The sequence below is a fragment of the Paenibacillus rhizophilus genome, from assembly GCF_003854965.1.
In the GTDB taxonomy this organism is placed as follows: Bacteria; Bacillota; Bacilli; order Paenibacillales; family Paenibacillaceae; genus Paenibacillus_AQ; species Paenibacillus_AQ rhizophilus.
Map to the genome: position 1 here is coordinate 1 of NZ_RQPI01000002.1, position 115343 is coordinate 115343.

At 51.1% G+C, this 115343-nt stretch carries 103 protein-coding genes, 2 tRNA genes, 1 pseudogene and 2 riboswitches (1 of these 108 running past the window's edge); of the genes and pseudogenes, 15 read left to right on the forward strand and 91 right to left on the reverse strand.

All coding sequences use genetic code 11. The features are described from left to right. The 8 genes from EH198_RS05435 to EH198_RS05470 form a co-directional block, all read right to left on the reverse strand. A partial coding sequence (locus EH198_RS05435; RefSeq protein ID WP_148091485.1) for a helix-turn-helix transcriptional regulator occupies positions 1-270 on the reverse strand: 270 nt, incomplete at its 3' end. Between the two features lie 159 nt (positions 271-429). Further along, a complete protein-coding gene (locus EH198_RS05440; RefSeq protein WP_124694542.1) occupies positions 430-1875 on the reverse strand; it encodes an FAD/NAD(P)-binding protein in 1446 nt (481 codons plus the stop codon). 336 nt (positions 1876-2211) lie between these two features. Next, positions 2212-3198: a Gfo/Idh/MocA family protein gene (locus tag EH198_RS05445; protein WP_124694866.1), complete on the reverse strand. Its 987-nt coding sequence runs from the start codon at positions 3196-3198 to the stop codon at positions 2212-2214. Positions 3199-3255: 57 nt separating this feature from the next. Further along, positions 3256-4245 carry a Gfo/Idh/MocA family protein gene (locus EH198_RS05450; protein ID WP_124694543.1) on the reverse strand — a complete coding sequence of 330 codons (990 nt, stop codon included), beginning with the start codon at positions 4243-4245 and terminating at the stop codon, positions 3256-3258. A gap of 33 nt (positions 4246-4278) precedes the next feature. Then, complete coding sequence (locus tag EH198_RS05455; RefSeq protein WP_124694544.1) at positions 4279-5484, reverse strand: GNAT family N-acetyltransferase; 1206 nt, start codon at positions 5482-5484, stop codon at positions 4279-4281. A gap of 21 nt (positions 5485-5505) precedes the next feature. After that, the gene (locus EH198_RS05460) at positions 5506-6345 is read right to left on the reverse strand and encodes a carbohydrate ABC transporter permease (RefSeq protein ID WP_124694545.1); all 840 of its coding nucleotides are present in this window, start codon (positions 6343-6345) and stop codon (positions 5506-5508) included. 16 nt (positions 6346-6361) lie between these two features. Further along, the gene (locus tag EH198_RS05465) at positions 6362-7351 is read right to left on the reverse strand and encodes a carbohydrate ABC transporter permease (protein WP_124694546.1); all 990 of its coding nucleotides are present in this window, start codon (positions 7349-7351) and stop codon (positions 6362-6364) included. 11 nt (positions 7352-7362) lie between these two features. After that, a complete protein-coding gene (locus EH198_RS05470) occupies positions 7363-8676 on the reverse strand; it encodes an extracellular solute-binding protein (RefSeq protein ID WP_124694547.1) in 1314 nt (437 codons plus the stop codon). 510 nt (positions 8677-9186) lie between these two features. Between EH198_RS05470 and EH198_RS05475 the strand changes: the two genes are divergently transcribed. Continuing rightward, a complete protein-coding gene (locus EH198_RS05475; RefSeq protein ID WP_221621486.1) occupies positions 9187-10398 on the forward strand; it encodes an ROK family transcriptional regulator in 1212 nt (403 codons plus the stop codon). A gap of 36 nt (positions 10399-10434) precedes the next feature. On the opposite strand, the gene EH198_RS05480 is transcribed toward EH198_RS05475, so the two are convergent. The 3 genes from EH198_RS05480 to EH198_RS05490 all read right to left on the reverse strand — a co-directional run bounded on the left by EH198_RS05480 (position 10435) and on the right by EH198_RS05490 (position 12708). After that, complete coding sequence (locus EH198_RS05480) at positions 10435-10836, reverse strand: MerR family transcriptional regulator (RefSeq protein WP_124694548.1); 402 nt, start codon at positions 10834-10836, stop codon at positions 10435-10437. Between the two features lie 46 nt (positions 10837-10882). Next, complete coding sequence (locus EH198_RS05485) at positions 10883-11890, reverse strand: medium chain dehydrogenase/reductase family protein (RefSeq protein WP_124694549.1); 1008 nt, start codon at positions 11888-11890, stop codon at positions 10883-10885. Between the two features lie 83 nt (positions 11891-11973). Then, complete coding sequence (locus EH198_RS05490; protein WP_124694550.1) at positions 11974-12708, reverse strand: SDR family NAD(P)-dependent oxidoreductase; 735 nt, start codon at positions 12706-12708, stop codon at positions 11974-11976. A gap of 122 nt (positions 12709-12830) precedes the next feature. Between EH198_RS05490 and EH198_RS05495 the strand changes: the two genes are divergently transcribed. Both EH198_RS05495 and EH198_RS05500 read left to right on the forward strand, forming a co-directional pair. After that, on the forward strand, positions 12831-13985 hold the full coding sequence (locus EH198_RS05495) for a glycosyltransferase family 4 protein (RefSeq protein ID WP_124694551.1): 1155 nt from the start codon (positions 12831-12833) through the stop codon (positions 13983-13985). A gap of 244 nt (positions 13986-14229) precedes the next feature. Beyond that, positions 14230-15528 (forward strand): S8 family peptidase, encoded by a 1299-nt coding sequence (locus EH198_RS05500; RefSeq protein ID WP_124694552.1) that lies wholly within the window; start codon positions 14230-14232, stop codon positions 15526-15528. A gap of 42 nt (positions 15529-15570) precedes the next feature. On the opposite strand, the gene EH198_RS05505 is transcribed toward EH198_RS05500, so the two are convergent. From EH198_RS05505 to EH198_RS05570, 14 genes are all read right to left on the reverse strand, one after another. Then, positions 15571-16608, reverse strand: a complete 1038-nt coding sequence (locus EH198_RS05505; RefSeq protein WP_124694553.1) for an aldo/keto reductase — start codon at positions 16606-16608, stop codon at positions 15571-15573. Between the two features lies 1 nt (position 16609). Beyond that, positions 16610-17236, reverse strand: coding sequence for a cysteine hydrolase family protein (locus EH198_RS05510; RefSeq protein WP_124694554.1), 627 nt, complete (start codon positions 17234-17236; stop codon positions 16610-16612). A gap of 25 nt (positions 17237-17261) precedes the next feature. Then, complete coding sequence (locus EH198_RS05515; RefSeq protein WP_124694555.1) at positions 17262-18629, reverse strand: MFS transporter; 1368 nt, start codon at positions 18627-18629, stop codon at positions 17262-17264. 176 nt (positions 18630-18805) lie between these two features. Further along, positions 18806-19381 (reverse strand): TetR/AcrR family transcriptional regulator, encoded by a 576-nt coding sequence (locus EH198_RS05520; protein ID WP_124694556.1) that lies wholly within the window; start codon positions 19379-19381, stop codon positions 18806-18808. A gap of 246 nt (positions 19382-19627) precedes the next feature. Continuing rightward, a complete protein-coding gene (gene mtnN, locus EH198_RS05525; protein WP_124694557.1) occupies positions 19628-20524 on the reverse strand; it encodes a 5'-methylthioadenosine/S-adenosylhomocysteine nucleosidase in 897 nt (298 codons plus the stop codon). A gap of 28 nt (positions 20525-20552) precedes the next feature. Continuing rightward, positions 20553-21011, reverse strand: coding sequence for a pyridoxamine 5'-phosphate oxidase family protein (locus EH198_RS05530; protein ID WP_221621487.1), 459 nt, complete (start codon positions 21009-21011; stop codon positions 20553-20555). Between the two features lie 192 nt (positions 21012-21203). Further along, positions 21204-21881: a YdeI/OmpD-associated family protein gene (locus tag EH198_RS05535; RefSeq protein ID WP_124694559.1), complete on the reverse strand. Its 678-nt coding sequence runs from the start codon at positions 21879-21881 to the stop codon at positions 21204-21206. An 88-nt stretch (positions 21882-21969) separates the two neighbouring features. Further along, positions 21970-23628, reverse strand: a complete 1659-nt coding sequence (locus EH198_RS05540; RefSeq protein WP_124694560.1) for a glycoside hydrolase family 13 protein — start codon at positions 23626-23628, stop codon at positions 21970-21972. A gap of 43 nt (positions 23629-23671) precedes the next feature. After that, entirely contained in the window at positions 23672-24508 is an 837-nt protein-coding gene (locus EH198_RS05545) for a carbohydrate ABC transporter permease (protein WP_124694561.1), read from the reverse strand. Further along, positions 24508-25392, reverse strand: a complete 885-nt coding sequence (locus tag EH198_RS05550) for a carbohydrate ABC transporter permease (RefSeq protein ID WP_124694562.1) — start codon at positions 25390-25392, stop codon at positions 24508-24510. Before EH198_RS05550 ends, EH198_RS05545 begins: the two co-directional genes overlap by 1 nt. Before the next feature lie 98 nt (positions 25393-25490). After that, a complete protein-coding gene (locus tag EH198_RS05555) occupies positions 25491-26798 on the reverse strand; it encodes an ABC transporter substrate-binding protein (RefSeq protein ID WP_124694563.1) in 1308 nt (435 codons plus the stop codon). A 299-nt stretch (positions 26799-27097) separates the two neighbouring features. Further along, positions 27098-28090: a LacI family DNA-binding transcriptional regulator gene (locus EH198_RS05560; RefSeq protein ID WP_124694564.1), complete on the reverse strand. Its 993-nt coding sequence runs from the start codon at positions 28088-28090 to the stop codon at positions 27098-27100. Between the two features lie 132 nt (positions 28091-28222). Further along, positions 28223-29191, reverse strand: a complete 969-nt coding sequence (locus EH198_RS05565) for an aldo/keto reductase (protein ID WP_124694565.1) — start codon at positions 29189-29191, stop codon at positions 28223-28225. A gap of 125 nt (positions 29192-29316) precedes the next feature. Next, entirely contained in the window at positions 29317-30447 is a 1131-nt protein-coding gene (locus EH198_RS05570) for a glycosyltransferase (RefSeq protein WP_124694566.1), read from the reverse strand. Positions 30448-30584: 137 nt separating this feature from the next. On the opposite strand from EH198_RS05570, the gene EH198_RS24495 reads away from it, so the two are divergent. Next, a complete protein-coding gene (locus tag EH198_RS24495) occupies positions 30585-30731 on the forward strand; it encodes a hypothetical protein (RefSeq protein ID WP_185702766.1) in 147 nt (48 codons plus the stop codon). Between the two features lie 358 nt (positions 30732-31089). Here the strand turns inward: EH198_RS24495 and EH198_RS05575 are convergent, their stop codons facing one another. Then, positions 31090-32355, reverse strand: a complete 1266-nt coding sequence (locus tag EH198_RS05575) for an IS110 family RNA-guided transposase (protein ID WP_124694567.1) — start codon at positions 32353-32355, stop codon at positions 31090-31092. Positions 32356-32517: 162 nt separating this feature from the next. Between EH198_RS05575 and EH198_RS24500 the strand changes: the two genes are divergently transcribed. The 3 genes and pseudogenes from EH198_RS24500 (at position 32518) to EH198_RS05590 (ending at position 34840) form a co-directional block, all read left to right on the forward strand. Next, the gene (locus EH198_RS24500; RefSeq protein WP_185702767.1) at positions 32518-33135 is read left to right on the forward strand and encodes an ABC transporter permease; all 618 of its coding nucleotides are present in this window, start codon (positions 32518-32520) and stop codon (positions 33133-33135) included. A gap of 83 nt (positions 33136-33218) precedes the next feature. After that, positions 33219-33961, forward strand: a pseudogene (locus tag EH198_RS05580) (ABC transporter permease). Positions 33962-33964: 3 nt separating this feature from the next. After that, on the forward strand, positions 33965-34840 hold the full coding sequence (locus EH198_RS05590) for an ABC transporter ATP-binding protein (protein ID WP_246014113.1): 876 nt from the start codon (positions 33965-33967) through the stop codon (positions 34838-34840). A 211-nt stretch (positions 34841-35051) separates the two neighbouring features. On the opposite strand, the gene EH198_RS25025 is transcribed toward EH198_RS05590, so the two are convergent. The 3 genes from EH198_RS25025 to EH198_RS05605 all read right to left on the reverse strand — a co-directional run bounded on the left by EH198_RS25025 (position 35052) and on the right by EH198_RS05605 (position 43329). Then, the gene (locus tag EH198_RS25025) at positions 35052-39002 is read right to left on the reverse strand and encodes a fibronectin type III domain-containing protein (protein WP_246014114.1); all 3951 of its coding nucleotides are present in this window, start codon (positions 39000-39002) and stop codon (positions 35052-35054) included. A 218-nt stretch (positions 39003-39220) separates the two neighbouring features. Continuing rightward, entirely contained in the window at positions 39221-40369 is a 1149-nt protein-coding gene (locus tag EH198_RS05600; RefSeq protein ID WP_342772027.1) for a response regulator, read from the reverse strand. After that, on the reverse strand, positions 40327-43329 hold the full coding sequence (locus tag EH198_RS05605) for a sensor histidine kinase (RefSeq protein WP_246014133.1): 3003 nt from the start codon (positions 43327-43329) through the stop codon (positions 40327-40329). The genes EH198_RS05600 and EH198_RS05605 overlap by 43 nt, the downstream gene beginning before the upstream one ends. Before the next feature lie 363 nt (positions 43330-43692). Here EH198_RS05605 and EH198_RS05610 point away from each other — a divergent pair, with 363 nt between their 5' ends. Then, positions 43693-44898, forward strand: coding sequence for a glycosyltransferase family 8 protein (locus tag EH198_RS05610; protein WP_124694571.1), 1206 nt, complete (start codon positions 43693-43695; stop codon positions 44896-44898). A gap of 83 nt (positions 44899-44981) precedes the next feature. Here EH198_RS05610 and EH198_RS05615 read toward each other — a convergent pair whose 3' ends face one another. From EH198_RS05615 to EH198_RS05745, 27 genes are all read right to left on the reverse strand, one after another. Next, positions 44982-45398 (reverse strand): VOC family protein, encoded by a 417-nt coding sequence (locus EH198_RS05615; protein WP_124694572.1) that lies wholly within the window; start codon positions 45396-45398, stop codon positions 44982-44984. A 61-nt stretch (positions 45399-45459) separates the two neighbouring features. After that, the gene (locus EH198_RS05620; RefSeq protein WP_124694573.1) at positions 45460-46329 is read right to left on the reverse strand and encodes an arylamine N-acetyltransferase family protein; all 870 of its coding nucleotides are present in this window, start codon (positions 46327-46329) and stop codon (positions 45460-45462) included. Between the two features lie 31 nt (positions 46330-46360). Further along, positions 46361-47008, reverse strand: a complete 648-nt coding sequence (locus tag EH198_RS25305) for an alpha/beta fold hydrolase (protein ID WP_124694574.1) — start codon at positions 47006-47008, stop codon at positions 46361-46363. Between the two features lie 228 nt (positions 47009-47236). Then, on the reverse strand, positions 47237-48352 hold the full coding sequence (gene tnpB / locus EH198_RS05630) for an IS200/IS605 family element RNA-guided endonuclease TnpB (protein WP_124694575.1): 1116 nt from the start codon (positions 48350-48352) through the stop codon (positions 47237-47239). A gap of 415 nt (positions 48353-48767) precedes the next feature. Then, positions 48768-50258, reverse strand: coding sequence for a cobyric acid synthase (locus EH198_RS05635; RefSeq protein WP_124694576.1), 1491 nt, complete (start codon positions 50256-50258; stop codon positions 48768-48770). A gap of 13 nt (positions 50259-50271) precedes the next feature. Further along, positions 50272-50868, reverse strand: coding sequence for a histidine phosphatase family protein (locus EH198_RS05640; protein ID WP_185702769.1), 597 nt, complete (start codon positions 50866-50868; stop codon positions 50272-50274). Continuing rightward, positions 50853-51974 (reverse strand): threonine-phosphate decarboxylase CobD, encoded by a 1122-nt coding sequence (gene cobD / locus EH198_RS05645; protein ID WP_124694578.1) that lies wholly within the window; start codon positions 51972-51974, stop codon positions 50853-50855. Before cobD ends, EH198_RS05640 begins: the two co-directional genes overlap by 16 nt. Positions 51975-51991: 17 nt before the next feature. Continuing rightward, the gene (gene cobS / locus EH198_RS05650; protein WP_124694579.1) at positions 51992-52765 is read right to left on the reverse strand and encodes an adenosylcobinamide-GDP ribazoletransferase; all 774 of its coding nucleotides are present in this window, start codon (positions 52763-52765) and stop codon (positions 51992-51994) included. Further along, the gene (gene cbiB, locus EH198_RS05655; protein ID WP_185702786.1) at positions 52762-53721 is read right to left on the reverse strand and encodes an adenosylcobinamide-phosphate synthase CbiB; all 960 of its coding nucleotides are present in this window, start codon (positions 53719-53721) and stop codon (positions 52762-52764) included. Before cbiB ends, cobS begins: the two co-directional genes overlap by 4 nt. 15 nt (positions 53722-53736) lie before the next feature. Further along, positions 53737-54357, reverse strand: coding sequence for a bifunctional adenosylcobinamide kinase/adenosylcobinamide-phosphate guanylyltransferase (cobU, locus tag EH198_RS05660; protein ID WP_221621488.1), 621 nt, complete (start codon positions 54355-54357; stop codon positions 53737-53739). A 25-nt stretch (positions 54358-54382) separates the two neighbouring features. Continuing rightward, positions 54383-54940 carry a cob(I)yrinic acid a,c-diamide adenosyltransferase gene (gene cobO, locus EH198_RS05665; protein WP_124694582.1) on the reverse strand — a complete coding sequence of 186 codons (558 nt, stop codon included), beginning with the start codon at positions 54938-54940 and terminating at the stop codon, positions 54383-54385. Beyond that, positions 54927-56339 (reverse strand): cobyrinic acid a,c-diamide synthase CobB, encoded by a 1413-nt coding sequence (locus EH198_RS05670; protein WP_124694583.1) that lies wholly within the window; start codon positions 56337-56339, stop codon positions 54927-54929. Before EH198_RS05670 ends, cobO begins: the two co-directional genes overlap by 14 nt. Continuing rightward, positions 56336-57445: a cobalt-precorrin 5A hydrolase gene (locus EH198_RS05675; RefSeq protein ID WP_124694584.1), complete on the reverse strand. Its 1110-nt coding sequence runs from the start codon at positions 57443-57445 to the stop codon at positions 56336-56338. The genes EH198_RS05670 and EH198_RS05675 overlap by 4 nt, the downstream gene beginning before the upstream one ends. Next, on the reverse strand, positions 57438-58232 hold the full coding sequence (gene cobM / locus EH198_RS05680; protein ID WP_124694585.1) for a precorrin-4 C(11)-methyltransferase: 795 nt from the start codon (positions 58230-58232) through the stop codon (positions 57438-57440). Before cobM ends, EH198_RS05675 begins: the two co-directional genes overlap by 8 nt. Further along, complete coding sequence (gene cobI / locus EH198_RS05685) at positions 58232-58954, reverse strand: precorrin-2 C(20)-methyltransferase (protein ID WP_124694586.1); 723 nt, start codon at positions 58952-58954, stop codon at positions 58232-58234. The genes cobM and cobI overlap by 1 nt, the downstream gene beginning before the upstream one ends. Then, positions 58951-60204 carry a precorrin-6y C5,15-methyltransferase (decarboxylating) subunit CbiE gene (gene cbiE / locus EH198_RS05690; protein ID WP_124694587.1) on the reverse strand — a complete coding sequence of 418 codons (1254 nt, stop codon included), beginning with the start codon at positions 60202-60204 and terminating at the stop codon, positions 58951-58953. Before cbiE ends, cobI begins: the two co-directional genes overlap by 4 nt. After that, positions 60197-61306, reverse strand: a complete 1110-nt coding sequence (locus EH198_RS05695) for a cobalt-precorrin-5B (C(1))-methyltransferase (RefSeq protein WP_124694588.1) — start codon at positions 61304-61306, stop codon at positions 60197-60199. Before EH198_RS05695 ends, cbiE begins: the two co-directional genes overlap by 8 nt. Positions 61307-61323: 17 nt before the next feature. After that, positions 61324-61974, reverse strand: coding sequence for a precorrin-8X methylmutase (locus EH198_RS05700; RefSeq protein WP_124694589.1), 651 nt, complete (start codon positions 61972-61974; stop codon positions 61324-61326). Positions 61975-61997: 23 nt separating this feature from the next. Then, a complete protein-coding gene (gene cobK, locus EH198_RS05705) occupies positions 61998-62765 on the reverse strand; it encodes a precorrin-6A reductase (protein WP_124694590.1) in 768 nt (255 codons plus the stop codon). 42 nt (positions 62766-62807) lie between these two features. Next, complete coding sequence (locus EH198_RS05710) at positions 62808-63812, reverse strand: sirohydrochlorin chelatase (protein WP_124694591.1); 1005 nt, start codon at positions 63810-63812, stop codon at positions 62808-62810. 20 nt (positions 63813-63832) lie between these two features. Beyond that, the gene (gene cobJ / locus EH198_RS05715; protein WP_124694592.1) at positions 63833-65515 is read right to left on the reverse strand and encodes a precorrin-3B C(17)-methyltransferase; all 1683 of its coding nucleotides are present in this window, start codon (positions 65513-65515) and stop codon (positions 63833-63835) included. A 129-nt stretch (positions 65516-65644) separates the two neighbouring features. Beyond that, the gene (gene cobT, locus EH198_RS05720) at positions 65645-66754 is read right to left on the reverse strand and encodes a nicotinate-nucleotide--dimethylbenzimidazole phosphoribosyltransferase (RefSeq protein ID WP_185702770.1); all 1110 of its coding nucleotides are present in this window, start codon (positions 66752-66754) and stop codon (positions 65645-65647) included. A 126-nt stretch (positions 66755-66880) separates the two neighbouring features. Next, a riboswitch (cobalamin riboswitch) is annotated at positions 66881-67087 on the reverse strand. A 228-nt stretch (positions 67088-67315) separates the two neighbouring features. Continuing rightward, on the reverse strand, positions 67316-68206 hold the full coding sequence (locus EH198_RS05725; RefSeq protein WP_124694594.1) for an NAD-dependent epimerase/dehydratase family protein: 891 nt from the start codon (positions 68204-68206) through the stop codon (positions 67316-67318). 28 nt (positions 68207-68234) lie between these two features. After that, positions 68235-68894 (reverse strand): type 1 glutamine amidotransferase domain-containing protein, encoded by a 660-nt coding sequence (locus tag EH198_RS05730; RefSeq protein ID WP_124694595.1) that lies wholly within the window; start codon positions 68892-68894, stop codon positions 68235-68237. Between the two features lie 160 nt (positions 68895-69054). Next, positions 69055-69924, reverse strand: a complete 870-nt coding sequence (locus EH198_RS05735; RefSeq protein WP_124694596.1) for a LysR family transcriptional regulator — start codon at positions 69922-69924, stop codon at positions 69055-69057. Positions 69925-69981: 57 nt separating this feature from the next. Continuing rightward, the gene (locus EH198_RS05740; protein ID WP_124694597.1) at positions 69982-71397 is read right to left on the reverse strand and encodes a DEAD/DEAH box helicase; all 1416 of its coding nucleotides are present in this window, start codon (positions 71395-71397) and stop codon (positions 69982-69984) included. Positions 71398-72008: 611 nt separating this feature from the next. Continuing rightward, complete coding sequence (locus EH198_RS05745; protein ID WP_124694598.1) at positions 72009-72590, reverse strand: TetR/AcrR family transcriptional regulator; 582 nt, start codon at positions 72588-72590, stop codon at positions 72009-72011. Between the two features lie 138 nt (positions 72591-72728). On the opposite strand from EH198_RS05745, the gene EH198_RS05750 reads away from it, so the two are divergent. Then, on the forward strand, positions 72729-73712 hold the full coding sequence (locus EH198_RS05750) for a medium chain dehydrogenase/reductase family protein (RefSeq protein ID WP_124694599.1): 984 nt from the start codon (positions 72729-72731) through the stop codon (positions 73710-73712). Positions 73713-74033: 321 nt separating this feature from the next. On the opposite strand, the gene EH198_RS05755 is transcribed toward EH198_RS05750, so the two are convergent. The 3 genes from EH198_RS05755 to EH198_RS05765 form a co-directional block, all read right to left on the reverse strand. Beyond that, positions 74034-74591: a GNAT family N-acetyltransferase gene (locus EH198_RS05755; protein WP_221621489.1), complete on the reverse strand. Its 558-nt coding sequence runs from the start codon at positions 74589-74591 to the stop codon at positions 74034-74036. 67 nt (positions 74592-74658) lie between these two features. Continuing rightward, entirely contained in the window at positions 74659-75930 is a 1272-nt protein-coding gene (locus tag EH198_RS05760; RefSeq protein WP_124694601.1) for an MFS transporter, read from the reverse strand. Between the two features lie 146 nt (positions 75931-76076). After that, positions 76077-77129 carry an S-layer homology domain-containing protein gene (locus EH198_RS05765; protein ID WP_124694602.1) on the reverse strand — a complete coding sequence of 351 codons (1053 nt, stop codon included), beginning with the start codon at positions 77127-77129 and terminating at the stop codon, positions 76077-76079. 160 nt (positions 77130-77289) lie between these two features. Between EH198_RS05765 and EH198_RS05770 the strand changes: the two genes are divergently transcribed. Beyond that, the gene (locus EH198_RS05770; protein WP_124694603.1) at positions 77290-77469 is read left to right on the forward strand and encodes a small acid-soluble spore protein H; all 180 of its coding nucleotides are present in this window, start codon (positions 77290-77292) and stop codon (positions 77467-77469) included. A 552-nt stretch (positions 77470-78021) separates the two neighbouring features. On the opposite strand, the gene EH198_RS05775 is transcribed toward EH198_RS05770, so the two are convergent. Next, entirely contained in the window at positions 78022-78603 is a 582-nt protein-coding gene (locus EH198_RS05775) for a TetR/AcrR family transcriptional regulator (RefSeq protein WP_124694604.1), read from the reverse strand. A 632-nt stretch (positions 78604-79235) separates the two neighbouring features. On the opposite strand from EH198_RS05775, the gene EH198_RS25455 reads away from it, so the two are divergent. Beyond that, a complete protein-coding gene (locus EH198_RS25455; protein ID WP_221621490.1) occupies positions 79236-79331 on the forward strand; it encodes a putative holin-like toxin in 96 nt (31 codons plus the stop codon). A gap of 343 nt (positions 79332-79674) precedes the next feature. On the opposite strand, the gene EH198_RS05780 is transcribed toward EH198_RS25455, so the two are convergent. Then, the gene (locus EH198_RS05780; protein ID WP_148091486.1) at positions 79675-80421 is read right to left on the reverse strand and encodes a GNAT family N-acetyltransferase; all 747 of its coding nucleotides are present in this window, start codon (positions 80419-80421) and stop codon (positions 79675-79677) included. 645 nt (positions 80422-81066) lie between these two features. Between EH198_RS05780 and EH198_RS05785 the strand changes: the two genes are divergently transcribed. Further along, on the forward strand, positions 81067-81717 hold the full coding sequence (locus tag EH198_RS05785; protein WP_124694606.1) for a transcriptional regulator: 651 nt from the start codon (positions 81067-81069) through the stop codon (positions 81715-81717). A 517-nt stretch (positions 81718-82234) separates the two neighbouring features. Here the strand turns inward: EH198_RS05785 and EH198_RS05790 are convergent. The 3 genes from EH198_RS05790 to nrdR all read right to left on the reverse strand — a co-directional run bounded on the left by EH198_RS05790 (position 82235) and on the right by nrdR (position 83078). After that, positions 82235-82307 (reverse strand) — tRNA-Lys (locus tag EH198_RS05790). A gap of 19 nt (positions 82308-82326) precedes the next feature. After that, a tRNA-Ala gene (locus EH198_RS05795) sits at positions 82327-82402 on the reverse strand. Between the two features lie 199 nt (positions 82403-82601). Further along, entirely contained in the window at positions 82602-83078 is a 477-nt protein-coding gene (gene nrdR / locus EH198_RS05800) for a transcriptional regulator NrdR (RefSeq protein ID WP_124694607.1), read from the reverse strand. 126 nt (positions 83079-83204) lie between these two features. Between nrdR and EH198_RS05805 the strand changes: the two genes are divergently transcribed. Next, positions 83205-83435 (forward strand): alpha/beta-type small acid-soluble spore protein, encoded by a 231-nt coding sequence (locus EH198_RS05805; RefSeq protein WP_124694608.1) that lies wholly within the window; start codon positions 83205-83207, stop codon positions 83433-83435. 82 nt (positions 83436-83517) lie between these two features. Here the strand turns inward: EH198_RS05805 and EH198_RS05810 are convergent, their stop codons facing one another. The 12 genes from EH198_RS05810 to EH198_RS05865 form a co-directional block, all read right to left on the reverse strand. Continuing rightward, positions 83518-84084 carry a lytic transglycosylase domain-containing protein gene (locus EH198_RS05810; protein ID WP_124694871.1) on the reverse strand — a complete coding sequence of 189 codons (567 nt, stop codon included), beginning with the start codon at positions 84082-84084 and terminating at the stop codon, positions 83518-83520. Continuing rightward, positions 84081-84680: a dephospho-CoA kinase gene (coaE, locus tag EH198_RS05815; RefSeq protein ID WP_124694609.1), complete on the reverse strand. Its 600-nt coding sequence runs from the start codon at positions 84678-84680 to the stop codon at positions 84081-84083. The genes EH198_RS05810 and coaE overlap by 4 nt, the downstream gene beginning before the upstream one ends. A 9-nt stretch (positions 84681-84689) precedes the next feature. Beyond that, on the reverse strand, positions 84690-85409 hold the full coding sequence (locus EH198_RS05820; protein ID WP_124694610.1) for a manganese efflux pump: 720 nt from the start codon (positions 85407-85409) through the stop codon (positions 84690-84692). Positions 85410-85586: 177 nt separating this feature from the next. After that, positions 85587-86423, reverse strand: a complete 837-nt coding sequence (gene mutM / locus EH198_RS05825) for a DNA-formamidopyrimidine glycosylase (RefSeq protein WP_124694611.1) — start codon at positions 86421-86423, stop codon at positions 85587-85589. Between the two features lie 52 nt (positions 86424-86475). Then, a complete protein-coding gene (gene polA, locus EH198_RS05830; protein ID WP_124694612.1) occupies positions 86476-89133 on the reverse strand; it encodes a DNA polymerase I in 2658 nt (885 codons plus the stop codon). A gap of 183 nt (positions 89134-89316) precedes the next feature. Then, the gene (phoU, locus tag EH198_RS05835) at positions 89317-89976 is read right to left on the reverse strand and encodes a phosphate signaling complex protein PhoU (protein ID WP_124694613.1); all 660 of its coding nucleotides are present in this window, start codon (positions 89974-89976) and stop codon (positions 89317-89319) included. Positions 89977-90051: 75 nt separating this feature from the next. Further along, complete coding sequence (gene pstB, locus EH198_RS05840; protein ID WP_124694614.1) at positions 90052-90831, reverse strand: phosphate ABC transporter ATP-binding protein PstB; 780 nt, start codon at positions 90829-90831, stop codon at positions 90052-90054. 77 nt (positions 90832-90908) lie between these two features. After that, entirely contained in the window at positions 90909-92189 is a 1281-nt protein-coding gene (locus tag EH198_RS05845) for a methyl-accepting chemotaxis protein (protein ID WP_185702773.1), read from the reverse strand. Between the two features lie 139 nt (positions 92190-92328). Continuing rightward, positions 92329-93057 (reverse strand): response regulator transcription factor, encoded by a 729-nt coding sequence (locus EH198_RS05850; protein WP_124694616.1) that lies wholly within the window; start codon positions 93055-93057, stop codon positions 92329-92331. Between the two features lie 145 nt (positions 93058-93202). After that, the gene (gene pnpS / locus EH198_RS05855) at positions 93203-94999 is read right to left on the reverse strand and encodes a two-component system histidine kinase PnpS (RefSeq protein ID WP_124694617.1); all 1797 of its coding nucleotides are present in this window, start codon (positions 94997-94999) and stop codon (positions 93203-93205) included. Positions 95000-95191: 192 nt separating this feature from the next. Further along, positions 95192-96793, reverse strand: coding sequence for a fumarate hydratase (locus tag EH198_RS05860; protein WP_124694618.1), 1602 nt, complete (start codon positions 96791-96793; stop codon positions 95192-95194). 115 nt (positions 96794-96908) lie between these two features. Next, positions 96909-98195 (reverse strand): amidohydrolase, encoded by a 1287-nt coding sequence (locus EH198_RS05865; RefSeq protein ID WP_124694619.1) that lies wholly within the window; start codon positions 98193-98195, stop codon positions 96909-96911. 131 nt (positions 98196-98326) lie between these two features. Here EH198_RS05865 and EH198_RS05870 point away from each other — a divergent pair, with 131 nt between their 5' ends. After that, a complete protein-coding gene (locus EH198_RS05870) occupies positions 98327-99316 on the forward strand; it encodes a MerR family transcriptional regulator (protein WP_124694620.1) in 990 nt (329 codons plus the stop codon). A 137-nt stretch (positions 99317-99453) separates the two neighbouring features. Here the strand turns inward: EH198_RS05870 and thiH are convergent, their stop codons facing one another. From thiH to citZ, 10 genes are all read right to left on the reverse strand, one after another. Next, positions 99454-100572, reverse strand: a complete 1119-nt coding sequence (thiH, locus tag EH198_RS05875) for a 2-iminoacetate synthase ThiH (RefSeq protein ID WP_124694621.1) — start codon at positions 100570-100572, stop codon at positions 99454-99456. A 15-nt stretch (positions 100573-100587) separates the two neighbouring features. After that, positions 100588-101358, reverse strand: coding sequence for a thiazole synthase (locus tag EH198_RS05880; protein ID WP_124694622.1), 771 nt, complete (start codon positions 101356-101358; stop codon positions 100588-100590). Between the two features lie 36 nt (positions 101359-101394). Continuing rightward, on the reverse strand, positions 101395-102423 hold the full coding sequence (locus EH198_RS05885; RefSeq protein WP_124694623.1) for a ThiF family adenylyltransferase: 1029 nt from the start codon (positions 102421-102423) through the stop codon (positions 101395-101397). Positions 102424-102431: 8 nt separating this feature from the next. Beyond that, entirely contained in the window at positions 102432-102635 is a 204-nt protein-coding gene (gene thiS / locus EH198_RS05890) for a sulfur carrier protein ThiS (RefSeq protein WP_124694624.1), read from the reverse strand. Positions 102636-102640: 5 nt separating this feature from the next. Beyond that, positions 102641-103324, reverse strand: coding sequence for a thiamine phosphate synthase (locus EH198_RS05895; protein ID WP_124694625.1), 684 nt, complete (start codon positions 103322-103324; stop codon positions 102641-102643). A 106-nt stretch (positions 103325-103430) separates the two neighbouring features. Continuing rightward, positions 103431-103532, reverse strand: a riboswitch (TPP riboswitch). A gap of 140 nt (positions 103533-103672) precedes the next feature. Next, on the reverse strand, positions 103673-104545 hold the full coding sequence (locus EH198_RS05900; RefSeq protein WP_124694626.1) for an SDR family oxidoreductase: 873 nt from the start codon (positions 104543-104545) through the stop codon (positions 103673-103675). 258 nt (positions 104546-104803) lie between these two features. After that, positions 104804-105232 carry a hypothetical protein gene (locus tag EH198_RS05905; protein ID WP_124694627.1) on the reverse strand — a complete coding sequence of 143 codons (429 nt, stop codon included), beginning with the start codon at positions 105230-105232 and terminating at the stop codon, positions 104804-104806. Between the two features lie 136 nt (positions 105233-105368). After that, complete coding sequence (gene mdh / locus EH198_RS05910) at positions 105369-106310, reverse strand: malate dehydrogenase (RefSeq protein ID WP_124694628.1); 942 nt, start codon at positions 106308-106310, stop codon at positions 105369-105371. Between the two features lie 14 nt (positions 106311-106324). Beyond that, positions 106325-107620, reverse strand: a complete 1296-nt coding sequence (gene icd, locus EH198_RS05915) for an NADP-dependent isocitrate dehydrogenase (RefSeq protein WP_124694629.1) — start codon at positions 107618-107620, stop codon at positions 106325-106327. A 155-nt stretch (positions 107621-107775) separates the two neighbouring features. Next, positions 107776-108888 (reverse strand): citrate synthase, encoded by a 1113-nt coding sequence (citZ, locus tag EH198_RS05920; RefSeq protein ID WP_124694630.1) that lies wholly within the window; start codon positions 108886-108888, stop codon positions 107776-107778. 441 nt (positions 108889-109329) lie between these two features. Between citZ and ytvI the strand changes: the two genes are divergently transcribed. Then, complete coding sequence (gene ytvI, locus EH198_RS05925; RefSeq protein ID WP_124694631.1) at positions 109330-110445, forward strand: sporulation integral membrane protein YtvI; 1116 nt, start codon at positions 109330-109332, stop codon at positions 110443-110445. A 94-nt stretch (positions 110446-110539) separates the two neighbouring features. Here the strand turns inward: ytvI and EH198_RS05930 are convergent, their stop codons facing one another. The 5 genes from EH198_RS05930 to EH198_RS05950 form a co-directional block, all read right to left on the reverse strand. Further along, positions 110540-110938 (reverse strand): FxsA family protein, encoded by a 399-nt coding sequence (locus EH198_RS05930; RefSeq protein ID WP_124694632.1) that lies wholly within the window; start codon positions 110936-110938, stop codon positions 110540-110542. After that, positions 110935-111468, reverse strand: a complete 534-nt coding sequence (locus EH198_RS05935) for an acyl-CoA thioesterase (protein WP_124694633.1) — start codon at positions 111466-111468, stop codon at positions 110935-110937. The genes EH198_RS05930 and EH198_RS05935 overlap by 4 nt, the downstream gene beginning before the upstream one ends. 38 nt (positions 111469-111506) lie before the next feature. Next, on the reverse strand, positions 111507-112694 hold the full coding sequence (locus tag EH198_RS05940; RefSeq protein WP_124694634.1) for an MFS transporter: 1188 nt from the start codon (positions 112692-112694) through the stop codon (positions 111507-111509). 200 nt (positions 112695-112894) lie between these two features. After that, positions 112895-114316, reverse strand: coding sequence for a pyruvate kinase (pyk, locus tag EH198_RS05945; RefSeq protein WP_124694635.1), 1422 nt, complete (start codon positions 114314-114316; stop codon positions 112895-112897). A gap of 276 nt (positions 114317-114592) precedes the next feature. Beyond that, on the reverse strand, positions 114593-115343 hold the 3' portion of the coding sequence (locus EH198_RS05950) for an acetyl-CoA carboxylase carboxyltransferase subunit alpha (RefSeq protein WP_124694636.1). 254 nt of this gene lie beyond the right edge of the window; the window shows 751 of its 1005 coding nt (coding positions 255-1005); its start codon lies beyond the right edge, outside the window; the stop codon is at positions 114593-114595.

The window sequence follows — 115343 nt, forward strand, 5'->3', positions numbered from 1 at the left end:
TGTAAACGCCTCTTGTGATGAGAATCCATACTTTACGGCAATATCCAGAACGCGCTGGTCCGTGTCGCGGAGCTCCATGGCGGCACGGCTGATTCTTCTGTTCCAGAAGTGATCCCGTAATGTCATTCCGGTCAATTGGTTGAACTGCCTGGAACAATAATAGGGGGAATACCCTAACTGCTCTGACATCTTCAATAGAGATGAACTCTCTGTTATATTGGCCTCCACCCAATCCACCATAAGCTGGACCATTTCATTCCATTCGTACATGGAAGTCCTCCCTCCTTTCCCTTCGATCATATCACCGGCGATCTTCGCATACTTGATTCGAGTTGCACAATAAGAACTTGCCCCTACTTATGATGATACGGTTCACCTTATTATAAAACAACAAACGCCCGGATACCCGGGCGCCTTGGTGAATACGATCTATATTTTTTGCTCCAGCTTGTCATCCGCCGTTTGTATCGGCCATTCGCCGACGAATTCAGCCTCGTTGTAGTCAATAAAAGCTTGCAAAATGTCTTCACGGTCGTCGAGGAACAGCTGGTCCGCCACTCCGGAGACGAGCTTGGGAACCGCGTTCTTCGTTCCCGAAATCGCGGAAGCCGAAAGACCGCAGCTGGCCAAGGCCGAATAGTTAAAGACAAACAGTCCATGTAAAAGCGACTCTCCCTCTTCGTCACGGCCTGTAAGCGCAAAACCGGGGCTGAGATAAGGATGCGCGTCAAGCAGCGGATTGGCTACCTCTTCCGGAGCATCGTAGACATCGCTCCAGCGGGCAATGTGGCTCTCAATAAGCCTGAGCTCAGGACGCAAGCTTGGATCGCTGAGAAGACCGGTGCTGACAATCAGGTAATCAAAGGTGAATCTGCCTTGAGGTGTGGTCACAGCCACTCCCTCGCCGGTCGCCTCCACATCAAGCCATGGGGCGCCGAGATGCAGCTGAAATCCGGGCCACGACGCCGCGCGTTCAAACGTATCGTTGGTCGGCGGCTGATTGAATTTGAAGAAATGGGAGATCGCCGCATATTTTTCGGCATCCGTCAGCACATGGAAGCGTTCGATCATCCCCGAGGATTCCATCTGGCGGATCGGATTGACGCTCGGCAGCTTCTCCCGGCGGACAAAGACATGAGCTTCGGCTACGCCTTGGGACAAGGCGAAATTGGCATTATCGAAGGCCGAAGCCCCACCGCCCAGAATCCCGATTTTTTTGCCCTGGAGGTTCTCAAAATCGATCATTTGCGAGGTATGGGCATACAGATGTCCCGGCAATTTATCGGCAATTATTGGAGGCACATGCCACTCGCCGCCTCCCTGAATCCCTGTGGCCAGAACCACCTTTCGCGTAAGCAAATGTTCTGAAGGCGCTCCCGCCCCTTGAATATGCAAGCGATGAATCCCGCCCCCGGCGGGCTCGATCAGCTTCAGTTTAACTTCGTTGATGACCGGAAGATCCAGAACCTGCCGGTACCAACGCAGATAGTCCATCCAGTCGCCCCGCGGAATCTTCACGACCTCTTCCCAGCCCTGCGGTCCGAACTGCGCTTCCCACCAGGATCGGAAGGTCAGGGAAGGTATGCCAAGATCGATGGAAGTTAAATGCTTGGGCGTACGCAGCGTCACCATTCTCGCATAAGTTTCCCACGGTCCTTCCAAGCCCTCGGCGTTCTCATCAATGACCAGAATATTCGTTACCCGTTCACGCAGCAGGCCGAAAGCTGCAGCCAAGCCGCTTTGGCCTCCTCCGACAATTACAACGTCATAGACATGCCCTTCGGAATGCGCCTTCGGCTGCACCCAAGCCGCGCCTCCAAAGGCAAGGTAGGAAAGATCGGTTTTCACACGTTCATTCAAAGCTTCCAGACTCATGCTTCCTCATACCTTTCAGTGGCGTTTATTTATAGGATATAAATCGCGGCTTAAAATCAGCATATGTGCCATTAATCATATTATATCTTGTCTAATGAGCCGTTTAAATGTCGATGGCATGTTAATTGTCATATTATCTAAATTTCCCACTATTAATTGTGCATAATAACTAACATTGCGCATTTGAAACCCTCTTAATATTGAAAAGAAAACAGATTTCGCTTCATTTATGGAAGATAATATTACATTAAAAAGAAGCCGTACAGATCCGGCAGCTCATCAAAAGCCCCCGGGATCAAATCCCGGGGGCTTTCAAGATGTATTACGCTTGCCCGGTTAATGGGCGAGGATGATCCCAGCGGGAGAATGGTCCTCGGCAGACCGGTAAGCTGCAAGCGCAACTTCAAGCGCCCGGAGCCCGTCTTCCCCCGTTACAGAGGCGGTCTTCGCCCCTTCACGGACCGACTGGACAAAATCGCGGATCAGCTCCAGGTCCATGTTATCTCCCCAGTAATCCCAGCTCACTCCGTTTTCATTACTGTAGACACTCATTTTCTGATTGAAGGCGTTGATCGACAGCACGCCAAATTCGCAGATCACATCCAGCGTCACATCTCCCCAGGTCGGGAACTTCTTGTTGCGGGACCAGCTGCAGTCCAGGCTGGCAAACACGCCGTTATTGAATTCCATCGTCAGAATGCCGCAATCGTCTATTTTTCCTTCCGAGAACCGGCTGGCGGCCTCGGCGTACACATTCGTCACCTCCGCGCCCATATACCAGCGCATGACATCAACGACATGAACGGTATGATCCATCACCGCTCCCCCGCCCGAGAACTCCCGGTCCAGGAACCAGCCGCCGGGAATGCGTCCGCGGTTCGTCCCTTTCATGGCAAGAATTTTGCCGTAAGCTCCGCTGTCCAGCAATTCCTTCCCCCGTTTGATCGAGGTTTGAAACCGGACCGGAAAAGCGGTCTGGAGAAGCACATTGTTCTCCCTGCAGACCGCGATCATCGCCAGCGCATCCTCTACCCTTGTTGCCAGCGGCTTCTCGCACAGAACATGCTTTCCCGCTTTGGCCGCGGCCATGACACATTCGAGATGCCGTACATTTTCGGAGCAGACGATGACCGCGTCAATCTCGCTGCCCGTCAGCTGCTCCAGCTCCGGATAGTATGTCGTTTGATACCGGTCGGCAATCTCTTTGCCCTTCACGGCATCCTCATCCCAGATCCCGGCCAGCTCCACACCGTCGATTTCCAATAAAGCGTCCATATAGCCTATGGCATGCATATGAGCAAGACTGGCTACGCCAATTTTAATCATAAGACCCTCCTGTACTTGTTTGAGTTTGAGATGAGGCGTCTTGCACCCGAACACTTAAGCAAGCGCCACGGGCATGCCGCTTCGGGAAGATTCGATTGCGGCCAGCGAGATGGCCAGCGCCTGATACGCGTCCTCGGCGGTAACGATCGGCTCTTCCCCCGTCTCCATACAAGACAGAAAGTGGGCCAGTTCCCGGTAATAAGGAGCTTCCAGCAGCGGACTTTCCGGAACGGCAGCGCCCTCCAACGGCTTATCCGGCGCCTTCCTGAAGGACAGGATCGGATTGTCATTGGCGCTGTTGAAATCGATGATCCCTTCGGTCCCCGCAATTTCGAAGGAAGTCGTAAATTTCTGATGGGACCAGGAACCTTCGACATGCGCGATTACGCCGCTGCGGAAGGTCAGTGTTGTCAATGCGTAGCCTCCGCCCTCCGGGGATTCAGGAGCGTATGCTTTGGCGAATACCCGCTCCACTTCCCCGAAGCACCAGCGCAAGTAATCGAAGTCATGGATGGACAGGTCCAGCAGAAGGCCGCCGCTCTTGCTGGCATCCGCATACCAGTTGTCCCATGCGCGGGGGAAACTGGAGGTGCGGCTGGCCTTCACCACGGCGATATCACCCAGACCTTTCTGCTCCATCACCTGTCTGGCTTGGACGTATTCCGGGAAGAACCTCACAACATGTCCTACAAACAGCTTCGTCTTCTTGTCCTTGCAGTAGTCGATCATTTCGCGCGCGTCCTTCAGGCTGCCGGCCAGCGGTTTTTCGCATATGATGTGCTTGCCGTCATCCGCCGCCTTGAGCACATACTCCCGGTGCAGATAAGTCGGCAGACAGATGTCGACCACATCGACGGCATCCAGCTCCATCATCGCTTCCTCATAGCTGCCGAATGCCCGGATGCCGAACCGCTCGGCGGCTTTGTCCGCCGCGGCCGCATCCGAATCAACGATACCCCTTAGGGACACTTCCTTCATGGCCGTGTAAGCTTCAGCATGCGTTCTTCCCATCGTGCCGGCCCCAATCAACAACACATTCTTCATTCTGGTCTCGTCTCCTTTTGGAAAGGGATGCCTTTAGTACCTTTCTGTTATCCACATCGCATAACGCTGCCCCGGAAAAAGCGCCTGAAGCGCCGCGTGGTTTCTCAGCGCCTCCCGCTTCACCGCCTGAATGCCTTGGGTCAGCATGGCGCAAAATTCGGCGGAGGTGCATTTGATTTCCTCATCATAGACCAGTCCCCAGGGAGAAGCCTGGACGGTTACCGAAGACGGCTCCAGAACAAGCACGGCCCGCTCGGACCCGCACCGAAGCAGCAGACGTTCCGGCAGCGCGGACAGCTCTTCCCCGGTCAGAGCGGCGATCCGGTTCGTCAGTTCAGGCGCAAGCTTGGCCAGCATTGCGGGAAATCCCATAACCTTCCACATGGTCTCGCTGTTGTCGTCAGTCTGCACGGAACCGAGCTGCCTGAGGGTTTCCGGCAGGACGCCATCCTCCGGTATAGTGGCTTCCAGCTGCTTGACGGATTCCCCGGCGGCCAGCATGGACAGGAGCGGCTTCACCGCTTCGCCCTCTCCATCAAGATAAGCGCAATCCAGCAGACCTAGCTTTCCGGCATGCTCTTTCCCCCCGATGGCGTAAGCGACAATCTCGCTCCCCTTCCTGGCCACCCAGAAGCATTCCGTTATGCCTTCGGTCCATTTCAGCAAACCTTCCCAGTATTCGCGCGTCCGCACACGGGTGTTGGCGTTCTTCCGGTTGTACCGCTCGCAAATCTCCATCACTTCGTCCAAATCTCCGGACTCAAACTTCGAGATGCGATAGGGCGTGCCCCCGCTGTCTTCCATGAATACCGATTCGGCGTTCAGCACGTACAGGGGGGCTTCCACCGTCTCCCAGCCCGCCTTCTCGTAAAAGGGATGAATGCCGGTAAACAATAGAGACAGATCGTAGCCGCGACTTCGCATCCACAAACTCATTTCCGCCAAAATCGCCTGTACGGCTCCAAGTCCCCGGTAAGCCGGGTCCGCCGCCACACTGCCGATGCCACCGACAAGCAGTTCCGCGGCTCCAATATGAATCCGGTAAGGAAACAGCTGCACCGAAGCGGCCAATTCCCCGTCCGCCAAGGCGATCCAGGTCGTTTCGGGATCATACGCAGCATCGTAATCCAGCCTTTTTTGAAAAAAAGACCGGTCCTCCGGAAATACGCTACCCAGCAGATCAAATATCCTGTCGATTTCTTCGCGGTTTTGTACCTGCCTGACTTCTAATCTCGGCAATGGCGCACCTCTTTTCCATAGTTAGCCCTTCACGGCGCCCGCAGTCATCCCGTCCACCAGATAACGCTGGAAGAACAGGGTCAGAAGCACCGGTGGTAGCAGGCCGATGATTCCAGACGATGCCATCAAGCCGTAATCAACAGAGAAACGTCCGAGAAACTCGTTGATTACGACCGGCATCGTCTTCGATTGCGAGGAGCCTGTCAGCACGAGGGCCGTATTAAATTCATTCCAGGTATTCAAATAGGCAAATACGCCGATGGCGAACAGGCCCGGAGCCGAGATCGGCAGAATGATTCGGAGCAGAGCGCCGAACCGCCCTAAACCGTCCACAAAGGCCGATTCCTCCAGCTCTTTGGGAATGGATTCGAAGAATGCCCGCATCATCCAAATGATAAAAGGAAGAGTGAAAGACAGATTGGCCAGTACGAGAGCCGATTTGGTGTCCAGCAGCCCGATCCGGTTGAAAATCAAATACATCGGCAGCGCAATCGCGATGCTGGGCACCATTTGCGTAATCAGAAAGATGACCGCCAGGCGGTCTTTCATGCGGAAACGCAGTCTGGCAAAGGCGTAGGCTCCCAAGGAGCCGAAGATCAGCGAGAAGAACGTCGTGACGGTGGCCACAATCAGACTGTTAAGCAGCGAGTTTTTGAACGATGCGGCATTGTCGGACAAGCTCAGAACCTGCTTGTAGTTCATCAGGGTGAAGCTGTCCGGAAGCCAATGCCGGGCAAGCGACGCCAGTTCTTTTCCGGGCGAAATACTGATGATAAAAGCCCAGATCAGAGGGGCTAAAGTAAAGATCATGACAAGCGCGACGCCAATAAATAACAGAACCTTTTTTACGGACTTGCTCACAGCCGCTCCTCCTTTCTCAAACCCGATCCTTCTGGCGGAGTATCCGCATATACAGCAGCACGAACACCAGGATAAATCCCGTCAGGATATAGCTTCCGGCAGAGCCCAGCCCGAAATCGCTGAACATGAAGCCCTGCTTGTACAGATACAGGCCGGATAGCTGTGTGGAATTGGCCGGACCGCCCTTGGTCATGGCGAAGACCAGATCGAATACCCGGAAGGAGTCAATGGTGCGCAGAACGAGCAGAACCAGGGTAACGGGCACCAGCAATTTTACGACTATATCTTTAAAAATACGTATGCTGCCCGCCCCGTCAATTTTGGCGGCTTCAATCAATTCGCCGGAAATCGACTGAAGAGCGGCCAGATACATCAAGGCGACAAAAGGAAACGATGTCCATATCTGCGCCATAATTACGGAAGCCAGCGCCAGCTTCGGATCGGACAGCCAGCCGACCGGACTTTCGATCAGGCCCGTCTTCAGCAGCACGCCGTTCAGCAGACCGTAGTTCGGATGCAGCATTGTCTGCCAGATCATCGCATTGACAACGCCGGGCATCGCCCACGGAATCAGCAGCAGCGATCTGCCGAGTCCCCGCAAGCGGAACTTGACATTAAAGAGAAGGGCCGCGGCAAGCCCCAGAATCATACTCGCAGCAACACTGAATACCGCAAAATAAAGAGTCGTCTCCATGCTGAGCCAGAATTCGCCATCCTTGAGCACCGCGCTGAAGTTATCCAGTCCGATGAACTTCGCACCGACCCACGGTTTCGTCAGATTCAAATCGACAAAACAAAGGTAGATGGAGTACAGGAATGGATAAAGCAGCAGACCAAGCAGGATAACAATAGTGGGAAGCAGTAAAAGGAGCGCAAATTTTGACTCGGAAATCATTTTCTTCGAGCTCAAAACGGACCGGGCCGCCTGTCGAAGTATCGCTTGACCCCGCATAGAAAGTCCTTCTTTCTGAATCACGACCGAGTCACTATGTTTGCTCTTATCCATAGCAATTCTCCTTACTTGTTGCTCTCCTGGATTTTCTGCGTTTCAGCGAACGCGTCTGCCAACGCCTGAGCCGGTGTTTTCTTTTGAGTCAATGCATTCTGGAGTTCAACCTGGAATTTGGAAGACCATTCATTGTACCAAGGAATTTGCGGACGGTTGACGGCAACTTCCGCCTGCTCCAGAATCTTGTCAAGCCCGGGAACGCCTGCCTTCACTTCCGGGTCTTCATATACGCTCTTCCAGCCCGGGAACATTCCGATTTCAATCGCCTGCCGTTTGCTGCCCTCTGTATCATTCAGGAATTTGATATACTCCCATGCCGCTTCCTTGTTCTTCGAACCCGAGGAGATCGCATAGGACATCGGTCCGGCAATCGTTGCGCTGGATACGGTATATGGAAGCGGAGCGACATCAGCCTGGTTCACGATTTTGGACTTGGATTCATCATTAAGCGGCGTGAGCGGCAATCCCCAGTTCAATTCAAAGGCGATATCGCCTGCGGACATAGCGTCAAGCACATTGGTTTCATTGTATTGAATCGAAGCGGGGTCCACGACTTTGTATTTATAAATCATATCGACCATCAGCTGCAGCGCCGCGGTGTTCTCCGGGCTGTTGAAGACAGGATTTCCGTTCTCGTCAAACAGCTTGCCTCCCATACTGGAAGCAATCGCGATGAAATCGCAGACGAGGCCTTCGGTTTGGCTCCAGGCCCAGGCCGAGCCGTATTTTACGATTCCTTTTTCCTGCAAAGCCTGACTGTATTTAATGAAATCATCCCATGTTTTCGGCGGACCCGAGAAACCGGCTTTTTCCACCATCGTCTTGTTATATACAAAGGATTTGTACTCGGAAGCGAAAGGAAGACCGTAATACTTGCCCTGATACTGTAAAGCCTGTTTTGCAAAAGGCAGCATTTCGTTCTTCATGTCGTCGGTCAGCCATTGATCGACCGGTTCAACCCATCCCGATACGACAAACCGGGGCAAGTCGATGACATCCATTACAAAAATATCGTAAGTAGACCCGCCGGACATAAAGGAATTCATCAGTTTCGGTGTAACATCAGCATTGCCGACCGTATCGGTCTGTACTTCAATACCCGTCTTTTCCTGAAACTCTTTATTCACCTTGGCGAAGTATTCCTGATTGGACGGATTGGAGATGGTGCGTAAGACGACCCCGGCATATGGCTTGTCGCTACCGGCCGCGTTAGTCTTTGTATTGCCTTCGGCCGCCGAATTCGAATTATTTCCGCATCCGGACAATGCCGCTACCGCCAGTACAATCAGAAGCAATACCATAATTGATGATTTCCGTTTCATAAGAACCCCCCAGTAAAATTAGGATTTGAAGTAAACCAGGCAAGCCGTCGACGGTAATTAAGCCAATTTAATGGATACCCGAAATAATGAAGCCCTCCCCTCCTGTAAACTTTCTCCAATGGATGTACAATGATGTTATATTTTTTCTCAAGAAATGAAAGTAGATGATGTTTTCATGTCCACTTACATACCATTGAAGCTATTATAGTCACAAAAAAATAATATTTTCAATATCTTGCGTTAATTTTTATCACATACTATTATAGATTTATTGTATATCTAACCCCAACCTTACTCTAATAGGTGTATTAAGTTCTCATGGTTAAGACTAGTTACTTTTTTCAAAATATAAGAATTTATAAGTTTCACGCTTATAAATGGCCTTATATTTCTACGAGAAACGTACTTGCGTCCTTTAAGGACGCCGTCAGGCGTTTCTTCTTGTTGGATGAATAAAGTAGCCCGTGATAAAGTGGATTTTATATTGTTCCTAAAGCGAGGTTGAACGAAGTGAACAAGATAAGAACTGGAGATCTGAAACTGGTACAGGAACTGAACCGATCGATTATTTTAAATGTGATCCGGGACAAAGGACCCATCTCCCGAAGCGAAATTGCGAAGCACTACGGCATCAGCGCCACAACGGTGGCTTCTGCCATACAAGAGCTAATCCGGGACGGTTATGTGTGCGAAGTGGGAGAAGGGGCTTCCAATGGAGGAAGAAAACCGATTATGTTGAAGCTGGCTTCCGACCGCCTTTATCTGATCGGGGTTTCCGTTTCCAATTCTTCCATCGATATTGCCCAGATGGACCTGGAGGCAAAGATCAGCCGTAAACAATCCAAACCGATTCGAGCGTTATACGGGGATGAGCTCATTGCGGCAATAATTTCAGAGCTTGAAGTTTTTTTGGAGAACTGCCCCAGTACCGGGAAATGTCTCGGCATCTCGATCATTGTTCCCGGCGTTATCGACAAGGATTTAGGCATTGTATACTTTAACTCCAAGCTCCGGCTGGAGCAAATCAACTTGAAAGCTATTGTTGAAAGCCGTTTCAATATAAAAACATGGCTGGAAAATGACCTCAACGCCACGGTGCTTGCCCAAAAGAAGTTTGGTCCCTACGGGAAGGTCCAAAATTTGATCTATGTCTCGATCTCGGAAGGTGTGGGGGCGGGGATTTTTTTTCACGACATTCTGCTTAGAGGCGGCAACGGCGGGGCCGGAGAGCTTGGGCATATCATCGTTGACCGCAACGGTATCCGCTGCGAATGCGGAAGCTCGGGATGTCTGGAGAACTATATCAGTTGGCCCGCGGTTTATTCACGCATTATCGCCTCTGCGACGCGCGGCAGAAAGACGGCCATCATGGACTTGGCGGAGGGCGATATTGCCCGCGTCACGCCCGAGATGTTCAATCAGGCCGTGAAGATGCAGGATCGGCTGGCGATCGATCTAACCGACGAGATATCCGGATACCTGGGTCTCGGCCTCGTTAATCTCATCAATTTGTTCAATCCGGAGATTTTGATCCTGGGCGGGCAGATCGGCGCGAACAACCCCCGGCTGCTGGACAACGTTGAAAAGTATGTATCGTCTTACGCTCTTCCGATTTTGCGCGACCTTAAAATTTGTCCGTCTACATTGGGCGAAGAGGCGAACTTATTGGCAGCCGCCTCCATTATTCTGGAAGATATATTCCATTTCTCGCTCGCCAATTGATTAAAAGAGATAGACCGCCCATGCCGGTGGCGCGGTCTATTGGTCATTCAGCATAGCTGAATAGTACGTTTTTTTCTCCAGGGCAACGGTCTTCACCTGTTCCAGTTGTTTCATCTGCTGCTCCAGCCAGTCAATATGCTTATCCAATATGTCCATTCGTTTGTGCAGAGAATCCCGGATGTCCGGGATCTCCTTGCCGTCCGGATTCAACAAGCAGCCGTCCTCCACAAAAGAAGCGATATCCTCCAGCTTCATTCCCGTTTGCTTTAATCCATGGATGAAGCGGATAAACCGGATGTCCTGATCGTCGTATCGCCGACGTCCGTTCTCCTTTCCATCCTTGCGGGGAGGGTTCGGCAGTATGCCTGCTTTTTCATAGAACCGGAGAGTAAAAGCCGTAATCCCCGTTAATTTGGATACTTCGCTGATCGAGTACATATCCCTTCCCTCCTTTCCTTTGTGAATTCGGCATTTTGCACAATGCTCAGTTAATCAGCACCACTTTCCCGACGGCCAAAGATTGTTCAAGCAGTTCCTGCGCCCGGGCGGCTTCTTGAAGCGGAATGCGGTGCGATACCAGCGGATTTATTTTTCCTTCGGCCAACAGAGACAGAACCGCCTTTGCGTCTTCCTGGAACCAGTCCGGCCGTTCTTTTTTCAGAAGCGTGATGCTGTATATATGGATAGGGTGACCCTGCTCCGTTGTTCGGCTTTTCGCCAGATGGCTCCATTCCTTTTCCCAATTTCCGGAGTCTTCCTCATTTAGAACCGAAGTGTAGCCATAGCTGACGAACCGGCCTTTCCGGCTTAAAGTCCACAGCGAGCGCTCGTAGTTCTCGCCTCCGATCGCATCAAACACGGCGTCGATTCCTTCGGGAGCATGAAGCTGAAGAAAATCGACGAAGTCTTCATTCCTGTAATCGATTGGTACGGCGCCGTACCCGGCAACGGTGGAGTGCTTCGCAAGCGAAGCCGTACCGTACATCTTCAGCTTCGCCAGCTTGCCAAGCTCAAGAAGAGCGGTGCCTGCTCCGCCGCTTGCGCCATGGATAAGAACGCGCTCCCCCTCCGTTACCTTGGCGATCCGGTGAAGCATCTGATAGGCGGTTACATAGTTCAAGACAGCGGCGGCGGCGATTGACGAATCGACCTGCGGGGGAACGGCCACCAGCTCGCCTTGCTTCGCATACACATAAGCCGCATAACCGCCCGTACCATTAAAAAAGACGGCCACTTTGTCCCCTTTGCTAAATTGCCGCACATCCTCTCCCAACTCGTCGACAATGCCGACCGCATCGTATCCCGGCGTAAACGGAAGCGGCGGCGGATTCAGAAACTTCCCTTCTCTTCTCATAATATCCGAAAGGGCAACACCCGAACTTTGAACTTTAACGCGAATCTCGTCTTTTTGAGGCATCCGCAAGGGTTCCTGAACCACTCTCAGAACTTCCGGCCCGCCGTACTCGGCAACGATTACTTTTGAGTTTAACATTAGGCATCTCTCCTCCAAATTGGATCATTGATGCACGTATTATATTTCTTAGAGTTTACTCGAAGTCAAGCGGTCCCGGCGAATTATCTTAAATAACCGCCGTTGTTAATATCAAAGGTCGCTCCCGTATAGTGCTTGGATTTATCGGATAGCAAAAACACGACCGTTTCAGCCACATCCTCCGGCAATACCGGGGTCTGGATCAATTGGTGACTGAGATACTCCATCTTTCTCCATTCGGGAATGGTCTCCATCATCGAGGTGTCGACCATTGTGGGCGCGACGGCATTAACGCGTATGTATGGGGAAAAATTCATGGCGCAGCTTTTGGTTAACCCCAGCAAGGCTGCTTTGGTCAATCCGTAAATCGCATCCGAGCTTCCCTCCATACCGGATACGGATGACATATTGACGATCGTTCCCGTTTGCTGATTGCGAAGCATTCGCCGTCCGAACAGCTGCGAGAAATAGACGGCTCCCTTGATGTTAATATCCATGACCTTGTCGATCTCGTTCTCTTGATAATCCAGTATGCTTTTTGCCAAGTAAATCCCCGCGTTATTTACCAAGCTGTCTACGCCCGGGTGCTCCTGTTCAATGTAAGCAAAAAAATCGCGGACCTGCTCATAGTCACTTACATCCAGCGAATAGGTGTGCAGGTCATAGCAAGCATCCGTTGACTGCTTCAGCTCTTCCAGCAACCAGCCGTTTATATCGCAGGCTATCACCGAAGCGCCTTCGCGCAAGCTTAACTTTACGATCTCTTTTCCGATCCCGGAAGCCGCGCCGGTTATGATTATCTTTTTATTTGCAAGCATTCTAATCGACCACCCTAAAATTAAATTTAATGGCTATTTTACCTTTCGGCAGTTTGGGATTTGCATAGGAATAATATAGTTAAGTAAATGGGTTCAATTCAACGGTAAAGGATTTGATTAGGTTGAGGATAGCCTTCTTCACGGATTCGTTTTACCCGCAAATCAATGGTGTGTCCAATACGTTGATGTATTTGAGCCAATATTTGACCCGCAGCGGGATTGAACATATGTTCTTCGCCCCCGATTATGAGACCGATGAGCCTGAAGCGAGTGGAATCCCTGTCGTACGGTTCAAAGGATTTACACCTCATATCTATCCGGATTGCCGCCTCTCTTTCCCTCCTTATCCCAAGGTCATCGAACAGCTCTCTCACTTCAAGCCCGATGTGGTCCACATTGTTACGGAACTCGGCATCGGCTGGAGCGGCTTGCGGGCCGCAAGAGCGCTCAATATACCGATCGTCATGTCGTACCACACAAGCTTCGACAAGTATCTTCAATTTTACCATATGCCATATTTAAGCAAAGCCTTGTGGGCGTACATGCGCTGGTTCCACAGCTTCGCGCTGGTCAACCTCGCCCCTTCCCGAAGTACGATGCAGGAATTGACACGGCGCGGCATTCAAAATTTGGACCTTTGGCCCCGGGGAATTGATCTTGAGCGATTTCATCCCGGGCATTACTCCCCTAAACTTAGGCAGGAGATGGGCGTATCGGAAGAAATCGTATTTCTGTATGTAGGCCGCATCGCGGTGGAGAAAGGTCTGCGGACGTTGGCCGATAGCATCGCGGTTGTTAATCAACGTTACGGGCAGCAAGTGAAATGGGTCTTCACCGGAGAAGGACCTTATTTGCCGGAGCTGATCGCCAAAAAGATACCGAACGCCATCTTTACGGGGAGCCGCCGGGGCGATGAACTGGCCGCAATTTACGCGAGTGCAGATGTCTTCATCTTTCCTTCCGGCACCGAGACGTTTGGGAATGTGCTGCTTGAGGCCATGGCGAGCGGGCTTCCAGTCATCTGCACCGATTCCGGCGGAGTGACCGATTTTACGGAGAACCATCAAAATGCTCTAGTATGCAAGTATGGCAGTGTGCCGGAATTAACCAGGGCGATCGTTAAAATGCTCAATCCGCATAATCGGACGATTCTGGGAGCGAGAGCGCTTGAAACGGCAAAATCCCGAGGTTGGGACGCCGTGTTTGATCGTCTTATGCTGCAATACATTTACGCCGCGAACCCGGAAATTTACTCCGGACGACAGGTCATCGGGTGACGCTGCGCGGGCAGCTTGTTTAATGCGCAACACACCAACCCAACCACCCCCACCTATCCGCCGCCCCCACTAACCAACTAACCTTCCCCACCCTCGAACACCTTGCTCGAGCGTTTGTCTGACTCTACGTCTTCTACCTGGAGCGGCCGAGGGTTTTATTCGACTTGTGCAACATCCTAGTTTCATAGTTTGGCACCCATAGACGGGATGGCGCATACAATGCACTGCGAGGTGAGCATAAACTATGGACGGACAGATTTGGCTGCAGCAATATGCCGCGAAGCTGCATCGGCCTTTGAGGCAAAAGATTCAACGGTTGTCTAAATCAGGCGGAGCCAAGCCCGCTGCCATTCCGGTCATTATTCAGCTTAAACACAAAATAACCCCGGCCCGGCTCCATTCCCTGAAGCGGCATGCTGGTTCGAATGCTTTGCCGGTCCTGCACCGGCTTCCGCTGCTTCATTCGGTGTCATCCCGGATTTCGGTAGACTGTCTGAAGCGGATGTGCGGCTGCGGCGGGGTTAAAAAAATATATCTGGACGGAATTAAAAAAATGTCACTCAATATAGCGACGCCTTCCATCGGTTCCACTGCTGTTCAAAGAAAAAAGGGGCTTACCGGTAAAGGGATTAATATCGCCGTGCTGGATACCGGAGTCTTCCCTCATCCGGACCTGACCCGGCCCTCCAACCGGATTATAGCCTTTAAGGACTTCGTTAATCATAGACGAAACCCGTACGACGATAACGGCCACGGGACTCATACCGCCGGGGATGCGGCAGGAAACGGCTGGTCAAGCAAGGGGAAATACAGGGGCCCAGCTCCGGAAGCGGGCATTGTAGGAGTCAAAGTATTGGATCAGAATGGCAACGGATACGACTCCACGATTATTAAGGGAATCGAATGGTGCATCGCTAACCGGAAACGGTTGAAATTGCGTATACTTTCCATGTCGCTCGGCGGTCCAGTCAATTCCCCCTGTTCGGACGATCCCTTATGCCAAGCCGTGGAACAAGCGGTCAAGGCCGGGCTCAGCGTTGTTATCGCGGCGGGAAACGGCGGTCCGGGGTACGGGACGATTGAATCCCCCGGAAACAGCCCATCGGCCATTACGGTCGGAGCGGTCGACGACCGCCGCACTCTCCCGCAAGCGGACGATCGCATAACCTGGTTCTCCAGCCGCGGGCCGACACAGGGCGGTGGAAAAAAACCAGACCTGGTCGCACCGGGCGAGTCGATCATTTCGCTGCGGGCCCCTTACTCTACGCTGGACCGTGAGAATCCTAACCTGCGGATCGGCAAAAAATACTTTGTACTGTCGGGCACCAGCATGTCTACGCCCATCGTCTCCGGCGCGACCGCACAGTTGCTCCAGCGCAAGCCTTGTCTCTCGCCCTTGCAGGTTAAAACGATACTCAAAAAGAATACCTTCCGCCTCAAACTGAACGCCAATACAGCCGGAAGCGGCGAGATCAATGTCAGGTTTCTGCAATGCCGGAAGCGTTCCCGGCAATTGCTTACCGTGAAGCCAAAGCGCCAATGAGTTCGTCAGGGATACGATTGGCGGAGGCACCAACAAGAAAGCTTAAGCCCGCCGTCTGCTCGCCGTATCCATCCAATTAGGAATCCAGCCCCGCTCCAAATCATCGAGCGTCTTCCCTGGAGCCACAATCGTATCAATGGCATCGAGCAGATCAGAGCTTAACCGAACATCAACGCCAGCGAGCGATCCTTGAAGCTGTTCCATCGTACGCGGTCCAACAATTGTAGAAGTAATAGATGGATGCGCTTGGGTGAAAGCGGCAGCCATATGGGCCAGCGTAATTCCGGCTTCGGAGGCGAGTTCCTGCAGGCGGTTAATGATTTCGAACTTTACACGATTTTCTTCACGAGTCGGGTCAACAATATTTCCCAGGATACTTCCTTGAAAACGGGCAGCGCGGGAATCTGATGAAGCGGTTTGACCTTTGGAGTATTTTCCTGTGAGCAAGCCGCCTGAAAGCGGACTCCATACAAGCACGCCCATGCCGTATTTTCTCGCAACTTCAAGAACGTCAAGTTCAATGCTGCGGTTCAGGATAGAATAAGGAGGCTGCTCGCTGGAGAGGCGCGCCAGATTGCGGCGTTCGCTAACCCCTTGCGCTTCGGCAATCTGCCAAGCCTGAAAAGTCGAGGAGCCGATATAGCGGATTTTCCCTTCCTGAACAAGATCGGTTAATGCGCCAAGTGTCTCTTCAATATCAGTTTCCGGATCCGGACGATGGAGCTGATATAGATCAATATGGTCCGTTTGAAGCCGGCGCAAGCTGTTCTCGACTTCATTTTTGATCCACAATCGTGAACTCCCGCTTTGATTCAGCCCTGTTCCCATTGGCATTCCGACTTTTGTAGCAAGCACTACCTCATTGCGCCGGCCTTTTAAAGCTTTCCCGACGATTTCTTCTGAACCGCCAGCCGCATAGACGTCAGCTGTGTCAATGAAGTTAATGCCATTTGCGATGGCAGCATCCACGATTTGAATACATTCTTCCTCGCTCGTGTTTCCCCATGATCCAAATGCTCCTGTACCCAAGCAATAATTGCTTACCTTCATACCTGTGCGTCCCAAAACCCGATATTCCATATTAATTACCTCCCAAAGCTTTAATCAGTTCTTCTGTCGTAAGAATCTCATGGACGATGGTCGGGCCGTTGATCTCATGCGCCGCATGCATCGCCTCATGGCTAAAGGCAGCCGTCGCATCCTTAACAAGTGTGACATGGTAGCCGAGCTCCATTCCGAATCTTGCCGTTGATTCAATGCACGTGTTCGCCAGCATACCGATGATGATTATTTTGCTGATGCCATGCACTTTAAGCTGATGATCGAGGTCCGTGTTCGCGAAGCCACTTTGAGACCAATGCTCTTTAATGATAATGTCGCCTTCCTGCGGCTGAAAATCGGGATGGAACTCGCCTCCCCAGGTGCCTTTGGCAAAGGGTTGGGCTTTGGCTGATGCGAGCTGATAAGGAGTCGGATATTTCCATGTTGAAAAATCTCCCGGTTCAAAGCGGTGATGCGGCACGAAAAACACCTGAATGCCCGACTTGCGAACCGCGTCTACGATTTCTTTCAGATGCTCCAGCATGTTCACGGACTCCGCCACTTCTTTGGCATAGGGGTAGAGCTTGCCTTCGGAAGCCAGGAAGTCGTTATACGGGTCCACCAGAAGAAGTCCTGTATTCGTGCTATCATATTTTTTGTTCGTCATTGTAATCACTCTCCATTTATAGTTATTATTTCACTAACCCGCGATCTTGTTTTCCATATTTGTGGAGCAAGTACAGGGAAATAAGGGGCAGCGCGCAAAGGCCAAGATAAATGTGTTGAAACACACTTGCCGTCCCTATTCCTTTTTGTAAAACAATAAGCATCCCCGTAATGCCTACCCCGAACGCCCCCCCGAAGAAACCGACCAGTTGATTCATGCCCATACCAGCCCCCATGTATTCCATGGGAAGATATTGAGAGATTTCATTGGAATTGCTGGCTGTCAAACTGGAAAATCCGAGACTCATAAAAAAGTAACTGATGAGAACTCCGTAGATCGAAACACTCGCCACAGTTGCAAACAGGACGACGGAAAGCAATAGAAACCACGCCCCCCACCTGGAGACGATGCCATTTCCGAACCGGTCGATGATTTTTCCTATTTTTCTTGAAGCAAAGGCAGTAACCATCGCACCCGGGAAGATAATCAAGCCGATTTCCATCGGACTCCGGTGAAAGACTTGGGCCAGCAGGATTGGCATACCGAACAGCGTAGCGAAATTGATCAAATACGCGGTGAAGCTGATCGTAAGCAGCTGTGTGAAACTTTTCTGACGAAGCAGCTCCGGATGGATAAACGGCGAACGGATTCGGTGAATATGCCGCCATAACAGCCACATAGCAATTAGACTAATGAGCAGCGGCCAAAGAGAGAAAGTCGTCACAAACAACAGCAAACCCGTAATCGAAGCCGCCACCAGGACGCTTCCGACGATATCAAAATGGACGGATTTTTTCTCTTCCATAGGAACGTGTCTGTTAAAAATTGGAGTGATAAACAAAACTGCGGCTGTCATGACAAAAAGGAAGTTCCAACCGAGATACTGTGTCAACGCTCCCCCAATCACCGGTCCCAATCCGAACCCAAGCGAAGTGCCTGAAGCAATGAAGGACATGGCGCTGCCTCTGCGTTCTTGCGGGATATACCGGGAAAACAACACATAGCCCAGCCCGGGAAAAGCCGCAGCCCCTATCGCCTGAAAAATCCGGGCGGTCATTAATAGAATAAAGGAATGGGCGAAAAAGCCGAGCAATGAGGACAAGACCAATAAAAAAGCGCCGAACAGAACCATTTTACGAATCGGTAAAAAATCGGTCAGCCGGCTATAAGTAATGGTTGCTATCCCAAAAATAATGGAATATGCGGTTACAATCCATGAAGCAACCGTTGGAGTTAAAGAAAACTCATGGGCTACTCCGGGGAGTGCCACGTTAAACATCGTCGTATTCATGACCACGAGCATCGCGGCCAAACTCCAAAAGGGGACGATCAGTTTCTCATTAAACGATACTTCTCTTTTATTAAGTATCTCTATATCAGATATGGCTTCCATAAAAATACCTCCTCATTTCTCAGGTTACTAGGCTACCCGTTCAGTTGAGCTTAGCCAGAACTTCAGGGCTGAATGGCTGAATCTCTTTATAGCGTCCGTCAGCTTCTTGGTCCAGCCCGCAAGATTCAGATCCGAGTTTCATTGAGAACGATAATTCTCAAATTATTAAAAAAAATTTAATCCAATACAGCCAGCGTCATGTCGATAATGTTTTCCAGCTTCTGTCTGTCGTTCGTTGTTTTCACTAATACCCGCAAGCCCGTTAACGCATTGAGTAAATAATGGGAAAGCTGTCCTGCGTCATAATGTCCGGAAATTTCCCCCGTGGCTTGACCGTGCGTGATCAGCTCGGAAAGAAGGTTCTCCGTCTTGGCAAAATACTCACTGACTTTGGCAGCCGCTTCCGGGTCCAGCAAGGCCAGTTCACACGCCGTATTTACGATCAGGCATCCTGCCGGCCGAACATCCTCCACGTTGATTACCATTTCGAAAATAGAACGGATCGCCTGTTTCGCGGATGTTTGACCTTGAATGCGGGCGTCGACGGAAGCTCTCACCAACTCATTGTACCGTTCCATGGCTTTCATAAATAAAGCATGCTTGTCTCCGAACGTATCGTACATGCTTCGTTTATGGACCCCCATCGTTTCCACCAGATCCTTCATGGAGGTCTTCTCATAACCTTGACTCCAAAACAAGTACATCGCTTTTCGTAACACCGTATCAATATCAAACTCTTTGCTTCTAGCCATATTTATTCACCTCTGCCTCCTTGCAAAAACATCATAGCATATTGAGAACGATCGGTAAAGAATTCTGAGGAAAAAATTGCCCCTTTGCCCTCCGCTCGAATAAGCCATTTATAAGTGTGAAACTATTACAGTCTTATATTTCAAGAAAAGCCTGTCCGTAGGTTACTCGCGGACAGGCTTTTCTTCCGGATGGGTGGATTTCATGCTTGAGGCGGACGACTGCTCACCGCTCATGACCGCCGCTGACTAAACAGCTTCAGAATCGGTTGAGTCGGCAAGACCGTTTAACAGCAAATGATCCGGCAGTTCATCAATTGTAGCAAGGACAAGCGCCGCTGCGCTTTCAGCCACCGTATTAATCGTGCGCGCCAGTTCATTTCCAGCCTCTTCTTCGGGTGTATGAATGGCTATGGCGGACACAATGCGCTCCAGCTTTTCGGGGCTTAACGACTGCTCATGGGCGTCGTCGGAAATGGAACGGACCACAAGGAACGGCACCTTATTCGTCCAAGCGACCTGAGCGAAAGCCGCCCCTTCCGTCTCGACGGCCAGGGCTTCGAACTGGTCCCTGATCTGCTGCCGCTTCTCGGACGAGAAGACGACCTGATCCCCCGTCGCGATGACTCCCTCTTTGAATTTACGGTCAGGCGCCGATGACGTAAGCTTTATCGCCGCTTGACGGGCCGCCCGCAGCAGCCCACTGTCGCTGTCGAAGCGGTTGACCCTGCCCCATAGAGCCGCATGCTCCGAAGCTTCGTCCACGATTCTCGGGCCAAACGGATGAAACGCCAGCGGGCTTCCGTACAGGACTCCCGCGTCGTGATGCACGACCGACGAAGCCAGCACCACATCGTTTAATGAAAGCTCCGGGTCAAGCGACCCGGCGACGCCGGTAAAGAACAGAACATCCGGACTGTAGCCGGTGATAAGCGCCTGAAGCGCAGCCGCCGTATTCGTCTTCTGCGTGCCTGCCACGCCCAGGAACAGCTCATGTTCTCCATACGAGGCTTGATAGAGCAGCCCGACCGGCGTAGGTATACGGCGAACGTGCTGCACCCAGCCGAGCAGCGGTTCGATTTCCGATACAAGCGCACCGAGTACGCCAATTCTTAACGGGGTTTCACCTGTTTTCTGCTTCGCCATATACTGGCCTCCGTTTCGTTAATATCGACTATACCGCGATGACTTCGACGGCGCCCGCTCCGCTTCCCTTGGAGAAATCAAGCACCTTCAGTTCCCGGGCATCCACCTTATAGAAAGCCGTATCCTGCAGCAGGCCCTTCTCCGCTCTTTCTTTAAACCGCGGATTACGGCTGCCCAGCTGCTGAATCGCCCGGTCGATCTCAGCCTGATCGGCAATCGCCTCAGCTGTCCCGTGTACGGAAACATTAACAAAGCTTGAAAGTTCCTGATTCTCATGCTGGAAGAAGAGGACGATCTTCGGATTCTCCTGAATCTGCTCCACCTTCTTGCTGTTTTTATGAGTTGAAAAATAAATCGTGTACCCGTCGGCTACAAAGGAACCCAGACTTCTCAAAACCGGCGATTGATCGTTATTGACCGTCGCCAAAACAACAAAACGGGTATCGTTCAAATATTTCACAATCCGGTTTCTTGCTTCTTCACTCATTCTCATACACTCCTTGTCATATTCTCTATTTTCCGAACCGAAACGCAAAAAAGGAGGCCTGATTGGGTAATCAAGCCTCCAGCAGTCTGGTCAGCGAAATAATATCAACTATTCCACTCGGAATTCATGATATTTTACATCTTAGTTTTGCACCGGCAAATTGTCAATATTTTAATTTTTAACACATCAACACTATTGCCCTCTTCTTCTATACAGATCGATTGACTTATAACCTTGGGCTAAAATATCTTTCATCTCGCCCAATCGTTTCTCCTGCGTCTCGCTTCTCTTCGCGCTGTACACGTAACGGGCCCAGTCCTTCTGGTAGCCGAAGGTTAATTGATTGTAGACGGTCAATACTTCTTCATCGCTCTCCAAATATTGCTTGATATCCGAAATGTTACCGATATAATCATCAACGCATTGACTGCTCTTGGTGCCGGCTGTTTTCTTCATTTTAGGGGCTTGCGACTTCAGGCCGACGACGGTGAATACCTCATCCAGACTGACCATCCTTGAAAATTTCAAACGGCTGTTCTGTACATACCCATCCTCGTCAACGGGGAGTTGAACCATGATTCTGTCCCGGTCTATGAATTCTTTGTATTTCGGATTGTTTTTCTTGGGATAAGCAAAGTATAAATATCCGTCGTCAACCAAGGCTTGGTTTTCAATGACGTTCTGCAAGCCGCTGCCAAATTGCTCGAGATTAAAAACAAAGATAAAAATCAAATCGTATTGCTCTCTTATGAAGGCGGAATCAAAGTCCAATTCATTAAAATCATCAATATCTTCCGGTTTATTCAGGATCAATTTAGAAGGGTATTTATTCAGATTTAATTTTGTAATTACGCTGTTCTTCGAATTCATGAATGAGCCTCCATACACTCTTTTTACGGTCGCATTAAGAAATATTATAGCCGAATCCGTATGAAAAGAGTAACTACAGCTCAGAGATTCATTCCGCTTTACATATCAAACTTTCATATGGCTTCAGCATGCCGTTGTTATGCTCTTTCAGATTGGACAGTATAATTGAGCCTGCAACCGGTTCGGCTAATGTAATGCTTCGGTCCGTAAAATTGCATAATACCGTCCACTCCTCGTTACCCAAGGCCCGAACATATCCGCCAAGCTCCTCGGAATCCGTATAAATCTCCCGATAGCCGCCGTATATCAACGCTTTATTCTCGCGGCGCAGCCTGATCAGCTTCCGGTAGAAATGCAGAATCGAATTGTCATCACGCAGCGACTGCTCCACATTAATCGACGAATAATTCGGATTCACTGACAGCCAAGGCACCCCGGAGGTAAATCCGGCCATCGGCTCCGGACTCCACTGCATCGGCATGCGCCCCTGGTCCCGGCTTCTCTTCGCCAGATGTTCCATAATGCCAACCTCGGGTCTGCCAAGGACCGTTTCGTAAGAGTGAAAATTGATGCTTTCAATATCCCTGTACTCCTCTATCGAAGTAAAGTAATGATTGGTCATGCCAATCTCCTGCCCTTGATAGATAAAAGGAGTTCCCCGCATCAGAAAATAGTAGGCGGCCAGCATTTTGGCCGATTCCTCGCGGAATGGCCCATCGCAGCCGAATTTCGAAACTGAACGGACGTGGTCATGGTTCTCCATGAACAGCGCCATCCATCCTTTATTGGCAGTTTCCCTCTGCCATTTGGACAGGGCATGCTTGAAGTCAGTCAGCTTCCAGGGATGATAGATTCCTCTAGCCATCGGCTTGACGTCCAGATCCACATGATCAAATTGAAAAATCATATTAAAAACGCCGCTCTGCTCATCCACATAATCATGAATCTGCTCAATCGGAACTCCCGGAGCCTCCGCGACGGTCATCACATTGCGCGGTTCAAGCACCTCCCGTTTCATTTCGTGCAGAAAATCCAAGATGCCGGGTTGATTCAGGCTTGCCTCGGCAAGAGGCGCATAGCGGCGGCTGCCCTCCGTCTTCAGTTGCGGAAATTGCTGATTCTTCTTAATAAAGGTAATCGCGTCGATGCGAAATCCGGCGATTCCTTTGTCGATCCACCATTCCATCATGGAGAAAATATTCCGGCGAACTTCGGGGTTCTCCCAGTTCAGATCCGGCTGCTTTCTGGAAAAACAGTGCAGATAATATTCCTGCGTGTTCTCGTCATACTCCCAGGCGGAACCCCCGAAATTCGACTCCCAGTTGGTCGGCTCTTCTCCGCCCGAACCCGGCTTCCATATATACCAGTCGCGTTTCGGATTGTCTTTGGAGCTGCGGGATTCTACGAACCAGGCATGTTCATCCGAGGTATGGTTCGCCACCAGGTCCATGATAATGCGGATACCGAGGGCTTCCGCTTTGGCTATCAGTTCGAGCATATCTTCCATTGTTCCATATTCGGCCTGCATTTTATAGAAATCCCGAATGTCGTACCCGTTATCGTCGTTCGGCGAGTCGTAAACCGGGCATACCCAAATGACGTCGATGCCCAAATCGCTGAGGTATCCGAGCCGGTTGATGATACCGCGCAGATCCCCGATTCCGTCTCCACCCGAATCCTGAAAGCTTCGGGGATAAATTTGATAAACGACACTTTCCTTCCACCAGTTGCGGTCTCTGTTTTCCATAGCTCCACACTTCCTCCAGGTTTCGCATATTTTTATCTATACTTTATTTGATCGCTCCCTGGCTGACGCCCCGGATAATATAGCGTTGTCCGAACAGATAGGCGACAAGAACAGGCAGGATGGTCAGCAGCAGCGCGGGAATCAGCAGCTCCCAGTTGTTCATATACGTACCGTTGAAGACCTTCATTTTGATCGGCATGGTGAAATCCTGTTCTTTCGTAAGCACCAAAGAGGGCAGCAGGTAGTCGTTCCAGATCCACAGCACGTTCAGAATGGCGATTGTGACGGAGGTCGGAGCGAGCATGGGCAGCACAATTTTGAAAAAAGTCTGCGGCCGTGTGCACCCGTCCAGCAATGAAGCTTCTTCCAGTTCATAAGGGATCGATTTTACAAAACCGTGATACATGAAGATGGAGAGCGCGCTCCCGAATCCGATATACAAGATGATCAGCAGCGGAATCGGCGCGGCATCGATCCAGTGAAGCTTGGCTCCATAAATATAGATCAGCGGAATCATGATGGATTGAAAAGGAATAATCATCGAAGCGACCATCAGGGCAAAGAGCCCGTTATTGAATTTGGTCGGACGTCTTACCATGTAATAAGCGGTCATTGCCGCGAAAATGCCGATGAACAGAACACTCAGAAAAGTAATGACGACCGTATTTCTGAATGAAACAAAGAAATTCATTTTATCAATGACTTCGGCAAAACGGCCAAAATCAAGACTGTGCGGCAGAGAAAACGGGCTTTCGAGTATTTCCCCGTTGTTCTTGAAGGAGTTGACAAGCATAAGGAAGAACGGAAAGACAAACAGGACAAAGGATACGGCCAGCAATAGATAAGTCAGGAATGAAGCGGCTTTTTTTCTGGCTTCCATTAGGCGGCAACCTCCATTTTCTTGCTGAAATAGACTTGCAGTCCCGTAATGACCGCCACAATGACGAACAGCATGATCGCTTCGGCTTGACCGACGCCGTAGATATTTTCCGAAAAGGCTTTTTGAACGACATGCATGGATACCATAGTCGTACTGCCGTAAGGCCCGCCTGCGGTCAGGGAGTAGTTCACATCATAAACCATAAAGGCATTTTTCAAGGTTAAAAAAACCGTGACGACAAAAGATGGAACCATCAGCGGCAGAGTGACATTTCTCAAGCGCTGCCAAGCGTTTGCCCCGTCAATGGTGGACGCCTCCATCACATCTTTCGGCACATTGATCAAACCTGCGACAAAGATAATCATCATATATCCCGCCGATTGCCAGATCGTCACAATAACGATGGCCCAGAAAGCCAGATGCTCATCTCCCAGCCAGCCCAGCCGCAGCCACTCGATTCCGAGCTTGTCGCCAATGGACGGAAGCGTCTGCACGAAAATAAACTGCCAGATATAGCCGAGAATCAATCCGCCGATCAGATTGGGAGTAAACAGCGACGTCCGAAAGAAATTTTGCATCCTTACTCCGGAGGTGACCAGGAAAGCCAGAATAAAGCCAAGGATATTAATGATTAGGACCGTCGCGACAACGAATTCTACCGTCAGCCACATGGATTCCCAGAATGCGGTATCCATAAATGCTGTTTTATAGTTGCCGAAGCCTGAGAACTTGATTGGATTAATAGGAGAAGTCATATCCGTCAGCGTAAGGTATAGGCCATAGGCGAAAGGAATCAGTACCGCCAAGGCAAAGAAAATGATCGTTGGACCGGTAAAAAACAACTGGTTGCCCAGCGACTTCAGCCGGCTTTTTTCCGTTATCATAGATTTCACCCCTAAAGCTTAAAGTTGTGGAAAAGAACGGGGAACGCCCCGCCTTTTCCAGAGTTACTGCCAGCACTCGTTTGGTTCCGTCAGTTGTCTTATTTCTGGGTTTTGAAATAATTTTCAATTACTTTGGCAAGATCGGTGCGGGATTCTTTCTTCGCAATATATTTTTGAATATCCGGCGCAAGGATGTTGCCCCAATCCTCAACCTTTACATAGTTGGAACTGAACGGCAGTGTTTTGCCTGCTTGCACGGCCTCCGCGATCGCGGCCCCGAGCGGGTTGGTCACTTTATTCGGATTGTTCTTGAAAGCGGAAACAATTTGGGCTTGGTTGACCAGGAAATCCTGCCCTTTTTGATCGTATACGATCCAGTTCAGGAACTTCTTCGCCGCATCCTGCTCAGCGGGTGTCGCCGCTTTGTTAATGACCAGGATATTGGTCGGACCGGCAGCGATTTTGTTGTTGAGCGGATTGTCGGGATTGTTATCAACCGGAACCGGTATAAATCCGAAGGATTCTCCTGAAACCGCCTTCAACGAATCGAATGCCCAGTTTCCGTTAAACAGAATGGCCGACTCCCCTTTGCCTACGCTTAAATGCGCATCGTCGTAATATTTGCCCAGAGGACGTTCGCCGTATTTGTTGTATTGCGGAGATGCCAGCAGATCCATCGTATCGTAGTAGCCGTTCCATACAGGGTTGCTCGCCAGATCGAAGGTGCCGGCTTTCAGCTGCTCTACAATCGTGCTTGGGTCCTCAGCCTGATTCAGGAACTGCGTGCTGTAATGGTTGGCAACCGACCAGTTCTCCGTTTGGTAAGCGACCGGATACTTCACGCCGGAAGCCTGAATTTTATCGAACAGCGCTTTCAATTTGTCGCGGGTATTGATGGAATAAGGATCAAACGTGCCTCCTGTCGCTTTTTCCACAACGCTTTTGTTGTATACGAGTCCAAAGCCTTCGATGGAGAACGGGAAACCGGCGACTTTGCCGCTCGCGTCTTTAACGCCATACACCGTATCGGCGTTCCATTTCTCACCGGAAAGATCAACACCGAAATCTTTGTATTTGTTGACGATCGAATCGGGTGCCATCATCGCCATTGTGACTGTTTTACCGGAGGCAGTGAGTTTATCCAGCAAATTGACCGTATCGCCAACAGCCTGTGAGATTGCCTCAACCTCGATATCCGGATTTGCCGCCATAAAATCTTTGGCCGCCTGCTCCCACTGGGTAGCGATCTCGCCTTTACCGTTGGTAATAATAATGCTGACTTTCCCGTCTTTGGAGCCTGCTTCAGGACTGCCTGACGCCGATGAACCCGATTCATTGGAGCCGCCGCATGCCGTCAAGGAAACAGCCATTAAAAAAACGAGGAATAAAGCCAATGTCTTTTTCAAAAGAAACCCCTCCATAAATGTAATTAACTTTAATGGTATAATCCCCGCAGAAAGTTTGGTAACGATACCAATTTCAGAGATTTAATCCCCCTTACCAATCATCTGAAGTGATTATGGATATACTATATCATCCGATGGTAACGTTTTCAACATATATTTTTCTAATCTTTGACTGAAATGATATCCAATAGAGTGAATAACCGGCTGTTTTAGAGCATTTCATAAAGAATAACGGGTCTTCACTTCTGGTAACGTTCCCAATTCTAAAAAAGACAATCCGTATGATCCACTCTTTAATGTCAAGTGGATTGTCGGACGATCAATTCTACGGGAAGTTCATACACGGCCGAATCGGGTCCGGATTGGTTCAGGATGTTTAGAAGAACCTCCCCCGCTTTCTTCCCCATTTGTTCAATAGGCTGCCGAATGGTTGTGAGTCCCGGATCAAGCACTTCCGCTATGGGTTGATCATCGAAACCGATGATGGCTAAATCTTGAGGAACGGACAAACCGGCTTTTTTCGCGGCCATCATCAGCCCTCCGGCAATTTCGTCGCTCCCGGTAAATACGGCCGTCGGACGGTCCTTCATATCGAGGAGCAGCTGCATCACTTGTTTTCCGTCTTCAATCGTATGCTTATCAACCAGAATCCAGCTCGGATTCACTTGGATGCCGGCTTCTTCCAGCGCTTTTTGATAACCCAGATTCCGATCCTTGTCTTTTCCAAATGCCGTGAACAATCCGCCGGTGCAGTAAGCTATCTTCCGATGCCCTCTTTCGATCAGATGCTTGACGCCGATGTAGGTTCCTTGATATTGGTCTACCCTGATCATGGGGACATCCGGCCTGTTGATGTATTCGTTGCACAGCACAATGGGACCGTATTCCGTATAAGGCTTAATGTCCTCCCAATCATTCTCAATGGATGCCATAATGATTCCGTCCGCCTGCTTCGTCTTCAGCAGATTTAAATAGGATAGCTCTTTCTCTTTATCCTCGTTCGTCTGGCAGATCAGGGTCTGGTAGCCATTCCGGTAACCTACCTGTTCGATGGCGTCCACCAAATAGGAAAAGAACGGATTCACAATCTTCGGGACTACCACCGCGATGGTTGTGGCAAGCTGGCCTCTTAATCTTCTTGCGGAAGGATTTGGCGTAAATCCTAGCTGTTCCATTGCCTTGAGCACCTGCTCTTTTTTGTCCGACGAAATATGGGGATAGTTGTTGATCACCCGGGAAACGGTTGTCTTGGATACTCCGGCCAGGCGGGCCACATCGATTATGGTTGTCATCGGCTTGTTCACCTCTCTTCAACAAATATTGAAACCAGTTTCAATCATTCTACCTTAAATCCGGATTATGCGAAAGGCAGTAAATAAAGCCGCGAACAATGAATATGTTCAAGCGGCTTTATCATACCTGTATCAGTTATAGAAATTTCGAATCCAGCGGTGCGTTTTCAGCTTGGCGAGCTGATCCTGGGGAAGACCCAAACCGTCTCCGATCTTCATATTGCGTTCCACGTTGGCAACGGAGCGCATGCCCGGAATAACCGTTGAAACGGCCGGGCTGCTGAGCACATAGCGCAGTGCCGTCTCCGCCATGTCATCCACAGAGATATTCAAATCGGCCGCAATTTGCTGCACCCGCTCGAAGACCTCCCGCTTGCGGTCATCCTTGAAATAATGATTGCGGAAATCACCTTTATCGAAGACCGTTTCCGGCGTGATTTTCCCTGTTAACCCGCCTTCATCCAGCGCAACCCGGACGATAACCCCGATATCATGCTTCTCGCACGCCGGCAGCAGCTCGTCCTCCGGACTCTGTTCAAATATATTATAAATAACCTGCACCGTATCAACGAGACCGCTTTCAATCAGCTTAATCGCATTGCTAGGCTGATAGTCATTGATGGAAACGCCGAAGAACCGGATCTTCCCCTGTTCCTTCAGCTTCTGCACACCTTCCAGCCAATCCCCTGTACCAAGCCATTCATCAGACCAGACATGGAACTGCTGAACATCAATCGTCTCAAGACCCAGGTTGCGCAAGCTTTGCTCCGTGCAGGAAATCACATGCTCCGCCGTGAATGTCTCTTCTGCCGGCACACCGCTGCGGGCAGGCCACTGTCTGTTCTTCGGCGGGATTTTGGTCGCTACATAAATATTCCCCGCATGTTCCCGGACGACTTGTCCAACCAGCTTCTCGCTGTGACCGTCCCCATATCCAAGCGCCGTATCGATAAAATTCAAACCCAGCTCGAGCGACCGGTTCAGCGCTTTAAGCGATTCATGATCATCCGCGCCGATCCATGACGTCTTGCCGATTCCCCAGGCTCCAAAACCGACTTCAGATACTTTTAATCCCGTTCTTCCAAGTGTTCTGTAGTTCATGAGTTCCCTCGCCTTCTATTATCATAAATTTTCCATTGCAATCTCCAGTATACCACACGGAAACGTTCAAAGCGTAAAGCCGCCGAACACCAGGAAACCCTTGTGTTTAGCGGCAGTCCGTTCCCCTATTTCTTTTTCTTTCTTCCGATTACCTGTTCAATGGCCTGCTTCATCATCCTGCCGGATCGATCCCAAGAAAGCCCGAGCACATCCTGACGCCCCTGACGGCCTTTCATCTTGCACAGAAGGGGATTCTGATAGGCGGTTCTCATCTGCTTTTTGAGGCTTTGCAGCCGAGGCTCCGCCCATAGCTGCCCCTGCTGCGCGAACAGTTCATGAAATTTGCGGGATATGGCGTGACCACTTCTCATGCCGACAGCCGGGTTCTGCAGCACGTATTTCACCAGGAAAGAATTTCGGCTGTTCAAAAAATCCATGTGGCCTCCCCATCCCGTTGCGATAACAGGAATACCGCTGGCCATTGCTTCAAGAAATGGCATGCCTACGCCTTCCCCTCTAGTTGGAAGAACAAAAGCATCCCCCAGCGTAAAAATCCCTTTAAGCTGTCCGGGAGAGATCTCCCTGCCGATGACCTTAACGGGAGCGGTGCTTTTGCCAAGACCGAGCTTTTTCTTGTACTGGATTATTCGTTGCTTAATCCAGGCCTCATTCTCACGAGAGCTGTAGCCTTTGGTCTTGATCACGAGCAGCACGGAATCACTGGCTGAGAACTCCTCCCAATAGGCCCGAAGCAGCCCTTCCGGATTTTTGCGGTGCTGGAACCCAAAGACGGATACAAAAACGAATCTCCCTTTACGCTCCGGTATATTGAGCTTGGGGTTGCCCGGACGGTATTCCTTCGTATCCACGCCATGGGGCACGATGAAGATGGGAACCTTTACGCCGCTCTTTCGGAGGGCTTCTTTGTTATGGCGCGTGGGCACAAAGACCGCATCAAATTTATTCATGTGCGGCTTCCAGCGGTTCGGTATCTGCGTCGTCTCCCAAACGGTGTTGAGGATCACATAGTCGTAATGCTTCCTCTCCTCTTTAACATGAACATGGTTCGGCGGAACATGGCAGATCAGCACTTTCTTGACAGCCGAACGCCGGCTGCCCGAGTGCTTTAGTGCTCCGGCGCCGACCTGCACATTTATACCTTGCCGCCGCAACCCCCGAACATATGCCCGGCTGGCGTTGCCCAGCCCGCTCTTCAGCTCAACAGGACCTCTCCATTCACACCGATAGCTGTTCATAAGCTCCCTCATTTCTCTGCCGCTCTCCTATTAGCCTTCCTCTTGCACCCTGACGGCAATGCCATTTGAATTAGGATATGCGCGGAATCCATCAGAAGGTGCGAAGCCGAGAATGTTATAATTTTTAGAGTGGTGCTGTGGGGAAATATGCCGCCTATACGATAACCACGCTGAAAAACACGCAGGTATACAAATTTGATTTGCTGCTGCGCGTAATGAACTCGTTTATTTTGGTAATCGCTTTTCGCGAAGCGTGGAAGGCCATTTACGCTCCCTCGAAATGATTTAGTTTTCTCACGCAGGCTCATGAATTCGCAGGATTTCACCTTTAGCTATGTGAGAGATAAGAAGGAACTAGAGGAGGCGGTGGCCTGGAACGACCGTAAGGGCATGCAAGAATAAAGGTGAGGGTAAATCACCCAATTTATACCACATTCTGCACGTCTCCATGTCGCCCCTAGCGATTTTCACTCCCATGTCTCAACGGGTCTCAAGCGCCCTTTCATTCCTTCGTCACATCTAACTAAGGGGTGGAGGTCGGTATTTCTAACGGAACGGGTCCGAGCCCTTTTGCGTAATGTCTCCCGATACTCCGTGCTTCTTGTCTATCCTGCGAATACATCAACTGGTGAAATAACGCGCTTAAGCTGCTTGCGGAAATACTTTAGTTGAGCGATATGCTTCACTGCTCTTGACTAGGCCTACAAGTATTCGGGCCACTTTGCCACATAATTTCATAATAGATTTCATTTTCTTAAGTTTTTTCACGTCTACATTGTGGTGGTGCAGGGCCCTGACATCTGGATTGGTCATGACCATACACATCGTCATAAGATAAAGAAAACGCCTTAGACGCGGACGGCCGCGCTTGCTAAGCACCATTTTCCCGCGCCATTTCCCAGAGCTGGCTTCAGCCAAATTTAGACCTGCATGACGAAGTAAGGCATTTCCGTGTGCGTAACCACTGAGATCACCAGCTTCTCCCAACACACCGGCTAGACTGGTTACATTAATACCTTGAATGGTAAGTAACTTTTGGGCATAGGGAATACGCTCCAACACGAGTTGTACTTCGTTTTCAATTTGCTCAAGCTGGCGCTGTGCCAAGTCATATTCTTCGAGCAGTTGACCCAAGTGCAACTTGTAGGCTTGTAGCGCCTTTGTAGCACCAACGCTGTGTTTAGCTAGTGTAATAAGTTGCTCGGCCCGCTGCAAACCCGCATGACGTTTTACGTATTGCTTCCAGCCGGCAATGACTTCCTCTGTCGTTAGAAGGCTAATCTCTTTCGGCAGAGGAAACAGCCTTAAGGTGGCAATGCTACTCGTGCAGGTGAGGATTTTAAAGACATGCCGAAGTTCTGGGAACACGATATCTACCCAGCGATGAATCTGGTTAACGGCACTGTTAAGGCGTTTGGAGACCGTATCCCGATTGGCCATGAGAATCCGCAGTTCCTCATAAGCTTCCGGGTTGAAACGTACGGGGGAATAGTATCCGTTTTTGACCATATCCGCGATAACAAGCGCATCTTTGCGGTCGCTTTTGGATGGGGTATTGTCTCGATTTTCTTTGTTCTTTTTAACGAGGTGTGGATTAACAAGAACAGCCTCAATTCCTTGGTCTAGAAGCCAACGAGCCAGACTTAGCCAGTAATGTCCGGTGGGTTCCATACCCACAATGATTTTATTCAGCTTGTAAGACTTGAACAGATCTTGAATCCAGCGTTTGAACAGGCGGAATCCCTCGTCATGGCTGCCGAACTCAAGTGGTGATCCCAAAGCAATTCCACGATAGCTTACTGCACGGGCTACATGCATCTGCTGGGCAATATCTACACCGACAACCAGATGCAAAGAGGAAATGTTTTCAATAAGTTGATTTTGCTTGTCTTGAGCTTTAACCTTCATAGTAGAGCGACCTCCTAGATGGTGAGATTAAAGGGCTGTAGACCCGTATCCAACTCCCATGTTACAGAGGTGCTCTTTTTTGTACAAAGTCCAAATTATTCATTCTACAGGAATTCTAACGGGCAGGGCCTTGCCCTATCCACGGGAGTGTCTTCGCAGGGAATGCAGACCTATGCGATGCTTTCCGTCATCCTGTTTGCCATCATCCCCCCTTCCATCTCATATGAAATCAGCGACAAAGTCAGAGACGGCTCCATCGTATTCGATATGCAGAAGCCGTGGGATTATGAATGGATGCATTTCTCCAAAGCGGTCGGCGTCTTCATGTATAGCATGATTTATGCCGTTATTCCGCAGTTGATTGCGATCCTTTTGTTTTTCCCCGTTGATTATCCGACCGGTCTGCAGGCCGCCGCTTTCGCGGCAAGCGTCCTGTTCGCCTTTTTGCTGTCCTTTTTGATCAATTTTATCGTCGGCATGTCGGCCGTCCTGTTTACGGAAACATGGGGGATCGAGATGTTCAAGACCGTCATCACCGACATATGCTCCGGCGCAATGGTTCCGCTCTGGTTCTTCCCGGAGGCGGTCGCCCGGTTCCTCTCATGGCTTCCTTTCCAGGGGATTTTCAATATTCCTTTATCCTTGTTTATTGGAAAAATAACGGGAACCGCCATCTGGGAGCAGCTTGCCTTTCAGGCTGCGTGGTGTCTGGCCCTGCTGCTGCTGAGCAGGCTGGTACTCCGGCGGATCGAACGCAGGCTGGTTATTTCGGGAGGATAATAACAAGTAAGGAGCGGGTCCCATTGATCGGCAGACATATCAAGCTGTATATCGCAATGCAATCGGCAAATTTGCGCTCGCACATGGCGTATCCGCTGAATTTCGCCATCGGTGTGTTGAGCATCACGTTTCTCGGGTTGTCCTTTATCCTGGTGTCCTGGGTCATCACACAGAAGGTTCCCGTAATTAACGGTTGGGGAACCTACGAACTTATCTTCATGACTTCGCTCTGGCGGACGACGCACGGCATCTTTATCGCCTTTTTTGTGCAAAGCTGGTTTCTCGACTCGCTGATCCGAAACGGCGAATTTGACCGCTTCCTTGTCAGGCCGCTCAATCCGATGTTTTCTTTTGCCGCCTTCAACATTCAAATCTACGGATTCGGCGATATGCTGGCAGGCCTTATCGGGCTCGCCGTATCCATGGCCCACATTCCGGACTGGACGTTCTTGAAGATCGCCTATCTGCTCGTCATCGTTCTTAGCGGCGCGGCCATCGAATGGTCGCTTCAAATGCTGATCGGCTGCATGGTGTTCTGGACACTGCAGGGCGGAGCTATGCGCCATATTCTGGATCAGCTGCTCGCGCAGTTCACCCGCTACCCGCTGTCCATCTATAACCGCATCTCCAGGTTCTGCTGACTTTCGTTCTGCCTGTCGCGTTCATCAGCTATTATCCTTCTTCCTTTTTACTGGACAACCGGACGGACGGCGGGTTCTCTCCTCTGTTGATATACTTCACGCCGCTGGTGGCGCTGCTCTTGGTCTCGGTCACTTATTTCGTGTGGACAAAAGGAATAAATGCTTACAAAGGAGCGGGAACATAAATCTTGGACATTATCATAGCCGACAATTTGGTCAGACAATTCCATTCCCCAAAAAAGCCGGCAGGCTCATTCAAGCTGCTGAAATCCGTCTTTTCCATGCAAAAAGAGACAATAAATGTTGTGGACCATGTGACGTTTACTGTACGGAAAGGGGATTTCGTCGGCTATATCGGCCCGAACGGGGCCGGCAAGTCAACCACCATCAAGATGCTCTCCGGTGTGCTTGTGCCCACTTCGGGAACCGTCCATGTCAAAGGATTGGAGCCGTATAAGAACCGCAAACAGCACGCGGGAAATATCGGCGTAGTGTTCGGACAGCGCACCCAGCTCTGGTGGGATTTGCCGCTCATCGAATCATTCAAGCTGCTCGGGAAAATATACAATGTTCCGAAAGAGCGCTTTCAGCACAATCTGGAGATGTTCACCGAAATTCTTGACATGTCCTCTTTCCTTTCAACACCGGTACGCCAATTAAGCCTGGGCCAACGGATGCGTGGAGACATTGCCGCGGCCCTGCTGCACGAGCCGGAAATTCTGTTCCTCGATGAACCGACGATCGGCCTGGACATCCTGGCGAAGGAAAAAATCCAATCCTTTCTGCAAAAGATCAACAAAGAAAAAGAAATAACCATCATCTTAACGACGCACAACATGGACGATATCGAAAAATTATGCCGCAGAGTCATCTTCATCGACAAAGGACAAATCCTGTTCGACGGCAGCACGGTGGTCATGACCGCTGAGTTCGGCGGCTTCCGCTACCTTGTCGTGGATGCGCCGAATTGGGACGAAGCCGCCTGGAACGGGCCTTCCGTCGAACGGCGGGAGGACAACCAGCTGTTCGACGGATCGAAGACGACAAGCAGGTGGCCCCCATGATCAAGCAGCTCACCGACCTTCTGGATATCCACAATTTGACTGTTCAGGAGCCGAGGATCGAAGATGTAATCAAACAGCTGTACCAAAGGATCGATCACTAGATTCGCATGAATTTGATGCAAAAAGCCGCCGAACACCCGAAAATGCAAAAAGAAAGAGTTATCCTCCAAGCATTTTATTACTTGGAGAATAACTCTTTATATAACGAATGTTAGTTAATCAATTCAGACTTTTGTAGAAGTCTCTGAATCATAGCGGCAACCTCGGCTCTGGTAATGTTATCCTTTGGTGACAGTTGGCTGCTGTTTCTGCCGGAAATGATGCCTGCTTGCAAGCAGTCGGCAGCACTATTTTTCGCCCACCCGGAAATCTTATTCGCATCCGCAAATGAACTCAGAACTTCTCCTGCTGCTTTAGAAGGGAGCTTTGCTTTCAGGTCAGTGATCGTCATCGCTTTCGCGATGATTGTCATCGCCTGTTCCCTCGTAATCTTGTCGTTCGGACGGAAGGTTCCGTCTTCAAACCCGCTGATCAGATTGTAGGCATAGGATGTTTGAATAATATCGTTATACCAATCCGATTGTTGTACATCCGAGAATGGAGCAGCCGCACTAACCAGCTTCAGTCCCAGTCCCCGAACGATAATTGCTGCAAATTCCGCACGAGTAATGTCTTGATCAGGGTTGAACATGTCATTACCGCTGCCGGTGACGATCATTCTTGAACCCATGTCGTTCACCGCATCTTTTGCCCAATGCTTGGCGACATCCTTGAACTCAAGCGGATGCCAGACAACCGAGTACGTACTGTTCGTCAAACTGCTCACTTTTGCGTAATACTTGCCGTCAATAACAGCAATCTTCGTTGGTACATGACGGACCGATCCATCCGGTTCAATCACAACTCCAGTAGTGATTTTATTAGGGTCTGTGCCGTCCGGAATGGCAAGCGTCCGTTCCACATAGGCATTGAACTTGGACACCTCAATCTTGGTATCCCCGTAAATTCCTCTGACCGTGAAATTAAGCGGCGGAACGACAATCGTGAACTGGCCTTTGGCCGCCGAGTTCTCGACCGTTCTTACCGTATCTGCCGTCGGTGCTGCGATTTCGATCTGTACCTTGATATCCTGAAGCGCTACCGGCTTTCCAAGCTGATCCGAAATATTAGTAATATTGATCTGCTGGGCAGGTAATGTGTAGGTGGCGTTCCCGGTTTTGATTTCCAGAACCGCCTGTTTTTGTTCCAAGTTTTTGACCATCTGGCCGTTCAATTCGCCAACCACGACATCCGCTTTCGTATTCACCGGTATCGTAATCACCGGATGCTGACCTTCTGCTGCAAGGATGTCGTCAAGCTTCTGAGGATCAATCACCACGGTTGTGACCGTTTGGTCATTCACTTTGATTGTGGTTTCCGTTCCCACTGTCTGCACCTTGCCATTAACAATCGCATTGACTCCTGTATCCGTTGGCTGCGGTATGCTTGGAGCAGTCGGCTCAACAGGTGTACTACCGCCATCGCCGCTGGACGGCGCCAGAGGTGTAACAGCATTGGAGGCTGCGGATGCCGCACTGCTGCCAGCACTATTAATCGCTTTTACCGTAAACGTGTAAGTCGTTCCATTCTGCAAACCTGTTATTGTAATCGGGCTGGCAGTTCCTGTCGCGATGATATTGCCTGGCGAAGAAGTGATCTCGTAACCAGTAATCGCACTTCCGCCATTATCCGCAGGAGCCGTAAAACGAATGGTCGCCTGTCCATCACCTGCTGTCGCAATGATATCTGTCGGAGATACCGGGACCGTCTTCGGTGTTGCGTTTGCTTCAATGGAATATGCGCTGCTTCCGCCGTCATTTCCCGCCTTGACTGTGAAATAGTAAGTTGTGCCATTCACTAGACCTGTCGCAGTGTAACTATAAGTCGATCCGCTCACGGTCGCCAAAGCACTTTCACCATATTCGCCTGGTGATGTCCCTTGATATATTTCGTAATAGGTGGCTCCAGTCACGCTGTTCCAGCTTAAGTTCGCCTGACCATTGCCCGCGATTGCACTAAGTCCAACGGGTGCCACGGGCGCCCCAACCTGAGGTGTCGCGGAAACCTCATTGGAATATGTGCTGCTTCCACCGTCATTTCCTGCCTTGACTGCAAAATAATAAGTTGTGCCATTGGTTAGAGCTGTCGCAGTGTAACTATAAGTCGATCCGCTCACGGTCGCCAAAGCACTTTCACCATATTCGCCTGGGGATGTCCCTTGATATATTTCATAATAGGTGGCTCCAGTCACGCTGTTCCAGCTTAAGTTCGCCTGACCATTGCCCGCGATTGCACTAAGTCCAACGGGTGCCACGGGCGCCCCAACCTGAGGTGTCGCGGAAACCTCATTGGAATATGTGCTGCTTCCGCCGTCATTTCCTGCCTTGACTGCAAAATAATAAGTTGTGCCATTGGTTAGAGCTGTCGCAGTGTAACTATAAGTCGATCCGCTCACAGTCGCCAAAGCACTTTCACCATATTCGCCTGGGGATGTCCCTTGATATATTTCATAATAGGTGGCTCCGGTCACGCTGTTCCAGCTTAAGTTCGCCTGGCTGTCCCCCGCGATTGCGGTAAGTCCTACAGGTGAGACGGGCGCTGCTACCTGAGGTGTCGCGAGTACCTCATTGGAATATGCGCTGCTTCCGCCGTCATTTCCCGCCTTGACCGCGAAATAGTAAGTTGTGCCGTTTACCAGACCCGCGGCTGTGTAATTATAAGTCGATCCGCTCACGGTCGCCAAAGCACTTTCACCATATTCACCAGGGGATGTCCCTTGGTATATTTCATAATAGGTGGCTCCGGTCACGCTGTTCCAGCTTAAGTTCGCCTGGCCATCGCCAGCGATTGCGGCAAGTCCCGTGGGTGATACTGGCGCCGCAACCTGAGGTGTCGCGTGAACCTCATTGGAATATGCGCTGCTTCCGGTGTCATTTGCTGCCTTAACCGCAAAATAGTAGATTTTACCATTTTCCAGGCCCATGGCTGTATAATTATGGGTTGAGCCGCTCACGGTTGCCACGGCGCTTTCGCCATATTCGCCAGGGGATGTTCCTTGATATATTTCATAACTTGTGGCTCCGGTCACGCTGTTCCAGCTTAAGTTCGCCTGGCCGTCGCCCGCGATTGCGGCAAGTCCGTCTGGCGCAGCAGGTACAGGCGCCGCTTCATGAGATATGTTGTCAATGGCTTCATCTATGTCTGGATTCAAGCTTTCATAAAATTCAAAAGTTTTCGATTGATCTGGAGCCATATTTCCTAATGCGCTGGTTAATCCAATCCATGTATCCTGAGAAGATTCAGGCTTCAGCAATCGGCTTCCATCGGGATCGTAAGCGAGGGCACTATAAGGGTCGCTTCCAGACCCTACCGATGCTCTTGCGTTCGGGTCCGCAGACATCAAGATTAACGCGTTGCCGGTTATAGGTCCTTTTGAAATCACGATTGCGCTAGAATCATTAGGAGGATTTTGGGGCACAGAATTTAACGTATTAAAAGTGAAATTCATATCCATATCAATGTCAGGATCGACGCTTTTCATATAACGCACATCGTATACCGTTTCATCAGATACGTTTTTCAACTGAACGGACACCTTGAAATACTTATCATTAACTCCAAATGAGACCGTCTGCTCGACTTGAATTTTTCCGTCGGAGGTTGTACCGATCGTTCTCGCCGCCAATGTATCCCCGCTGGAAATATCGGTAGTTACTGACGGAATCTGACTCGATCCTATTCGGGCAGCATTCATAAATTTGTTAATCGCACCCGTTTCTGATCCGCTGCGGTAACCGACGGTAAAGGCTTCATAAGGCGACCCTGGAAGGAAGTAGTCCCCGCTGTTCATAGGGCTTCCCGTATCATAGCCGTCGTTATCCACGTTAAAGCCTATAGCCGTTCTTCCTCCCGATGGATGAAACCCGGCCGGTGCGGGGCTTGCCGTACCAAATGAACCGATTCCCGCAATTCCTACTTCTATAAAGTTTCCTCCCAAAAACACATCATTCCCTACTTTTTCATGACGCGCCCCCGAAGCCGCTTGAACTTGAGCAGGCATCATAATAGGGTAAAGTGTAATCGACAGGATCATCAGGAATATTACGTATTTTTTTAGTCTCATGAAGCGTCCCTCCAAGTTATCTGTACAAACCTATGCACCAAATTTGTTATTACGGTTATCTGTCGATTTCATGCTGTGCGCTTGCCTTAGTCTCCTTTCGTCCTATTTCTTCTTGTTTCAACATTTTTCCACAAAGTGATTATAGCAAAGGCCTCTAAACCGATTCTAAAACGAATAAAGCCCCAGGACCTCATAAAGAAAGGCCGAAGGGCTTGTCATTAAACGTACTGATTATAGATACTTATCGTTTCCTGACTGGGTTCAATTCCAAGGTCTGTATGCAAGAGCTTAACAAAGGCTTCGTAATGACGGTTCAATGAAGCGTAATCGCCAAGCTGAGCATAAGAGGTAAGCACGAGGCGGCATATTTCTTCCGAGTAGGGGGCTTTTTGCTGAGCAAAATGCAGCCGCTCAAGTGCTTTGCGTTCACAACCATGTTCCATATCATAAGCTGCAATCCTGATCACGAAATTCAAATAACGTTCCTGCAAATTGCTCCTTAGCGTCTCCGCCCAAGGATAATCATAGCCTTCCAGGTAATCGCCGCGGTAAAGTGCAATGATATTTTCATAAAAAAGCCGGTTCTGTTCGGTAATGGCAGACTCTTTATCAGTTGCCTGCTCAAACTCCGATACATCGCACAAGATTCCATCCAAGACGAGACGGTAGCTGTCCAGAGCGTATTCTACGGATATTTGGCCCTGCCACTCTTTGACCAGCTTTCGAATCTGGGAGACGGTAGTATGTAAGTAGGTCAATGCCTTGTCCTTGGGATAATCGGGCCAAAGTGTCTCCAGCAGGATATCCTTGGAAATCCACCGCTCCCGGTGATGGAGCAAATAAGCGAACAGCTCTCGGGCTTTCGCCGTCTTCCACTTCAACTGCCTCTCATTACCCACGCTGCCATCAAAAGATAAATGACCAAAGCAGCGTACTCTCCAATTGCCGAAGCTTTTCACTTCCCTGACCGGGATGCTCCGTTCGATATAATGAAGTGTTTTAGCCAAACGATCCGGGTCAATCGGCTTTAATACATAGTCAAGCGCATGAATTTCGAAGGCTTCAATCGCATAATCCGAATATGCTGTTATATAGACGATACGAATGTCACTGTTCAATTGCTGAATGTGCTCCCCCGCTTCCAGCCCGTTCATCTCAGGCATGTCCATATCGAGAAAAACAACATCCACTCTGGACACTGCCAGATGCCCCAGCCCTGCTTGGGCAGATGTATATTTCCCTTCGATTCGAAACCGTCCATCGGTGAGCAGCATCATTTCCAGATACATCAGGGCAGGCTTTTCGTCGTCAATCAGTATGCATGTTAGGATAAAGCTCCCTCCTTTCCTTTGCGGTAACCGCCGGATGTTTCTTTAGGTATCTCAAAATAAACCTCAGTTCCCTGAAGCAGCCGGGTCTCCAATTGCAAGCCCCTCCCATACAGCGACAGGAGTCTCCTGTCAATATTCATTAGCCCTACACCCGATCCTGACTGCCCCGACAAAATCATATCGAGCTGCTCCCTCGGCATCCCTACCCCATCATCCTTTACCGTCACCTTGATCATCTGGTCGGTTTCCTGAATGGACAGTTGAATGGTGCCGCCTTCCGCTTTTTTCATAATACCGTGCCTGACCGCATTCTCTACAATCGGTTGAATGGTAAGAGGAGGAAGGAGAGCGTTCATCGACGCATGAATGTCATAGGATACGTTCAGGCGCTCCTCGAAACGCGCGCTTTCCAAAGACAAGAATGCCTTGACCAGCTCTAATTCTTTATGAAGCGGAATAAGCTTGTCGCGGTTCTGAAAGTCGAAGCTTCCCCGTAAATATTTGCTTAAATCCAGAAGCAGCTGGGTTGCCTTGGATGATTCCACTTTGGACATATAGGTGATTGTGTTAAGAGCATTATACAAAAAATGCGGTTTAATCTGCGCCTGCAAAAATGCCATCTCTGTGCGCACTGCGTTCTGAACGGATCGGCGAAGCGTAATTAAGGTGCGTACTCGCGCCCTTAACTCTATTGCATCAACGGGTTTGCTCAGAAAATCATTTATTCCAGACTGAAAGGCAAGCTCAATATCATCCGCGCGGCTTCGCGCCGTCAGCATCAAAACAGGCAACCTGGAAAGCGGAAATGTCAAGCGAATCTCCCTGCATAGTTCCAGACCTGACATCCCCGGCATCATCCAGTCGGTAATAACCAGATCGATATTTCGGTTCAGCGACAGCTCTTCCAATGCAGCGGTCCCTTTATCGACGGCAACTACGCGGTAGTTGTTAACGGAAAGGATATCCGTTAATACCTGCAGATTTACAGGGTCATCGTCCACAATTAACAAAGTACCCTCCACAGGCTTCATATCCAATGCGGCAGCAACCTCTGTCTGGGCAGTTGGAGCGCGGCCAATGAAGGTGACTTGTGTTAATCCGGTCTTCGATTCGGGAGAACGGGAGATGTCCGCCACAGGAACCGTAAAGTAAAATACCGATCCTTTATCCGGCTCGGATTCCACCCAAATCCGGCCGCCTCCAAGTTCAACGAGTTTTTTGGTAATGCTTAATCCAAGCCCCATTCCAAGGAAGGCAGGGTCTACCGGCTTTCCAATCTCCCCGAATGGCAGGAATATCTGATCATGCCGTTCAGCGGCAATGCCAATCCCGGTGTCCGCCACTGCAATCTTCACTTCCCGGCCACAATCTTCGGCAGAAACAGTTATAGTTCCTTCAGCCGTAAATTTAATGGCGTTTCCCAATAAATTATACAAAATTTGCTGGAAGCGATTTTCATCGGCATTCAGAAGCGGCAGATTTTCAGGCCACTCCTGCACGAACTGCAGTCTTTTGCCGCTGCCGGTTGTTAAGGTAAGGATATCGAGAACCACTGAAACAACAGGCAGAAGATCTACCGGACGCTGCGCAAGAATAATGTCGCCATTTTTCAGCCTGGCCCAGTCCAGAATATCATTAACCAGTAAGGATAGCCGCTTTCCTGTCGCTGCAATCATGGAAAGATGATGCTTCTGCTTCGGATTCAGTTCACCCGCCACCCCTTCCAGCAGAGAAGACGACATATTTACAATACCATGGAGCGGTGTCCGCAGTTCATGAGACGTGCTGGCCATGAATTCGTCCTTTAGCCCGTCAAGCGTCAGAAGCTTTTGCGACAGCTGCTCTACTTCATGGAAAGAGTTCGCAGATCGAAAAGCGGACTGCAGCGCTTGTGCTATAAGAAAGAGCAGTATACCGTAAGAGCTCAGCAATTGACTCTCCAGCTTGCCATATACATTTAGCAGACTGACAATAATGACGATAAGCAGACTTATAATATTTACAAGCATGAAGAACCTGTCCACGGTGCGCAAACGCAAGTTTCTTATCATCAAATAAATAATATATCCGACAAAGCACACAGACCAAACGAGCCAGATCCCATCCCACTTGGAGAACAGAAGTGTAGGAACACATACCGCCACAATCAGGTCGATCCCGGTAATCCATCTGTACAGCAGCATCACAGGTCTGTGAACGGCCGCCGGGGAGTACGCCGCAACATAATGAACGAAGCAAAAGTACACTCCCACAGAAGATATCATCTGCAGTCTTAATACCACATCATAAGGAAGAGCGGGAACTAGGTCTCCTATGATCTTCTCGCCATGAGTCAGCACATATATGCAGGCGAATAATGAAATCCCTCCCAAATACAGAAGGGAAGACTCCTGTCTTCGCAATCGATACAGCAGCAGAAAGTAAACGGTTGAGACTAGAAAGCCGAATGCGATCAGCGAATCGCCAAAAAATTCTGTTTTTTCAATATTCATTATCGTTTTATAGTCACCAAGCGAGATAGGGTATACCATCCCTCCCGATGAATAGCTGTAGTTGGCGATTTGCACAAGAATTTCAATTTCGCCTCCATTAATAGAAGCAAACCCGGCATAGGGTATATTGCGCTGCACACCATCTCTGCTTGACGTAGCGGGGTCACCGCTCGCTCCGACCTCTGTCCCGTTAATAAATATCCGGTTCGCAGACCGAATATTATCCGTCATGATACCGTAAATTTTATTTTTGTGCTCCGGGACAAGAACGTGCAGGCGAAACGTCGCGTAACCAGTAGCCTTGGGATTGCCGGCACTGCCTATATAGCTATTCCAGATGCCTGGTACATGAACTAGACCCGTATACTCTGGTGTCTTGCCAGGAGACGAATGAGCCGTTTGAAAGCTTTCCGGGGTCAGCAGTTGATCGCGGTAAAATTCCCATTCCCCTTGAAGCGGAACAGCCCCATTCGCCTGAAAGTCCCATTCCCGCAAATCCAGCACCCCTCCTTGCGACGAAGTATGCTGAGAGGCTGTATGCATATAATTAAATATCCATAATATAGGAATGATAATAAGAAATATCACAGTTAATAACACAGTTGGCCACTGTTTATGCATCGATTCTCTCCAACAAAATAGATTTTACTTTCTGAGGATACGAGGTGCAGTCGCATTATACCTTATAATCGGTTGCCTTTGAAGTCCTTTTCTATAAGGGAGATGAAAGCTGCAATTTCAATCGTCTGATTTTTGTCACTCATGAAATTGGGTCAATTACTTAGGAGAAATGCCCTTATCACTCGTTCGTGACAAACGTATAATGTGGTACATTCGTACAATAACGTTTATGAGAGGATAAATCAGATGATCGAACTAGTCTTGGCTTTTCACGATAAGGATGGGAAGTATGCTGAGCACGCCGGGGTCGTTCTAGCGTCAGTTTTTCATAATACAAATTCCCCTATTAATGTTCACATTTTGCATGATGAGACGCTAAACGAAGAGAACCAGCGAAAACTCATTGAATTAGCCACCGGATATAACCAGACGATTAATTTCTATTCCATGACTCTACCCTATGATCTGCTTCAGGTAATGGCCGGTATTGGCTCAATTAACGCCTGGACGCAGGCCTGCATGTATCGATTGCTTCTTCCCGCATTAATTCCGGTAGACAAAATCATTTATCTGGACTGCGATGTTTTGGTAAACATGGACATTGCGGAGCTGTGGCAAGTAGACTTGGGTGAAGGTTATTTGGCCGCAATCAAGGATCAGGGCATTATGGAAGTGGCGCATATTATCAGCTCCAAGGGGTTAAATCCAGAGCTTTATTTTAATTCCGGAGTTATTTTATTTTCCTTGAGTAATATCCGCAAAAATGTTGGCTGGTACGAAGAAACGCTTAACTTTTTTCGGAATTCCCCCGATACCAGCATGCCTGATCAGGATGCATTAAATGTAGTTTACGGAAGAAATTACGTCCCGTTGGATTTGCGTTTTAATTTATTTAGCATGGGCGTTACCGATCATGACTTTAATAATAAAATTGTCCATTTTGCGGGAACCGAAAAGTGCTGGGACAATAATTCTTCAGGCGCGGAATTGTACCGGAATTACCTCGACCTGACACCGTGGAGGCAACAGGCACCTGAAAATACGGCGGAAGCAGATCCCCCTGAAGTACATCCGGCTGAAGTGCATCCAGAAGTACAACCATTTGAAGCGCATCCAGTTGGAGTGCATCCTCCTGTTCAAGTACATCCTGCTCATATACATCCTGCTAATACGAAGCAAAAAATCAGGAAACGCAAGACGATAAGCGCGAAGAGATACCGGAAACGTATGAATAACACAACTTCCTATAACAACTTGAAACGAAGAGGTCGAAAAGTTTCCCAGGGAAAGCTCCCGTATAAAAGAAGCGATAGAATGAAAGGCAGACGAACGGAGACCATTCTGATTTCTTTAGACAGTTTGAAATTGATCAGACAGAGCGGAAGACATATGGATAATCAGAGCACAGAGACAAGTTCGACGCCATTTCTGCCGTTAAGAAAGTTTAATTAACTCAAAGAAGCCGCGTTCTTGGACGCGGCCTTTCATTTATCTTATAGCGGAGCCACGGGGCTAACAACGCTTTCTTTTCACTATTACACCGAGCCAAGGTTGAACTGCCATACCACACCGAACTTGTCCGACAGACTTCCGTAACATTTGCTCCAAAAGGTCTCTTGAAGCTCCATGCCTACTTTTCCGCCTTCTTTGAGTTTCCCGAAAGCAGATTGCAAGGCTTCAATGTCTTCGGTCACTAGAGCAAGGTTTATATTACTTCCTACCACAAAAGGCATGCCGGGAAAAACATCGGAAAACATAACATTGCTTCCGAAAATGTCAAGCTGGGTATGCATGATTAAGTTTTTTGCTTCCTCCGGAAGCGGATATTCCGGGTTCGGGGGCATCTCCCCAAAGGTCATCAGTTTAGGCTCCTCCGTCCCAAAAACCTGTGCGTAAAACTCTACAGCTTCACGACAATTGCCATTAAAATTCAGATAAGCGTTAACAGCCATTTGGCAAGCTCCTTTATTTTAAATTTGTTATTTCAATAATACATCATGTCATAAAAAGGAATCAATCATACCATCTAGTTGTTGATTTTTTCCATTCTTCATGGTTCCTCAGTACTTTCTTCCATAGATCATCCCGCTCTTGGCTGGAATAGTTAACGAGGTGTTCACCAAAAATATCCCCCAGCACTTCAAACCATTGCGATTTGTTACGTATCTCTACTTTCTCAACACCCGTTTTCTCCCGTTTGCTCCAGATACAACCTCTAAGTTCATTGCTTCCTGAAGCATGCCTATGCTGAATAAGGAACAGATTCATCCAAGGTGATTCCGCTGACCGACTATAATGATCGTGTTTCTGCTCGAACTCTTTCATATTAAGCACAGCCTCGGGAGCAAAATCCACTCCAATGAACGGAGCGGGAAGATCCTGCTCCAATCTCCAACCGTTCTTGACTACTCCGGATTCCTTGACTTTATATGTAAAAGGCCCCTGTTCATAGGCTCCTGCATGAAGCGGAAGCGGTTCATAGGGCATATCCCCCAGACCAACATCAACAATCCAGCTCTCGTTCTCCTGTTCATTGTCCATGCTTACGGTTAATCCAAGGTGAAAAGAGTCTATCCGAGGTTCTTCTCCCACTGGCTGGACGCCGCCCCTATGCCATGAAACCTGATAACCCAAGGAACGAAGGAGTGCGCTAAACGCTCCATTGAGGTGAAAACAATAACCGCTTCTGCGGTTTATCATAAGTTGTACGGATTCTCTGACATCGATAGAAACCGGCCTTCCGGCAAAAATATCGACGGTTTCCCATGGAATGTTTTTCACATGAGCTCTGTGAAGTTCAAATAAATAAGATTGGGTAGGCGGCTGAATATCGTTAATCCCTATTCTTGCTAAATAAGCCTTTATTTCTTCTTTCTTCAGCATTGCTTCTATTGTCACCCCTTATATAGTCGGGTTACAGCAATTTTGAGATTTTCTTAATAAATAAGTTAACTTCAGCAATATACTTATCTTCTTCCTCATCAGGAATCATGTGTCCAGACTGCAGAAAGTCAACAACTTGGCAAGAAGGAAAGGATTGAGTATACAATTGCAAGGTTTCATCAGAAATATTCGATGGAATAACGGATTCCTTATTTTTACCGACAAAAAGAGTTACGGGTAACTGTATTTGCGATAATTGCGGAGAAAAGTCTACTTCCTTCGCATCATTTCCCAGCCCCTCAAGCGCTTCCGAGCGGATGAAGTTTAAAATAGGAACCTGTAAGTAAACAATTTCACACCACATTTGTACAGTTTCTGCTGTAAGACTTCTATGTATAGGTGGTTGGTCCACAAGTATAAGACCCTGCATATTATGTTGATTCTGTATACTCCACCCAAGGGCGTAAGATGCTCCTCTAGAAAATCCTAGCACGCAGTATTTCTGAAGTTCACAATGTTTAACAATCGTTTCAATATCAGTAAGGTGATCCGTAAGATCATAGCCTGATTGGGGCGTCGAGCTTAGACCTCGACCACGAAAGCTAAACGCGACAACATGACTCGAAATCCCAGACAGAAGGGGTATCGCTCTCTCCCGCAGGTTCCCATAATCCGCCAATAATCAGAAGTGATGGCACATTAGGAGAAGCAACTTCGTTCTCCAGCACATGCAAAGCTACTGATTCATTATTGACAAAAAAGCTTCTCATCCGTTATACCTCCATAGATAATTGAACACTCCCCTCCCCTACGCTGAGGCTTAGAGGAAGGAGATTCTTGGGTAGTCCCTTCTACCAAAGAGAAGTTTACCAAGCTAACCCTGCCGTTCCGGCAGTTCGTGTAAGATTCACACCTCAAGGAGTCTTCTGCCTTCGGCCAGAATATTTAGACTGGCATTCAAGTCCCGGTCATGGCCGGTTCCACACGACGGGCATGTCCATTTGCGAACGTTTAGATTCTTAACCTCTTGGTTCCAGTAGCCGCAGCAAGAACATAATTGGGAGGATGCAAAGGTACGGCCTACGGTAACCAATACTCGACCATACCATGCACATTTATATTCCAGCATCTTACGAAACAGGGACCAGGAGGCTTCACTAATCGCATTGGATAGCTTCTTGTTTGTGAGCAGGTTTCGGACTGGCAAGTCTTCAATCGCAATCCTGTCGTGGTTTTTAACGATGTGCGTGGAGACTTTATCCAGGTAATCTTTCCTTGCATTGCTGATGTCTTCATATATCCGAGCTACTTTAATCCGCTGTTTGTTCCAGTTCGAGCCGCCCTTCATCCGGCGTGAGAGCTTGCGCTGGGCTTTGGCCAGTTTATTCTCCAAGGTACGAAAGAATTTGGGATTGCCAAACACTTCACCACTCGACAAAACCGCAAAATCCTTGAGTCCTACGTCAATGCCAACCTCCGAATGGACTGGGGGCAGTGCCTGCACTTCCGTTTCCGCAAGTACGGATACAAAGTATTTTCCTGAGGGATTGCGCCGAATGGTGGCATGCATGATGCGCCCGATCACTTCCCGACTTTTGGCGAACTTCACCCATCCTAGTTTAGGAAGCTTGATGCGGCTGCCTGCAATACTCACTTCCGGAGACTGGCTTTTCCTTTGGATCTGTGTGGTGTAGGATTGCACCGGATTCTTCTTGCTTTTAAAACAAGGAGCGTCGTTCTGCTTTTCAAAATATCGTTTATACGCATCGGCAAGATGTTTAAGCGCCGATTGCAAAGCGGTGCTGTCTACTTCGCCTAGCCACGCCAATTCTTGTTTGAGCCCGGTTAATTCGGCTGATGAGGAATTGTAGGTTAAGCCTTTGCCTGTCTTCTGGAAAGCATCCCTCCACCGAGCCAGAAAACGATTGTATACAAAACGGCTGCACCCAATCGTCTTGTTTATGACTGAAACTTGTTTGGGTGTGGGATAGATGCGGAATTTGTAGGCCTTTTTGATCAACATAGACTTGGCCCCCCCGTTCACCTCAAATTATAGCCGAACACAAGTTCTTATTCAAGAAATTTCCAGGAAAAAAAGTTGCTTCCAGGCGAGAGGGACACGAAAGGAAAGCGTGGAAGGCGAATTCAATCGAAGAGGAGCACAAATCGGAGCTTAGGAGACTTGAAGATGTCGGACAATTCAGAGGGCCCAAGACCCTCCCTTGTCCGAAGTCGATTCATCCCCTGCCTACAGTGGAAGGGGTCTTCTCTCCTATTTCTGATAAAACTAATAATATCTTCTCCCAGAAAAGTATTGAAGCATAATAATCACATCAGTTCATCGCTTCCGCAATATCCATTGTCTGGAAGGTTTGTTTTTGACTAAAAGGAAAAGAACCCGAACCATTTCCGCTTTCACGGTGGCTCGGGTTCCTTACTTATTTTAATCCGGCAATCCGGTATATTTTGTCTACATCGAGATGCGCTCTGATATGGTCGGCCAATCGATCGAACGCTGCCGTTTTGCGGCTCTGGAAATGGATGCCCGTTTGAAGAGGGGCAAGCCCTTTTTCTTGCCGGATCAGATTAAGCCATCTACGCCGGAATTCATCGTTTTCGAATATTCCGTGCAGATACGTCCCCCATATCCTCCCGTCGGCCGACAGCATGCCATCTTCATGATCTCCGATCTGAAACAGCCCTTCCACGGGTTCCAGCTTCTCCGTTTTGCCCATATGAATTTCGTAGCCCTCCACGGAAAAGCCTTGCAGCTCCACCCATTTCGGATGATTACAAGCTACAGTTCCCCGGACTCTCTCCGTTCGTTTATCCGAATAAAATACCGTTTCCGCCGGCAAATATCCCAGTCCAGCCGCTTCCCCTTCTTCCGACTCCACTTGATGCGGATCGCTCAGCCTCGCCCCCAGCATCTGGTATCCGCCGCAAATGCCCACAAGACGGGTTCCGGACTCGACCTTTTTGCTTACAGCTTCCGCCAGTCCCGATTCCCGTAAAAATCCCAGGTCGGCCAGTGTATTCTTCGTTCCAGGCAGCAGAATGACATCGGGATTGCCCAGTTCCTCAGGACTCTGTACATAACGCACCTGTACCTCTGGTTCAGCCCCGAGCGGGTCGGTATCCGTAAAGTTGGAAATCCGGGGTAACCGAATAACAGCGACATCGATGTCGGCATCCGGTTTCAGGTTATCCTCCTGATGATCCAGGGCCACCGAATCCTCGGCCTCGATATCGATCCCGTTCAGGTGGGGGACTACGCCAAGGACAGGTATCCCCGTACGCTGCTCCAGCCAGTCGAGCCCGGGCTGCAGGATCGTAACATCCCCCCGGAATTTGTTGATAATGAAGCCTTTTACCCGGTTCCGCTCATGCTCTTCAAGCAGCTCCAGCGTTCCGACGATAGAGGCAAACACACCGCCGCGGTCAATATCTGCGACCAGAACAACCGGAGCATCCGCCCACTCCGCCAGACGCATATTGACAATATCCCGGTCCTTCAAATTGATTTCCGCCGGGCTTCCCGCACCTTCGATGACGATCACATCATACTCAGACTTCAAGCGGTCAAGGGCGTCCCGAACAATTGTACCCGCTATGGGCAAGTACTCCTCACGGTAGCGCCGGGCGCTCATTTCCGCATGGGGCCTGCCGTGGACGACAACCTGGGCAGTCATATCCCTTGTCGGTTTGATAAGAATGGGGTTCATGTCCGTTGTAGCCGTAATCCCGCAGGCTTCCGCCTGAACGCCCTGCGCCCGGCCGATCTCTTTGCCGCATAACGTAACGTAGGAGTTCAGCGCCATATTTTGCGATTTGTAAGGCGCCGTCTTGAACCCGTCCTGATAAAAAATTCGGCACACCGCCGTGGTGATAATGCTTTTGCCTACGTCAGATGCTGTCCCCTGGAACATGATCGTTTTCGCTTTACTCAGTTTCCCTCACCTCTTGACCATCGCATTCAGTCCACTCCCCATGCTTAAGGGGATTCTCCCAGAATGGCTTCTTCCCGATATGCTCGAGCCATGAATTAATGACTCCGCCATGGGTAACAATCAGAATCCTGCTGTAGTCCTGCCCGCTCACTTCCTTCATAAAATGGCATATCCGGCTGCGGACATCGGATAGCGATTCTTTCCCGCCGGGCGGGGTCTGCGTCTCCATCTGCTCGTACCACCGGGTCATTTCTTCGGGAAAGCGGGCCATCGCTTCTTCATAAGTCAATCCTTCAATCCAGCCGAAATCCGTTTCTTTCAGCCTCGCATCCTCAAATAATGGAGGTCGGCTTTGGCCTGCATCATATACCGCCCGCTGCACTTCGCAAGCTGTCTCGCGGGCTCTCCACAGATCGCTGCAATAAATGGCATCCAAACGGAAGTGCACCAATGCGCTGCCGAGCTCCTTCGCCTGATGCCTACCCAGCTCATTTAACGGCTGATCCGTATGTCCGATGTAGCGCCGCTGCGCATTCCAATCCGTAGCTCCATGCCTGGCAAAAATAATCTTGGTTAGCGGGACGTCCAATCTGTCCCCTCCGCTTCCTGCCGATTGCAGAGAGCGCCGCGCAGCGCGGCAATCAAGCGTTCATTCTCCATGCATGTTCTAACCGCAATCCTAAAGTACCGCGTATCAAGACCGGCAAAGCCTGTGCACCCGCGAATCAGAATGCCTTCCTTCCCCAATGTGAGCTGCAAGTCCGAGGCATCCGGCCCCGTCGCGCCAGTGCGAACCAGAATAAAATTGGCTTTGCCCGGAAACGGCAGGCAGCCGATTCGCTTTAATTCCTCTTCAAGCCAAGCCCGCTCCACGGCGATGAGCCGCTTCGTGCGCATTTCGTATTCGTTCTGCTTTAATGCGAACACCCCGGCTTTTTGCGCCAAATGATTAACGCTCCAAGGCACCTGCAGCTTCCGAATAAACGAGATATTGTCCGGATGGGCTACGGCGTAACCAAGGCGCAATCCGGGAATGCCATAAAATTTGGTCATGGACCGAATAACGATCACATGCCTGGAATATGCCGCCTCGCGTATGAAAGACAGCTCTCTCTCGTCCTCGAAAAAGTCAATGAACGCCTCGTCGAGAACGAGTATGGTATTATGCGTTACGGCTGTGTCCGCAAGACGAACCACGGCGTCCCTGTGAAGCCACTGTCCCGTAGGATTGTTGGGCTGCCCAATAAACAACAGGTCCGCTTCTTTGCAGGCGGCGAGCAGCGCTTCCTCGGGAATGGCGAAGCCGTCTTCCGCAGAGGCGGGAACGGATAGAATTTCGGCACCGGCTTTTAACGCGGCTTCCGCATATTCCAGAAACGCCGGATCGACCACCGCCACTTTACCCGGCTTAAACCCTCGCACGATCAAATCAATGACTTCGGCGGCTCCGTTGCCAACCAGAATGGAAGCAGGATCAATATTGTATTTTTGCGAAATGGCTCTTCGCAGTTCCCGGGATTCAGGGTCGGGATAGTGAACCAGCCCCGCCCATTCCTCCTGAAGAATATCCTTTAACCCCGGCGGCGGGCCTAAGGGATTAATATTCGCGCTGAAATCAAGTATTTCCCGGACCGGAACTCCAAACAGTTCCACCGCCGTAGCCAAGTCCCCTCCATGGCCGTTTCGCTCAAGCATGCCTTTCCCCCCTTGTTTTAGAACGAGATATATACCGCAGCCAGCAGACCCACGGTCTCTACCAGCTCGTTTAAAGCTCCATACGTATCCCCGGTTAAACCTCCAAGCCGCCGGATAAAATAACTGACGCACAACCAGGCAGTAGTAGCTTGAACGCCGATGAGCCAGATCGATCCGAAGGAAGGCCAGAGAATAACCGGGAACAGCAGCAGCAGCAAGGCTCCTGCAAGATAACCGGCATGAGCTTCTTGGAACAGCCCTCCCATGCCTTGCTCCCCTCCAATATAAGGCCGCCGGACAATCGCAGCCACCATAGCCCCCCGGCTCACGGCCGGAACGGTCAGCAGCAAGCAGAGCAGCATGCTCCCGGATATCGAGCCCTGCCGCAGTCTGTCAAGCAGAGTCCAAAGGGAAGCCCACTTCACTATCAGCACGAAGAACGCCGCCAAAACACCCATTGCTCCTACACGGCTGTCCTTCATGATCGCCAGCATCTGCTCACGCGGCCGATGGCTTCCGAGACCGTCCGCCGTATCCATCAATCCGTCCAGATGCAATCCGCCGGTCAGAAGGGTCCAAATGAGCAGCAGTACAGCCGCATCGAGAGGAGGAGCGCCAGATGACAGCACCACCAAAGCCAGATAAAGAATAGCACCGATGACAAACCCTACAACCGGATAAAACAGTACACTCCGGCTTACATAGCGCTTGTCATATTCCACTTGAACGGGAATCGGGAGCCGGGTAAGAAACTGGAATGCCACAATTAAAGAAACCAGCCATTGTCTCATCTTTTCTCTCCAATATAAAGACTTCCCGCAGCGACCAGCAGCAGGATCACGATGATTGCCGCGGTCAGCCTCAGAATTCTTATCGTCTGCCGGATATCTTCCGCTGCAAATTCCCTGACGGCGGTTCCCATTCTGGCTCTCTCCGATACAATGCCGCCATAGCTGTTGAACCCGCCGAGCTGAATCCCCAGCGCTCCGGCGACTGCGGCCTCAGGGATGCCGCTGTTCGGGCTCGGATGCTTCGCGGCATCGCGACGCATGGCCTGCCAAGCCCTTCCGGCATTCAGCCCTTTCGTCATAAGCGCCGCCGCCCAGAGCAGCAGCCCCGTTATTCTGGCAGGGATATAATTCAGCACATCGTCAAGCCTGGCGGAAGCCCAGCCGAAATACCGGTATTTATCGTTCTTATAGCCGACCATCGAATCCAGGGTATTCACCGCACGGTACAGTAAAGCCAGGGGAGCCCCGCCGATCAGCGCATAGAACAGAGGAGCAACCACGGCATCGACAATATTCTCGGCGACCGTCTCCACGGTGGCTCTCGTGACTTCCCGTTCCGTTAAAGAATGCGTTTCCCTGCCCACAATGTAGCCGACATAGGTTCTGGCGCTGTCCAAATCCCCCTTGACCAATGGACGGAAGACCTGCATGGCCGCGTCACCCAAGCCTTTGATGGCAATCGTGGTTGAAATCAGCCAGACCGCCGCCAGTACCCGGATTATAGGGTGAATGAGTCCGGCAAGCCATAGAATCAGGAAAGCGGCGGCGTAAACGGCGGACAGCACCACCAGGACAAGGAGCACCCCAAGCGCTCTCTCCTTCGTCCGCCCCGTTCCCCACTTGCGCAGGGCCGATTCTGCGACGGATATGATCTTTCCTATCCCAATCACCGGATGCGGGATGCCGCGCGGGTCGCCGACCAGCAGATCAATGAAAATCGCTGTAATCACAAACATAATTCCCTGCAAAAGTTACTGCCCCTTTCCGCCGGACCGCCAGGCCGCTTCCCGTAAATTCAAAGGAATTCCGCAAACGACCAGATATACTTCATCGGCCTGTTCCGCAAGCGCCTGATTCACCTGCCCGGCAAGGTCACGGTAAACTCTGCCCAAGGGATACTCGGGAACAAGAGAGTCGCCTACTTCATTGGTAACGAGAACCGATGAAAAAGGAGCCTGCTTCAGCAGGCGGGCAAGCTCCTTGATTCGCCCAAGAATAGATTCACTATGCTCCGGCTTCATCCACCGCTCTTGTCCTGATTCATCCGGCTGTAACAGCAGGTTCGAAATCCATAAGGTAATACAATCGATCAAGACAACGGATACCTGTTCTTCCGAAAGCCGCCGGATGACCGACTCCAGCTCGTACGGCTCTTCGACCGTCCGCCATTCTGCGGGCCGCCGGTCCCGGTGCAATGCCGCCCGTCTTTTCATCTCGTCATCATAGAGCTGGGATGTGGCAATATATACGACTTCCTGCCCCCGGGTCAGTCCCAGTTCCCCGGCATACTGTTCGGCAAAACGGCTCTTGCCGCTTCGCGCCCCTCCGGTGGCAAGAATCAGCTTCTTTTCATACGACTCCGCTTCGAGCATCATTTCCTCCCTGCTGCGCCCAAGGTCAATATTCAATCCCGAGAACCGCGGGCACTCCATCATTGTAATAATGCTTAACCGCCTGAACCTCAGACACCAGGTCCGCCAGTTCCAGGATTTCCGGTTTCGCCTGACGCCCGGTCAGGACCAGATGCAAATGCTTCGGCCTTTGCCTGATTAAATCGAGTACTTCGCCAAGGGGAAGGACGTCATCAACCGGGAATTTCTCGATCGCGAGCGCATTGTTGATTTCGTCCAGTACCACTACATCCCAGTCGCCGCCAAGCACTTCTTCTCTGGCGGAAGCCCAAGCCTCCCGCAGAGCGGAGCGGTGCTCCTCCGGTGTCTTCGTCCAGGTGAATCCCACGCCAAGCTGACGGATCTCCACCCCTAGTTTACGAAGAGCGATATGTTCTCCGTATGTTCTCTGGGGTGACTTGATAAATTGCAGAATCAGCACTTTGTAGCCGCGTCCCGAAGCCCGCACCGCGAGCCCCAGAGCGGCTGTTGTTTTGCCTTTGCCGTCGCCTGTATAAACAAGGGTATAACCCTTGCGGTTCGCTCTGCGGTCAGGCTGTTCCACTAGCTTCGCCTCTTTTCCGGCTATATTGCAAGCAGCGTTGTATGAAGCGCTCCGCGACTTTCGGATTGGACGCAAAATGAAGATGCGTGTAGCCTGCCATCACATTATCCGAGTGGTAGCCTTCAAATCCCGTTCCGCGCAGACCTTTCGTTTCATAAACATAAGGGTAATCCTCCTGGTCCGCCGTCAGTTTGGAATAATGGAATTCATGGCCCCGAATGGCCTCGCCCTCTTCCATGAGCAGACAATCCCGGAGCGCCGTGGCCTCACGGTAGCCTAAAGCAGTGAGCTTATCCTGCATGGCAACATCCGCAGGGATAAGTCCGACCATGGCATGGGTTTCTCCGGCGCGGTCGGTAATCGAACGAGTAAGATACATATACCCTCCGCACTCGGCGAAGACCGGCAGCCCTTCCAGAATGCGGGCTTGCAGATCCCGCTTCACCCGGCCATCCGCCGCCAACCTGGCGGCAAACTCCTCGGGGAATCCGCCGCCGAGATAAAGACCGTCCGCATCCCCCGGCACGGTATCGCCCGCCAGGGGGCTGAAATACACCAGCCTGGCGCCATACTGCTCTAGCAGTTCCAGGTTCTCACGGTAGTAGAAATTGAACGCCGCGTCCCGGGCGACAGCAATCGTCGGCCCTGAGTCCGGGCGCGGTCCGCCGCTGAACAGCCGTTCCTTCGGCCATGCAAGCACCGGGGCTGTACCCGCCAGGGATAGCACCGACTCGATATCCACTCCGCCTTCGACCAGATCGGCCGCAAGGTCAAACAAACCGCCCAGCTCTCCCCGTTCAATGGCCGGAACCAGACCCAAATGGCGCTCGGGAATGTCCAACCCGCCGTCCCGCTGAAGCCAACCGACAACAGGAATGCCGCATTCCTGTTCAATCGCGGATTTGACGAGCTGGTAATGCCCCCGGCTTCCGCACTTGTTGACGATTACGCCGGCGATGCGGATACTCTCGTCCAGCTTCTGATACCCCAGTACGACAGCGGCCGCGCTGCGGGCCATGCTCTGCGCGTTCACAACCAGAATGACCGGACTCTCAAGCAAGGCGGAAATTTCCGCCGTGGAACCGGTATTGGACAACGGGTCCTTCCCGTCGTACAGCCCCATGACGCCCTCAATAACGGAGACATCCGCTCCTTCGGAAGCCCGGAGAAAAATTTCCTGCATCGTATCATGAGACAGCATCCAGGTGTCCAGGTTGCGCGACTGCCTGCCCGTTACGGCAGTATGATAGGTTGGATCGATATAATCCGGACCGCATTTGAAGCCCTGAACCCGAAGTCCGCGGCGCTTCAGGGCGGCCATTAACCCGATCGTAACCGTTGTTTTACCGGCGCCGCTGCCTGTTCCGGCAATGACGATACGGTTTCTGTTCCCGCTCATAGACCCACCTGCCCGCCTGGAGGGAACGGAACGCGCGCGATGGAAATGGTGACGTTGCCGCTCTTCCTTTTCTCCAGCAGCCAATCCACCGCTCCGGAAGAGCGGAGCGCCGCAGGCTCGCTGACCCCGTATGCACCCGTATATTTAAATACCGTATCGGACGGATTTTTAAGAGGAACCTGATTCAGCTCGTCCGGTGTATATAATTCAAGCTTCCACTTATACTTCCGGCACACTTCGAGGAGACCCTCTTCATCCTTTTTCAGAACGATGGTGGCCGCATTGCGCACACTTTTGACGGACAGCCGAAGCTCGGACAGTGTGCTTATGATCATCTGCTCAATCTCCTCCGCGGATGTCCCCCTGTTGCAGCCAATGCCGAGGACAAGCGTTTTGGGCCTGTACAGCACCCCATTCTTAAGCAGCGCAGCTTCTTCCTGCGGCTCGAGCAGCCGGTCTGTAACCACCAGCGACGCATCAAACTCCGCTTGCATTGCTTCTACGGCGTGACCGTAAACGGTAATATGCGGCGGAAGCGGCTTGTCATACGTCCACCACTTCGTCTCGCCCGCTTCCTGCACAACGGCGATCCGCTCCTCATTGACCACCGAAGCGCTGACGGGTGTCGCCTTGTCGAAGCTTTCGATTTCCCAGCCGAATCCGCGTCCGAACAGATCCACCGGGATCGTCCCCTGCACATCGGACGCGGTTGTGATTACAGGACGGGCGCCAAGTGCTTTCGCCACCTCGAGCGTCAACTCATTGGCGCCGCCCAGATGGCCCGAAAGCACACTGATTACATGCTGGCCGCGATCATCGATCACGATGACCGCCGGGTCCTTTTTCTTGTCTTCAAGAATCGGGGCGATCATGCGGACGACGGCTCCAAGAGAAATAATGATTATTAGTCCTGTATAGGCTTTGAACAGGTCCGGCAGAATCAGCTTTACGGACCCCTCGAACATCCGGTATCCCAGCTCCGTCTCATCGCCGCGGGCGAATTTACTCATATAGTAAAGGTCGGTTCCAGGAAATCCCGCAGCCAGGTTCCGGGCCATTTCCACCCCATGCTTGGTGATCGCGACGGCAGCATAAGGCTTAGTCATTAGCGGCCTGCCCTTTCCGGTAACCGTGGGTAAACGACTTGTCATATAACTTGGAGCGGTGTTCATCACGGTCGACCATCCCCGGGTCAAGTGCCCAGCCCGCCAGAATCATGGCATGCATCCGAATTCCGGCCTGCCGCAAATCGCTGTCAAGATGCCGGAGCGTCGTTCGCACGATTTTCTGATCCGGCCATGTGGCCCGCTGGACGACAGCTACCGGCGTGTCCTCCGACCAGCCCGCCTCCACAAACTCTTTAACCACCTTCTTAGCAAGCGTGGCGCTTAAAAACAGGGCGATCGTACAATGATGGGAGGCGAGGTCGCGGAGCTTCTCCCGTTCCGGTACGGGCGTCCGTCCTTCGGCCCGGGTCAGAATGACCGTCTGGGTCAAATCCGGCACCGTCAATTCGGCCCCCAACACGGCGGCCGCAGCAAAGACGGAGCTGACGCCCGGCACGATCTCGTAGGCGATACCGCGCTGCTTCAGCAGAACCATCTGCTCCAGGATTGCGCCGTATACGGCCGGGTCGCCTGTATGCACCCGGGCCACGCTTTTTCCGGTCAGGACGGCCTCTGCCATCACATCGACCATTTGCTCCAGATCCATCCCGGAGCTCTGCACTACCTCTGCATGACTGCCGGCACGGGAGACAAGCTGTTCGTTTACGAGCGAATCGGTATACAGGACAAGATCGGCGTTCATCAGGATGTTCAGACCTTTCACCGTAATGAGATCCGGATCTCCCGGACCGGCGCCGACAATGTACACTCTCGGTTCGAGCTTCACTATTTTTTCACCGCCATTAACGTCAAATATTCAAGCTCCTGGCCTTTTAATTCCCGCACATTTCGCCAGATCAGTTCGTCGGAAGAAGTTACTTTCATTACGACCGAAGCTTTGCCCACAAGCTCCATCTCCTCCAATAGATCGATGATCAAATCCAGCACTTTAGCCACCTTGATGAACACAACCGCATCATGGTCTTCAAGGGCTTTCTTCATTGCCTGACGGTCATTCCTGGCGGGCACAATCGCCACCTGTTCATCCCCATCGGCCAGCGGGAGTCCGAGGCGGGCGGCCGCCCCCAGGACGGAGGAAATGCCCGGAACGGAAACAACAGGGACTTCCGGATGGAGTTCCTGCACCAGGCGGGCCATATGAATAAAGGTGCTGTACAGATTAGGATCTCCTTCCGTTACAAAAGCGATATCACGCCCTTCTTTCAGGTGATCCCAGCACTGTGAAACCGTCCGGCTCCACTCCCTGTCAAGCGTGTCTTGATCCTTGGTCATGGGAAATACGAGCCCCAGCATGTTTTTCTCCGCCGTATTAATATATAATTCTACGATTTCCAAAGCATAGGATTTGCCTCCCATTCGCTTCTTCGGATAGGCAATAACCGGACATTCCTTCATTAATCGGAACGCCTTTACCGTGATTAACTCCGGGTCTCCCGGGCCTACCCCGATCCCATACAAGGTTCCTGTTTTTACTGCTGTAGTTGTCATGGTTGTTCGGTTCCCCCTCTTTCACTTCCGGGCTTCGAAAAGCCGGTGATCACATAAATGGGATTGAGTCCTTCGAAGCGGGTCATATTCAGAATCGGTTTACTGCGCGAAATCTGCACCAGCGCAATCCGGGAATCGAAGCCGTGATCGGCGAGCGCCTGCCGGCTTTCGGACAGCGTCTCGATCGTAGCCGCATTCACGACAATTCGCCCTCCCGCTTTCAGCCGGGAGCAGCAGATCCGGATCAACTCCCGCAGCTCCCCTCCGCTGCCGCCAATAAACACCGCATCCGGATCGGGAAGCTGATCCAAGCCATTCGGGGCTTTGTCATGAATCACCGTGAAATCGGCATGGAATTTCTTCCGGTTCAGCTCAATATTCTCTATATCTCCGGCGTTTTTCTCGATGGCAAACACCTGTCCGTAAGGCGCCGACAACGTACACTCGACAGATACCGATCCGGAGCCGGCTCCAATGTCCCACACGACGCTGTCTTTTCTGAGCGTAAGTTCGGCCAGGCTGAGTACCCGGACTTCCTTCTTGGTAATCAATCCTTTTTCCGGCTTGCGCTGATAAAATTCCTCGTCCTCTATGCCAAATCCGAACTGCGGTGCCGTAAACCCGGGCTTTCGGCGCAGGATGACAACATTCAGGGGTGAAAATTCCGACCGGGACATCTCTTCCAACGTCCAGAATCCGCATCTTTCATGCTCGCCGCCCAAATTTTCCGCAACAAAAGCGTCATATTCATTGATCCCAAAATCGATCAGATAACGGGCAATTGCGGACGGACTGTTTTCGTGATCGGTTAAAAGAGCAATCTTTTCCTTGCCGCTGACTTTCTGTGCCAGCCCTTTCATCGTTCGGCCGTGGACGCTTTCCATTGCGGCATCCTGCCAGCTTTCGCCCATTCTAGCAAAGGCCAATTGCACTGAGCTTACATGAGGATGGATTTCTACCGCATCCACACCCAGCTTCTTCACCATGAAACTTGCGATACCGTAAAACAACGGATCACCGGAAGCCAGCACGACGACATCTTTGTCCGCCCTTAGTTCAGCCAGTTGTTCGACAGTGCTTCCCAGCCCTCCCTTCAATATAAAGGTTTCTCCACCGTGACCGGGGAAAAAGGACAGATGTCTCTCACCGCCGGCAAGCACATCCGCCCGATGAATCCATTCGAGGGAAGCTGCGGACAGCCCCATGGGGCCTTCGTCTCCGATACCGATAATCTTGATGCGCCTATCCACTATGTTCCTCCCTCCCCAATATCTCGCCTTTCATCGTGACCAGCACGATTTCAACCGTTACTCCTCCCCCGATGTGCTCAAGACAGTGACGGCAGGCGTATTCGCTTAATTTATCAAAAAAACCAGGCAGGCCCGCCTCGATAACGAGCTCGGCGGCTTGAGTCGCTGTGTTGCACTCCAGAATCGCCTCCTGCAGTTCGGGTGTGGCACCCGTCTCTGCGGCGGCTCTGGCCAGAAAACCGAAATCGACGGCGGCGCTTTTGGAGTGAACCATCATCACGCCCTGAGCTACCTTTGAGAATTTACCGATCATGCCGACAAGGCTGATGGTTCTCATTCCGAGGCGTTTGGCATGCTGCAGAGAGAAGCCGACGAAGTCGCCCATCTGAATAAAAGACTCCTCACTAAGCTCCGGGTTTAACTTCATCGCGTATTTCTCGCTGCTGCCTCCTGTGGTCAGAACAACCTGAGTGCAGCCGGAAGCTCTGGCCACCTGCATGGCTTGAATAATACTCGCCTTATACGCCGACGTGGAAAATGGCACCACTGTCCCCCGCGTACCCAAAATCGATATTCCGCCGATAATGCCCAGACGGCCGTTCAATGTCTTCTTGGCGATTTCTTCTCCGCCGGGCACGGAAATCACTACTTTAACGCCGCGGTCAATCCCGAACTCCTCCAGGACTTCCTGAACTTCCTTCCGGATCATCCGGCGGGGAACCGGATTGATGGCCGCTTCGCCTACCGGGATCGGAAGCCCCGGCTTGGTTACGCGCCCCACCCCGACGCCCCCATCAAGTTCGATGCCGCTGCCGTCTATCCATGCCGCCGTGGCGACAATTCTCGCCTTATGCGTAGCGTCCGGATCATCGCCCGCGTCCTTGATCGTGGCGCATGTCGCCGTATCCGCACTGAATTCACCATCTATGATCGTAAACGTATGGAAAAATCCAGCGGGCAGCCAGATAGTCGATTCATTAACCCGGGTATGGGTGGACAGCATCATGACCGCGGCTTTCGCCGCCGCAGCCGCGCAAGCGCCCGTTGTAAATCCGTGCCGCATCTCTTTAGGATTATTCTCTGGTTCCACAAAATCGCTCATGAGATCCCTTCCCTGATTTACGCTTTTTTCTCCGCCATAACGGCAAGGGCATTAACAGCGGCCACTACAACCGTACTGCCGCCCTTCCGCCCAAGGTTGGTAATAAACGGTATATCGAGCTTGCGGAGCTCATCCTTCGATTCCGCAGCAGACACAAAGCCTACAGGCATACCGATAATTAGATCCGGCTTTGCTTCCCCTTCCTTAACCATGCGGATCAATTCAAGAAGCGCGGTAGGGGCGTTGCCGATAGCGTAAATTCCGCCCTCCACTTCACGCACCGCTTTACGCATGGAAATGATGGCGCGGGTTGTATTTAGCCTTTTCGCTTCCTCCATCACATCGGGGTCCGAAATGTAGACGTCGACGCTTCCGCCAAACTTTTGAATGCGCGGCTTGCTGATACCTACCTGGACCATCTGCACATCGGCAACGATTCTTTTTCCGCCGCGAATGGCCGCTATTCCCGCTTCAACCGCTCTCGGGTGAAATACAATATTGCTGCCAAGCTCGAAGTCCGCCGAGGCATGGATGATTCGCTGGACGACCGGGTACTGCTCGGGTGTAAAGGGATGTTCGCCCAGTTCTTCCGTGATGATCTCGAAGCTTTTGCTCTCAATTTCCTGAGGCTGCACAGTCAGCGGTTTAAATTCCGTCTTAAAATCCATAACATTTCTCCCCTGTATTCGACTTAGCGGGCAACTTGTTCCAACTGCTCAATGACGTCCTGGTAATCCGTAAACACAGCGCCAAAATCAATTTCGGGCCGGGAAATTAGTATTACCTGTATGCCCAACTTCAGCGCGGCTTCAATCTTCTCATCGACAGCCCCGGTTTTGCCGCTCTCTTTCGTGACCATCACCGTTGTGCCGTACTGCCGGTAAAGAGCTTCATTCAGCTCCCGGGAAAACGGCCCTTGCAGGGCAATGATGTTTTTTTGCTCGACGCCGAGCTCTTCGCATTTCTCCATATTATCGCGCCGGGGCAGCATGCGGGCCACCAGGCGGATGTCCGGATCTCCCAGCAGATGCTTTGCAAAAATATGCAGCGTCTTACCGCCGGTAGTCAGCATAACGGAACCCTTGCGTTTCTTTGCTTCTGCCGCCGCCTCTTCATAGGATGGCACGACCGTTAGCTTTGGATCATCACCGTAGACTAAGGACGCCCGTTCAAAACGAATATAGGGAATACCGGCCTCTTTCGCGGCTTCCATCGCATTCCTGTGCGCTTCTTCGGCAAACGGATGGCTCGCGTCAACAATGGCCTTGACTTCTTCCCGGCGTATCAGCGTCACGATTTCATCCTTGGGCAGACGCCCGACCCGTACGGGCAGATTGGCTTCCTGCAAGCTTTTCGCCGCATTATCGGTAACAACCGATGTCAATATTTCAAATCCGTTCTGTTGTATCAAGGCAGCGAGTTCTCTCGCATCACTTGTACCGCAAAGGGCAAAAATCATATCGCTTCCTCCTCTAGATGTTCCTGATGCCCTTTTGCGCGGCTATGATCCCACATGATGGTGATCATGGTCGTGATCATGGTCGTGATGATGTTCGTCATGATCGTGCCCATGCTCGTGGCAGTGCCCGTGGTGGTGGTGATGTCCATGATCGTGGTCGTGATGGTGGTCGTGTCCGTGATTATGCCCGTGATCGTGATGATGGTGATGATGCTCGTGATCGGCCGCGGCCGCCACACGGTACTGACACATATCGCAGTTCATAAAAGCCTGCCCTTCCACCGCTTCGGCAACACGATCGAGCAGCGCTTCAACCAGTTTCGGATGAAAGCCGAAATACCCGGCAAGTTCTACGGTGATACCCGGGTGCAGTCCGGCAAACTCCGCTGTCATTTCCTCAATGCGCTTAATCAAGATTCCTGTAAACAGGAAATAAGGAAGGACGAATATCTTTTTTGCTCCAAGACGTAAGACTCTTTCCAGGCCATCCTCAAAGGTAGGCTCCGTAACGCCAATAAAGCAGTTTTCCACCCATTTGACAGGAAGCCGCTCCCACAGAAGACGGGTCATCTTAAAAAAATCGCCGTTGGCATCGCCGTCGCTGCTCCCCCTGCCGATAAGCAGAACGGCCGTTTCCGGTTCACGCAGTTTTTGTTCTATCGGCAGCTCCGGGCTGTCGTTTGTAAAGCCGGCTGCCGACATACGGGAGGTCAGGATATCCATCACCTTTTGATGAACGCCAATCGGACGCCCGTAGACGAATTCCACGGCAGGATAAAGCTTTTTGGCTCGATCAATCTCAAAAGGGATATGAATTTTGGCATGACCCGCCGCAAACAGCATGATCGGAATGACGATAACCCGGGCGGCTCCCTGTTCGACACAGCGGGCTATTCCCCGGGCAATATCAGGCTGCACAAACTCCAAAAAGCAGGTCTCTATCTTATATTGAGGCGCTGCCTGGCGCACTGTATCGGCAAACTGCAGCAGCTCCTCATTCCCTTCGGGGTCCCGGCTTCCATGACCCACCAATAATATCGCGTCCATCTTATTCCTCCTCATGATTGTTAATCTCCGCAGACCGCATCTGCCACAGCAACGATAGCCTGCTCCTGATGCCTGAACCCGGCAACCGTCCCCACACGTTTAAAAAACTTATGGAACCTTTCACCCGGAAAAGCATTGTCTGTGTATTCCCGGAAAATCCGTTCCACTGTATCTATAATTTGATTCGCCTCAATGCCTTCGGCCACAGGCTGCCCCGGATGAGCGCCCCGCCCGATCGTCTTTCCGCCCAGGAACAGATCATACGCCCCTTTGCGGTACACAATGCCGATATCCTCCAGCACAGCCCCGTAACAGGCCATACCGCAGCCGTTAAAACCGATTTTAAATTCTTTGGGTGTCTTCAATCCGCCAATGGCGCGGTTCAGCTCTTCCGCGACGGGGATGGACCCGTCTTTCTCCAAATTGCAGAAATCACAGGCTTTAATCTGCGCAACATCGCCAACCGGGAAGACCAGCAGCTTCTCCGCTTTAAGCTCTGCGACGACCCGCTCAGGATCGCCCCCAGGGATGCGCAGAATGATTTGGTGATGCGGGGTATACTCCATTTCCCCCTGTTCACCTGCGATTTCTGCAAGCGATGCCATTTGACGCGCGGTGAATTTTTTATTCGCGATGCCCGGCGTCACTCCCACTTCAAAAAGGGCGGACGGATTTCCGGTGACAGAGTGTGCCGATTCGGAACCCGCGTGGCCCCCGGAGACGATGCCTTTTGCCTCAAGGATTTGCAGCGCCTCCATAGCCGCTTCGAGCGGGCTTGATGAACTCGGGCTGTAAGAGTAAGAGGACGGTGCCGGGAAATCAGGCTGGACGGGCTCTGCTCCCTCACTCTCTCCGGCCTGTTCCTTCGCCCCCAGAGACCACGGCTCCGCTTCCACTTTCAGGCGCTCGCTGGGCCTTAGTCTCTGCTCTTCCGAGTCCAGCGTATATTTCCGTTGGTAGCCTCTCGGCGTAATCATTAAGCCGTCATAGACCACCGTCGTGGAGTTGCCGATAATAACCGTGGTAAGCATCCCGATCTCGTGCTCCAGCATGTCCGCCAAGGTGGTTAGCACGACTTGCTGCCGATCCCGGTAAGCGCTCTTCACCAGGCCCACCGGCGTGTCCGCGGAACGGTGCTCCAGCAAAATCCGCTGAGTCTCAGCAATCTGCCGGGTACGCCTTCCGCTTCTCGGATTATAAAGTGCGATCACAAAATCTGCTGCAGCAGCCGCTTCCACGCGTTTGGCTATGGTATCCCAGGGGGTTAAATGATCACTTAGGCTGATCGTACAGGCATCATGCATAATTGGCGCCCCAAGGAGCGCGGCGCAGGAGTTGATCGAGGATATTCCGGGAATAACTTCTACTTCCACTCCCCCCTCGGCATTCCATTTCTTTTCTATCAACACTTCATAGATTAGTCCGGCCATTCCGTATACCCCGGCATCACCACTGGAAATAACCGCAACCGTCCTTCCCATATACGCCTGCCGTACAGCTTCCTGAGCGCGGCTCACTTCTTCCGTCATGCTGGTTCTTACGATTTCCTGAGTGGTCAGAAGGCCCCGGATCAAATCCACATAGGTGTTGTAGCCTATGATGACTTCGCTTTCCTCGATTGCCCTGCGGGCACGATCCGTAATATGTTCAAAAGCGCCCGGGCCAAACCCGATCACAAGCAGTTTGCCTCTCTTCTTTTCCATTCGTGCTGCCTCCTCTGTATGAAACAACTATCCCCGTAACGCCAAGCTTTCCTTAGAGGAAGCCTCATTCGTAGACTCACCTTCCCGGGATCGGTTTAACCTGAGTATCCTGCTGCACCCGGAGCCGGATCACTCAACCGCAAGGCCGAATTCATCTTCTTCAGGGGCCGGACTCGGGATACCGAGATCTTCAAATGTGGCCATCTTCGATACCAGATGTACAGCCGATTCGATTACAGGCAGGGCCAGCGCGGCTCCTGTCCCTTCTCCAAGGCGCATGTCCAGGTACAGCAAAGGCTTCAGCCCAAGCTCATCAAGAACGATACGGTGTGCCGGTTCAACGGACAAATGGGAAGCGAATAAATAATCCCGGCAGCGGGGTTCGATTCGGCAGGCAGTGAGAGCCGCTGCGCCTGTAATAACCCCGTCAACGACCACCGGAACCCTGCGGGCCGCCGCCCCCAATATCACGCCTGCCAGCCCGGCGATTTCGAGTCCCCCTACTTTTGCGAGCACGTCGACAGCGTCACCCGGATTAGGCCGGTTGACCTCTATCGCCTGTTCGATCACCTTCGTTTTGGCGGCTAAGGCTTCGTCGTTGATGCCGGTCCCCCTTCCGGTGATCCGTTCCGCCGGTTGGTCAGTGAACACCGCCGTCATGGCGCTGCTTGGAGTCGTGTTGCCGATGCCCATTTCCCCTAAACCGATCACTTCGATCCCTTTATCGGCAAGCCCGTAAGCCATATCAATCCCGACGTGGATCGCGGCAACCGCTTCTTCTTTGGTCATCGCCGGCCCTTTGGCCATATTGGCCGTTCCCGGGCGGACTTTCCGCGAAACTACACCTTCCGGCAGGTCTGTCAGCACAGTCCCGATATCGACAACGTGAACCTCCGCCCCCGCTTGCTGTGCGAGCACATTAACAGCGGCGCTTTGACGAATAAAATTCGCCATCATCAGCCCTGTAACTTCCTGCGGATAGGCGCTGACGCCTTCCTGAACGACACCATGATCGCCGCACATCACGATAATCGCTTTATTTTCCACACTCGGCTGCACACTGCCCGTTATACCGGCAAGCCTTACAGCGATCTCCTCCAGGCGGCCGAGACTCCCCAAGGGTTTGGTCAAGTTGTTGACGCGTCTTCTCATTTGATGCATCGATACAATATTCAGCCGTTCAATCTCATTGATCACGTGTAATAATTTTTCCAAGAAAATCACAATCCCTTCTACCATCTTAGAGACATATGTAACAAAATTTGAGAAACAAAAAAAAGCACTCCCTACACACAAAAAGAGCGTAGAAGTGCCGTTAATCGCCGAAATACAAGCGTGCTCCCCCTTCCTATCCTCGTAGGTTAGTCGTGCTGTTGAAAAAAGGCAGGTCTCCTGACTTGTGGATCAGACGCAAAAACCAAAATCATAATGACTCGGTTGCTTAAGCCTTCCCATTTGACACAGTGGCTTAAAGCTTGCTCTCCATTTACAGTGGCGGGACCGCGACGGACTTTCACCGTTCTTCCCTTTTAAGAAACGCCTCAGCGTTTCACCTTTTTCTCCATATGATGTTGTAGACAAGATATGCTTACAGTACGCCTATTATAACTTGAGATTTAAAGAGAAGTCTATGAGTCTGCTTTCCAATTTATCCGTGAATTCGTCGGGGAATGGATCAACTCTCCCGGCACAAGGGAAGCTGAAACCCCACAATATAGTATAAGGGGTGTTCCCGGCAGCCATTTACACGGCTTAAGGACACCCCTCGAATCAGATATGAGATAAACTGTGCATCTTAATTCATTTTTTAACCCAACTGAACATCGGTTCTTCTGACGGATTCCAACCCAGCAAGTTTCTTGCATGTACCGCACGCACACGGCTGTTGGAAGCAATTGCAAAACGTGCCCAATCTCCAAGCTCTGCAATAGCATCGTCTACTGGCCAACTCACCGTTCTTCCTTCAAAACCGAGTGCCTCGCTGACCGATTTTGCAATATCTTCGAACGACTCCTCCCCATTCTCAGCGAAGAAATAAGAAGAAGACGGAGCTTTTTCAAGAGCCAACAGATATAATTGGGCCAAGTCCCTGATATGAACATTGGACCAGCGGTTAACACCTTTTCCTACATAAATGCCTGCTCCCATTTCCTTCGATTTACGAATAATTTGAGGCAATTGATCGCTTTCTGTCGGTAATCCAAGCGCATCACCGTAAATCATGGAAGGAACTATGACAACGCTTCTCACCCAATCATCAATTCCGGCTTTACGCACAAGGTTGTTGATCGCTACACGATCTGCTCTGATATCCATGGGAACAAAAGGCGTTTCCTCGTTATAAATGTTCTCACTCTTAGAATCGCCACGCGCATCATCACCTACCACGCTCGAACCGGAGGTATGCAAAAATGGTTTTCCACTGCCGCGCAATGCGGCAATAAACGTCTCGACGGCTGTCCGATGATCCGAGTCGGCTGTATGAATAACCGCATCGCTTAACTGAGCGTATCGGGTTAGCACTTCCGTATCTTCCAGTGTTCCAAGCACGGGTTCAATGCCTATTTGCTTAAGGGGTTCTATCTTATTGGGATTGCGTACCAAACCGTAAACAATATGTCCTGCTTCAAGCAGCACCCTGGCCACTGATCCTCCAATATAGCCTGTAGCACCTGTAACAAATACTTTCATGCTTACCCTCTCTTTTCCGTTTTTCGGATTAACCCAGTTGTGCAATAACCGCCTTGGTTACAGCTAGCGTTGACTGCGGATTCTGGCCCGTAATCAGATTGCCGTCCACCTCGAAATGAGAAGTCCAGTTCGGGGCGGCCACATAGATTGCACCCAAATCGCGAAGTTTGCTTTCCAGCAGGAATGGAAGATGTTTATCCAGCGTTGTTTGCGCCTCTTCCCGATCTGTAAAGGCATTAACACGTTTGCCGGCCACAAGCGGTTGACCGTTCGACAATGTAGCACCAACTAGCCCGGCCGGTCCGTGGCACACGGCAGCTACAATCTTGTTCCCTTCATAAAAATCACGCAGCAGCTTTTGAAGGGTAGAATTATCGGGAAGATCATACATCGTTCCGTGACCGCCCGGCAAGAAAATAGCATCGAAGCCTTCATCGGATACTTCATCAAGCTTTATCGTGTTTTCCAGATATTTTTGCGTATCCAAAATTTCTTGTGGAGTTTCGGCATCTACACTGCCCGGATCGACAGGAGCTTTTCCTCCAAGCGGACTTGCGACCGAAAGCTCATAGCCCTGTTTCGTAAATTCAATATAGGCTTCGGCAAATTCAGACAGCCAAATCCCGGTCGATTTGCCTTCATGAACTTCCGTATGATTCGTTACGACGATCAACACTTTTTTTGCCATTTTGTATTGCCTCCAATATTAATATTTTGCTACCCCCTTATTCTAGTTGTGATTTTGATATAAGACAAATTATGAAATTTCAGATTATCCATAAATATATTTATAGATCAGATCTCTTGAAAGAAACAAAAAAGATCAACCAGATTATACTGGCCGATCTTTATATATCTTCACGTATTACCGTCATCATCTCATGGATTTGAGGCAGATGTTTATGTTTCAGCTTATAGGCGAAATACAACTCATTTTTCACTTTTAAATCCTCAAAAATAACTTTTGTTCGTTCATTTGCCGAATTTCTTAATAGATATGTAGTGATAACGCTTAGACCCACACCATTTTCGATTGCCTTTAGAATGATATGTAAATTAGGAATAATATGGATAGGTCTGATTAGAGGGCGTTTTTTAAAGTGTTCTCTCCAAATTCTCCTTATAATCGGTAAATCCAGCCCATAGCTCATCCAATTTTGCGAAGACAGCCATTGTTCCTTTAACTCAAGGTCGTCTGTGTCCAGTACTTCAAAATCCTTGGGGGCAACAATGACAAATTCTTCATCCATTAATTTCAGATACTCAATGCCTGGAGTTTGATACCTTTTCGATGTAATGATGAGATCTACTTTATCTTCCTTCAGCAGTTCCAACAATTGATCGGCGGTTCCAAAATTTGAAATGGTGCGGATATTGTATTTATGCAGTCTAGGGAGGATTTTTTCAGTATAAAACTCGTGTGCAGTTCCTATCTTTATGACTGTAAACGTAGGTAAAGAAGCCGATTTGAAATTCATCGTGGTCTCCTCCAAAGACTCGATTAGCGGAGCCAACTGTGAATATAACTCCTTCCCCCGTTCAGTCGGAAACATTTTCCTCGAAGTTCTGATGAATAAATCTTCACCAACCTCGGCTTCCAAGGCAGCTAAGTGTTGGCTCATTGCCGGTTGTGTCATCATCCGCGCCTTGGCGGCTTCGGACACAGAGTTGTGCTTATAGATAGTACAAAAGCTTCTGTACCACTCAAAATCGACCATATCCAAAGCCCCCTTTGCTTTGACGCAGACACCTAAAATCCTGATAATAATCGATTATTATCTGCCCGCTTTGTTACTCGCTGCACTTCTCGCCGTTCTGCCGTTTCCTCTAGCCGTTTCCCTCGCCTTGGCGTTTGCCTTGCCGTTTGCCTTGCCATGAACCGGATTGCCTTGCTTAAATCCTTCAGATTTGGGCTTGCGGTCGCGGTTCGCCGTGGACTTGGCAGGCGGTGACGATTTGGCCGGATTTGACGATTTGGATGGCTTGGACGATTTTGCAGGTTTGGCGTCTGCCGGTTTCGATAACCGGTCCCTCTTAAGGGACTCCGGAGTACGCTCCATCCGATAAGGATGATCCTTTACTTCGGGAATCCTTTTGCCGATTAATTTCTCAATATCCTTAAGGAAGGGAAGTTCTTCGGTTTCGCAAAAAGAAATCGCCGTTCCGCTCAGTCCCGCCCTGCCGGTACGGCCGATCCGGTGAACATAGGTCTCCGGGATCTGGGGCAGATTGTAGTTGATCACATGCGAGAGCTCGTCAATATCAATTCCCCGGGCAGCAATGTCCGTCGCTACCAGCACGCGGGTCGTCCCGTTTTTAAAGTTTCGGAGGGAATTCTGACGGTCCGTTTGCGACTTGTTGCCATGAATGGCCTGTGCGGTAATGCCCGCTTTGGTCAATTCCCGGGTGACACGGTCCGCGCCGCGTTTGGTCCGTGTAAACACCAAGGCGGAAACAATCGTCTGATCCTGCAGCAGCCGGTTCAACAGTTTCTGCTTGGTGCCCTTTTCGAGCAGATAGAGCGACTGCTTGATACGGTCAACCGTAGACGATACCGGAGTGATTTCGACCTTCACCGGATTCACCAGAAGCGACTTGACCATGTTGGCGATTTCCGGAGGCATCGTTGCCGAGAAGAAGAGCGTCTGTTTTTTGACGGGCATCTTGGCAATAATCCGCTTCACATCGTTGATAAAGCCCATATCCAGCATTCTATCGGCTTCATCCAGCACCAGAATTTGCACATATTGCAGATCCACCCGCTTCTGATTGATCAGATCGATCAGTCTTCCCGGTGTGGCAATCAGGATATCCGTTCCGAGACCCAGCGCCCTTTCTTGGACTCTTTGAGATACACCGCCAACGATCGCTGTGCAGCGTAATGAGGTGAACTTACTGTAGGCCCCAATATTGTCCGCGATTTGCAGCGCCAGCTCCCTCGTCGGGGTGAGAATTAATGAGCGGATATGTCTTGCTGAACCCGTTCGGCTTGGCTGCTCATGGAGCAACTGGATAATCGGCAAAGAAAAAGCCGCTGTTTTCCCCGTTCCGGTCTGCGCACAGCCAAACAAATCTCTGCCGGCCAAAACGGACGGAATGGACTGCTCCTGTATGGGTGTCGGTGTTGAATAATTTTCTTTGTCCAAAGCTTTCAAAATGGGAGGAATCAGATTCAAATCTTTAAAATTCATGTCGTCTCCTTAATATTAAATACATATATTTTAATTACTTGTACTTACCCTGAGGTTTATCAATCACTGTCACTGAACTCAAAAAGGAATAAACCGCCCTCGTCCAAAGGATGCGGTCTATTCCTGCCCGTAATACCTTTAAGCCGCCGTACTAAAAGCGGCTATTGCATCAAGAGCCGCTTTACCCGCACGGTTCCTTTTGCATTGTACGCCATTATTACCCTCACTATACCACGAGCGCCTTCAAATAAAAAGCCGCTGAACAAAGAATTTGTTCAGCGGCTTTATCGTAAGGAGACTTAGGGACCGAACTGGAATTAGGTTCGTGTTCCTCCAGACCGGATTTCGGCTAGGTTGATGTTGAATTTTCGGATTTATATCATAAAATATGACAAATGAATGCTATCATATTTATTAACCGGACAAGTTTCAAAGGGTACATATTAAAATTTTCACAAAACAGGAGGACCAATAATGGATTTGAAATTTTAAAACAATCTGAGGCAATAAAGAATGAACCCGTCAAGAGGACAGTAAAAACAAAGAATTCCAAGCGGCGATCTGCTGCCGGTTCTGCGCCGGCGACGGGTCGCCGAGTTTTTTTCTCTTCTTCATCTCTTCAACAAAGCATTCAGGAATAAAGAATACATCTCCCTTGCAAACTCCGGATTGTTGTCAAATATTGCGGTGGAGTCAGGATTGTGAATAAAATAATACCGGATAATATCGAAGTAAGCGGCCATTGCATTTGTTGTAATGGACTCGATGAACACGCCCTCTCTTTTTCCATCCTCAACTAGGTTAAGAATTGCATTATGATAATCTTGATCGACCGAAAGCTCTTCGGTAATAATCCCCATTCCAGATGATTCCAGCGGAAAATGCACGGAAAAGTTTTTGAATAATTTTATTTTAGACATCAACAATTTTTCAAGCTTAAGCTGGACAGGATCGTGGCTCGCCGAAATGTTCATCGTCCTCGCACAATCTTCATACATCAGCTTCCTCATCAATTCCAGCTTCAGATTTTCTTTATTGTTGAAAAAGTTATAAATCGAGGACTCCGCAACGGAGGCCGATTTTGCAATCTCAGCGATGCTGACCTTGTGATATCCATGTTGTTTAAACAATTCCAGCGCGGCGTTTAATATGGAATCCCTTTTTTGTTGACGTCTTTTTTCAAAACCGTTCATCGTAACCCTCTTCTTTAGTTATGTAGTATATACATCATTATACTCTATAACTATTGATTTTCAATCGCATAGAATATAAAATCAATTTATGGAGTAAATCAGTTTATTTACTACATAAATTGAAAGGGGCTGGAAGGGATGGCGACAAACAAACGGATTGTGGTCAACCGATTTGGGGGACCTGAAGTACTGGAACTGATCGAAGAACCGGTGCCCAAACCGAAAAAAAATGAAGTTCTGATCAGGAACTTAGTGACTGGAGTCGCTTTCGGAGATATTATCCTTCGGAAAGGAGAGGCTCCGTTTCAAAAGCCACCGCTTACACCCGGCACCGAAATTGTTGGCATCGTAAAGGAAGCAGGGTCGAATGTAACCACGGTAAAAGTCGGACAGCTTGTTGCTGCACTCCCCTTCTTTGGAGGATATACCGAACATATTTGTCTGCATCAGAAGGAGCTTATCCCGATTCCCGATGGGATTGATCCGAAAGAAGCGGCATCTCTTGTGCTAAATTATTTGATGGCGTATCAGTTGCTCCATCGGTATGCCCATGTGCAGCAAGGAGAGAAAGTTCTCATCCATGGCGCCTCAGGAGGAATTGGTACTGCACTTCTCCAATTAGGCAGGATAGCTGAGGTTGAAATGTTCGGTACAGCCTCACAAGCCAAGCATGCTTATGTATCGAGTTTAGGCGCCACCCCGATCGACTACAAAAATACAGATTTTGTTCGTGAGATCAACAAATACCATCCTGATGGAATGGATGTTGTATTTGACTGTATGGGCGGCAGAAACTTCAAAAAATCATATCAAATCTTACGAAAGAAAGGCCGTGTAATCGGATATGGCTCCGGGCATCTTTTGCCTACTCTAATGACAATAATGTCTCGAAAATTCATGCCCGATGGAAGGAAAGCCTCGCTCTATTTTCTAATCTTATCTAAAAAAACAAAACCGCATTGGTTTAGAGAAGATCTGAATACGTTATTTGAAATGCTTCTTAATCGAACTTTTCAACCTGTTATCAGTCAATCCTACCCCCTATCGGAAGCTAAAGCTGCACATGAAATGTTAGAGAACGGTACTGTAACAGGAAAAATCCTCTTAACGATGAATCCTTAGTATGAATCCGAAAAAAGCAAAAGCACCCCTGACTGGATAGTCATGCGAGTGCTTTTGCTTTTATGGTGTATTTAATTTATTTAGCGCCTAACATCATTAAAATACAATCTGCCAGTTCCGTACCCGTTGCACCACATGTTTGAATGCATTGAGCTAAAGCTAAACCTATCATTGAGACACCTCCTAACCGTTTATTATTTTAATATAGTTCAAAGTTATGTAGATATTATGTAGAAAAGAATACTGCAACGTGTGCCGAATGATCAATCGATACTTTGGCTCTAGCCGGTTCCTATCTTAGCGCATATAAAAAAATCTCATCTACAGCTTCAAATCGCTTCGGATAACGCCGTAATAAATTTTATCATCGTACTCGCCCGTATCGCTATAAAAGTAGCTTTTTCTTAAAGTTCCCTCATATTTCATTTGAGCTTTTTGCAAAACTCTTCCGGAAGACAAGTTTCTTCCACGATGAAAAGCCTGGACTCGATTCAGCCCTGTTTTCTCAAATACAAAGTGAATCACCGAAGTTAGCGCCTCAGTGGCATATTCCTGACCCTGGTACGCTCTTCCAATACAATATTCGATATCCGCAACATGATGAACGCTATCCACATGGCAAAAGGCAATTTGTCCTATACACTCGTTCTTCTCTTGAAGCACAACGGCCCACCTGTAAAAATCCTGTTTTGCATAAGAACTCATCCATTTTTGCAGCAGTTCATGAATGGATTCGATATCCTCGTAGACGGGTTCACCGTAGTTGGCCTGTACTTCTTCGTCGCCAATCCAGTTTCTAAGCATGCTCTTGGCATCCTGTGTGACAAATGGCCTTAGTATAAGTCTTTCGGTCTGAATAACTTGAGTCCCGGTATGCAAAACGTCCCCCCTCCCACAACCAGCCTGCCGCCTTTAAATCTAACTCATGCCTTATTCTGTCTTTTAATCAAACCGAAAGCCCGCTTGCCTTCGAGGATTCCTTGCGCTGTTCTCTTAACAGAAAGCCTCCCATTAAACCCAGTATGGAGAACAGAACCGGTATGATAAAACCGTAGAAATACCCGACACCGCTTGAAACTAGCTGAAAATGATCCAGCACCTTCCCGTAGATGCTCGGCAAAAGAATAGCGCTGATAAAGCCTCCCGTATTCGCAAAGCCCGAGACGACGCCAACCTCCCGCATCGAAAATGATTGACGAACGGCCGCAAACGTTAAAGCGCTCGCTCCATTTCCATAGCCGATGATGAAGAACAGAATAATAAGCATAAAGAAGGGCGGTTTCCCGCTAAATAGAAGAAACATTGCCCAACTGACAAAAACGACGAGATGCACGACCATATAGGGCCGTTTTATCGATTCCAAACGATTGGCAATCCAGGTAGTCAGTGAAGCGCCAACGATCGCCCCGACAAGTCCGATCATCATGAGCTGACTTACTTCAGAGCGCGTCATTCCGTACATCTGCATTCCATAAGGAACCGCCCACGAGCCTATAAACCCGACATACGTACCGACAAGCCCAAAATGACAGAAGAAGGTTGCCCATGCTTGCCGATCCGAAAATATCCGTTTTAACATCAGAAGCGTTTTTTCGCGCTTTTGTTCCGTCTGAACCGTTACGAGATTGTCTTCCTTGAATCGTTTGTTTGGCTGCTTAACGAGTACGACATAAAGAAGAATCCCGCAAAGAACGAGTAAAACGCCGACTGTAAAAAATGGAGTTCTCCAGCCAGTATGGGCAATCCAAGCCGAAAAAGGAAACGTTGCCAGTAAGAAGCCCAGACTGCCGGCCATTCCCGCGAGACCAAGTAGCCCGACAAACTCTTTTACTCTAAACCATTGACTTAAGATTAAGACCAGATTGACCCAGATTGTAGCGTCCCCCATGCCTACCAAGGATCTGGAAACAAGCAGTACGAATTCATTTGGCGCAAAACTGTAAACTAAAGTGCCCAAACCATTCAGCAGTGCGCCTGCGATAAGGAACAAATTGGGGCCATAACGATCGGATAAAATCCCAATCGGAATTTGCAAGCTGGCGTACGCCAAAAATTGGATGCTAGTCAGCAATCCGATGGTCGATGCCGAGACATTGAAATCTTTCATCAATTGATCGGTAATTAATCCCGGCGCCGTCCTTTGACTTACCACCAGAAAATAGGTAAACAATACCGCGGTAAAAACAATCCACCGATACTTGCTATTTTGTTTATCCAAGTGTCTCTGCTCCTGTTAGCTCATATTTCTTGTATTGTACTCTTAATTTATCTTAAATGAATTTACTTTTTTCACATGAAGCTATTTCAAATATTGAAGAAACAAAAAACCGGGATTCCCGTGGAACCTCCGGTTTTTGCATATTATTAGTTGGTAAGTATGGCGTATATTTTCCAGCTGTTATCCGACATTTTCTTCAGCAGGTATTGGCCGTCCGTCTTGATCGTGTCTTCATAGGTATTAGCGCCGTTCGAAATTTTCATTTTGATTTCTCCGTATACCGAATCCAACACCGCCAGACGGTCAGAGCGCTCGGTGACGAGGAAAGTTGGGGCTTTCACGACTTCAATATCTATCTTTCCGCCAACGGCGGCCATTTGATTGATCTCGGCCAAAGAAGACATGTTGTAAGCAAACTGGTAGCCTGTGTAATATTTAAGGAAAATCCGCTCGAGGTCAGCATACTTCTTGTTGACCATCAGCTGTGTTTCTTCTTTGTCGGCTTTGGCGGCAACATCAATCAAATCTTGATCTGTCGGCAGGTTCCCCTGCTGCAGCTTCAGGGAGCGTTCAAGCATTACAACTGCCTGAGCGCGGGTTGCGCGGTTGAACGGCTTGAATTCGGTCTGGGTCATTCCGGTCACGATGCCGGCCTGGCTGGCTTTTTGAATGGCCGTCTTCGCGTAATATTGCGGTACATCCGTAAAGGCTTTGGGTTGTCCGTCGAACTGTACGGATGATGAAAAAGCATTGACGACCATGACGGCGATCTCACCACGAGTGATCGGCCGGTCAGGACCGAATTCCGTATTGGTGATGCCGCCGACGATGCCGAGCGAACTGGCAATCCGGATCGGATCGGCATACCATTTTCCAGCCTTGACGTCCGTAAAGGTTTTACCTGACTGGCTGCTGGTCAAGCCCGCCGCATTGACAAGAATCGTTACGAATTCTGCTCGGGTAATGTTATTATTCGGCTTAATACTGATCGTACCCTCCGCGTCGGCATAGCCGCCTAGCAAGTTGGCATTGACGAAATTATCAATCGCCTCATATGCCCAATGCCCTTCAATGTCGGAAGGATAATACTTGTCCAACAGATCGGATTCTGCTGCACGGGCCGATACGGGAAAGCTCTGGGCAATCAAGAAAAAGGGTAAAAACAGAAAAAGAATAATGCGGTGTAACTGTGGTCTCATCTGGGATGTCCTCCTACTATTTCAAATTCCGTCCTTTAGAATAGCAGAATCATAAAAATATCTCTAACGGTAAAATCTTCAAGCCGGGCGTTATGCATAATTCCCTTCATCCATAGTGACACTAATGCTTGTTATCTGAAATATAGAGGAGGGTAAAGCCATGAATACACAAAGAGCCCAAGAGATTGCCGCTTCGCCGATTATGGAAAATGTGACCTATGAAGGGACGCAAATCTATATCCAGCATGTGGATGAAAACACCGATATGGCCAGAATCTATCCATTGAATCAGCCGGAAAAAGAGCAAACGGTCCCCGTCAGGAACCTGATCGAACAGTAATAAGCTGCTCACCTATGTGTTAAACTTTACCCACAAGAAGGGCATTTGAAAAATTGAACTTCTTGCGGGTAAAGAAACTATGCACGTTGTTTCCATCTTCTTAGCTTATCATCCAGAAAAAAGAAAACCCTAAATTGGACATTTGGGGCTTGCTTTTATCGCCTGCTGCTTTTGCCGGGCTTGTTCTCGCAATACACCGGGACGGCACAGACGGCTGGAGTGACACATATACGCTCATTTCTTTGATTGGAAGCCTTATAGCGCTTGTGCTTTTTATTATTGTGGAATTAAGACAAAAAGAACCATTATTAGAGCTCCGTTATTTTTCCACAAGCCGTTATGTCCTTTGTTGCCATGATGATTGGCGGAAAGGGCTTTGACGAATGGATACATTCATGAATAATCCTCCCTTAAGTAAATCAAAGCAATCAATAAAACCTAAAATAATCATTAAAACTATTCAAATTAGTTTTTGCATGCGCGAAAATCGTTACTCCTGACGCGTCGGCAGCATTTGCTGCCGATTGCGACAAGGTACAGGTTATAAACCGCTTATTCATGCGCTTCCTGCTTCATCTGTGCATGAATGCCGGCCAGAAACGTATCGATCATCATTCTGAACGTTAAATCAAGATCCAGCGGCAGTCCGAACCCGCCCACACTTTCAATGGATGCAAAGCCGTGGAGAATGCTCCGCAAACCGCGTACGGTATGCAGCACTTTATCATCCTGCATATGATAAAAGCTTAAGATTTTCACTACCAAATCAACGATTTGGTCCTGGGCCAGATGAAGCTCGGGATCTTTCGGATCCGGGGCTCGCAGCGCGGCATCGTATAAACCCGGGTTGACTCTTACAAAATGCACATATGCCTCGCTCAAGGCGTAAACGGCTTCATCGCCGGTACGGCCCACCGCGGCCTGCAGCATTCGCTCATACAGCCGGTTCAGGCTGTAAATCGCAAGTTTCTGCTTCAAGGCTGCCAGGCTGTCTATATGGTTATAAAGCGAAGGCGTTCGAATGTTTAGCTGCTTGGCAAGTTCGCCGAGCGAAATCCCGTCGAGCCCTTTTTCATTCACAAACTCGGCCGCTCTCAGCAGAATAACAGAAATATCCAACCCCATTCTAGGCATATCTCTTCACCTCCTTTTATGTTGGTGTCCCAGCTCATCTCCCGAATACTAACTATATTATTATAATAACTAATATTATTAGTTTTCACAACACTTTTATACTCCATTTTTTCATTCCCCATATCCGCTGGAATTCTTATGAGAAATGAAAATTTGTTCAATCGACATCGCATCCTCCGGATGAAAGAAATGTCCTGAATTCTCCATCCAAATGAACTGTTTTCCTCTAGGGGACTGAAGCGAAAGATAGAAATCCACAGCCAATTTACCGAAGATATGCACATCCCTCCTTCCATGAATAAATGTAACCCTTTATAGAAGGAGTGTACCAGCTCCCGCATGCTGTATTCCCTGAAGAGCAGGAACGGTTTGATCACACTCCACATACCGGGATGCTTGATCCGCTCATCCTTATAGTACAGCGAGTTAAACCGGGCTTGCCATTTCCGCAAAATGCCCCACTGCCCTACACTTTGCAGAAATGGCAGATCTCCCGCAGCCGTAAGCTCACGGATAGCTGTTCTGTTGACTCTTTTTATCGCTTCATCTTTAGCCCACTTCATGCCAAAGCGATCGTTCTCTGACCAGTTGATGATTTGCTAAATGCCGAAATAGTGGTGGAATCTCTCCGGATGCCGGCTGATGAGCTGAAGCCTCGAGCGTTGTCTTTAATGTTCATGTTCGGTATGTTCATTATTGCTTTGCTAAGTTACCTCAAAAAGAAATAGACCGCCCTGTCCAAAGGTAGCGGTCTATTTCAAGCCCTACTTCATTCAAGCCGCCGCCCTTAAAAGCGGCTATTCATTAAGGAGTCGTGCCCAACGCACGGCTCTTTTTGCAATGTGCTTCATTTCCACCCAAAATACACCATGATTGAATCCAGAGAAAAAGCCACCTATCGCTAGGCAGCAAAAGAACGGCACTTCTGCCGTTCTTTCTGTAAACGGTCCTCAGCGCAGCATTATTGGAGACAACATAATCTGCCCACCTAGTAAATACCCTCCTTCTGGTCAACCAGAATACTTCATGATACATATTTATCCACTCAGCAAAGAACCCTGCATGTAAAATTCACGATATCATTTTACATGCAGGGTTCTTAATATTCATTTTTAGTGTTCCACTGTTAAATAACCATTCAATAATATTTTCGCTTTTTGTTACCTTATACCCGAGCTTCTTATATATATTCAATGCATTCTCATTGTTCGCCCGGAGTTCAAGATGGGATTCGTCTATCCCCTTGCCTGCCAAATGTAAGACGAAGATTTGTTCCGTAGAAGCCCTGTTTATTTCTTCGTTCACATTTTTTTCATCATCCCAGTAGAGCATAATACTGCCAATTAATTGCCCCTTATCAAATGCAGATAATGTTGTGCCCACTGCCCACAGCTTCGATAACATGAAATGCTTTACTCCCTCTATATTCCATGGCTTCTCAGGAAAAGCTACATTGTAAGCTTGAACGTAATCTTCTACCTCTTTATCTTCTTTCATCTTCCACTCCTTCACTTCAATCTGATCAGGATTAGGATAACACTCGATGGGCTCAGCAAGATTTCTAGCCATATGATAAATCCCCTCACTTACTATAAAACCATTAGAAAGCACATATTCTGAACTTTCCTGCTCGGACGGGAAAAAGGTAAAGCAAATTTGGGTCTTTTTATTAACCGCATCTTTCTTGATCTCACTTACTCTGTTCATTAAATGTTGAAATAAACTCTCTCTTAAGACCGCATGATCCGCAGTTAAGGGATTATACTTAATTTCCATCCAAAGTACATTTCCCGCACTATTGCTACTGTCTGCTGCCATTATAGGATAAGTAGAGGAATATCCAACATATTTCCGTTGTCAAATTCGGGGGAAAGGTACGCTTCTCCTGGAATTACTGATGTTTCAGGGAACATTTTGTTGTACGCTACTTGAACGTTATAAATGCTGTAGACGTCTTCCGGAATAAAGTTTCGAATTATGTAATTGTTCAATCTATTGACCCCTTTTCAAATATTATTCTTGAATCAGAACTTCAGTATTTCCATAATTGTAAATATAACAAGCCAAAGAGGTTGTCCAGCTCATCCTGTGTCAATGGTGATAATTGGTTTTGTATGGAAGTACTAACTCTTTGCCTTCTTTTATTTGTTCCAACAGTAAATACATATCATTTAAGAAAATCCTCCATGATACTCCACATCTATTCATTTTCAGCCCTTCTCCGATAAACAACAATCAAGTCAGACTCCTTTCTGTCCTAAACAAGTATTAATGAGCTTACATCTGAATGATGAATTGAATTCACTTTATAGTACGCGATATAATAGTAAGCATAGGTTGTGAAGCACACGCCGCTTTTAATACTTTATCCATCCGAGCTGATTTCAGGGGATATTGTATTAAGGCGGCTTTTTTTGCGGGAAAAATTAACGCTCGATTGAGAGTTCAAGGGGGAGCATGGGTATGCCGCGATTTGAGCAGCAATACGAGGAATGGTTAAAAAGCAATCTGGAGAATGAGAGTAACCACAGGCGAAAGGAGTTACTTGTCAAAGGGTTAGGCCACGGAACGGTTGAGTTCCTCCGCAGGGTATGGTTCCCGGCAATCGGGAATTTAGATCATCTGTTTCCTGAATGGGAAGTACGCGATTTCAATAACGGCTACCGCTATCTGGATTTGGCTTATATGCCTGGAGGTGTGAAAGGCGGGATTGAGATTCAAGGCTATGGACCGCATGCCAGAGATCTGGATGTCAGACGGTTCAAGGATTTATGCCGCCGGCATTGCTTGTTAGCCTTGGATGGTTGGACCTTCCTCCCTATCGCTTATCCTTCGATTGTCGAAGAGCCCAAGCAATGCCAGCAGTTGGTGCTGTCTTTTATAGGTAAATTCATCGCGACGGATGTTTCTTCCACGTTAACATGGCTGGAAGCGGAGACTCTGCGTTTCGCAAGACGTGTGCTCAGGGCGTTCACCCCCTTAGAACTTGCGCATCATCTCAAAGTAACCGATCGACACGCCAGACGAATTCTACATCAGTTGGTCAAACAGCAGTTATTGGATGTCGCAAGCGGCGGGCAGCAGCGCAATCGTACATACCAGATGAGAGTATAACACATGTTCAGAAGCTTGGATTATAAAGAGAATATGGTTTAAATACCTAAAATTCTCGTAGCCGTCGTAGTGGTGGAAGGGTCTGGCGAAAGCAACGGACCGAGGTGCTCTTATTTCCACAAAAAGCAATGTTTCACCAAGCTAGCGGACTCAAATGCGCTTATTCACTCCCATTCAACCGAAATACGCATACTGGAGAGGCAATAAGCGCGGTACGGTCCGTTAGCACGGCTAATTGTGACAAATAGAGAAAATAAGGGCTGGACGGTCCGTAGAGGTCATCATGAGTTGGTGATTCAGACAGTAAGACATTGAGATAGTAGGTGATTCAGACAGTGGGAGATTCATACAGTAGGACATTGGAACAGTTGAACCATGGGACAATCCGAAACCGAAAGCTAAACAACGATAGCATAACTTTGGCTTAGGCCTTTAGTTACCCTGCCTCCTGCCTCCCACCAGATCACACAGGTTCCCCACACAGCAAAAGAACGGCATCTCTGCCGTTCTTTCTGTATGGACTCTCAGGGGCTCGAACCCTGGACAAATAGATTAAGAGTCTACTGCTCTACCAACTGAGCTAAGAGTCCATGTATAAAATAAAATATATGGTGGAGCCTAGGGGGATCGAACCCCTGACCTCATCGCTGCCAGCGATGCGCTCTCCCAGCTGAGCTAAGGCCCCATGTATCGAATTCCGATATGTATGAATCGGCTTCTAAGTGTCTTCCGCTTATTCATGTCTCGCAGCCGACTTCTATATCATATAAAATTATGAGCCATGTGTCAACAATTATTTTAAAAAAACATTCAGTCGGAAAGTACCGGATTGTAATCCTGTGGAGTAAGGAGCCTGCGGAGTGGACAAACTGTAGAGCCTGGGCTTACAGTCCGTCCGTCTCCGAAGGATTTTTGGACAGGAGCGCCTTCAGTTCCTTCATAAACATATTGATGTCTTTGAACTGGCGGTACACGGACGCGAAGCGGACGTAGGCGACCTCATCCACAGGATAGAGCTGCTCCATTACAAGCTCGCCAATCTGCTGGCTCTCGACCTCGGCTACAGCGATGCCGCGCAGCGATTTCTCGACCTCGGAGACGATCACCTCAAGCCGTTCGACGGATACGGGGCGTTTTTCGCAGGCACGGATCAGGCCGCGCAGTATTTTGTCGCGGCTGAATTCTTCGCGGCTGCCGTCCTTTTTAATGACGATCAGCGGGGTCTCCTCCACCATCTCAAATGTGGTGAAGCGCCGGCTGCACCGCTCGCACTCGCGCCTGCGGCGGATCGATTTATTTTCATTGGCCGGACGTGAATCGAGCACTTTGGTGTTGGTATGATCGCAGTATGGGCATTTCATGATCTGATCACTTCCTTTGAAAAGGTTTTGGTTTTTACTTTTCCAGAAAACACCTTTAATTATGAGTAATTAATGTGGCAAGTCCGGCGCATAATACAGTTACCAACCGATAGGAGGTGAACAGAAATGGCCCAATCAAGCAATGGGAGCTCCAGCTCTAACAACCTTGTCATACCAAGAGCGAATGCGGCTTTGGAGCAACTGAAATATGAAGTTGCCCAAGAACTTGGTATCACTCTTTCTCCTGATGGATATCAAGGCAATAAAACTTCTTATGAGAACGGTTCGATCGGAGGTTACATCACGAAACGTCTTGTAACTCTGGCCGAGCAACAACTGGCAGGTCAGTTCCAATAATCTGCCCACATAAGCTTGCCGAAGAAGTGCTGAACGGTCCGAAGCGGCCTATCGGCACTTCTTTTCTCGTGCACGGCAGCCGCTAAAAAACGTCCCCGTAGATCTCCGTGTACTGATTGTAATAATAAATGACGCGCTGTACATAGTGGCGGGTTTCGCCGAACGGAATATTTTTGACATCCTCTTCGCTTCCGTTCCATGAGCCTTCCTTGAGCCAGCGCTGCACCTTGCCGGGTCCGGCATTATAGGCCGCAATGACCGCCGTACGGTTCCCATCAAACTCGCCGGACAAGGAATGAAGATACCAGGCGCCCAGCTCGATATTAGCAGAAGGCTCATTCTTGAGCCGTTTCATCGAAACGTCGGGGAGCTTGGCCTGTTCCAGAGCCCATTTGGCGGTATCCGGCATCAGCTGCATGAGTCCGATTGCTCCCTTTCTCGACTCGCGTCCGGTCTTGTAGTTCGTCTCCACCCGAATGATTGCCGCAATAAGATAAGGGTCAACTTGATACGTAGAGCTGTGCTTGCGGATTTCTTCCTTATAATAAATCGGATAGAACCATGACATCCAGTTGGTGCTAAGGAACAGAATGGCGATGAAGCCGAGAAATAGCAGCAGCAGAACTCTTTTTTTACGAAGCCATTTCAGCATGGCAGACCCAGCCTGTCCCACAAAACGGCGATCTGCCGCTCGGTGTCGGCCACATCCCCGCTGTTATTGATGACAAAATCGGCTTTGGCGCGCTTCAGCTCAATATCCATTTGGGAGTCCAGCCGGGCTTCAGCCTGCTCCCGTGTCAGTCCGTTTCGTTTCATCAGACGCTCAAGCTGTATTTCACGCGGCGCATAGACGACCAAAATTCGCTCAAACATATCCTCCTGCCCCGACTCGAAGAGCAGGGGGATATCAGCTATAACCAGGCGTTCGGGCGCTTCCTTCTCCAGTGCCTGCATCCGTTCCCGGGTAATCCGGCGGATGGCCGGATGGGTCATTCCATTCAGAGCCTTCAAGGCTTCAGGATCGTTAAATACAATTTCCCCCAGCTTGGAGCGGTTGAGCGTTCCGTCAGGGAGCAGTATCCCCTCGCCAAAATGCTTCGCAACGGCGGCCAGCACCTCGTGTCCGGGGAGCATAACCTCCCGTGCAATGGCGTCGGCGTCAACGACCTTTGCCCCTTTCTCAGCGAGAATGGCGGACACGGTGCTTTTTCCGGAGGCAATTCCTCCGGTCAAGCCCATAATCATGTTTTCACCTCATAACAGCTTCAATATTCCTATGGCAATCAAGAGCAGAGCAGGCAGCACCGAGGCGCGCTTCATCCAAACGCTTCCGGCATATCGCAGTCCTGTGTTGAGTCCAAGAACCAGGATACTGCCGCTGAACAGGGCGATCACAAGCGACGTCCAGAGCGGATTAAATCCGAGGAGCGCAGCCCCAAGGCCCGCTCCGAAAGCGTCAAGAGATAGAGCAATGCCCAACAAGAACGCTTCTACCGATGAGATACTGCCCGATTTATCCATATCAGCCGAAGACGGAGTGCGCAAAATTTGAACGACAATCCCCAGCCTGCGAAACTCAAGGGAAAATACCGCCGATTTCTCCGGCTCCGCTTCCGGTTTTTCATCCGTCATTACCGGGTATCTTTCACTCTCTTCTGCGCCAGATCCCAAACCGGCCCCCTCGAACGGCTTCTCTTCATCCTTCTGCATCATCAACTGTACCAAAGACCAGCAGCCCATCAGAAGTATGATGACCGCCCCGAACAGGGAAGCGATATGAGGCGAAACGACTTTGGCCAGCAGCGCGCCAACCTGCATCGAGACACACATCACAACACCGGAACAGATTGAGATAATGAGAACGGAAAGCAGAGGTATTTTCAGTTTGCGCAATCCGTATGTAATACCGACACCGAAACCGTCCAGACTCAGGGCAAAAGCCAGCAGCAGCAGTGAAAAAATGGGGCTGATCACCCACAATCCCTCCCGTTGAAGAACCTACGCTTCCGTAACCAATGGAACCGTCGTTCGCAATGTAGCATTCTTCACCCAGTATATGGGCGGGATGGGCTCAGGGTGTCAACCTTCATGAAAAATTGTGAAACTTGAAGAAAAACGGCGCAAATCAAATCTGCGATAAAAAAACTGGCTTTAGTTTAAAAGAGGCGGCTGGCAGCTTGGGCAAAAATGCGTGCCGCGTCCCCCCACTACGCTTTTCTCCACCTTCGTACCGCAGGTGTAGCAGGTCTCGTCTTTGCGGCCGTATATCCGCAGCTGGTGCTGATACGAACCGCTCTCACCCTGGCCGTTCACGTACGATTTAACGGAAGAGCCGCCGGCATTTACCGCTTCCGATAGCGTGGCGACAATCGCCTGATGAAGACGGTCCAGCTCATCTCCGGTGAGTGATTTGGCGTTTCTCTCCGGATGAATGCCAGCTTGATGCAGGGACTCATCCACATAAATATTGCCGATGCCGACCACATATGCCTGATTGAGGAGCAAAGGCTTGATTTTTGTATTTTTCCCGGCAACCAGATCCTTAAACGCTTCGGGCGTAAATCCCTTGTTCAGCGGTTCCAGTCCCAGCTTGTTCAGCGGGGGGAGATTGAGATCTTCTCCGGGCAGAAAAAGATCCATAGTGCCAAACTGCCTTACATCCGTATAACGCAGTTCGCTCCCATCTTCAAAATGAAAAATAACATGCGTATGCTTATCTAAAGGCTCTCCTGCCGCATACAATCCGTACCGTCCTTCCATCCGCAGATGGGAGACAAGCACCAGACCGTCCAGCAGGAAGCGCAAAAATTTGCCGCGGCGCTCCACACGCTCAATCGTATGGCCTTCCAGCATGGTTTCAAATATTCGAATATCGTCCGGACGCCGGATAATGCGCGGCAGACGAACGGTGACTTTTTGTATCTTTTTCCCTTGTACCAAGGTGTTCAGTGTTCTCTTGACGGTCTCTACTTCCGGTAATTCCGGCATGATGTCTTCACCTCTACTCCATTATACCGGATAAGCAAGGCACGCGGGACCTTTATTTCGCTTCATACCAGTTGCTGCCGTAACTTACCTCGGCCTTGAGCGGAACGGACAGCTTCAGCGCGCCTTCCATGACTTCGGGCACGAGCTTTTTCATCATCTCCAGCTCATTCTCCGGCACCTCGAATACCAATTCGTCATGCACCTGAAGCAGCATGCGGCTCTTCAGTTTCCGTTCGAACAGGGCCCGGTCCATATGGATCATCGCCAACTTGATAATGTCGGCCGCGGTCCCCTGAATCGGCGTATTCATCGCCGTCCGTTCTGCGAAGGAACGCAGATTGAAGTTGCTCGCATTGATCTCCGGCAGATAACGGCGGCGTTCAAGCAGCGTGGTGACATAGCCCGCTTTGCGCGCTTCCCGGACAATTTCGTCCATATAGCGGCGCACACCCTGGAACACCTCGAAATACTGCTCGATGAACCTTCCGGCTTCCTTCCGCGTAATATTCAGGTTCTGGGAAAGGCCGTAATCGCTGATGCCGTATACAATTCCGAAATTCACCGCTTTGGCGGAGCGCCGCATGTTGCCGTCGACCGCTTCGGCAGGCACGCCGAATACGTCCATGGCCGTCTTGGTATGAATATCCATATCATGCAAAAAGGCTTCCTTCAGCCTTGCGTCATCCGAAATATGCGCGAGCACCCGCAGCTCGATCTGCGAATAGTCGGCCGCCAGGATCGACCAGCCCGGCTCGGAGGGCACAAATACTTTGCGGATTTTGCGGCCTTCCTCCAGCCGGATTGGAATGTTCTGCAGATTCGGGAACTGGCTGCTCAGTCGTCCGGTCGCCGCGATCGTCTGACGGTAGAAGGTGTGCACTTTGCCCGTGGACGGGGCAATTTCCTTCAGAAGCCCTTCCACGTAGGTCGACTGCAGCTTCGCAAGCGTGCGGTACTGTAAAATATTGCGCACAATTTCATGGTAAGGCTCCAGCTTCTCCAGCACCTCGGCATCGGTGGAATAGCCGGTCTTCGTCTTCTTGATGACGGGCAGGCCCAGCTTATCGAACAAAATCTCCCCAAGCTGCTTCGTGGAGTTCAGATTGAATTCCGTACCCGCGATTTCGTAGATCTGTTCTACCAGACCCGAGATCGTGCGCTCGAATTCTCGGCCCAGTTCCCTCAGGCCGTCCGTATTTACGCAGATGCCCTGCTTCTCCATATCGGCCAAAATGCGCGAAAGCGGCATTTCCAGATCATGAAACAGCCCAGACATCGCTGTATCGCTCAAATCCTGCTCCTGCTTCGGCACCAGATCAAGCACAGCTGCGCTCTTGGCGGCGACATGCGCGCCCAGAATATCCAACTCCGGCACTTTGTATTTGGCCCCCTTGCCAAACACCTCTTCGTCCGGTGCAAGGCGCGGCAGGCCGTATTTGGCGACAAGGTCGCTGAGGTTCTGGTTGGCCTCGGTCGGGTCGAGCAGATAAGCGGCCAGCTGCACATCATGCGCCGCTCCGGCGAAGGAAATGCCCTGCCAGTGCAGCGCCAAATCGACGCGATGCAGGTCGTAGCCGTTCTTCGGCGCATGCTCGTCGGCCAGCCAGGAACGCAAGCCCTCGGCACCGCCGCTCTTCAGCAGCTCAAAGGGCACGAAATAATGCCGCTCCGGCGTTGAAAGCGCCAGGCCGATCACCTCGGCGCGGTGCGGGTTCTCGCCGTTCGTCTCGACATGCAGCGCTTTAATCTCAGGAAGCGCAGTCGCAACCTCTTCAAGGTCCGCTTCGCCCGCAATGACGATGTCAAGGTCCACCGCTTCAGAGAAAGACTCTTCGCTCACAGGAGCGCTTCCGCTTAAGGACAGCCGCTCCAGCAGCGACTTGAACTCCAGTTTCGCCAGCGCGGGGCCGGCAGTGTCGCTCTTCAGGCCGTGAAAAGCCATGTCCTCCCACGAATGAGTCAGCGGAACCTCGCGGTAAATAGTTGCCAGCTTCTTGCTCATGACGGCGTCGTCGGCATGCGCCTCCAGCTTTTCCTTCATTTTGCCCTTCAGCTCGCCCGTACCCGCAATCACGTCTTCCACCGATCCGAACTGGTGCAGCAGCTTGAGCGCGGTCTTCTCGCCGACACCCGGCACGCCGGGAATGTTGTCGCTCGCATCGCCCATCAGGCCCTTGAGGTCGATAATCTGCTGCGGCGTCAAGTCGTATTTTTCACGAATTTGCTCCGGTCCGTACAGCTCGATATCGGTGACGCCTTTGCGGATCAGCGCAATGGTCGTATGCTCGGACGCCAGCTGCAGCATGTCTTTGTCCCCTGATACGATCATCACCTGACGCCCCGCCTCGTCCGCCTGACGGGAGATGCTGCCGATGATGTCGTCCGCTTCATAATTCTCGATCTCAAACTGCGGCACGCCGAGATCGCGCAGCAGGTCTTTCAGCAGAGGGAACTGCTCCGAAAGCTCGGGCGGGGTCTTCTGCCGTCCGCCTTTGTACTCCTGGTATCCCTCATGCCTGAAGGTAATCTTCCCCGCGTCGAACGCGACGATCAGATGACTCGGCTTGTGCTCCTCGATGAGACGCAGCAGCATTGTAGTGAAGCCGTATACGGCATTCGTCTGCTGCCCCGCCGTATTGGTCAGCGGAGGCATGGCGAAGAATGCGCGGTAAATGACATTATTTCCATCTATAAGAATCAGCTTGTCCATTATGCACCTCGTCTTCAATTGCTTATCCTTTACATCTTACCACATGGCAATAGTCCCACAAAGTGCAGCATTCGCATCAAAGAGATATAAAAAGAAGAAAGCGCCCCCGCCGCCTGACGGCAGCGCTGCGCTTTCTTGTAAGATATAGTTCAGTGCCCTCCGGGGCTGCTTACGGGTTGCTTCCTACCGGTTCAAATCTGGACGCTTGCCCGTCACCAGATAGACTACGCTTTCACCAATATTGGTCGCATGGTCGGCGATCCGCTCAATGTACCGACCCACCAGCGTCAACAGCATCGCCTGAGAGACCGCGTCAGGCTTCTTAATCATGTAGGAGTACAGCTCGTTGATCATAGCGCTGTACAAATGATCGACCTGATCGTCATCCAGCGCCATTTTGTGCGCCAGATCCGTGTTCTCGTCCAGATAGGCGGTAATCGCTTCTGTCGTCATGAGCTTTACGATTTCCGCCATCCGCGGAATGTCCACCAGCGGCTTGATCAGCTCCTGACCCTGAATTCGCAGAGTCACCTTCGCCACGTCCAGCGCCAGATCTCCCATCCGCTCAAGATCGCTCGATATTTTGAATGCGACGATTATTCTGCGCAAATCCTTGGCTACCGGCTGCTGTGTAATGATGAGACGCGAGCCGATGTCCATAATCTTTTCTTCCATTGCATTGAGGCGGACGTCAGCCGCTACGATTTCCTGCGCCCGAGTCGTATCGTGCTGCTGCAGAGAAAGCACGGCGCCTTCCAGCGCGTCTATTACATGCTCACCCATTTCACGCAGCAAGCTGCGCAGTTCTTCAAGGTTTTTGTCAAATTCCAGTCTTCGAATCATAAGTAATGGGTTCCTCCTCGAATCTATAGGTCTTCCGCATAGACTAACAACCGTTTCCCTTGAGGAAACAGCATGTTAGCCGAATCTGCCGGAAATATAATCTTCGGTGCGCGAATCTTTCGGATTCGAGAATAACTGTTCCGTGTCCTCCGACTCGACAATTACGCCGTTCAGAAAGAACACCGTCTGGTTCGATACTCTCGCCGCCTGGTGCATATTGTGCGTCACCATGACGATCGTATACCGGTCCCGCAGTTCTTGGACAAGCTCTTCGATCTTCTGCGTTGAAACAGGGTCAAGAGCGGAAGTCGCTTCATCCATCAGCAGGATGTCGGGTTGTACGGCAAGCGCTCTGGCAATGCAGAGCCGCTGCTGCTGTCCGCCGGAAAGGCTCAGCGCGGATTTCTTGAGGAAGTCCTTAACTTCGTCCCACAAAGCCGACTGCCGCAGACTTTGCTCCACCAGTTCATCGAGCTCCGCTTTTGGAGGGCTGCCGTGCAAACGGGGGCCGTAAGCTACATTATCGTAAATCGATTTTGGAAAAGGATTCGGCTGCTGAAAAACCATTCCTACCCGTTTGCGCAGGCTTTCCACCTCGATGCCGCCTCCGTAGATATCCGTGCCGCCAATCAGGACCTTGCCTTCGATCCGGGTTCCAGGAATCATATCGTTCATACGGTTCAAGGTGCGCAACAGCGTTGATTTCCCACAGCCGGATGGCCCGATGAACGCAGTAACCGCCTTCTCCGGGATCTGCAAATCCATGCTTTTGAGCGCATGAAAGGATTCGTAGTAGAGATCCAGCTTTTCTATGTCAATGATGGTCTTCTTTTCTATGTCAACGGTGGACTTCATTATATGTGTTTGTCTCCTTCTCATCACTCTTCGGTACAATCATAAGCTCCGATTGTAAATGCCGGTCCAGAGAAATGTTAACGCTCTGTAAAATCACTCATCGCTTGCAGTCTGCTCTTGACCTCCAAGGCCCGGTCCACACTCTGCCGCGCCAACCGGCAGGCTGTCTCATCTGCCTGCTCCACGGTGGAAACCGCGGATTTAAGGCTTGAGAAGAGTTTCTTAGCAGCCGCTACTTCCTCTGCACTGCCGCTAATATCGCCGGTAGCGGCTCCGGTCAGCTCCGCCGTGCGGGCGGCCAAATTACCAATTCTTCCAAGCAGTGAAGAAATGCTTGCCGTCAGCCGACGGGTATGATGGGCCAGCGAGCGGACCTCGCCCGCGACGACCTGAAACCCCTGTCCGTGTACACCGGCATGCGCGGCTTCAATGGAGGCGTTCAGCGCAAGCAGCTCGCTGGTCCCGGCAATCCCGCCGATCTCTTCCGTAAGGGAAGCGATCCCTGATACATTTTGGAGCAGCTCCTCAACCTGGCTCCGCTGCTCGGCCATCCGATCTTCCACCCGCAGATACGAGTTATGTACATGGTCCAGTTTTCCTGACCCAGCTGTGATCCACTGCTCCATCCGGCTGCATTCCGCTCGAGCCGTTTCGGCAGCAGATGCCGCTTCCTGCAGCACCGATTCCATTTCGCCGACATGAACACAGCTTCCTTCCACGGCAAGCCGCCGCTCCTGCTCCGCCCGATCCTGGAGTCTTCCGGAAAGCACCATTAGATCCCTTACGGTCAGAACCCCTTTGAGCCTTCCATCCTCCGTTACCATTACGCAGTCGTAGAATCGATCTTCCGTTCGCTGCAAAGCCCGTCCGATCAGTACAGATGGCGAGGCCTTGCAGTCCACCATAAGAGCTTCCTTATCCGCAAAACGGGATGCTGGATGAGCATAAAACAATTCGGCCGCGAACCTGCCCGATAGTTTGCGGTGAAAAGCGTCACGCATCAGAAGGCCGGCAGGACTTCCCTCCCCGTCCTTGACGACAAGACATGGAGCAGTCGGGTTATCGCGAAATACCGCAAGCGCCTCAAAGCAGCCGAGTTGCTGTTCGATTTCCGGAACGGAGAGGCAATAATCCGTAAGCGAAATGGCCGAGGATTGGCCTGACGGTACATCCTTTTCACTGAATGACACGGTTTCTGTCTGCGCCGCCTCTCTTTTTTTCCGCGACACATGATCATTTTGCCCGATTTCCTTTCGTCTTAGCAAAATGTTGTCTTTTGCCGCCTGACCGGTTTCTCTATCTGCTTCCGAACCGCCGACCCTGTCCAAGTTCTCCTCAACCGAAATGAGTAACTGCACACACATACCTCCCGCATTACCTTAATGCTCTTAGCGTATCAATTGATTGTCATGGCAATATTTACTTGCCGTTAAGCAAATGTCAATGTAGGTCGCCGGAACTATAGTTAAGGCTGAAAAAAAGAACCCCGGGTCCTGGTTAAGCGACCGGAGTTCTCTGTTTGTTGACGACCAGCTTGTAGCCGACACCACGGATGGAGTCGATATGGACCGATTCGGGGTCCAGTTCCAGCTTCTTGCGCAGCGAACTGACATGCACATCGACCGTGCGCTGTCCGCCGATGTAATCGAATCCCCACACGGCGTTCATCAAATCGTCTCTTGTCAACACGACGCCAGGCTTGCGGGCCAAATATAGCAGCACTTCGAATTCTTTGGGACGCAGATTGATACTCTGGCCACCCAAGGTAACCTCGTATCGTTCAGGGTAAATTTCCAGTTGCCCCAAAATAATGGTGGAACCTGCCGTCCCCGTACTAACCGGGGCTTCTTCCGTTGCACCGGAGATGCGCCGGAGCACGGCGCTGACTCTAGCGAGCAGTTCGGATACACCGAAAGGCTTCGTCATGTAATCATCGGCTCCAGATTTCAAACCGCGAACCACATCTTCTTCTGTGTTCTTGGCCGTCAGGACGATGATGGGCGTCCGTATACCCTGGCCGCGCAGTTTGTCCAATATGTCGATTCCGTTCATTCCCGGCAGCATGAGATCCAACACAATCAGGTCAAAATGCTCCTTGACCGCCCGGTCATATCCCGCCGTTCCATGATCCTCATGAGCCACCTCGTAGCCTTCCTGCGCCAGATTGTACGACAGCAGCCTGGCCAATGTCGGTTCGTCTTCGATGACAAGCAATCGTTGTGCCATATGTTCCCCCGTCCTCGTAGTTTTTGACAAGCCTATCGTATCACCAGAATGTTAACCCAGTGTAAAAGATTTACGTAAAGCTCTCAAATTCACTTCTGTCTTACCTTCACGCTTCGCAAAACAAGGCGAATAATCTCATTTTAAATCAAATTACATCATCCTGCAAAAGCGGCAGCTCCAGAATAAACGTGCTTCCGATGCCAAGATCACTTTCCACGGAAATGGCGCCGCGGTGCAGCTCCACCAGATGCTTGACGATCGACAGCCCGAGACCGGTGCCGCCCGAGCTTCGCGATCTCGCCTTGTCCACCCGGTAAAACCGTTCGAATATACGCGGCAAATCCTTGCGCGGAATGCCCATGCCGGTATCGGTAACGGTGAATATGACCGTTTCCTCACCGTCTTTTTTCTGCCGGTTCACAGCCCTTACCTTTACGCTGCCGCCTTCATGCGTATAGTTGATCGCATTGGAGAGCAGATTGAGGAAAATTTGCCGAAGCTTGTCCTCGTCACCTTCTATAAAGAGCTCCTCCGGCACCTCCGCGCTCAGGCTGATGCTCTTTTTCTCGGCCACCTTGCTCATCGTTTCCAGCAGCGAATCGAAGAAGGAAGACAGATGGACCGGAGACCATTCGAGATGGACCCGTTTGGACTCGATTTTGGACAACTCCAGAATGTCGCCGATCAGGCGGTTAAGCCGCTCGTTCTCATCATATATGATTTGTAAAAAAGAGTTCGCCGTCTTCTCGTCCTTCACTCCGCCTCCAAGCAAGGTTTCCGCGAACCCCTTGACCGCCGCGACCGGCGTCTTGAGTTCATGCGAGACATTGGCGACGAACTCGCTGCGCATTCTTTCCAGCCTCCGGATTTCCGTCACTTCCTGAAGCAGGAACAGCATTCCCTGGTAGGTCCCGTCCTGCGTCATCGGTACGCCGTCAAGACGCACAATACGCTCGCCGGAGTTGTAGAAGTTCCGTTCCTCATGAACAGGCTCCCTTCGGGACAGTCCTTCTTCAAGAATCCGGGTCAGCTCGTAGTGGCGCTTCAGTTCCCGGAAGGAACGGCCGACCATATCGTCTGCCCTTACATCCAGCATCTTCTCCGCAGCCTTGTTGAGCAGAGCGATTCTCCCTTCCGCATCCACCAGCAAAATGCCGCCGGTTATGTTGTCCAGCACGCTCTGCAGCAGATTCTCGTTATCTCGTATCGTTCTGAGCTGGGTCTGCAGGCTGTCGGCCATCAAGTTGATCGCATTCGCCAGTTGGCCTATTTCATCCTTTCTCTTCAGTGGAACCCGGGCGTCGTAATCGAGATCGGTAATCCGGCGGGCGACCCTTGTAATCTGTTCCAGCGGAGAAGTCAGACTGAAAGCGACGCGATAGCTGACAAAAGCGGCCGCGATGAACAGCAGCACAAGTCCGCCGGCCATAATGATCCAGGCACGGTTCAGTCCTTCTTCAACCGCGTCGAGGCCCATGGACAGACGGATGTATCCGTCGAAGCCGCCGTTTCCGGACAATACCTTCTTGGCAACATACAGCATATTCCGGTTCAGCGTATCGCTGTAGCGGATCGCCCGGCCGATGCCGTTCTTGGCCGCCATAATTTCTTCCTCGCGCCCCAGGTGGTTGTCCATCAGCTGCGGATTTTTCTCAGAATCACCGATGACTCTGCCGTCTTTTGTAATAAAAGTTATCCTTGAATGCGTAAGCTTTGCGATGCTGTGAGCCTGCCTGGTGTAGTAATTATACGCGTCGCTGCCGCTCATATCGCGGAATTCCATCGTGCCCGACAGAAGATTTATTTCCCGGGACATGTTATCCTCAAGCGCGGCGATATGGGATTCCTTGAACAGATGCGCCATTGTAAAGCCCGCTCCGATCATGGAAATGCCGATTAAAGCCATTAGTATAAACGTTAGACGGACTCGAAACGGTCTCATACGGCACTTGCCTCTTTCTTCATTGAATTGGATGGATATCTTCTTATCGTAGCCCGATTCTATTAAAAATACCAGCGCATGAATGTAAAGGGAATGTAAAAAAAGAAGCGCATGACGGTATACGTCTGCACTCCGTGATAAATTATTGGGATGAAACCAATTTTTGGGGCTGGATGGGCAAGGTTACTGCACTCACTTAAATACCGCCTCGCGGAACTGAGCCAGCTTTCCGGCGGATTCCCTCTCAACATCGGCATGCAGGCTGTTGCCGTGGGAATCCATCGTCACAATAGCCGCAAAGCCTTCCACCGTCAGATGCCACATCGCCTCTGGGATGCCGAACTCCATAAAGTCGACGCCGTTCACTTTCTTGATGCATTTGGCGTAATACTGGGCCGCTCCGCCGATCGCATTCAGATAGACGCCGCCGTGCTCATGAAGCGCCTGAAGCGTCTTCGCTCCCATTCCACCCTTGCCAATGACGGCCCGGATGCCGAATTTCTTGATGATGTCGCCTTGGTACGGCTCTTCGCGAATGCTCGTCGTCGGACCGGCCGCCTTCACATGCCAGCCTTCCTCGTCTTTTAACATAACGGGTCCGCAGTGGTAAATGACCGCCCCGTTCAGATCGACCGGAGACTCATGGTCGATTAGATGCTTATGCAGAGCGTCACGCCCGGTGTGCATCTCGCCCGACAAGATGACCACATCGCCGACGCGCAAGGCCCGGATGTCCTCCTCGCTGATCGGCACCGTCAGCCGGATTTCGCGCGGCCCGCTCCCGGTTGCCGCATCTTCGGCAACCGCAGTTCCGGCCGCCGCGCCGGAGCCGCTAGCGTGGTCCACATTCGCAGCCACGGGCGTATCCGCTTCGTCCTCTCCCACGGAAATGCCGAAGCCCCGCTCATACAACCATTCCCGGATCCCGCCGCTGCCAGCGTCGATCAGCACGCCTTGGCGGCGGAACGCCCAGCAGTTATAGGCAACGGAGACGAAAAAACTTGCAGGAAGGCGGTTCATCACCCCGACTTTGCAGCCGAGCAAAGTTACCTCTCCCCCGAAGCCCATGGTGCCGATTCCTAGCTTATTGGCATTCTCCATAATATAATCTTCCAATTCCCGCAGTTCCTCGATCGGATTAATGTCATCCACCTTGCGGAAAAGCTGTTTCTTGGCAAGCTCGTATCCGGATGCCCGGTCGCCGCCGATCCCCACCCCGATAAAGCCCGCGCTGCATCCCTGCCCCTGAGCCTGATAGACGGCATGAAGAATGCACTTGCGGATGCCGTCAAGGTCGCGTCCCGCTTTGCCCAGTCCTTCAAGCTCGGCGGGAAGGCTGTACTGGATGTTCTTGTTCTCGCAGCCGCCTCCTTTAAGAATGAGCCGCACCTCGACATGTTCTTCTTCCCACTGCTCGAAATGAATCACCGGCGTACCCTCACCGAGATTGTCGCCGCTATTCCCTCCGGTCAGCGAATCGACGGAATTTGGCCGTAGCTTGCCGTCCCGGGTCGCCCTTGCGATCGCCCCGAAGATATGCCGCTTGATTTGGAGCTGGTTCACGCCTACCGGCGTATGTATGAAGAACGTTGGCATTCCCGTATCCTGGCAAATGGGCGAGACCTGCAGCTCGGCCATGCCGATATTGTGCGCGATCGTCGTCAGCGCCAGTCCCGAGCGGGTGGCCTTGTCTTCAAGACTCCGCCCCGCAGCGACCGCCCGGCGGACGTCCCCCGGCAAATTGGTGGAGGTTTCTACGATTAGATCATATATGCTGTCCTCAAAGCGCTGCATCTTCATCAAGCTCCTTTCAGTCCCGGTAATCTCCTGTTTACTTTCATTCGTTACCTATCATATCATATCGGCGCCAGCCTAAAAGGGTTTGCTTTAAATTCAAAGCTTTATCCGGTTATATCCCCTCCACTATCCGTTTGGCCCGCACGGCGGCTTCATGCAGCAGCCGTTCCTCGTCAATCGTAAGCAGGCAGCGATTCCGCATCAAAATGCGGCCGTTAACGATGGTCGTATCGACATCCGCTCCAACCGCGCTGTATGCAAGGAGAGAGGCTGCATGATGAACAGGCTGCAAATGCGGCTTGCCCAGATCAATGAGAATCAGGTCGGCTTTGGCACCAGTCTTCAGCATTCCCGTCTTACCTTGCAGGTTCAGCAGCTTCGCGCTCTCCTCCGTCGCCATCCGCAGCGCTTGGATAGCAGGCAGGAGTGCCGGATCGCCGTAATCCGCCTTTTGCAGCCAGGCCGCCGCCCTGATCTCCTGAAACATATCAAGCGTCGTGGCGCTGCCCGCTCCGTCCGTGCCAAGCCCGACTGTAATGCCCGCCTCTCTCATCTCCGTCACCGGCGCAATGCCGCAGCCGAGCTTCAGATTGCTCACCGGGTTGTGGGAGACGCCGCCGCGCATGCCTCGCAGAAGCCCCACGTCCCGGCGGTTCAGATGAACGGCGTGAGCCAGCAGCACATGGCATTGTTCAAACAGGCCGTTATGGTAAAGGTACTGCGCGGGAGTCATCCCGTATCTCTCCCGGATCATCGCCACCTCTTCCTTCGTTTCAGCCAAGTGGATATGCACCGGAATATCTTCCGCTTCCGCAAGGGCGATAATTTCCCTCAGCGGCTCCGGCGGACACAGATACGGCGAATGCGGGCCTAGCATCGCCGTAATTCTGCCGTCGGCCGCGCCATCCCACCGCCGGATCAAATCCAGCGCCTCGTTCATCCTTTTTCCACCATCGTCTTCGTTAAACACAAGTCCCCGGGTCAAAGCGGCCCGCATCCCCGTCTCCTGCACCGCCCGCGCAATCTCGTCCATATGAATGTACATATCGGCAAAAGCCGTCGTCCCCGAGCGGATCATTTCGGCCATGGACAGCTGCGCGCCCCAGTAGATATCTTCCGGCGTCATCCGCGCCTCGGCGGGCAGCATTTTCCGCTCCAGCCAGTCCATCAGCTTCAAATCGTCCGAGAAGCCTCTGAGCAGGCTCATCGGCGTATGCTGGTGCGCATTAATCAGGCCGGGCATCGCCAGCATGCCTCCTCCCTCTATTTTCTCACCGTGTTCTGCGGTCAGTTCCGTCCCGATTGCAGCGATATTGTCGCCTTCGATCAAAATATCCCCTCTAACCGGCTCTTCCTGCACCATATCCATAATCCATACATTTTTGATCAATATACTCATTTCCCTGCGCCCCCCTCTTCGTATGAATGACTCATGACCGAAGGATAAACCTTTCCGCAAGGAGAAGGTCAAGAGCGGCTGTTCTTTTTTTGATATGATAAAGAAAGTTCAGTTAATCGAAAGGATAACCTATGAAGATCAAAGAAATTTCGGAGAAATTGGGCCTGTCGGCCAGGGCCATCCGCTTTTATGAAGAAAAAGGGCTGATCGCTCCCTCGAAAGGAGACAATCAGTACCGCGAGTTCAGCGAGCAGGAGGTGTGGCGGCTCCAGACTGTTATTGCTTTACGGGAGGCAGGCATGAGTGTCGAGGATATCCGCAGGGCACTGCAGGAGTGGGAAGGTCGGGATCACGAGCGGCTTCAGTACTACCTGGAGCTTCAAAGGTCCGCGCTGTTCGCCAAATGGCTGGAAATCAAGAGCATGATCGAGACGGCCGATTCAATGATTGAAATGGTTAAAAAAGAGCGCTCGCTTCAGCTGGACGATCTGTACGCGCTGGCCGAAGCTTCACGCAAACTGCGGGGCAGCCGCAATTGGGAAGATAAATGGAACTATGACCGCAGGGCCGTCCTCCATGACCGGAATGTCCGCAGCGCCGCCGAGTATGAAGGCTATGAAGAGGCTCTGGAACTGGCTGTAGAGTGGCTGGCGCCGGCACCCGGGGAAAAAGGACTCGATATCGGCACGGGAACCGGCAATCTGGCCGGAAAATTGATGGAGCGCGGCGCAGACATGACGGGAGTCGACCAGTCAAAGGAAATGCTGAAGCAGTGCGGGCTGAAATATCCGAAGCTTAAGACCAAGCTCGGCAATTTTCTAGCACTGCCGTTTATAGATGAAAAATTTGACTTTGCCGTATCCAGCTTCGCCTTTCATCATCTTGCCGGGGAGCAGCAGCCGCTTGCCGCCAAGGAAATGCGCCGGGTGCTAAAGCCGCACGGACGAATCTGCATTGCCGACCTGATGCTCGCCGATGGTGACCATGCCCCGCTGCCGGAAGAAGACGGCTATCCGTCTCTTTCCAGCCTGCTGGCCTGGTTCGAAGACAACGGCTATATTACGAAGCACCGGCGCATCAAAGGGCGGCTGCATCTCGTATTTGCGGTGCCGATCCGCTGAATCACCCGATAAAACGGGCTCTGTCATCGATGTCCGGCGGCGAGCCTGTGCTCCTTGCGGGGAATCCCGTGTTTACATTGCAAAAAGCCAACCTTGCCCCTAGGGAAAGGTTGGCTTGAATTCGCTGGTTCCGACTGTCAACGAACGGAGCTTTCAGCAAGGATATCCCAATCCTTGAACACCGGCTGAAGCCCGTTCCGGTACAGCATGTCCCTAATTTCAGGCACGCTGCGGCTGTCCGAAATTTCAAACTGCGGAGTTCCGCCGTCTCCCGTATGCCCGCCTACCTCGGTAGAAACGCCTGCCGACATTTTGGTGACCCCCAAATGGACAAGATGGTCGCGGAACTCGGCGGGTTCTCTTGTGGACAAGGTAATTCCGGAACGGGGCAGGAACAGCCGGTATGCCAGAATGATCTGCACCAGCGCCCGATCGGTTACGTCCGATTCGGGGTTGAAGCTGCCCAGATAAGGGCGGAACCTCGGAGGAGACAGGCTGATTTCGCATCCGGGATAACGATCCTGAAGATACCGAGCATGCATCGCGGCCATGAAGGCTTCCTGCCGCCAGTCATGCAAGCCGAGCAGGGCGCCGATGTTGACGGAACGGAAGCCCGCCTGGCAGCCGCGCTCCGGAGCGTCAAGACGGGCACGGAAGTTCCGCTTCGGTCCTTTGACATGAAGCTTGGCATACATCTCCTGGTGGTATACCTCCTGGAACAAGGTCAATCCGTCCACACCCGCATCGGCCAGCTCTTGGTATTCCTCCGCGGACAGCGGATTGACCTCGATGCTGATGGAGGAGAAGTACTTGCGGAGAACCTTCACGCAATCTTTAACGTAACCGACCGGCGAATCCCGGCGCGATTCTCCCGTCAGCAGCAGGATATGGCGAAGACCGGTAGAGGCAATCGCCGCCGCTTCCTTTTCTACTTCTTCCAGCGTCAGTTTTTTGCGCGGAAAATCATAAATGGAACTGAAGCTGCAGTACGTACAGTGATTGACGCAATAATCGGCTACATACATCGGCGTAAACAGCTGCACGACATGACCGAAATGAGAACGGGTGATACGCTGCGCCTTCTGAGCCATTTCCTCCAAATGCGGTCCAGCGGCAGGTGACAGCAGGGCAAGCAGATCTTCCTCGTCCAGCTTCTCCTTGGCCAGCGCCCGCCTTACATCCTCCGCCCTATACCCCTTCCACAACTCCTTAAAGGGTAAACGCTCCAGAGTCATCAGCGATTCATAGAAGCTCATTGCTCTCCCCCCCTTCTATACATTCAGAAATCCGGTCAAAGGCGAAGAAGCTTCCGCCTCCTGCCGAACTGCTCCCAGCCCGGCCAGATAAGCCTGCCGTCCGGCGGCAACCGCCCCGCGGAAGGCTTCCGCCATGCCCAGCGGATCGCGGGCGGTGGCAATTGCCGTATTCAGCAGCACGGCTGCCGCGCCCATCTCCATCGCTTCCGCCGCCTCCGACGGCCGCCCGATCCCGGCATCCACAATAATCGGCAAGCCGGTCTCTTCAATCAGGATGCCGATCAGTTCTTTCGTCCGCAGGCCCCGGTTGCTTCCGATGGGCGCTCCCAGCGGCATCACCGCCGCTGCGCCCGCGTCTCTCAGACGGAGCGCAGCAGACAGGTCCGGGCTCATGTAGGGAAGGACGACAAAGCCTTCGGCAGCCAGAATTTCCGTGGCACGGATCGTCTCCAGGTTGTCCGGAAGCAAATACCGCTGATCGTTTATGACTTCAATCTTGACCCAGTTCCCCATTCCCGCCGCTCTGGCCAGCCGGGCGATGCGCACGGCTTCTTCCGCGGTCCGCGCGCCGGAAGTATTGGGCAGCAGAGTCATGTGCGGCGGTATATGATTCAGAACATTCTCCTCCCGCGACGAGGGATCGACTCTCCGAAGAGCTACCGTGATCACTTCGGAGCCGGAGGCTGCGACCACCTCCGGAATAAGCGTATTGCGGCTATATTTGCCGGTTCCGATAAACAGCCGGCTGGACAGGGCCTTGCCCCCGATATGTAAAGCATCCTTCATAATCTTTAATCCTCCCCTATTCATAATATTGAGCGGTCAGCCAAAATAACGGTGATAGATCGAACGGGCTTCGGCGGGATCTCCCGTTCCGTGGATGAGCACCCGTCCATCGGGAAAGACCGCCAGACGGTGCTTCTCCAGCGTCAAAGACAGCATATAGGGATTGCGCTCCGCCCGGCCGTGAGCTGAAAGCCGCCTCTCCCACTCCTCCAAATCCAGTCTTGCCGGACTTGCCGGGCGAATCTGCACCGTATCCCGGCCGCAGAGCACAGTCGTTCTGGAATGGCTCCCCGGCGATAAATACGGATAGGTGCGGTTGGAGCCGCAGGATGGACAATCCGCACGCTTCAGCCTGGACGTATCCATCGACGAGTGGCGGTTGGTCCACAGATCGAAGGAGACCAGCGTTCCGCGCAGCGCGCTCACGTTCCCCGACAGCCATTTCAGCGCCTCAGCTGTCTGATAGGCGGCTGTCATTTGTACGGCGGGACCGATAATGCCCGCCGTATCGCATGTATCCCCTCCAGTTGGAAGCCCATCCAGCAGACAGTGAAGGCAAGCGCTCTGTCCCGGCACAATCGTCATTGAAATCCCGTAGCTGCCGGTACAGGCGCCATAGATCCAGGGAATGCCGTCCCTCACGGCAATATCGTTCACAATCATCCTTACCTCGAAATTGTCCGCCGCGTCCAGAATAAGATCCACGTCCCGGGTATAGAGACCGATTTCCTCCGCTGTAATATCCGCAACGATCCCTTCCACCTCTACAGAAGAGTTGACGCTGCGAAGCCTGCGCGCAGCCGCCACCGCCTTGGGCATCCTCTCGGCCGCATCCTGCTCGCTGTAGAGATTTTGACGCTGCAGGTTGCTCCACTCCACATAATCCCGGTCGATTAGGGTCACCCTGCCGACGCCCGACCGCACCATCGTCTCCGCACATGCGGAGCCAAGCGCGCCTGCGCCTATGATCAGCACCTTCGCTTCCGCAAGCTTCTTCTGGCCTTCGGCTCCGATTCCATAAAATCGCTCCTGCCTGCTGTATCTGTCCTGCCCGGCGGAAATCATCTTTCGCCTCAGCCTCCTCCCACAAAATGCACAAGCTCGACACGGTCCCCGTCGGCAAGCGTAACATGCCCGTAATCTTCCTTGCCAACGATTGCGCCGTTCAGTTCAACGATCATCCGCCGTTCCTTCCATTCGGGACGGCTCAGCAGATCCGCAAGCGTACCGCAAGCTTCACCAAGCCTGGTCTCGTTTCCGTTGATATACAGCTTCATTGCCTTCACCTCCTTTCAAGCCGGGCCGCTCGAACCGCGTCGCGGTAAGCCTTTGCCGCAGCCACCGGATCGGCTGCGCCGCAGATGCCCGACAGCACGGCAATGCCCGCAGCGCCGCTGCGGATGACCTGCCCCGCGTTTCCCGGCTCAATGCCGCCGATCGCGATGACCGGAACCGGACAGGCCCGGACGGTTTCCGCGAGTCCGCTTAGGCCCCGTCCGGGCAGACCCGGCTTGCTGGCCGTGGCGTACACATGCCCATAGAGGCAGTAGTCCGCCCCATCATCCGCGGCTGCGGCCGCTTCCGCCGCGGAATGGACGGAGCGGCCAATGCGCAGCTCTGGGGCAAGCGGCCGGGCCGCAGCGGGAGGAAGGCTGTGCCCCGCAAGCTGGACGCCGCCGGCGCCGGAAGCCAGCGCGACATCCAGCCGGTCGTTCACGACTATTTTGTCAAGCGGTACACCACGGCGGCACATCTCCTTCACTGATTCGAACAGCTCATTTGCAGTACACGATTTCTCGCGCAAATAAATATAATCCACCAATGAATGGACAGCCTCGGCGATGAGCACAAAGTTGTCTAACAACGTCCCGCCGCCGGAAATAAGATGTATCTCGGGATCGGTGTTCTTGAAGCCCGTAGCAGCGGGCGGCTGGTTAACGGAATCTTTTGCCGGATGTACAGCCATCTTCTCCTCCTCTACTTCATTAAAATGGCACCAAAAAAGCCGCCCTCCCGAAGGAAAGCGGCCGGAAACTGCAGATAGGATCGAACCTTGATGAGGTCCGGATGCAGATATTCACTCTCCACTTCCCTACGCTGGTACAAACCAGATCAGGTTCAAAGGGTCCGAACCACGCGTTCGTCTCAGCCTTGCGGCACCCCTAGTGTCAATCGCTATGCAGTTATGAATCTTTTAAAGCATAACATAATCTTCCTTTCCATCATACCCCTTGCGTGAAAAAAGCCCCAGGTCCGCATTCACGAACCGGGAGCTTTGTGTCGCTGACGTCATTTGGATTAACGGCGTTACCTGTTAACCGTTCACGATTTCGCCGCCATTGACATGCATAACCTGGCCGGTTACATACGTCGAATCGTCGGAAGCCAGATACACATAAGCCGGAGCCAGCTCTTCCGGTTGGCCCGGACGCTTCATCGGCTGGGTGGCGCCGAACTCGCTGACCTTTTTCTCGTCAAAGGTGGATGGAATGAGCGGTGTCCAGATCGGACCCGGCGCGACCGCGTTGACGCGAATGCCTTGTTCGGCCAGATTCATGGCCAGCGAACGGGTGAAGGCGAGAATAGCCCCTTTGGTGGACGAATAGTCCAGCAGCTGAGGGTTTCCTCTGTACGCCGTAATCGAAGTCGTATTGACGATGGTAGAGCCTTTTTTCAAATGAGGCATTGCCGCTTTCGTCAAATAAAACATAGAGAAAATATTCGTGCGGAACGTCCGCTCAAGCTGCTCCGAAGTGATATTCTCGATCTTCTCCTGCGGATGCTGCTCCGCCGCATTGTTGATCAGGATGTCCAGCTTGCCCAGACCCTCCACCGTTTTGTTGATGAGGTCCTGGCAGAAGGCTTCAACGCCAATATCGCCGGAGATGAGAACGCATTTGCGTCCTTCCTGCTCGACCTGGCGCTTCGTTTCCTCCGCGTCGGTGTGCTCGTTCAGATAGGAAATGACCACATCGGCCCCTTCCTTGGCAAAAGCCACGGCAACCGCGCGACCGATACCGCTGTCTCCGCCTGTAATCAAGGCCGCTTTGCCAAGCAGCTTGCCTGCCGCTTTGTATGTCGCCGGTTCATATTTAGGCCGCGGCGTCATTTCCGATTCCAATCCGGGTTGACGGTCCTGATGCTGCGGCGGCAATGTCTTCTGGGTTTGTTGACTGCTATCGCTCATCTTTCATTCTCCTCTCGAAAGTTTGTAAAAGCTCAGACTTTCCTTAGGATGTCTTAGGGATGTGCAATTATTCGTTCCCTCTTACGATATTTAAATTAACCAATTGCCGGAAGCTCAAACAGGAGCAGGCTCAGCAAAGAGCGGTCAGCTTTGAAGCTTGCTCAGATGTTCTGCGGAGAACCCCGATGCTGAATGCCGCAAAACAAAAAAACCGCCTCCGGCGGAGGCGGTTGAAGATGGGACAGCCGTGTGTACGGCTTAAATAATCTCATTAAATACCATAAAGAATAGTGTAGCCAGCAAGCTTACTGCCAGCAGCGCGCTCAGTGTGCGGATTTTGCCGATTTCACTGGAGACGTCGCGGCTCTGCTTCATGCCGGAGGCCGCCAAACGCAGCGGCTTGCTCATAATGCCGCCCAAGGCAAACATCGCGAGCAGCAGCAGCGCAACGATAATCATCCACGGCACCGAATATTCGTCTTTGGTCATCATGTAACCGCCGGTAAGCAGTTGGATAACAAGTCCATATTGGGCAAAACGGTTAAACCCGCTGATTGCACTCAGCGTTCCCTCCTTGGCTGCGGGAGAAAGCTTCTCCATCCGGCCGAGAATGAAAGGCAGCACCAGATAGAACCCCAATGCCAGCATGCCGATCATATGTAAGAACATCAAAACATGCCAATCCATAGCGCATTCCTCCCGATAAATCTATGATATAAGTTACATTCGTAAATATTATAACCAATTGCCGCCGCTTCTCAAAAGAAAATCCCCATTTTATCGAAAATAAAATGGGGATACCGTTCATACTTTTGTCAATTAGTCACACATTCACTACCGCCGTTACATTTCTTACAGACTCCGCCGATTTATCCAGAGCCGCTTTTTCCTCGCTTGTCAGGTCCAGTTCAAACACTTTCTCAATACCCCCGGCGCCGAGCAGCGTCGGAACACCCATGAACACATTGCTGTAGCCGTATTCGCCTTCCAAATAGGCAATTACGGGCAAAATCCGTTTCTTGTCCTTCAGAATAGCCTCGGTCATCTGAACCAGAGAAGCCGCCGGCGCATAATAAGCGCTGCCGTTTCCAAGGAGTTCAACAATCTCTCCGCCGCCGTGGCGAGTACGCTCCACAATCGCTTTGATTCGGTCCGCCGGAATCAACGTTTCAATCGGAATCCCGCCGACGCTGGAATACCGTACGAGCGGAACCATGTCGTCTCCGTGTCCTCCAAGTACGACGCCGCGCACATCTTCAAACGAGACGTTGAGTTCCTGGGCGATGAAGGTACAGTACCTTGCCGTATCGAGCACACCGGACTGGCCGATTACACGGTTCTTCGGAAAGCCAAGCGCATGGTAGGCCACATAAGTCATAGCGTCAACCGGATTGCTGAGGATGATGACGATGGACTCCGGAGCAACGCGTTTGATATTTTCGCATACCGATTTGATGATGCCGGCATTGGTATTGACCAGATCGTCACGGCTCATGCCCGGCTTGCGGGCCACACCGGCCGTAATAATCACGATATCTGAATCAGCGGCGTCATCATAATTCGCTGTGCCGAGAATCTGACTGTCGAATCTGATGACCGGACCCGCTTCCAGCATATCAAGCGCCTTGCCTTTGGTCGGATTTTCAAGCTGGGGAATATCAAGCAGAACCACATTACCCAATTCATTCTGAGCAAGCATTAGCGCCGTGTTGGCGCCGGTCATGCCGGCGCCCACGACTGTAATCTTGTAACGTTTGATGGCCAATGTGATTGTCCTCCCTACATGTGTTTGATTACTTCATCAGCAAATTCAGAACACTTTAGCTCGGTGGCTCCTTCCATCAGACGAGCAAAATCGTAGGTAACTGTTTTGTTGTTGATTGCGGTCTCCATGCCATTGTAGATCAGATCGGCAGCTTCCTGCCAGCCCAAATGCTCCAGCATCATCACGCCGGACAGAATAACGGAACCCGGATTAACGACATCCTTGTCCGCGTATTTCGGTGCCGTACCATGAGTCGCTTCAAAGATGGCATGTCCGGTCAAGTAGTTGATGTTCGCACCCGGAGCGATGCCGATTCCGCCGATTTGCGCCGCCAGGGCGTCGGACAGATAGTCGCCGTTAAGGTTTAGGGTGGCAATGACGTCAAAGTCCGTCGGACGCGTCAGCACCTGCTGCAGAGCGATGTCGGCGATGGCGTCCTTGATAATGATTTTGCCATCCTGCTCCGCTTGCTTCTGGGCAGCGTTCGCCGCATCGGCGCCTTCGGCCTCCTTGATGACATCGTACTGGTTCCAGGTGAACACCTTGTCGCCGAACTCCTGCTCAGCCACCTCGTAACCCCAGTTCTTGAACGCGCCTTCGGTGAATTTCATGATGTTGCCTTTATGCACAAGAGTAACGCTTTTGCGTCCGTGCTTGACCGCATATTCCACCGCAGCGCGCACGAGACGCTTCGAGCCTTCGGAAGAAACAGGCTTGATGCCGATGCCCGACGTTTCCGGGAAGCGGATTTTGTTTACTCCCATCTCTTTTTGCAGGAACTCAATCACTTTCTTGACCTGCTCCGAGCCCTCTTGATATTCAATGCCGGCGTAAATATCTTCCGTGTTCTCGCGGAAAATGACCATATCGACCTGTTCCGGCCGCTTTACCGGGGAAGGCACGCCGTCAAAATACCGAACCGGGCGCAAGCAGACGTACAAATCCAGTTCCTGCCGCAGCGCTACGTTAAGAGAACGGATGCCTCCGCCGATCGGAGTCGTCAGCGGTCCTTTGATCGCCACGATGTATTCGCGGATCGCTTCGAGCGTATCGTTCGGAAGCCACTCCCCATATGTATTGAATGCTTTCTCTCCGGCAAACACCTCGTACCAGGCAATGCGCTTGGAACCGCCGTAAGCCTTGTCTACCGCCGCGTCCAGCACCCGTTTGGAGGCTTTCCAAATGTCGCGTCCCGTTCCGTCACCTTCGATAAAAGGGATAATCGGATGATCCGGGACCTGCAGCTTTCCGTTGTCAATTGTAATTTGTTCGCCCTCTGTCGGCAGATCATATTTTTCGAGTTTTAGCATTAGTGTGTAATTCCTCCTTAAAAGTTGGTGTGCGGCATACGCTTCCGCCAGTCTGCTGCTGCGAACCGGCTTTAAGAAGCGTATGCCCTTTCAGTGGCTAATCCTTTGCTGACGGGCGCCCTTCTTCCCGCATACAGGCGCGCCAAAAAGACTGCTTATCTTTCGGTGACCGGAACGTATTTTTGCTCCACAAGACCCGTGTATTCCGCGCGCGGACGGATAATGCGGTTGTCTTCATACTGCTCAAGAATGTGAGCGGTCCATCCCGATACCCGGCTGATGGCGAAGATCGGCGTAAACAGCTCGCGGTCTATGCCTAATTGAGTATACACGGAGGCGGAGTAAAAATCGACATTCGGCTTGAGTCCTTTCTGTCCGGTTATCAGTTCTTCGATCTTCACGGACATGTCGTACAGCTTCGTATCGCCCTTCATCGCGCCCAGCTCGCGCGACATTTTCATCAGATGCTTCGCGCGCGGATCGCCGTTCTTGTACACGCGGTGCCCGAAGCCCATAATCTTCTCCCTGCGCGCCAGCTTGCCGCGGATATAAGGCTCAACATTCTCGAAGCTGCCGATTTCCTCCAGCATTCTCATCACGGCTTCATTCGCCCCGCCATGCAGCGGGCCTTTAAGCGCGCCGATCGCCGAAGTGACGCCGGAGTATATGTCGGACAGCGTTGCAACCGTTACCCTTCCGGCAAAGGTCGAAGCGTTAAGCTCATGGTCGGCATGCAGCACGAGCCCCGTGTCCAGCGCCTTGACCGAAACCATATCGGGCTGCTCACCCCGGAGCATGTATAAAAAGTTCTCGGCGATGGAGAAGCCCGGCTTCGGAGCGATCGGCTCAAGCCCTTGGCGGATGCGCGCCAGTGCCGCCACAATCGTCGGAATCTGCGCCTGCAGCTTTACTGCTTTGATCTCGTTGGCGCTTCGGCTCATATCGTCCGCAGCCTCGTCGTACAGCGCCAGACCCGATACGGCGGATCTCAGGGCCGCCATCGTATTGGCATCCTTCGGATACAGCTTCATCTGCGCGATCAGCGGCTCCGGAATGGCAGCGAAATCGCTCAGATCGCGCTTGAGTTTCTCCAGTTCTGCCGTGGCCGGCAGATTGCCGAACCAGAGCAAAAAGGCAGTCTCTTCGAAGCTGGCATGTTCTGCAAGATCGTCGATATCATAGCCGCGATAGGTGAGCACGCCGTCCACAATCGAGCTGATCGAAGAAGTAGTCGCAACGATGCCTTCCAGTCCTTTGATAACTGTCATATATAATCTCTCCTTTTGCCAACAGGGTTTTAGAAGTGGGTTCCGTGAAAACATTTACAATTTGAAGTATTCAAAAAATGAATAATTATGCATCCCACCGATTACTGTATCCGATGAAGATTTTAGGAAAGCAAAGGTGAACCTCTATTCATCATACTTGAAATTGTCGGTTACGTGAACTAAGTGAAAGCTTTACAGCGCATCAAATGATTTTATCGGAGATATAGAAAAATACTTCTTTGCCGGGCGTTTCATCATGACGTTTTCCGTTTAGGGGGATGAAAAATGGGATGTTTTCTCTGTTAGAGGAATATACATTAGTGCAGGATTAGACGAGCATTGCAGCATCAGACGAGCTCTCCGCCGAGACGCCCCTTTTGCATAATGCCTAATTAAAAAAAGTAGATTCTGCTGGAAACCCGGGTAGAAAGGAGAATCGGCATGGACCGGCTGATGTTAAAAAGAGTGCTGCGGGGCCTATGGGTCGTTCTGGCTGTATTTCTTGTTCTGTTCTGTCTCTATGTACTGGTTCCGCTCCTTTACCCGCTGTGCCTCGCTTGGCTGCTTGCTTACAGCATACGTCCGGTCGTAGAGCTTCTGAAGGGATTTCGGCTGCCGTCATGGCTTGCGGTGATTCTCTCGCTTGTGCTTTATATGGGCTCCGCCGGCCTTGTGCTTACCGCTCTCGTTACCCGGCTGGTCAAAGAACTTGCCGTTCTTGCCCAAGCCTTCAACCTTCACTCAGCCCAGTGGCATGAATTGCTCTTGTCCTGGAGCCGCAATGACAGGCTTCAATATATAATTAACCAAATCAATCAATTTTACAACAGCAATCCGGATTATCATTCCACAATCGACAGCCATATCAGCAAAACGACAGAAACTATCGGGCTGGCCGTAACCCAGCTCGTTACCGGCGTCTTCAACCTGATTCTGAAAATGATTGCTTCTCTGCCTTCGCTCGGTACGGTGCTGATTGTCGTCGTTCTTGCCGCCTTTTTTCTTGCTACCGGATGGGAGAAGCGGGGGCGTATGCTGTCGGATTGGCTGCCGGACGGAATCCGCAGCGCCGCAGCGGAGATCTGGAGCGATTTGCGGAGGGCGCTCTTCGGTTATCTGCTTGCGCAGCTTGTCCTGATCTCGATTACGGGGGCCATCGTCATCCTCGGCCTGCTTATTCTGGGGGTCAAGTCGGCGTTCGTTCTAGGTCTGATGATCGGCCTTGTCGATCTGCTGCCCTATCTCGGCGTCGGCATTGTGATGATTCCCTGGGCGCTGTATTCCTACATGACGGGTGATATGTCCCTCGGCATCGGCCTGTCTGTGCTGTATGCGGTCATTCTCATAACCCGCCAGGTGCTGGAGCCAAAGGTGCTGGCCAGCAGCATCGGCCTCGACCCTCTCGCCATGCTGATCGGCATGTTCGCCGGCCTGAAGCTGCTCGGCGCGGCCGGCCTCATTCTCGGCCCGGTCGCTCTCGTCGTGTTCAGCGCCTTTTGGCGGGCGGGCGTCTTCCGCAGCCTGCAGTCTTATATCCTCAGCGGCAGGCTGCATTAAGATAACGGGCGGAGACAACGGTAAAAAGAGCGACGGCCGCATGATTATCACACGGCTGTCGCTCTTTTTAGCCAGAGGCTTGCTAACCGGACAATTACCTCTTGTAATAGGTAAACGTGCCGTTCTTCATCTTTTTCTCGATCCACTTCAGCAGAACTCCCCGGTACAGCGGCCGGGTCAAGGGAAAAACAAGGGTGAAACCGATAATGTCCGTGATAAAGCCCGGAATAATCAGCATCAGTCCTCCAAAAAAAATGCATAATCCGTCCAGCATCGTCCGGCCGGGAATCCGGCCTTCCTGCATCTGCTGCCTGCTGTCCTGCAGCACCTTTCCGCCCTCGAACCGCATCATCAAAAGGCCAATAAGCGAAGTCGAGATCAGCAGCAGCAGCGTCTTGGACACTCCGAACCAGGACGACACCAGAATAAAGCCGAACAGTTCTATGGCAGGAATAATAAATAACGCGGCCCACAGCCCGTTTCTTTTAATCATATCGTCCCCCTTTCTTCCCTCAGCGCGTTCAATATTCCGCCGTAAATTTCGGGCAGCGCCCTGTCCAGCCGCACGGGTTTAAACTCCCGGTTGACCCAGGCATGGCCGGTAAAACCCGATACCAGCAATTCACCGTCTGCCGAGGATTTGAAGCCTTGGGGGAAGGAGTCCGATTCCGGTCCGTTCAAGCCGCTTCCGGCTGCCCCCGGCCCTGCCACACGGCGCACCTCGTATTCAAAAACCAACCGGAGCGGAGTAAACGACGTCATGCGGGTATAGACGGTAACGGTATCGTCGTACTTCGCAGATCGTTTGAACTTCAGCTCCGCCGAGAGAACGGGAAGCAGCAGCCCGCTGTTCTCCAGATCAAGATAGGTGAAGCCGAGTCCGCGCAGCATTTCGGTCCGTCCGATTTCAAACCAGATCAAATAATTGGAATGGTATACCACGCCCATCTGGTCGCTCTCCTGATAGCGGACCCGAAACGATGCGGCATGCCAGTGTCCTGACAGAAAATCTTGAGTTTCCATGCGTGATCCCCCCTTAAATAAGCATGGCCTATGCAGTCTTATATTTCCGTTTGAGCACTTAAGCCTTCAGCCGCCGCAGACAGCTGCCTGCGGGAGCTTCTGGCCACATAAATCAGCAGCACCGCTCCGGCGGCTGAACTGATCATACAGGAGACGTTCATGAGCTGTACGCCCCCCTGGCTTAGCAGAACACCGTTAAGCAAATTTCCGACAATGCCCGAAAGACCGGAAAACACCATATTAAACACACTTTGTCCGGTTGCCTGCATATCCGCCGAAGTCGTCTGGGAGACGTATTCAACCGCTGCGACCAAAAAGAACCCGAAGGACAACCCGTGCAGCGCCTGAACGCCGATCATGGCCGCAGGATACGGAAAGACAACCTGGATCGCCCAGCGAAACACATAAATCAGAGCGGCCAGCAGCAGCGTCCTCTCTCTCCCGATTTTGCCAATAACCCGCGAAGCCACCAGCATGGAGGGCACATTAGTTATGGAAGCGAGCATCAGCGCTATTCCGGCATACTGTGTCGAGCCTCCCACCGACTGGAACGCCAGCACAAAGTAAGTGCCAAACGCCGTCATCGTCTGGTTCACGAGAAAGCTCCCTCCCAAAAAAGCGAGGAAAATGCGGTTCCCAAGCAGTTGCCTCATCCCTTGAGCGAAAGACTGGGCCATGATAGCATTCCCTTCCGCTTCCTTCGGCAGTGTAACTGCGACGAGTACAGCAAGCAGGTTGAATAATAGAAAGGGCATCCAAATGGTCGAAACGGAAAAGGAAGACACATACACCCCGCCGATGTAGCCTCCGGCAGCCGCGCCAAAGCTGAGCATCAGCCGGATGCTGCCATAGGTGGAGCCCGCTCTTTTCGCCGCGGCGATCGCGTAGGAATCGGCTATGGGAGCCTGAGTGGAGGAAAAAACGGTGGATACCATATAGACCGCAAACAGGACGATAAAATACTCCGACCGGTAAAAAACGGCGAGCCCCGCCGGAACGGCGACGCTCAGGATAAGCACCAGACGGGTCTGGTGATACCGGTCGGAAACAATGCCCCATACCGGCTGAAAGAGGATGGCGACAAGCGTTCCTGTTGCCATCAGCGCCCCCACCTGCCCGCTGTTCAAACCGTTGTCAACGAGCAGCAAAGTGAGATAAGGCGTAAACAAGCCCCCGCCAAGGCCCAAAAACAAATAAAAGACACGCAGCTTCAGCAATTTTTCCATGTTGTTCTTATGTCCTCTCCATCCATTAACGATATGCCCATTCCCTGCCGCCTCCGCCGCATATTATATATCTTACAAAAAAAAAGAGGCTGATCACAAATCCAGCACCTGTATTATTTCCACGCAAAAAGCAATGGCGAAAATGCCATTGCTTTTATTTCAAACCTTATAGCGTGATCTTAAAAAACCGTTATCGCAAATTAGTCTGCGATTTGTTCCACTTTTACCAGGTTCGTAGAACCGGAATGTCCAAGCGGAATACCAGCCGTAATTACAACGAGATCGCCGGCTTTGACAAGACCGGAATCCTTGCCGCCCTTAACAGCCGTTTCCAGAAGCTCATCCGTGGAAGAAGCCGGGGAGCCGTGTACCGGAGTTATGCCCCATACAAGCGCCAGTTGACGCATCGTTCTTTCTTGGGTCGTTACTGCGATAATCGGAGACTTCGGACGATACTTCGAAACCACGCGTGCGGTATGACCGCTGACCGTGGAGGAAATGATCGCTTTGGCATTCAGATCCAGCGCCGAAATGGACACGGATTGGCTGATTGCTTCCGTTACTGTCGTTTCTTGGGCAATTTGCTGTTTCAGGAAGATCTCACGGTGATTCAGTGCGGATTCCGCTTTTTCTGCAATGCGGGACATCGTCAGTACCGATTCAACCGGATATTTCCCTGCAGCCGTTTCGCCGGACAGCATGATCGCGTCGGTTCCGTCAAAAATCGCGTTGGCCACGTCACTCGCTTCGGCGCGGGTCGGACGCGGGTTGCGCTGCATGGAATCCAGCATTTGAGTAGCGGTGATAACCGGCTTGCCTGCAATGTTGCATTTTTGAATCATCAGTTTTTGCGCCAACGGCACATCTTCAGCCGGAATTTCCACGCCAAGGTCGCCGCGGGCAACCATCAGGCCGTCGGATACCGCCAGAATTTCATCAAGGTTGTCGACACCTTGCTGGTTTTCAATTTTGGAGATGATTTGGATATGGCTTGCACCATGTTTCTCGAGCAAATCGCGAATTTCCAGAACGTCGCTGGCTTTGCGGACGAAGGAAGCGGCGATAAAATCGATGTCCTGTTCGATCCCGAAAATGATGTCGTTGGTGTCCTTTTCGGTAATGCCCGGCAGGGAAATGGCAACTCCAGGGACGTTAACGCCCTTCTTGCTCTTGATCGTGCCGCCGTTGACAATGCGAGTCTTGATTTCTGTGCCTTGAATGTCGACAACTGTAAGTCCGATGAGGCCGTCGTCAATCAGAATGGTGGAGCCTACTTGAACGTCTTTCGGAAGGTCAGAGTAAGTGACGGAAATGCGATTTTTGTCGCCAAGAATCTCTTCCGTAGTCAGGGTCAGGTACTCGTCCTGCACCAGTTCAATCGGTTCTACTTCCAGCTTGCCTGTACGAATCTCAGGTCCTTTCGTATCGAGCAGGATGGCAACGGTCTTGTTCAGTTCCTTCGATGCCACACGGATGTTCTTAATCCGTGCTCCATGCTCTTCAAAGTCACCGTGGGAGAAGTTCAGGCGTGCCACATTCATTCCGGCCAGAATCAATTTCTTGAGGTTCTCCAACGATTCACTTGCAGGACCAATCGTACATACAATTTTACTTTTCCGCATTAGTTTTCCTCCGTTTTTTCGTTTCTCTGTCTACACTTTTTCCAACTACAAAATCTACTACAAAGTTGTCCAATTGAATAGGAACTATGTCATATGCAGTATGAACTGCGCCCTTATGAATATTACTTCAACTGGATTACAAAATCAATGTTTTCGCGGCTTTTTTCATATAAATCAGCATAACCGGAGTTCAATAAAAATAACCCCGAAGCCGGTTCGGGGTTACGGATTGCTAGTTATTTAGAGTCTTATCTTGTCAAAACGGGACATTTCCGCCTACTCCGGACTGAGCGCGGGTTCTTCGGAAAAAACTTCTTCCGCTGCCTGCGATTCCGCGAACTCCCCGATCTTCCGGAACTTCCGGTAACGGTCTTCCTTAAGCTCATCGGCGTCCAGACCGGCCAGATCATGCAGATGCCGGACGATGACGTCCTTGATGGCCGAAGCCGTGCTCTCGTAATCCCGGTGCGCGCCGCCTTTGGGCTCGGGGATTACCTCCTCAATCACTTCCATGGCCAGCAAATCGTCCGCAGTGATCTTCATCGCTTCCGCCGCCTGATCGGCCTTCGAGGCGTCCTTCCACAGTATCGAAGCGGCGCCGTTCGGTGAAATGACGGAGTAAATGGCGTGCTCCAGCATCAGCACGCGGTTCCCCACGGCCATTGCCAGCGCCCCGCCGCTGCCGCCTTCACCGATGACGACGCAGACGACGGGCACGCCAAGTCCGGACATTTCACGGAGATTGCGGGCAATCGCCTCCGATTGGCCCCTTTCCTCCGCGGTGTTGCCCGGATAGGCGCCCTTCGTATCGATAAACGTAATGATCGGACGGCGGAACTTGTCCGCCTGCTGCATAAGCCGAAGCGCCTTGCGGAAGCCTTCGGGATGCGGACTGCCAAAAAATCTGGCGATATTGTCTTTGGTATCTTTGCCCCGCTGATGGCCGATCACGGTGACCGGTATTCCCTCCAGCTTGCCAATGCCGCCGACGACAGCAAGATCGTCGCCGAACAGCCGGTCGCCGTGC

Coding starts and splice junctions, on each gene's coding strand:
- phoU (WP_124694613.1), bottom strand. CDS start 89,976: ATGATTCGAAGACTGGAATTTGACAAAAACCTTGAAGAACTGCGCAGC.
- coaE (WP_124694609.1), bottom strand. CDS start 84,680: ATGATTATGGGCTTGACCGGAGGAATTGCCTCCGGAAAAAGCACCGTG.
- cobD (WP_124694578.1), bottom strand. CDS start 51,974: ATGCTTGAGCGAAACGGCCATGGAGGGGACTTGGCTACGGCGGTGGAA.
- EH198_RS05780 (WP_148091486.1), bottom strand. CDS start 80,421: ATGGCAGCAGACAGTAGCAATAGTGCGGGAAATGTACTTTGGATGGAA.
- EH198_RS05880 (WP_124694622.1), bottom strand. CDS start 101,358: ATGAAGGATGCTTTACATATCGGGGGCAAGGCCCTGTCCAGCCGGCTG.
- EH198_RS05710 (WP_124694591.1), bottom strand. CDS start 63,812: ATGGACGCGATATTATTGGTGGGTCATGGAAGCCGGGACCCCGAAGGG.
- EH198_RS05730 (WP_124694595.1), bottom strand. CDS start 68,894: ATGGCAAAAAAAGTGTTGATCGTCGTAACGAATCATACGGAAGTTCAT.
- EH198_RS05440 (WP_124694542.1), bottom strand. CDS start 1,875: ATGAGTCTGGAAGCTTTGAATGAACGTGTGAAAACCGATCTTTCCTAC.
- EH198_RS05540 (WP_124694560.1), bottom strand. CDS start 23,628: ATGGAAAACAGAGACCGCAACTGGTGGAAGGAAAGTGTCGTTTATCAA.
- EH198_RS05935 (WP_124694633.1), bottom strand. CDS start 111,468: ATGGAAACTCAAGATTTTCTGTCAGGACACTGGCATGCCGCATCGTTT.
- EH198_RS05515 (WP_124694555.1), bottom strand. CDS start 18,629: ATGGAAGCCATATCTGATATAGAGATACTTAATAAAAGAGAAGTATCG.
- EH198_RS05670 (WP_124694583.1), bottom strand. CDS start 56,339: ATGAGCGGGAACAGAAACCGTATCGTCATTGCCGGAACAGGCAGCGGC.
- EH198_RS05570 (WP_124694566.1), bottom strand. CDS start 30,447: ATGAACAGCTATCGGTGTGAATGGAGAGGTCCTGTTGAGCTGAAGAGC.
- EH198_RS05615 (WP_124694572.1), bottom strand. CDS start 45,398: ATGGCTGTTAACGCTTATCTGAATTTTAATGGCAATTGTCGTGAAGCT.
- polA (WP_124694612.1), bottom strand. CDS start 89,133: ATGGACAAGCTGATTCTTATAGATGGAAATAATGTCATTTACCGCGCA.
- EH198_RS24500 (WP_185702767.1), top strand. CDS start 32,518: ATGCAGACCTATGCGATGCTTTCCGTCATCCTGTTTGCCATCATCCCC.
- EH198_RS05775 (WP_124694604.1), bottom strand. CDS start 78,603: ATGCCTAGAATGGGGTTGGATATTTCTGTTATTCTGCTGAGAGCGGCC.
- EH198_RS05895 (WP_124694625.1), bottom strand. CDS start 103,324: ATGGCTGTACATCCGGCAAAAGATTCCGTTAACCAGCCGCCCGCTGCT.
- EH198_RS05750 (WP_124694599.1), top strand. CDS start 72,729: ATGGCGACAAACAAACGGATTGTGGTCAACCGATTTGGGGGACCTGAA.
- EH198_RS05490 (WP_124694550.1), bottom strand. CDS start 12,708: ATGCTTGCAAATAAAAAGATAATCATAACCGGCGCGGCTTCCGGGATC.
- cobI (WP_124694586.1), bottom strand. CDS start 58,954: ATGACAACTACAGCAGTAAAAACAGGAACCTTGTATGGGATCGGGGTA.
- EH198_RS05770 (WP_124694603.1), top strand. CDS start 77,290: ATGAATACACAAAGAGCCCAAGAGATTGCCGCTTCGCCGATTATGGAA.
- EH198_RS05450 (WP_124694543.1), bottom strand. CDS start 4,245: ATGAAGAATGTGTTGTTGATTGGGGCCGGCACGATGGGAAGAACGCAT.
- EH198_RS05560 (WP_124694564.1), bottom strand. CDS start 28,090: ATGACAACCATAATCGATGTGGCCCGCCTGGCCGGAGTATCCAAGACA.
- EH198_RS05725 (WP_124694594.1), bottom strand. CDS start 68,206: ATGAAAGTATTTGTTACAGGTGCTACAGGCTATATTGGAGGATCAGTG.
- EH198_RS05545 (WP_124694561.1), bottom strand. CDS start 24,508: ATGGAAGCCAGAAAAAAAGCCGCTTCATTCCTGACTTATCTATTGCTG.
- EH198_RS05535 (WP_124694559.1), bottom strand. CDS start 21,881: ATGAATTCGAAGAACAGCGTAATTACAAAATTAAATCTGAATAAATAC.
- cobT (WP_185702770.1), bottom strand. CDS start 66,754: ATGGTAGAAGGGATTGTGATTTTCTTGGAAAAATTATTACACGTGATC.
- cobJ (WP_124694592.1), bottom strand. CDS start 65,515: ATGGAAAAGAAGAGAGGCAAACTGCTTGTGATCGGGTTTGGCCCGGGC.
- citZ (WP_124694630.1), bottom strand. CDS start 108,888: ATGACAGTTATCAAAGGACTGGAAGGCATCGTTGCGACTACTTCTTCG.
- EH198_RS05610 (WP_124694571.1), top strand. CDS start 43,693: ATGATCGAACTAGTCTTGGCTTTTCACGATAAGGATGGGAAGTATGCT.
- EH198_RS05530 (WP_221621487.1), bottom strand. CDS start 21,011: ATGAGTGAAGAAGCAAGAAACCGGATTGTGAAATATTTGAACGATACC.
- EH198_RS05575 (WP_124694567.1), bottom strand. CDS start 32,355: ATGAAGGTTAAAGCTCAAGACAAGCAAAATCAACTTATTGAAAACATT.
- EH198_RS05620 (WP_124694573.1), bottom strand. CDS start 46,329: ATGCTGAAGAAAGAAGAAATAAAGGCTTATTTAGCAAGAATAGGGATT.
- EH198_RS05470 (WP_124694547.1), bottom strand. CDS start 8,676: ATGAAACGGAAATCATCAATTATGGTATTGCTTCTGATTGTACTGGCG.
- EH198_RS05500 (WP_124694552.1), top strand. CDS start 14,230: ATGGACGGACAGATTTGGCTGCAGCAATATGCCGCGAAGCTGCATCGG.
- EH198_RS05695 (WP_124694588.1), bottom strand. CDS start 61,306: ATGAGCGATTTTGTGGAACCAGAGAATAATCCTAAAGAGATGCGGCAC.
- EH198_RS05850 (WP_124694616.1), bottom strand. CDS start 93,057: ATGGCACAACGATTGCTTGTCATCGAAGACGAACCGACATTGGCCAGG.
- EH198_RS05485 (WP_124694549.1), bottom strand. CDS start 11,890: ATGTTAAACTCAAAAGTAATCGTTGCCGAGTACGGCGGGCCGGAAGTT.
- pyk (WP_124694635.1), bottom strand. CDS start 114,316: ATGCGGAAAAGTAAAATTGTATGTACGATTGGTCCTGCAAGTGAATCG.
- EH198_RS05765 (WP_124694602.1), bottom strand. CDS start 77,129: ATGAGACCACAGTTACACCGCATTATTCTTTTTCTGTTTTTACCCTTT.
- thiS (WP_124694624.1), bottom strand. CDS start 102,635: ATGAAGCTGTATATCAACGGAAACGAGACCAGGCTTGGTGAAGCTTGC.
- cobK (WP_124694590.1), bottom strand. CDS start 62,765: ATGATTTTTGCCCTTTGCGGTACAAGTGATGCGAGAGAACTCGCTGCC.
- EH198_RS05675 (WP_124694584.1), bottom strand. CDS start 57,445: ATGACTAAGCCTTATGCTGCCGTCGCGATCACCAAGCATGGGGTGGAA.
- EH198_RS25025 (WP_246014114.1), bottom strand. CDS start 39,002: ATGAGACTAAAAAAATACGTAATATTCCTGATGATCCTGTCGATTACA.
- EH198_RS05930 (WP_124694632.1), bottom strand. CDS start 110,938: ATGATTAAAAGAAACGGGCTGTGGGCCGCGTTATTTATTATTCCTGCC.
- EH198_RS05905 (WP_124694627.1), bottom strand. CDS start 105,232: ATGGATTGGCATGTTTTGATGTTCTTACATATGATCGGCATGCTGGCA.
- EH198_RS05480 (WP_124694548.1), bottom strand. CDS start 10,836: ATGTACTCGATCAGCGAAGTATCCAAATTAACGGGGATTACGGCTTTT.
- EH198_RS05885 (WP_124694623.1), bottom strand. CDS start 102,423: ATGATTTCCGCCGGGCAGGACAGATACAGCAGGCAGGAGCGATTTTAT.
- EH198_RS25455 (WP_221621490.1), top strand. CDS start 79,236: ATGCCGGCTGATGAGCTGAAGCCTCGAGCGTTGTCTTTAATGTTCATG.
- EH198_RS05745 (WP_124694598.1), bottom strand. CDS start 72,590: ATGAACGGTTTTGAAAAAAGACGTCAACAAAAAAGGGATTCCATATTA.
- tnpB (WP_124694575.1), bottom strand. CDS start 48,352: ATGTTGATCAAAAAGGCCTACAAATTCCGCATCTATCCCACACCCAAA.
- EH198_RS05550 (WP_124694562.1), bottom strand. CDS start 25,392: ATGATAACGGAAAAAAGCCGGCTGAAGTCGCTGGGCAACCAGTTGTTT.
- EH198_RS05740 (WP_124694597.1), bottom strand. CDS start 71,397: ATGAATTTTAAAGATTTGAATCTGATTCCTCCCATTTTGAAAGCTTTG.
- EH198_RS05870 (WP_124694620.1), top strand. CDS start 98,327: ATGAAGATCAAAGAAATTTCGGAGAAATTGGGCCTGTCGGCCAGGGCC.
- EH198_RS05865 (WP_124694619.1), bottom strand. CDS start 98,195: ATGAGTATATTGATCAAAAATGTATGGATTATGGATATGGTGCAGGAA.
- mtnN (WP_124694557.1), bottom strand. CDS start 20,524: ATGGCGAAGCAGAAAACAGGTGAAACCCCGTTAAGAATTGGCGTACTC.
- EH198_RS05510 (WP_124694554.1), bottom strand. CDS start 17,236: ATGACGAACAAAAAATATGATAGCACGAATACAGGACTTCTTCTGGTG.
- EH198_RS05520 (WP_124694556.1), bottom strand. CDS start 19,381: ATGGCTAGAAGCAAAGAGTTTGATATTGATACGGTGTTACGAAAAGCG.
- cobU (WP_221621488.1), bottom strand. CDS start 54,357: ATGCTCGAAGCGGAGTCGTATGAAAAGAAGCTGATTCTTGCCACCGGA.
- nrdR (WP_124694607.1), bottom strand. CDS start 83,078: ATGAAATGCCCATACTGCGATCATACCAACACCAAAGTGCTCGATTCA.
- EH198_RS05505 (WP_124694553.1), bottom strand. CDS start 16,608: ATGGAATATCGGGTTTTGGGACGCACAGGTATGAAGGTAAGCAATTAT.
- EH198_RS05635 (WP_124694576.1), bottom strand. CDS start 50,258: ATGTTCCAGGGGACAGCATCTGACGTAGGCAAAAGCATTATCACCACG.
- mutM (WP_124694611.1), bottom strand. CDS start 86,423: ATGCCGGAATTACCGGAAGTAGAGACCGTCAAGAGAACACTGAACACC.
- EH198_RS05940 (WP_124694634.1), bottom strand. CDS start 112,694: ATGGAAAAATTGCTGAAGCTGCGTGTCTTTTATTTGTTTTTGGGCCTT.
- EH198_RS05565 (WP_124694565.1), bottom strand. CDS start 29,191: ATGAACTACAGAACACTTGGAAGAACGGGATTAAAAGTATCTGAAGTC.
- EH198_RS05860 (WP_124694618.1), bottom strand. CDS start 96,793: ATGCAGCGCTTTGAGGACAGCATATATGATCTAATCGTAGAAACCTCC.
- EH198_RS05805 (WP_124694608.1), top strand. CDS start 83,205: ATGGCCCAATCAAGCAATGGGAGCTCCAGCTCTAACAACCTTGTCATA.
- ytvI (WP_124694631.1), top strand. CDS start 109,330: ATGGACCGGCTGATGTTAAAAAGAGTGCTGCGGGGCCTATGGGTCGTT.
- EH198_RS05785 (WP_124694606.1), top strand. CDS start 81,067: ATGCCGCGATTTGAGCAGCAATACGAGGAATGGTTAAAAAGCAATCTG.
- pstB (WP_124694614.1), bottom strand. CDS start 90,831: ATGAAGTCCACCGTTGACATAGAAAAGAAGACCATCATTGACATAGAA.
- cobS (WP_124694579.1), bottom strand. CDS start 52,765: ATGAGACAATGGCTGGTTTCTTTAATTGTGGCATTCCAGTTTCTTACC.
- cbiB (WP_185702786.1), bottom strand. CDS start 53,721: ATGTTTGTGATTACAGCGATTTTCATTGATCTGCTGGTCGGCGACCCG.
- icd (WP_124694629.1), bottom strand. CDS start 107,620: ATGCTAAAACTCGAAAAATATGATCTGCCGACAGAGGGCGAACAAATT.
- pnpS (WP_124694617.1), bottom strand. CDS start 94,999: ATGAGACCGTTTCGAGTCCGTCTAACGTTTATACTAATGGCTTTAATC.
- EH198_RS05700 (WP_124694589.1), bottom strand. CDS start 61,974: ATGGATTTTAAGACGGAATTTAAACCGCTGACTGTGCAGCCTCAGGAA.
- thiH (WP_124694621.1), bottom strand. CDS start 100,572: ATGAGCTTCTATGAATCGCTGATGACTCTGGAGCGTTTACCCTTTAAG.
- EH198_RS05465 (WP_124694546.1), bottom strand. CDS start 7,351: ATGGATAAGAGCAAACATAGTGACTCGGTCGTGATTCAGAAAGAAGGA.
- EH198_RS05735 (WP_124694596.1), bottom strand. CDS start 69,924: ATGGTCGATTTTGAGTGGTACAGAAGCTTTTGTACTATCTATAAGCAC.
- EH198_RS05900 (WP_124694626.1), bottom strand. CDS start 104,545: ATGAGCGATAGCAGTCAACAAACCCAGAAGACATTGCCGCCGCAGCAT.